Source organism: Psychromonas aquimarina ATCC BAA-1526 (assembly GCF_000428725.1).
In the GTDB taxonomy this organism is placed as follows: domain Bacteria; phylum Pseudomonadota; class Gammaproteobacteria; order Enterobacterales; family Psychromonadaceae; genus Psychromonas; species Psychromonas aquimarina.
The window spans coordinates 57,672-173,014 of the sequence record NZ_AUAM01000007.1; the positions used below are offsets into that span (position 1 = coordinate 57,672).

The 115,343-nt window shown below is 43.0% G+C and carries 101 protein-coding genes and 2 pseudogenes (2 of these 103 cut by a window edge); 33 read left to right on the forward strand and 70 right to left on the reverse strand.

The annotated features are described in order from the left end of the window. The 5 genes from G337_RS0100225 to G337_RS28845 form a co-directional block, all read right to left on the reverse strand. Positions 1–892, reverse strand: partial view of a dicarboxylate/amino acid:cation symporter gene (locus G337_RS0100225; protein ID WP_028862081.1) — the 5' portion only. Its footprint begins 452 nt before the window's first position; only the first 892 of its 1,344 coding nucleotides appear in the window; the start codon lies at positions 890–892; the stop codon falls past the left edge of the window. A gap of 586 nt (positions 893–1,478) precedes the next feature. Next, entirely contained in the window at positions 1,479–2,555 is a 1,077-nt protein-coding gene (locus G337_RS0100230; protein WP_028862082.1) for a DNA alkylation repair protein, read from the reverse strand. A 107-nt stretch (positions 2,556–2,662) separates the two neighbouring features. Then, positions 2,663–3,430 carry a class II glutamine amidotransferase gene (locus tag G337_RS0100235; protein WP_028862083.1) on the reverse strand — a complete coding sequence of 256 codons (768 nt, stop codon included), beginning with the start codon at positions 3,428–3,430 and terminating at the stop codon, positions 2,663–2,665. 21 nt (positions 3,431–3,451) lie between these two features. Beyond that, entirely contained in the window at positions 3,452–4,027 is a 576-nt protein-coding gene (gene lpcA / locus G337_RS0100240) for a D-sedoheptulose 7-phosphate isomerase (RefSeq protein WP_028862084.1), read from the reverse strand. A gap of 281 nt (positions 4,028–4,308) precedes the next feature. Continuing rightward, on the reverse strand, positions 4,309–4,485 hold the full coding sequence (locus G337_RS28845) for a hypothetical protein (protein WP_169719594.1): 177 nt from the start codon (positions 4,483–4,485) through the stop codon (positions 4,309–4,311). A gap of 427 nt (positions 4,486–4,912) precedes the next feature. Here G337_RS28845 and G337_RS0100250 point away from each other — a divergent pair, with 427 nt between their 5' ends. Continuing rightward, complete coding sequence (locus G337_RS0100250; RefSeq protein ID WP_028862085.1) at positions 4,913–5,812, forward strand: MalM family protein; 900 nt, start codon at positions 4,913–4,915, stop codon at positions 5,810–5,812. A gap of 84 nt (positions 5,813–5,896) precedes the next feature. Here the strand turns inward: G337_RS0100250 and G337_RS0100255 are convergent, their stop codons facing one another. From G337_RS0100255 to trmJ, 11 genes are all read right to left on the reverse strand, one after another. Then, positions 5,897–6,667: a hydratase gene (locus tag G337_RS0100255; protein ID WP_028862086.1), complete on the reverse strand. Its 771-nt coding sequence runs from the start codon at positions 6,665–6,667 to the stop codon at positions 5,897–5,899. 139 nt (positions 6,668–6,806) lie between these two features. Then, on the reverse strand, positions 6,807–8,099 hold the full coding sequence (pepB, locus tag G337_RS0100260) for an aminopeptidase PepB (RefSeq protein ID WP_028862087.1): 1,293 nt from the start codon (positions 8,097–8,099) through the stop codon (positions 6,807–6,809). Positions 8,100–8,167: 68 nt separating this feature from the next. Further along, the gene (iscX, locus tag G337_RS0100265; RefSeq protein WP_028862088.1) at positions 8,168–8,365 is read right to left on the reverse strand and encodes a Fe-S cluster assembly protein IscX; all 198 of its coding nucleotides are present in this window, start codon (positions 8,363–8,365) and stop codon (positions 8,168–8,170) included. A 68-nt stretch (positions 8,366–8,433) separates the two neighbouring features. Continuing rightward, positions 8,434–8,772, reverse strand: a complete 339-nt coding sequence (gene fdx, locus G337_RS0100270; RefSeq protein ID WP_028862089.1) for an ISC system 2Fe-2S type ferredoxin — start codon at positions 8,770–8,772, stop codon at positions 8,434–8,436. A gap of 42 nt (positions 8,773–8,814) precedes the next feature. Further along, a complete protein-coding gene (gene hscA, locus G337_RS0100275) occupies positions 8,815–10,686 on the reverse strand; it encodes a Fe-S protein assembly chaperone HscA (protein WP_028862090.1) in 1,872 nt (623 codons plus the stop codon). Between the two features lie 24 nt (positions 10,687–10,710). After that, positions 10,711–11,220, reverse strand: a complete 510-nt coding sequence (gene hscB / locus G337_RS0100280) for a co-chaperone HscB (RefSeq protein ID WP_028862091.1) — start codon at positions 11,218–11,220, stop codon at positions 10,711–10,713. Between the two features lie 88 nt (positions 11,221–11,308). Further along, a complete protein-coding gene (iscA, locus tag G337_RS0100285) occupies positions 11,309–11,632 on the reverse strand; it encodes an iron-sulfur cluster assembly protein IscA (RefSeq protein ID WP_028862092.1) in 324 nt (107 codons plus the stop codon). A 105-nt stretch (positions 11,633–11,737) separates the two neighbouring features. After that, the gene (gene iscU / locus G337_RS0100290) at positions 11,738–12,124 is read right to left on the reverse strand and encodes a Fe-S cluster assembly scaffold IscU (RefSeq protein ID WP_028862093.1); all 387 of its coding nucleotides are present in this window, start codon (positions 12,122–12,124) and stop codon (positions 11,738–11,740) included. Between the two features lie 256 nt (positions 12,125–12,380). Continuing rightward, positions 12,381–13,595 carry an IscS subfamily cysteine desulfurase gene (locus G337_RS0100295; RefSeq protein ID WP_028862094.1) on the reverse strand — a complete coding sequence of 405 codons (1,215 nt, stop codon included), beginning with the start codon at positions 13,593–13,595 and terminating at the stop codon, positions 12,381–12,383. 27 nt (positions 13,596–13,622) lie between these two features. Beyond that, complete coding sequence (gene iscR / locus G337_RS0100300) at positions 13,623–14,099, reverse strand: Fe-S cluster assembly transcriptional regulator IscR (RefSeq protein ID WP_028862095.1); 477 nt, start codon at positions 14,097–14,099, stop codon at positions 13,623–13,625. 140 nt (positions 14,100–14,239) lie between these two features. After that, complete coding sequence (trmJ, locus tag G337_RS0100305) at positions 14,240–14,998, reverse strand: tRNA (cytosine(32)/uridine(32)-2'-O)-methyltransferase TrmJ (protein WP_028862096.1); 759 nt, start codon at positions 14,996–14,998, stop codon at positions 14,240–14,242. A gap of 333 nt (positions 14,999–15,331) precedes the next feature. On the opposite strand from trmJ, the gene suhB reads away from it, so the two are divergent. From suhB to xthA, 3 genes are all read left to right on the forward strand, one after another. Further along, entirely contained in the window at positions 15,332–16,120 is a 789-nt protein-coding gene (gene suhB, locus G337_RS0100315; protein WP_028862097.1) for an inositol-1-monophosphatase, read from the forward strand. 250 nt (positions 16,121–16,370) lie between these two features. Then, positions 16,371–16,607 carry a TIGR02647 family protein gene (locus tag G337_RS0100320; RefSeq protein WP_028862098.1) on the forward strand — a complete coding sequence of 79 codons (237 nt, stop codon included), beginning with the start codon at positions 16,371–16,373 and terminating at the stop codon, positions 16,605–16,607. A gap of 75 nt (positions 16,608–16,682) precedes the next feature. Then, on the forward strand, positions 16,683–17,489 hold the full coding sequence (xthA, locus tag G337_RS0100325; RefSeq protein WP_028862099.1) for an exodeoxyribonuclease III: 807 nt from the start codon (positions 16,683–16,685) through the stop codon (positions 17,487–17,489). A 46-nt stretch (positions 17,490–17,535) separates the two neighbouring features. On the opposite strand, the gene G337_RS0100330 is transcribed toward xthA, so the two are convergent. The 5 genes from G337_RS0100330 to pfkA all read right to left on the reverse strand — a co-directional run bounded on the left by G337_RS0100330 (position 17,536) and on the right by pfkA (position 24,553). Further along, positions 17,536–19,758: a GGDEF/EAL domain-containing response regulator gene (locus tag G337_RS0100330; RefSeq protein WP_028862100.1), complete on the reverse strand. Its 2,223-nt coding sequence runs from the start codon at positions 19,756–19,758 to the stop codon at positions 17,536–17,538. Beyond that, positions 19,751–21,781, reverse strand: a complete 2,031-nt coding sequence (locus tag G337_RS27465; protein WP_051302863.1) for an ATP-binding protein — start codon at positions 21,779–21,781, stop codon at positions 19,751–19,753. Before G337_RS27465 ends, G337_RS0100330 begins: the two co-directional genes overlap by 8 nt. Positions 21,782–21,941: 160 nt before the next feature. Beyond that, positions 21,942–22,670, reverse strand: coding sequence for a TIGR01621 family pseudouridine synthase (locus tag G337_RS0100340; RefSeq protein ID WP_051302864.1), 729 nt, complete (start codon positions 22,668–22,670; stop codon positions 21,942–21,944). Next, positions 22,663–23,253 carry a UPF0149 family protein gene (locus G337_RS0100345; RefSeq protein WP_028862102.1) on the reverse strand — a complete coding sequence of 197 codons (591 nt, stop codon included), beginning with the start codon at positions 23,251–23,253 and terminating at the stop codon, positions 22,663–22,665. The genes G337_RS0100340 and G337_RS0100345 overlap by 8 nt, the downstream gene beginning before the upstream one ends. A gap of 337 nt (positions 23,254–23,590) precedes the next feature. Continuing rightward, the gene (pfkA, locus tag G337_RS0100350; protein WP_028862103.1) at positions 23,591–24,553 is read right to left on the reverse strand and encodes a 6-phosphofructokinase; all 963 of its coding nucleotides are present in this window, start codon (positions 24,551–24,553) and stop codon (positions 23,591–23,593) included. 421 nt (positions 24,554–24,974) lie between these two features. Here pfkA and G337_RS29395 point away from each other — a divergent pair, with 421 nt between their 5' ends. Then, positions 24,975–25,100 carry a hypothetical protein gene (locus tag G337_RS29395; RefSeq protein ID WP_281170194.1) on the forward strand — a complete coding sequence of 42 codons (126 nt, stop codon included), beginning with the start codon at positions 24,975–24,977 and terminating at the stop codon, positions 25,098–25,100. A gap of 111 nt (positions 25,101–25,211) precedes the next feature. On the opposite strand, the gene G337_RS0100360 is transcribed toward G337_RS29395, so the two are convergent. The 10 genes from G337_RS0100360 to G337_RS0100405 form a co-directional block, all read right to left on the reverse strand. Further along, on the reverse strand, positions 25,212–26,774 hold the full coding sequence (locus tag G337_RS0100360) for a SulP family inorganic anion transporter (RefSeq protein WP_028862104.1): 1,563 nt from the start codon (positions 26,772–26,774) through the stop codon (positions 25,212–25,214). A gap of 153 nt (positions 26,775–26,927) precedes the next feature. Beyond that, positions 26,928–27,392, reverse strand: coding sequence for a hypothetical protein (locus G337_RS27470; protein ID WP_051302865.1), 465 nt, complete (start codon positions 27,390–27,392; stop codon positions 26,928–26,930). A gap of 140 nt (positions 27,393–27,532) precedes the next feature. After that, positions 27,533–29,233 carry a polyamine aminopropyltransferase gene (locus G337_RS0100370; protein ID WP_028862105.1) on the reverse strand — a complete coding sequence of 567 codons (1,701 nt, stop codon included), beginning with the start codon at positions 29,231–29,233 and terminating at the stop codon, positions 27,533–27,535. A 125-nt stretch (positions 29,234–29,358) separates the two neighbouring features. Continuing rightward, positions 29,359–30,258, reverse strand: a complete 900-nt coding sequence (locus G337_RS0100375) for a DUF350 domain-containing protein (RefSeq protein WP_028862106.1) — start codon at positions 30,256–30,258, stop codon at positions 29,359–29,361. 9 nt (positions 30,259–30,267) lie between these two features. Beyond that, complete coding sequence (locus G337_RS0100380) at positions 30,268–31,206, reverse strand: hypothetical protein (RefSeq protein ID WP_028862107.1); 939 nt, start codon at positions 31,204–31,206, stop codon at positions 30,268–30,270. An 8-nt stretch (positions 31,207–31,214) separates the two neighbouring features. Next, the gene (kdsB, locus tag G337_RS0100385) at positions 31,215–31,982 is read right to left on the reverse strand and encodes a 3-deoxy-manno-octulosonate cytidylyltransferase (RefSeq protein ID WP_028862108.1); all 768 of its coding nucleotides are present in this window, start codon (positions 31,980–31,982) and stop codon (positions 31,215–31,217) included. 2 nt (positions 31,983–31,984) lie between these two features. Further along, the gene (locus tag G337_RS0100390) at positions 31,985–32,167 is read right to left on the reverse strand and encodes a Trm112 family protein (protein WP_028862109.1); all 183 of its coding nucleotides are present in this window, start codon (positions 32,165–32,167) and stop codon (positions 31,985–31,987) included. Then, the gene (gene lpxK, locus G337_RS0100395; RefSeq protein WP_028862110.1) at positions 32,161–33,126 is read right to left on the reverse strand and encodes a tetraacyldisaccharide 4'-kinase; all 966 of its coding nucleotides are present in this window, start codon (positions 33,124–33,126) and stop codon (positions 32,161–32,163) included. Before lpxK ends, G337_RS0100390 begins: the two co-directional genes overlap by 7 nt. Further along, positions 33,126–34,877: a lipid A ABC transporter ATP-binding protein/permease MsbA gene (gene msbA / locus G337_RS0100400; RefSeq protein ID WP_028862111.1), complete on the reverse strand. Its 1,752-nt coding sequence runs from the start codon at positions 34,875–34,877 to the stop codon at positions 33,126–33,128. The genes lpxK and msbA overlap by 1 nt, the downstream gene beginning before the upstream one ends. A 48-nt stretch (positions 34,878–34,925) precedes the next feature. Continuing rightward, positions 34,926–37,331, reverse strand: coding sequence for a DNA internalization-related competence protein ComEC/Rec2 (locus G337_RS0100405; protein ID WP_028862112.1), 2,406 nt, complete (start codon positions 37,329–37,331; stop codon positions 34,926–34,928). 30 nt (positions 37,332–37,361) lie between these two features. Between G337_RS0100405 and G337_RS0100410 the strand changes: the two genes are divergently transcribed. Both G337_RS0100410 and G337_RS0100415 read left to right on the forward strand, forming a co-directional pair. Next, the gene (locus G337_RS0100410) at positions 37,362–37,871 is read left to right on the forward strand and encodes a DUF2062 domain-containing protein (protein ID WP_028862113.1); all 510 of its coding nucleotides are present in this window, start codon (positions 37,362–37,364) and stop codon (positions 37,869–37,871) included. Positions 37,872–38,206: 335 nt separating this feature from the next. After that, positions 38,207–38,842, forward strand: a complete 636-nt coding sequence (locus G337_RS0100415) for a porin family protein (RefSeq protein ID WP_028862114.1) — start codon at positions 38,207–38,209, stop codon at positions 38,840–38,842. A 66-nt stretch (positions 38,843–38,908) separates the two neighbouring features. Here G337_RS0100415 and G337_RS0100420 read toward each other — a convergent pair whose 3' ends face one another. Then, positions 38,909–39,352, reverse strand: a complete 444-nt coding sequence (locus tag G337_RS0100420) for a DUF411 domain-containing protein (protein WP_028862115.1) — start codon at positions 39,350–39,352, stop codon at positions 38,909–38,911. 683 nt (positions 39,353–40,035) lie between these two features. Here G337_RS0100420 and G337_RS0100430 point away from each other — a divergent pair. The 8 genes and pseudogenes from G337_RS0100430 to G337_RS29120 form a co-directional block, all read left to right on the forward strand. Then, positions 40,036–40,899 (forward strand): DUF3014 domain-containing protein, encoded by an 864-nt coding sequence (locus tag G337_RS0100430; RefSeq protein ID WP_084605251.1) that lies wholly within the window; start codon positions 40,036–40,038, stop codon positions 40,897–40,899. Positions 40,900–41,150: 251 nt separating this feature from the next. Then, complete coding sequence (locus G337_RS27475) at positions 41,151–41,612, forward strand: TetR/AcrR family transcriptional regulator (RefSeq protein ID WP_051302866.1); 462 nt, start codon at positions 41,151–41,153, stop codon at positions 41,610–41,612. A gap of 102 nt (positions 41,613–41,714) precedes the next feature. After that, entirely contained in the window at positions 41,715–42,737 is a 1,023-nt protein-coding gene (locus G337_RS0100440; protein WP_028862118.1) for an NADP-dependent oxidoreductase, read from the forward strand. A 77-nt stretch (positions 42,738–42,814) separates the two neighbouring features. After that, positions 42,815–43,081: pseudogene (locus G337_RS28075) on the forward strand (transposase); the annotation flags it as partial. 96 nt (positions 43,082–43,177) lie between these two features. Beyond that, a complete protein-coding gene (locus G337_RS27480) occupies positions 43,178–43,636 on the forward strand; it encodes a TetR/AcrR family transcriptional regulator (RefSeq protein WP_028862119.1) in 459 nt (152 codons plus the stop codon). A gap of 102 nt (positions 43,637–43,738) precedes the next feature. Next, a complete protein-coding gene (locus G337_RS0100455) occupies positions 43,739–44,383 on the forward strand; it encodes an NAD(P)-dependent oxidoreductase (RefSeq protein WP_028862120.1) in 645 nt (214 codons plus the stop codon). Positions 44,384–44,491: 108 nt separating this feature from the next. Beyond that, on the forward strand, positions 44,492–45,394 hold the full coding sequence (locus G337_RS0100460; protein ID WP_028862121.1) for an oxidoreductase: 903 nt from the start codon (positions 44,492–44,494) through the stop codon (positions 45,392–45,394). 39 nt (positions 45,395–45,433) lie between these two features. Further along, positions 45,434–45,697: pseudogene (locus G337_RS29120) on the forward strand (MmcQ/YjbR family DNA-binding protein); the annotation flags it as partial. Here G337_RS29120 and G337_RS0100465 read toward each other — a convergent pair. The 4 genes from G337_RS0100465 to carA all read right to left on the reverse strand — a co-directional run bounded on the left by G337_RS0100465 (position 45,675) and on the right by carA (position 52,044). Next, positions 45,675–46,214 carry a GNAT family N-acetyltransferase gene (locus tag G337_RS0100465; RefSeq protein WP_028862122.1) on the reverse strand — a complete coding sequence of 180 codons (540 nt, stop codon included), beginning with the start codon at positions 46,212–46,214 and terminating at the stop codon, positions 45,675–45,677. The pseudogene G337_RS29120 and the gene G337_RS0100465 sit on opposite strands and share 23 nt — an antisense overlap. A 22-nt stretch (positions 46,215–46,236) precedes the next feature. Further along, on the reverse strand, positions 46,237–47,412 hold the full coding sequence (locus G337_RS0100470) for a MerR family transcriptional regulator (protein WP_028862123.1): 1,176 nt from the start codon (positions 47,410–47,412) through the stop codon (positions 46,237–46,239). A 221-nt stretch (positions 47,413–47,633) separates the two neighbouring features. Beyond that, complete coding sequence (gene carB, locus G337_RS0100480) at positions 47,634–50,864, reverse strand: carbamoyl-phosphate synthase large subunit (RefSeq protein WP_028862124.1); 3,231 nt, start codon at positions 50,862–50,864, stop codon at positions 47,634–47,636. Between the two features lie 43 nt (positions 50,865–50,907). Then, complete coding sequence (gene carA / locus G337_RS0100485) at positions 50,908–52,044, reverse strand: glutamine-hydrolyzing carbamoyl-phosphate synthase small subunit (protein WP_028862125.1); 1,137 nt, start codon at positions 52,042–52,044, stop codon at positions 50,908–50,910. A 466-nt stretch (positions 52,045–52,510) separates the two neighbouring features. Between carA and G337_RS0100490 the strand changes: the two genes are divergently transcribed. Then, positions 52,511–53,968 (forward strand): aminoacyl-histidine dipeptidase, encoded by a 1,458-nt coding sequence (locus tag G337_RS0100490; RefSeq protein WP_028862126.1) that lies wholly within the window; start codon positions 52,511–52,513, stop codon positions 53,966–53,968. 80 nt (positions 53,969–54,048) lie between these two features. Here the strand turns inward: G337_RS0100490 and G337_RS0100495 are convergent, their stop codons facing one another. Then, a complete protein-coding gene (locus G337_RS0100495; RefSeq protein WP_028862127.1) occupies positions 54,049–54,558 on the reverse strand; it encodes a DNA-3-methyladenine glycosylase in 510 nt (169 codons plus the stop codon). 320 nt (positions 54,559–54,878) lie between these two features. On the opposite strand from G337_RS0100495, the gene G337_RS27485 reads away from it, so the two are divergent. From G337_RS27485 to arsJ, 5 genes are all read left to right on the forward strand, one after another. Then, positions 54,879–57,296 carry a response regulator gene (locus tag G337_RS27485; protein WP_051302867.1) on the forward strand — a complete coding sequence of 806 codons (2,418 nt, stop codon included), beginning with the start codon at positions 54,879–54,881 and terminating at the stop codon, positions 57,294–57,296. Next, entirely contained in the window at positions 57,286–58,512 is a 1,227-nt protein-coding gene (locus G337_RS0100505; protein WP_028862128.1) for a hybrid sensor histidine kinase/response regulator, read from the forward strand. Before G337_RS27485 ends, G337_RS0100505 begins: the two co-directional genes overlap by 11 nt. Before the next feature lie 196 nt (positions 58,513–58,708). Then, positions 58,709–59,461: a metalloregulator ArsR/SmtB family transcription factor gene (locus G337_RS0100510; RefSeq protein WP_028862129.1), complete on the forward strand. Its 753-nt coding sequence runs from the start codon at positions 58,709–58,711 to the stop codon at positions 59,459–59,461. Between the two features lie 152 nt (positions 59,462–59,613). Next, positions 59,614–60,615 carry an ArsJ-associated glyceraldehyde-3-phosphate dehydrogenase gene (locus tag G337_RS0100515; protein WP_028862130.1) on the forward strand — a complete coding sequence of 334 codons (1,002 nt, stop codon included), beginning with the start codon at positions 59,614–59,616 and terminating at the stop codon, positions 60,613–60,615. A gap of 69 nt (positions 60,616–60,684) precedes the next feature. Continuing rightward, entirely contained in the window at positions 60,685–61,905 is a 1,221-nt protein-coding gene (gene arsJ, locus G337_RS0100520) for an organoarsenical effux MFS transporter ArsJ (protein ID WP_028862131.1), read from the forward strand. Between the two features lie 43 nt (positions 61,906–61,948). On the opposite strand, the gene G337_RS0100525 is transcribed toward arsJ, so the two are convergent. Continuing rightward, positions 61,949–63,115, reverse strand: a complete 1,167-nt coding sequence (locus G337_RS0100525; protein WP_028862132.1) for a phosphoglycerate dehydrogenase — start codon at positions 63,113–63,115, stop codon at positions 61,949–61,951. Between the two features lie 286 nt (positions 63,116–63,401). Here G337_RS0100525 and G337_RS0100535 point away from each other — a divergent pair, with 286 nt between their 5' ends. From G337_RS0100535 to G337_RS0100570, 8 genes are all read left to right on the forward strand, one after another. Continuing rightward, positions 63,402–63,758, forward strand: a complete 357-nt coding sequence (locus G337_RS0100535) for a hypothetical protein (RefSeq protein WP_028862134.1) — start codon at positions 63,402–63,404, stop codon at positions 63,756–63,758. 231 nt (positions 63,759–63,989) lie between these two features. Further along, entirely contained in the window at positions 63,990–65,120 is a 1,131-nt protein-coding gene (locus G337_RS0100540) for a hypothetical protein (protein ID WP_028862135.1), read from the forward strand. Positions 65,121–65,307: 187 nt separating this feature from the next. Continuing rightward, on the forward strand, positions 65,308–65,490 hold the full coding sequence (locus G337_RS0100545) for a hypothetical protein (RefSeq protein WP_028862136.1): 183 nt from the start codon (positions 65,308–65,310) through the stop codon (positions 65,488–65,490). Positions 65,491–65,789: 299 nt separating this feature from the next. Beyond that, positions 65,790–68,078, forward strand: coding sequence for a nitric-oxide reductase large subunit (locus tag G337_RS0100550; RefSeq protein ID WP_028862137.1), 2,289 nt, complete (start codon positions 65,790–65,792; stop codon positions 68,076–68,078). Between the two features lie 89 nt (positions 68,079–68,167). Beyond that, entirely contained in the window at positions 68,168–68,557 is a 390-nt protein-coding gene (locus G337_RS0100555) for a SirB2 family protein (RefSeq protein WP_028862138.1), read from the forward strand. Between the two features lie 9 nt (positions 68,558–68,566). Continuing rightward, positions 68,567–69,076: a class I SAM-dependent methyltransferase gene (locus G337_RS0100560; RefSeq protein ID WP_028862139.1), complete on the forward strand. Its 510-nt coding sequence runs from the start codon at positions 68,567–68,569 to the stop codon at positions 69,074–69,076. 234 nt (positions 69,077–69,310) lie between these two features. Then, complete coding sequence (locus tag G337_RS0100565; RefSeq protein WP_028862140.1) at positions 69,311–69,754, forward strand: RrF2 family transcriptional regulator; 444 nt, start codon at positions 69,311–69,313, stop codon at positions 69,752–69,754. Positions 69,755–69,816: 62 nt separating this feature from the next. Further along, positions 69,817–71,010 carry an NnrS family protein gene (locus G337_RS0100570; protein ID WP_028862141.1) on the forward strand — a complete coding sequence of 398 codons (1,194 nt, stop codon included), beginning with the start codon at positions 69,817–69,819 and terminating at the stop codon, positions 71,008–71,010. Positions 71,011–71,311: 301 nt separating this feature from the next. Here G337_RS0100570 and G337_RS0100580 read toward each other — a convergent pair whose 3' ends face one another. From G337_RS0100580 to G337_RS25315, 9 genes are all read right to left on the reverse strand, one after another. After that, entirely contained in the window at positions 71,312–71,785 is a 474-nt protein-coding gene (locus G337_RS0100580; RefSeq protein ID WP_028862142.1) for a hypothetical protein, read from the reverse strand. Positions 71,786–72,127: 342 nt separating this feature from the next. Further along, positions 72,128–72,904: a TatD family hydrolase gene (locus G337_RS0100585; RefSeq protein WP_028862143.1), complete on the reverse strand. Its 777-nt coding sequence runs from the start codon at positions 72,902–72,904 to the stop codon at positions 72,128–72,130. A gap of 45 nt (positions 72,905–72,949) precedes the next feature. Then, entirely contained in the window at positions 72,950–73,972 is a 1,023-nt protein-coding gene (gene holB / locus G337_RS0100590) for a DNA polymerase III subunit delta' (RefSeq protein ID WP_028862144.1), read from the reverse strand. 1 nt (position 73,973) lies between these two features. After that, on the reverse strand, positions 73,974–74,645 hold the full coding sequence (gene tmk, locus G337_RS0100595; protein ID WP_037026785.1) for a dTMP kinase: 672 nt from the start codon (positions 74,643–74,645) through the stop codon (positions 73,974–73,976). Between the two features lie 157 nt (positions 74,646–74,802). Continuing rightward, positions 74,803–75,780 (reverse strand): C45 family autoproteolytic acyltransferase/hydrolase, encoded by a 978-nt coding sequence (locus tag G337_RS0100600; RefSeq protein ID WP_051302868.1) that lies wholly within the window; start codon positions 75,778–75,780, stop codon positions 74,803–74,805. Then, positions 75,777–77,279, reverse strand: a complete 1,503-nt coding sequence (locus tag G337_RS0100605) for a hypothetical protein (protein ID WP_028862147.1) — start codon at positions 77,277–77,279, stop codon at positions 75,777–75,779. Before G337_RS0100605 ends, G337_RS0100600 begins: the two co-directional genes overlap by 4 nt. Beyond that, the gene (locus tag G337_RS25305; RefSeq protein WP_051302869.1) at positions 77,276–79,966 is read right to left on the reverse strand and encodes an aminotransferase class I/II-fold pyridoxal phosphate-dependent enzyme; all 2,691 of its coding nucleotides are present in this window, start codon (positions 79,964–79,966) and stop codon (positions 77,276–77,278) included. The genes G337_RS0100605 and G337_RS25305 overlap by 4 nt, the downstream gene beginning before the upstream one ends. A gap of 49 nt (positions 79,967–80,015) precedes the next feature. Beyond that, positions 80,016–80,663 (reverse strand): tetratricopeptide repeat protein, encoded by a 648-nt coding sequence (locus G337_RS25310; RefSeq protein ID WP_051302870.1) that lies wholly within the window; start codon positions 80,661–80,663, stop codon positions 80,016–80,018. 88 nt (positions 80,664–80,751) lie between these two features. After that, positions 80,752–82,842 (reverse strand): urea transporter, encoded by a 2,091-nt coding sequence (locus G337_RS25315; RefSeq protein WP_169719595.1) that lies wholly within the window; start codon positions 82,840–82,842, stop codon positions 80,752–80,754. Positions 82,843–83,366: 524 nt separating this feature from the next. On the opposite strand from G337_RS25315, the gene G337_RS25320 reads away from it, so the two are divergent. Further along, the gene (locus tag G337_RS25320) at positions 83,367–85,091 is read left to right on the forward strand and encodes an ATP-binding protein (protein ID WP_028862148.1); all 1,725 of its coding nucleotides are present in this window, start codon (positions 83,367–83,369) and stop codon (positions 85,089–85,091) included. A 117-nt stretch (positions 85,092–85,208) separates the two neighbouring features. Here the strand turns inward: G337_RS25320 and G337_RS0100635 are convergent, their stop codons facing one another. Then, a complete protein-coding gene (locus G337_RS0100635; RefSeq protein ID WP_028862149.1) occupies positions 85,209–86,108 on the reverse strand; it encodes a LysR substrate-binding domain-containing protein in 900 nt (299 codons plus the stop codon). Between the two features lie 175 nt (positions 86,109–86,283). On the opposite strand from G337_RS0100635, the gene G337_RS0100640 reads away from it, so the two are divergent. Beyond that, positions 86,284–87,606 (forward strand): 6-phospho-beta-glucosidase, encoded by a 1,323-nt coding sequence (locus tag G337_RS0100640; protein ID WP_028862150.1) that lies wholly within the window; start codon positions 86,284–86,286, stop codon positions 87,604–87,606. Positions 87,607–87,932: 326 nt separating this feature from the next. Here the strand turns inward: G337_RS0100640 and mltG are convergent, their stop codons facing one another. The 10 genes from mltG to yceD form a co-directional block, all read right to left on the reverse strand. Continuing rightward, positions 87,933–88,931 carry an endolytic transglycosylase MltG gene (gene mltG, locus G337_RS0100645; RefSeq protein WP_028862151.1) on the reverse strand — a complete coding sequence of 333 codons (999 nt, stop codon included), beginning with the start codon at positions 88,929–88,931 and terminating at the stop codon, positions 87,933–87,935. Continuing rightward, positions 88,921–89,757 carry an aminodeoxychorismate lyase gene (gene pabC / locus G337_RS0100650; RefSeq protein WP_028862152.1) on the reverse strand — a complete coding sequence of 279 codons (837 nt, stop codon included), beginning with the start codon at positions 89,755–89,757 and terminating at the stop codon, positions 88,921–88,923. The genes mltG and pabC overlap by 11 nt, the downstream gene beginning before the upstream one ends. 126 nt (positions 89,758–89,883) lie before the next feature. After that, positions 89,884–91,125 (reverse strand): beta-ketoacyl-ACP synthase II, encoded by a 1,242-nt coding sequence (gene fabF, locus G337_RS0100655; protein WP_028862153.1) that lies wholly within the window; start codon positions 91,123–91,125, stop codon positions 89,884–89,886. A 153-nt stretch (positions 91,126–91,278) separates the two neighbouring features. Beyond that, positions 91,279–91,512 (reverse strand): acyl carrier protein, encoded by a 234-nt coding sequence (acpP, locus tag G337_RS0100660; protein ID WP_019613356.1) that lies wholly within the window; start codon positions 91,510–91,512, stop codon positions 91,279–91,281. A gap of 170 nt (positions 91,513–91,682) precedes the next feature. Next, complete coding sequence (gene fabG / locus G337_RS0100665; protein ID WP_211235769.1) at positions 91,683–92,411, reverse strand: 3-oxoacyl-ACP reductase FabG; 729 nt, start codon at positions 92,409–92,411, stop codon at positions 91,683–91,685. A gap of 5 nt (positions 92,412–92,416) precedes the next feature. Further along, positions 92,417–93,358, reverse strand: coding sequence for an ACP S-malonyltransferase (gene fabD, locus G337_RS0100670; protein ID WP_028862155.1), 942 nt, complete (start codon positions 93,356–93,358; stop codon positions 92,417–92,419). Between the two features lie 45 nt (positions 93,359–93,403). Continuing rightward, a complete protein-coding gene (locus G337_RS0100675) occupies positions 93,404–94,363 on the reverse strand; it encodes a beta-ketoacyl-ACP synthase III (protein ID WP_028862156.1) in 960 nt (319 codons plus the stop codon). Then, positions 94,356–95,396: a phosphate acyltransferase PlsX gene (plsX, locus tag G337_RS0100680; protein WP_028862157.1), complete on the reverse strand. Its 1,041-nt coding sequence runs from the start codon at positions 95,394–95,396 to the stop codon at positions 94,356–94,358. Before plsX ends, G337_RS0100675 begins: the two co-directional genes overlap by 8 nt. A 7-nt stretch (positions 95,397–95,403) precedes the next feature. Then, complete coding sequence (rpmF, locus tag G337_RS0100685; RefSeq protein WP_019613351.1) at positions 95,404–95,577, reverse strand: 50S ribosomal protein L32; 174 nt, start codon at positions 95,575–95,577, stop codon at positions 95,404–95,406. 18 nt (positions 95,578–95,595) lie between these two features. Further along, positions 95,596–96,117 carry a 23S rRNA accumulation protein YceD gene (yceD, locus tag G337_RS0100690; protein ID WP_019613350.1) on the reverse strand — a complete coding sequence of 174 codons (522 nt, stop codon included), beginning with the start codon at positions 96,115–96,117 and terminating at the stop codon, positions 95,596–95,598. 217 nt (positions 96,118–96,334) lie between these two features. On the opposite strand from yceD, the gene G337_RS0100695 reads away from it, so the two are divergent. Beyond that, on the forward strand, positions 96,335–96,916 hold the full coding sequence (locus tag G337_RS0100695; protein WP_028862158.1) for a Maf family protein: 582 nt from the start codon (positions 96,335–96,337) through the stop codon (positions 96,914–96,916). A gap of 23 nt (positions 96,917–96,939) precedes the next feature. Continuing rightward, complete coding sequence (locus G337_RS27490; protein WP_051302872.1) at positions 96,940–97,587, forward strand: protein kinase family protein; 648 nt, start codon at positions 96,940–96,942, stop codon at positions 97,585–97,587. A gap of 46 nt (positions 97,588–97,633) precedes the next feature. On the opposite strand, the gene G337_RS0100705 is transcribed toward G337_RS27490, so the two are convergent. From G337_RS0100705 to tssH, 12 genes are all read right to left on the reverse strand, one after another. Then, on the reverse strand, positions 97,634–98,704 hold the full coding sequence (locus G337_RS0100705; RefSeq protein ID WP_028862159.1) for a PI-PLC domain-containing protein: 1,071 nt from the start codon (positions 98,702–98,704) through the stop codon (positions 97,634–97,636). Between the two features lie 140 nt (positions 98,705–98,844). Next, positions 98,845–102,303: a type VI secretion system membrane subunit TssM gene (tssM, locus tag G337_RS0100710; protein WP_084605253.1), complete on the reverse strand. Its 3,459-nt coding sequence runs from the start codon at positions 102,301–102,303 to the stop codon at positions 98,845–98,847. A gap of 8 nt (positions 102,304–102,311) precedes the next feature. Beyond that, positions 102,312–103,454: a type IVB secretion system protein IcmH/DotU gene (icmH, locus tag G337_RS0100715; RefSeq protein WP_028862161.1), complete on the reverse strand. Its 1,143-nt coding sequence runs from the start codon at positions 103,452–103,454 to the stop codon at positions 102,312–102,314. 11 nt (positions 103,455–103,465) lie between these two features. Continuing rightward, a complete protein-coding gene (tssK, locus tag G337_RS0100720; RefSeq protein ID WP_028862162.1) occupies positions 103,466–104,788 on the reverse strand; it encodes a type VI secretion system baseplate subunit TssK in 1,323 nt (440 codons plus the stop codon). Between the two features lie 6 nt (positions 104,789–104,794). Continuing rightward, entirely contained in the window at positions 104,795–105,268 is a 474-nt protein-coding gene (gene tssJ, locus G337_RS0100725; protein ID WP_028862163.1) for a type VI secretion system lipoprotein TssJ, read from the reverse strand. A 1-nt stretch (position 105,269) separates the two neighbouring features. Next, entirely contained in the window at positions 105,270–106,256 is a 987-nt protein-coding gene (locus G337_RS0100730; RefSeq protein WP_028862164.1) for a type VI secretion system-associated FHA domain protein, read from the reverse strand. Between the two features lies 1 nt (position 106,257). After that, the gene (locus G337_RS0100735) at positions 106,258–106,989 is read right to left on the reverse strand and encodes a substrate-binding periplasmic protein (protein ID WP_051302873.1); all 732 of its coding nucleotides are present in this window, start codon (positions 106,987–106,989) and stop codon (positions 106,258–106,260) included. Then, the gene (locus G337_RS0100740; RefSeq protein ID WP_028862166.1) at positions 106,986–108,140 is read right to left on the reverse strand and encodes an ABC transporter substrate-binding protein; all 1,155 of its coding nucleotides are present in this window, start codon (positions 108,138–108,140) and stop codon (positions 106,986–106,988) included. Before G337_RS0100740 ends, G337_RS0100735 begins: the two co-directional genes overlap by 4 nt. Continuing rightward, positions 108,137–110,350, reverse strand: coding sequence for an MFS transporter (locus G337_RS0100745; protein WP_028862167.1), 2,214 nt, complete (start codon positions 110,348–110,350; stop codon positions 108,137–108,139). The genes G337_RS0100740 and G337_RS0100745 overlap by 4 nt, the downstream gene beginning before the upstream one ends. Continuing rightward, positions 110,347–111,510 carry a D-alanine--D-alanine ligase family protein gene (locus G337_RS0100750; protein ID WP_028862168.1) on the reverse strand — a complete coding sequence of 388 codons (1,164 nt, stop codon included), beginning with the start codon at positions 111,508–111,510 and terminating at the stop codon, positions 110,347–110,349. The genes G337_RS0100745 and G337_RS0100750 overlap by 4 nt, the downstream gene beginning before the upstream one ends. 81 nt (positions 111,511–111,591) lie before the next feature. Then, positions 111,592–112,749, reverse strand: coding sequence for a hypothetical protein (locus tag G337_RS0100755; RefSeq protein ID WP_028862169.1), 1,158 nt, complete (start codon positions 112,747–112,749; stop codon positions 111,592–111,594). A 17-nt stretch (positions 112,750–112,766) separates the two neighbouring features. Continuing rightward, on the reverse strand, positions 112,767–115,343 hold the 3' portion of the coding sequence (gene tssH, locus G337_RS0100760) for a type VI secretion system ATPase TssH (protein ID WP_028862170.1). 36 nt of this gene lie beyond the right edge of the window; 2,577 of the gene's 2,613 nt are visible here — the last part of the coding sequence; its start codon lies off the right edge, out of view; it ends in the stop codon at positions 112,767–112,769.

Consider the following 115,343-nt stretch of genomic DNA (forward strand, 5'->3'; position numbering starts at 1 on the left):
ATGCAATCTTATTTTTTACCCCCATATGTTTAGTTGCCGTTTCCAGAGTCACAGGAATCGTTGCACTTGAAGAGGCAGTTGAAAATGCAAAAGTAATTGCTGTTTCCATTTTCTTAAGAAATATCAGCGGATTCAGACCGGTAAAGACTTTAAAAAAGACGCCGTAGGTAACAAAACCATGCAGCACCAGTGTACCGGAAAGCACCAGGAAGTACCCCAGCAGGTTGCCTATGGCCTCTAAACCAATTTCGGTAAACAGTTTAGCCATCAGGAAGAATACACCGTACGGGGCAATATTCATCAGCATAACAACCAGCTTCATAATAACTTCGTTAAGATCCGCAAAAAACGATGCAATACGTACCCCGGCTTTACCTGCAGAACTGACCGCAATACCGAACAATACTGCAAATACAATAATCTGCAGTGTATTGCCTTGAGCCATGGAGTTAATCGGGTTAGTCGGGAACATATTAATGATCACCGAACCTAAAGAAGGCGCATCCGAAGACTGGAAAGAGGATGCGGCCGAAAGGTCTGCGCCGACACCGGGCTGGAAAATATTCGCAGTAAAAATAGCCAGAGTAATCGCAATAGCAGTAGTTGCAAGATATATAGCAACCGTCTTACCGCCTAAGCGGCCTAATGTTGTAATATCTTTTAATGAACTTGTGCCGCAGACTAAGGATACAAAAATAAGCGGTACAACCAGCATTTTTAAGCTGGCAACAAAAATTGCACCGCCGACATCAAAAATGCCATGGACAATATAATCGTTTACAAAGCTGATATCCGAGAAAAAAGTCCGGATAATAAACCCCGTTGCAATACCAGCAAACATACCGAGAAGAACTCGTTTTGTGAGTGACATTTTTTGTTTATCTTCAGTCATAAATAACCCTTAAAAAGTAACGTTTACTGCAAGGTCAAATACAATGCAGTGCTTTAAATTATTGAACTGTACATTTTTCCTTTTAGATTAGTGGTTTATACCAATCGCACTAATTATCTAACCTATTATGCTGGTTAAAATCGGTGCTAACTTCGTTATTGATTTTGTAATTAGAACAACTAATTACGGCAATCAATGCCTTGTTATCAGCAATTTTTACTACGCCTAAATAGGCCGTCTATTTAGTGTGATTGGTATTAACCGTTAACGGCGGCATATACAGCGCGCGCAAAAACGCCAACATAAGCATATAAAATACTTAAATATACGGGATAAAATTAGGAGCAGATCCTATTTAGATTGATTGAGATATTTTCCATAACCGGCTTTACAAACAGGTTCTTTATCTCTTCCTTGAACAGCTTTGGCGGGCATCCTGACCACTGGGGTATAACTAATTAGTGATAAAACTTAAATTGTTTTTAAGAAATTGTCTACAATGCAGCAGTTTTAAAATAAAAAAACACAACCAAACTCACTAAAACAACAATCTTTATATTTATTTAAACTGGCAGTGATTTTTCACTCATTCACTCAGGTCAAAACGGCTTTTAAACATCTCAACACCATTTACCACAATAGCCAGATGATGCTCTCCCGGATAATATTTTCGGGTAGAAATGCTTTTAAAACTAAACTGCTTAGTCACCTTTTTAGTGTTGGTCTTCAGGGTTGATTCTGATATTTTAAAAATTTTGCTGGCCCCTTTACCATTCTTTTTCATAAAACCGATAACAAACTCGAGGCGAAGCTTTCCTAGCGGCCCGCGGCTGTTTAAAGAAAAGGAAAAATCTAAAAGCTCTCCCATTTTGACCGATTTCGCCGCTTTAAAATCTTTTATTTTAATATGCTCGGGTACAGCAAACCCGAATAAAGCCAAAACCTGCGGATCTCCCTGTTTTAATAATCCCCGGCAGGCATGCTTAACAATCCAGTCCAGGTGTTTATTTTTACCAATCCAGGAACGGGCAATCTTAACCACCAGCTGCGGGTTGTCTTTACTGATATCATTAAGGTTATTAGCCACACTTCTGCGCACATAAAGGCTGCTGTCGTCTTTTAGAAGCTCAAGAATTTTTATAATATCCCGAGGATCTTTTTTAAACTCAGGCAAGGCACTCGCCCAGGGCAGACGCGGCCGGCAGCCTTCAGATGCGAGTCTTCGCAGGTGCTCATTATCAGAGAGAGCCCAGACAGCCATCTGGGCCATCATCTGCTCCGGATATTTATTAATAAACGGACGAACTGCAAATTCTGAACTGGAATATTGAGTCAGGAGCGCAAGTGTTTCAATTGAGGTGTGGTAATCGTCCAGCCCGTATAACTCCACAAAAGCGGGGAAAAACATCGCTTCATAACCGCCAAAAAACGGCGCGCTCTGCTTTAATATTGCGGTGCTTTTTGTAAAATCAGCGGGTAGAAACTGATATAAGGTTTGTGCGATAAAAGTTAAACGCGCTTTGAGCTCTTTATCCGGCCAATGCTGGTCAAAAATTGTTTTATTAAATTCATCCTGAGCGAACTCAGGATAAACATCTGCAATTTTAGCGGAAAGTGAATCGATAAAATCAGTCGTGTAAACATGCTTTAACAGTTCAGCCATTATACATCCAGTAATATATACCCAAGCACCTGCTTACCATAGTGGAAAACACAGAAGATACCAGCCTGACTTCATCTACAATGCATGTTTGCACACAAAACAAACAATTAAAGCACCCGCTCACCATAATGGAAAACACAGAATTCGCCTTCCTGCATCTTATTCCAGGTTTCATCTTTAGTCAGCGGACGAGTAGCGATCACAGTTACCACATCACTGTCAGAAGTTTCCTTTTTAAAGTCGACCACCATATCTTCATCAATCAGCTGCGCTTTACCAAACGGTGCTCGACGGGTTATCCAGTGCAGGTTATTGGTGCAGTAACACATCACGTATTCACCGTTACTCAGAAGCATATTAAATACCCCCATTGCCCGCAGGCTGTCTGCGTAACCGGCAACTCTTTTGAACATCTCTAAAATATCTGCCGGCTCGTCTGCATAATTCTGATGCAGCTGATCAATAATCCAGCAGAAAGCACGCTCACTATCCGTCTGACCAACGGGATTCGCATAACCCATTGGTAAAACGTCATAACCCGTTAACTGACCGTTATGCGCATAGGTCCAGTTTTTACCCCATAATTCACGAATAAACGGGTGGGTATTTTCTAAGGAAACACCACCGCGATTTGCCTGGCGGATATGGCTGATCACCGATTTACTTTTAATCGGATAGTTTTTTACCAGCTGGGCAACACGAGAATCACAGCTTGGTTTGGGATCCTTAAAACTACGGCAGCCTTTACCTTCATAAAAAGTAATACCCCAGCCGTCTTTATGAGGTCCGGTTTCACCACCGCGTTTAACCAGCCCGCTGAAACTAAAACAGATATCAGTGGGCACATTCGCGCTCATACCTAGTAACTCACACATTTTAAGCCTTTCTTTTTTAAGTTAAGCCATTTTTTGTTCAATTAAATAAATCAGAATATGGATAATCTTGATATGAATTTCTTGAATACGATCAGCGTAACCAAAATGAGGTACGCGGATTTCAACATCTGCCAGCCCCGCCATTTTACCACCGTCTTTACCGGTTAAGGCAACCACAGAAATCCCCTTTGCTTTAGCAACTTCGATCGCTTTTAAGATATTTTCCGAGTTTCCGCTGGTTGATAAGCAAAACAGTACATCACCACTGCGGCCGACACCTTCCAGGTAACGCGCAAAAATATATTCATAGCCGTAATCATTACCAACACATGAGATATGACTTGGGTCTGAAATAGCAATCGCAGCATATGAAGGACGGTTTTCACGGTAACGCCCGGTTAATTCTTCGGCAAAGTGCATCGCATCACAATGGGAGCCGCCGTTACCGCAGGAAAGTACTTTACCTTCTAGTTTAAGAGAAGCTGCTATTAACGAGGCTGCTTTTTCAATATTCTGTAAATTTGTCTGATCAGCTATAAAGTCCTGTAATACTTTTTCAGCTTCTAATAATTCGTTTTTAATAATTGCCAGGTTCATATTATCCCTTTTAGATTCTTTAGTTCGGGTAGCCGTTGGAAATGAAAGTCATCTCTACATTATAGTAAAAACATTTTACACGGTTAATGCACTGATAAAAGAGGCATAGATAAGTTAGTAGAAATTAAACGCAATAGCGGGAGATATGAGGCTGTAAATAATATCGCTAAGCACTGTGCCCAGTACTGCTGAAAGCAAAAAGCAGAGAACATAGTCTCTGCTTTTTTATAACTTGATTCTGCATTAATAAACAAACCACCAAAGTCGGGCTTATTGATTAATTAGTCACGATTAATTGTGCAGGTTTTTTCTTCTTTAACGATACCGGCTTCGATTGCATCGATTGCTTTCTGATCGTGTGCATTTGCAGGACAGCCGCAGGCATGTTCACTTGATGCATGTAAACGAGCTTGTTCCAGGTGCCATTGTGCTACTTTAATATGTTGATCAACATTCATGGTAATAATCCTTAAGATAAAAACGGTGTTAGAAATTGATTTAAATCAATTTGCAGATTATAAACAAACAAATTAGACAATCCAGTGCTTATTGGCTGAAAACTACAATTATTTAACAAATATATTTATCTGCGCAGCAATTCAGCAGGGTAATGATAATCACTCGCAAATACCTGTTATTGCTCACTTCAAGCAGCTCATTGATTTCCTAATCAGTACAATAAATAAATCAGATAATCCGATATGTTCAACATTTATCTACACAGGTAGAAAGTATGACACAAGAGAGAAAACGTAACATTTTGTATCATTTAGCGGCGTGTAATATCAATGTGTTAAAGATGTGAGTTAATGCCCGCTGCGGCTACTGCATTTTTAATTTAATCAGGTTATAGTCGAGAATATTCTTTCAACTCAGGTTTTCAATATGATTATCAAACAATCCTCACTCATTTTACTTGCAGGCTTGACGCTTGCAGGCTGTTCGCAGTCAGTATTAAAATCACCAATTGACAATAATGCAGAGGCATTTATAGAGCCTGCTAAAGCAAGCCTTGTGCTGGCAAATAAGCAGCCGTGCTGTAAAGATTTCAGTCAGCTGAAGTATAAAGAAATTGCCAACGACGATACGCTTTATATCCCGCTAACCAGCGGCTCTCAGGTTTTTGCATTTCCTGAGGGCAACAGTTTTGTTCAGGCGTATAAATTAACGACCAAAGCTAAAAGGCTCAAGCTGACAGTAAGCGGTCTGATCAAAAATACGGCCTTTGCACCGCAGCTGACCCTGTTAGATGCCAATTTCAATGTTACCCGTACTATTTCAACAAAACATTTCTTATATAAAGAAGCAAGTATGCTGAGCGGTGACATGTTGTCAGCTGATTTAAGCATCTTCCGAGCACAGGAAGATAATTCTGCAAATGAAACTTATCTGCTTTTTTATACAACAGAGAAGGCGATGGCAGACAGTACAACGATAATCCACCCTTCGAAAGCTTTTGCAATCGCACACGGTACAGTGCCTCCTGATATTGCCGATCCGGTTATCCCTCATTCAGCAATGGGTATAATTAAGCTCGACGTTGAAGCTCAGGGAACTAAAGCTGATGTTGAAAACACTTATATTCCTGAAGCGATACCAGCAGCAATGCCGATGCCGAGCACCAAAAAAGTACTGACTACGGAAGTCGAATTCAATCAGGCAATTGTTCAGGCGGTGGCAGCAAAAGAGATTGATAAAGCGTTAACTATTGTGGATGACGCTGAAGAAGCCGGCTTTAATAACGCCAGAGAGACTTTTATCGAAGCACTTAAAAACAGCGACTAATATAACTAATAAACCAAGAGTGACGGTGAACAATTCTCCGTCACTTTTCTTTCCTGCAGATACCTTATTCCTTCTAAACAGACTTTAAGATAAAGCTTTAAACTCCACAGTGTATTTTCCTAACCCCGAATACTCAATTTCAGTACTGCAGTCAAAGTCCACTTCAACTATTCCTGCATAAGAACCACTGATAATAGCCTGCCCGGCTTTAAAGCTGGTACCGCGCTTAGTCATAAAATTGATTAACCAGTACAAAGGATTCTGCGGAAGCTGATTCGGATGCCGGCCGGCAAAAGTTTGTGTCTTATCCGCTTGCCTTACCTTGATAGAAATTTCACTGGCGGCGTAAGCTTTTGACTTATCAATCTGCGGACCGATAAACAGTCCCTGATTAACCAAACAGTCGGCAAGCTTCTCATAAAAAGTCACCCCGCTCTCTGGTGCAAACCTGTCCTGCATCAGCTCCAGTGCCATATGGCAGGAAGCAACCGCTTCATCTATCTGCGCCTCACTATAATCCTGCTGCTGCGCAGGTAGATCTTTACCTAATACAAAAGCGATTTCAGGCTCAATGCGTACTGTCTGATTATCAGCAAACAATGTGCAGATTTCCCCCTGCTGCACCGTCTGTGAAAAAATCGGTGCGACCACCAGCTGATTATCCGTTATCGGTAACAGACATTTCCAGCCGCCGACAGCATCATTTCGCTGCTTTATCATCTGTTCATGAACAGATAATGCATCATCTATACAATTAGGCTGCAGTTCGCTGTTTAGACGAGGAGCTTTTGTACCGGCAGCACGGCGTTTTAATAACTCGGCGGCGGCCTGGGAAAATTTATTACAAGTAGTCATAATGAAACCTTAATTGGATAAAAAATATCATACTAGCCTTTGCCGAACGGTGTAGACAGCAAAACTCTTAATAAATAATAAGTTACACGCATAAAAAGGCCGCGGATAAACGCAGCCTAATAAATAAACAGTAGCGCACTTAGACAAACAGCATCTTACTGATAGTGCGTACACCATGGCCTTTACCGCCCGCTGCCCATAAAGCATTTGCACTGACCTGATAACTTCCAGCCAGATCAAAATGAATCCAGCCTTTCTGCGGCTGCTGTACAAACTTAGCTAAAAATGCGGCCGCGGTTGAAGCGCCGGCCATGCCTTCACCACTATGAATATTGGCAATATCAGCAAACGGCGAACTAATCTGCTGCATATGAAACTCTTCAAAGGGTAAACGCCAAAGCTTTTCATTTTCTTGAGATGCACAGTTTGAAGCAAGTGTTACCAGCCGCTCATCCATGCTTAACACTGTATTATAATCACGTCCGACAGCCGTTTTAGCGGCACCGGTTAATGTAGCGGCATCAATAATAGACAAAGCTTTATCTTCCTGGGCGGCAATTAATCCGTCGGCTAATATCAGACGCCCTTCTGCATCACTGTTTAAGACTTCAACCGTTACACCGTTTTTATAGGTGATCACATCACCTAATTTAAGGGCACTGCCGCTGATCAGATTTTCAGCGCAGCACAGATACAGTTTAATACGTTTATTCAAACCGTTAACAATAGCTAATGCCAGTGCACCGGTAAGTGTTGCAGCGCCGCCCATATCACTTTTCATGGCGGCCATGCCGGCGCTTGGTTTCAGGCTGTAACCGCCGGAGTCAAAGGTAATGCCCTTACCGACTAATGCGAATGCAACGGGTGCATGGACATCGCCTGTGGGGTTATAATCCAGCTGCAGCATACAGGGCGGACGCGAACTGCCCTTTCCAACCTGATAAATACCCTGAAAACCATGCTCTAACAAGCTGTCACCTGAGATAATATTATGTTTTATATGTAAACCTTCAGGTAAAACATGTTTTATTAAAGTAACAGCTTTATCACATAAGATCTCTGGAGACAGTGCCTGTGGCCCAAGATTAATGGTTTTACGGACCCACTCCATAATCAGTTTACGTGATGTCAGAACTTCGGCTTCATTATCCTCAATGTCACCAAAATGCACCAGAGCTCCATTTTTGGCATTGTAAAACCCCTGGCTGAATGCCCAGCGCAGCTCTGTTGTCCAAAGTTCTCCCTGCAGCTTTACCTTTTCAATACCCATACCGTCTAGTTTTCTGGCGGCACTCTGCACCACAGAAAATGCACCAGTCGGATCGTCAATATGAATCTGAGCATGCCCTTCAGAGAAACTCAGCAGCGCATTTTTGCCCCAGCTGGAATGAGCCGTATCCGATGATAATGAAACAAAAAAATAGTCTGTCATATTATTACCTTTTATCAAAAACAAAAACGCAGGCTAGTGCCTGCGTTTATATTATTTTAAGTGTGCGATTACATCTCTTCAATCCAGCACTGCTGCACCGCTTCTAATATACGTTCACTGCAGTGTTTAGGATCATCATCAAACTCTTCAAGGTTCAAAATCCATTCACGCAGATCGGTAAAACGAATTTGAGTCGGCTCCTGATCCGGATAGATATCCATTAAAGCCAATGCTAATTCCCGGGAGTCCAGCCATTTTAAAACCATCTTATCCTCCAGTATTATCTTATTCTTAACTGAGTTTATGCTGCTTTAAATATTCTGCTGGATTCAGATTAATGATTCTCAGAAACGATATTCACTGTGTATTTTGGAATCTCTACCACTAAATCTTCATCTTTCACACAAGCCTGACAGCCTAAACGCGATTCCGGCTCAAGTCCCCATGCTTTATCCAGCATATCATCTTCTAACTCATCACTCTCTTCAAGAGAATCAAAACCTTCTCGCACAATCACATGACAGGTCGTACAGGCGCATGACTTTTCACAGGCATGCTCAATACCGATCTCATTTTTCAAGGCAAGGTCTAAAATAGTTTCACCTTCAACCGCTTCAACAACCAAACCTTCCGGGCATAACTCTTCATTGGGTAAAAATATTACTTTTGGCATCTTAATCGCACCTTATGCTTTTAATATATCTATTAATTTCTGTTAAATCTGATCTACTGACTGGCCGGTCAGGGCCTGCTTAATCGATGCATCCATACGCAGTGATGCATAATGATCCGTCAGCTTGTCAATGGCTTCAAGCGCATCTTTAATGGCATTAACATCGTCACCACGCCCTGTTTCGGCAAGTGTTTTAATATTATCAACAATGCTCTGATACTCGCTCTCAGACAGGAGCTGCTCACCGTCTTTTTGTAATGCAGCTTCCAGATTTTCAATGACACGTTTTACTTCTACCTGCTGCTCAATCAGCATACGCGCCTGAATATCCTGCTGTGCAAAGGTTGTCGAATCAGAAAGCATCTCCATTACCTGAGCATCACTTAAGCCGTAGGAAGGTTTCACTTCAATATGCGCCTGCACACCAGATGATTTCTCCATTGCGCTGACACTTAATAAACCGTCTGCATCAACCTGAAAAGTCACGCGAATATGCGCGGCACCGGCAGCCATCGGCGGAATATCCGTTAAAACAAAACGAGCCAGGGAGCGGCAGTGCTTAACCATTTCCCGCTCTCCCTGTAAAACATGAATCAGCATCGCTGTCTGACCGTCTTTAAAGGTAGTAAATTCCTGCGCCCGTGCAACTGGAATGGTGGTATTACGCGGAATCACTTTTTCAACCAGATCGCCCATGGTTTCAAGCCCTAATGACAGGGGCAGGACATCCAGCAGAAGCATTTCTGAATCGGGTTTATTACCCACTAAAATATCGGCCTGCACAGCTGCGCCGATAGCCACCACTTTATCCGGATCAATACTGGTTAACAGATCACGTTTAAAGAACTCACTGACCTTTTCACGCACTAAGGGCACACGGGTTGAACCGCCGACCATCACCACTTGTACAATTTCATCAAGACTGACAGCGGCATCTTTAACGGCACGCTTACAGGCGCGCAATGTCTTTTTCACTAATTTTTCAATCAGCTGTTCAAAGGTGTTTTTATCAAGCAGACCTGACCAGTTAAGGTGCTGCAGTTCGATTTTCACCTGCTTCTCTGCACTTAATATCTGTTTCGCATTACGGGCGGCCTGTAATAACTCCTGCTGTAATTCCGGGCTTATCGGAGTGCAGATACCCGCCTGCTCTTTAATCCAGTTAACAATGGTCAGATCAAAGTCATCCCCGCCAAGTGCTGAATCACCGCCGGTAGCAAGCACTTCAAAAACACCTTTATGCAGACGTAAAATAGAAATATCAAAGGTACCGCCGCCTAAATCATAAACAGCAATAAGCCCTTCCTGACCTGAATCTAATCCGTAAGCAATCGCGGCCGCCGTCGGTTCATTTAATAAACGTAATACGTGCAGTCCCGCTAAACGGGCTGCATCTTTTGTACCCTGACGCTGCGCATCATCAAAATAAGCCGGCACGGTGATAACCACACCGTCTAACTCCCCCTGCAGAGTCTCTGCGGCCCGGGCGCTTAATGCTTTTAAAATTTCACTGGAAGCCTGCACGGCATTAACTGCACCGCTGCGGGTTTCAATCTGCGCTAAACCGCTTTGATGCGCGCTTAGCTGGTAGGGAAGATGGGTCTTATCTAAATCCAGTAATGCCTTACCGATTAAACGTTTAACTGAAACCAGTGTATTCTGCGGATCAGTTAACAAATATTGCTGTGCACTGGCACCAACGCTGATCGAAGTCTCGCCCTGTTCATTCAATTCTCCGTAATGCACTACTGAAGGCAGCATGTCCTGCTGATTATGATCTACTAAAGTTAAAGCTTCACCGCTTCTCACGCTGGCAACAAGGGAGTTAGTGGTGCCTAAATCGATACCGGCAGCTAATTTGTGCTGGTGAGGAGCTGCAGATAAACCCGGCTCTGCAATTTGTAATAATGCCATCGTTGATTATCCTGTTTACTAGTTTTAGTCGAACAATTTTTCTTCGAGCAGATCGAGTTCGATTTTAAGTTTAAGCATGAATTTTAGTTTTCTTACGCTGTCAGCAGCCGCTTCTAATTGTTTTTCCTGCAGCTGCAGTGCAATTTCCGACTCTAAGTCCTGCACCTGCTCCTCAATATTTTCAGCAAAAGCTTCAATTTCATCTTCATCATCTTCTGTAAATGAAGCAATTGTTTCCCGCCATTCCATCTGCTGCATTAAGAAGCTGGTATCCTGCAGGGTTCTCTGTTCTAAAGCGATATCAAGACCGTTCAGCAGCAGTAAATACTGTGCACGTAAGCAGCTGTTTTTTAAAGTTTGATAGGCATCGTTAATTTCTGTGCTTTTCTGCATAGCAGCTAGACGTTCACTGTCTGAATGCATGGCAAATTTATCGGGATGATATTGTTTCTGCAGTTCACGATAGGTTACAGATAATCGTGTTTGATCAACAGAAAACAGAGCAGGCAGGGAGAATAGTTCAAAGTAGTTCAAAACAGTTTCCTAACGGAGTGAGTGTTAAAATAAAAACACCTTTATCTTAACTAAGGTTAAAGGCGTTAATATAGTGTGAAATCAATATTTAAACACTAAAACTTTCACCACAGCCGCATTCGCCGTCGGTATTCGGATTATTAAATTCAAAACCTTCATTAAGGCCTTCTTTAACAAAATCTAATTCTGTACCGTCAAGGTAAACTAAACTTTTTTCATCAACGACGATTTTCACACCTTTATCAGTGAATACCTGATCATCATCATTAAGTACATCTACAAATTCAAGAACATAAGCCATGCCCGAACAGCCTGATGTTTTAACCCCTAAGCGCAAACCAATGCCTTTACCGCGGTTAGCGAGGAAAGCCGCAACATGTTTTGCTGCTGGTTCTGTCATTGTGATAGCCAAAGTCGACTCCAATTTTTAATTTTATTTCACTAATAAAAACAACTTAATCCGCTTCAATACAGGCAGCTGATTACTCAAGCTGCAGGCATTAAAGCGCTGTTATCTTTATTCAGCCGTATTTTTACTTTTGTAATCATCAATCGCCGCTTTGATCGCATCTTCAGCAAGAATTGAACAGTGAATTTTTACCGGCGGCAGAGCCAGCTCGGCTGATATTTCAGTGTTGCTGATTTTACCAGCCTCTTCCAGTGTTTTGCCTTTTACCCATTCAGTCACTAGTGAGCTTGAAGCAATTGCACTGCCGCAGCCGTAAGTTTTGAATTTAGCATCTTCAATCACACCGTTATCATCGATTTTCAGCTGCAGTTTCATTACATCGCCGCATGCCGGCGCGCCGACCATACCTGTCGCAACAGATTTGTCATCTTTATCAAATGAACCTACGTTACGTGGGTTTTCGTAATGGTCGATTACTTTTTCGCTATAAGCCATGATATTTATCCTTTTCTCTTTTCTTTAATTTATTACGTAAAATTCAGCTTGTTATCATTGTCTTTAACTTCCAAGTAAAACCTGCATCTCACAAATATAAGAGTGCGGTTTTTCCGCTAAAGTTCAACAAAACAACTAAGGCCGGTTTTAGTGCATACAACTAGTGATGCGACCACTCGATGCTGCTGATATCGATGCCTTCTTTAATACATATCCCAATTAATGGAGAGACATATAAATGTCTCTCAGCTATTAACTAGTGATGTGACCACTCGATGCTGCTGATATCGATGCCTTCTTTATACATATCCCATAACGGTGACATTTCACGTAAACGACCAATATTTTCACGAATAATTTTAACTGCGTAATCAATTTCTTCGAAAGTTGTAAAACGTCCGATACTGAAACGAATCGAACTGTGTGCCAGCTCATCATCACGACCAATTGCGCGTAACACATATGAAGGTTCAAGGCTTGCCGAAGTACAGGCACTACCCGATGAAACCGCTAAGTCTTTAAGCGCCATTACCAGAGACTCACCTTCAACATAGTTAAAGCTGATATTGATATTACCTGCCACACGGTGCTCCATGGAGCCGTTAACATAAACTTCTTCCATATCGCTTAAACCGTCTAATAAACGAGTACGCAGCGCCAGAAGGCGTTCATTTTCAGTCGCCATCTCTTCTTTGGCAATTCGGAAAGCTTCACCCATAGCAACTATCTGATGTGTCGCCAGCGTGCCGCTGCGCATACCGCGCTCATGTCCGCCGCCGTGCATCTGTGCTTCTAAACGAATACGCGGTTTACGGCTGACGTATAATGCGCCGATACCTTTAGGGCCGTATACTTTATGTCCTGAAAATGAGATCAGATCAACTTTCATTAACTGCACATCAATATCTACTTTACCGGCACTTTGCGCCGCATCAACATGTAAAATGGTTTTATTAGCACGACATAACTCACCGTATGCAGCTATATCCTGAATTACACCAATTTCATTATTTACATGCATCAGACTAACCAGAATAGTATCTTCACGCAGTGCTTCCTGCAGCTGCGCAGGAGTAACGATTCCGTCCTCCTGAGGATCCAGGTAAGTCACTTCATAACCTTCACGCTCTAACTGACGACACGTATCTAACACCGCTTTATGCTCTGTTTTAGCAGTAATAATATGTTTGCCTTTTTTGCCGTAGAAGTGCGCAGCACCTTTAATAGCAAGATTATCTGATTCTGTTGCACCGGATGTGAAGACTATTTCACGCGGATCAGCATTGATTAGATCCGCAATTTGTTCACGGGCAATATCAACCGCTTCTTCCGCCTGCCAGCCGAAACGATGCGAACGAGACGCAGGGTTACCAAACTCTCCGTCCAGCGTTAAAAACTGCATCATTTTCTCTGCCACGCGGGGATCTACCGGGGTTGTTGCAGAATAATCAAGATAAATAGGTAATTTCATTTTTGTCTCCACTGCTGAGCGTTAAATTCACTGGCTTTTAACGTTAAGTTGAGCAGTCTGGTTAAATTTATTATTTTGAATTTCAGATATATGTTGTACATGTTCAGTCGACATTAACTCTTCAAGAGTAATATCATCCAGAAATGTGGTAATTCGTTCACTAAGCTGTGCCCACAATGAGTGGGTTAAACACTGCACGCCGTCTTCTTTACAGCCGCTGTTGCCTGTACATTTTCGAACATCGACAGACTCATTAACAGCATCAATAATCATAGCGACTGATATTTCACTACGCAGCTTGCCCAGTCTATAACCGCCGCCGGGACCGCGCACACTGCTAACTAACTCTTTTTTACGTAACTTAGAAAACAGCTGCTCTAAATATGAAAGAGAAATCCCCTGACGCTCAGAAATATCCGCTAACGGTACAGGACCATTGTGCTCTTTAATTGCTACATCTAACATTGCAGTGACCGCATAACGGCCCTTTGAAGTTAATTTCATAATACTTCACTCATATAATGGGAAAGAGGTGCGTCGCATACCTTCCATGGACTTTATATGAGCAAGTATAAATACCTGACAATCTTAGTCAAGTAAAAAACCACAAGGTTTAGTAGGTTTTATTTTTTATTTATAATCAGTTATTTCTTATCTGAATCAACCTCAGAAGCAGACTCCTGCCCGGCGCTTATAACTGACTTTTGAATGCTGCTGAAGATGCCGCGCCACATGCGCAGCTCTTTGATTTCTGGTCGAGCACGATTAAAGAAACGACGCAGCTTAGTCATCACCAGTCCAGGGTGAGCGGGTACGATAAAACGCGTATCTTTTAATGTTTCTTCAAGATGATTGAACATGCCTTCAATCTCTTCTGACAGCGGGTACTCTTCTTCCTGCGCTGGATATGCTTTTGAAGCTAAAAATGCCATACGGATTTCATAGCTTAAAGTCTGCACAGCCATTGCTAAATTAAGCGAGCTGTAGTCCGGATTTGCAGGAATAAACACATGAAAATGACACTTCTGCAGTTCATCATTACTCAAACCACTATTTTCACGTCCAAACACTAAAGCTACCGGGTATTTCTGACCTTCAATAACTGCTTTTTCACCCATCTCTCGCGGATCAAGCATAGGCCAGTCTAATGTACGCGGACGTGCACTTGCACCAATTACCAGGCCGCAGTCGGCAATCGCTTCATCAAGTGTTGCACACACTTTATGATTATTTAATACATCAGTAGCACCGGCTGAAAGCGCAACTGATTTACCGTCAATTTCACACTCCGGATCAACAAGCACTAAATTTGTTAATCCCATTGTTTTCATTGCTCTTGCCGCACTGCCGATGTTTCCCGGATGAGAAGTACCGACAAGTATAATGCGTACATTTTCCAGCATTTGTATTCCTTGATATCTATTCAAAATTAAAGAGCGCAAAGTTTAGCATTAATTGGCAGCCATGCCAGCAGAAAATAGAGGATCACCAGGCTGATTAATGATATAAGCGCCGGCACAAGAATAAATCAGCGGCACACTTAATTAATGAGCCCCTTAACAGCGCTTAAACAGACAAATAACACTAAGCGGATGTTTTCCATAAAAATTAATAATAAAGATAAAAAAAAAACCAGCAAAACTGTTTAATTATTTGCAGACTTTATGTGATCTCTGTATAATTTTGCGCCGAAGGAATCTCCCTTCAATGTTCTTTTAAAATCTAATGGTGATCCAATGCATCCAATGTTAAATATTGCGATTCGTGCTGCCCGTAATGCAGGCAAAGTAATTGTTAAAGGCTATGAAAATCTAGAAGCCGTCGAAGTCGAAGAAAAATCGTTACATGATTATGTCAGCAGCGTTGATAAAGAAGCGGAACTTGCAATCATTGGCACATTACGTAAATCATTCCCGGACCACAGCATTGTTGCTGAAGAGTCAGGTATCGATGAAGGTAAAGACAAGGATTACCAGTGGATTATTGATCCGCTTGACGGAACAACTAACTTCATTCATAACATCCCGCATTTTGCTGTTTCAATCGCATTAAAAATTAAAGGCCGTACAGAAATCGGCATCGTATTTGATCCGATTCGTAACGAGCTGTTCTCAGCGGTTAAAGGCCAGAGCGCACAGATTAACGGTTACCGTACACGTACCAGCAGCGTACCTAAATTACCCGGCACACTTCTAGCAACTGGTTTCCCGTTCAAACAGAAGCATATTACCGAAACATACCTGAATATCTTTAAAGATTTCTTTATGGATGTTGCCGATATGCGCCGCAGCGGCAGTGCAGCCCTAGACCTTGCTTATGTTGCAGCCGGCCGTATGGACGGATTCTGGGAATTTGGTCTAAAACCTTGGGATATCGCAGCCGGTGAACTGTTACTTAAAGAATCAGGCGCAATTATGACTGATTTCAACGGCGGCAACGACTACATGAAATCAGGTAATGTTGTAGCAGCTAACCCGAAATTATTAAAAGAGATGTTAACGGTTATTCGTAAACACGACGTTTAATATTTTCCCGTCAGAAAGATATTAACAGATACAGCTAAGCATAATGCTTAACTTATAACTGTTAGACTGACTTAAAAAGCGCAAATTCTATTTGCGCTTTTTTTATGCCTGTTATTTAAACGAAACCTGCCTGTAATGTGCTGAGCATAACAATAGCTTGATCTAACCCGCCTTCATACTCTCTACTATTTGCAATTTAACACTAAGTTATTATTATGAAGATTCCCGAATTTAATGGAAGTGAATAATAATGATTAAAAACTACTCTGATACTTTATTTGACGAAATGAAACTACTTGCTAAATTCCCTGAAAAATCACAACTGGAAGGTATTAAAATTCATCATGATGCCAGCCCTAGCATCATCACTGCGGCTAAATCTCTATTTGACAAAGGGTTAATCACACAAACAGACGGCGGCTATCTAACTGACAGCGGTTTTGAAACAGTTGACCATCTGCATCGAGTTTTAGCAACTTTAAGCTAACAACACTTTACCTTGTTGAGTTATCCGGCTCAGCAAGGTACATTCAGCCTTTATTTCTATTTAAGGCTCTCTTCCATGAAAGTTATCTCATTCAACATCAACGGGCTGCGCGCTCGCCTTCACCAGCTTCAAGCCGTTATTGATAAACATCAGCCGGATGTCATCGGCCTGCAGGAAATCAAAGTTCATAATGACGCTTTCCCGGTAGAAGCTGTAGAAGCCATGGGTTACCACGTTTTTTTTCATGGCCAGAAAGCCCATTACGGCGTAGCAATGCTGTGTAAAAACAAACCGTTAGATATACAGTATGGTTTTCCGACAGATGATGATGAAGCGCAGCGCCGCATGATAATGGTCACTGTAGAAGATAAAGACGGCTTCCCGGTGCGTATTTTAAACGGTTATTTTCCGCAGGGTGAAAACCAGACCCATGAAACAAAGTACCCTGCTAAACGCAAATTTTACCAGGATTTAAATACCTATTTAAACGAGTCACACAGTGCAGAAGATCAGATAATCGTAATGGGGGATATTAATATTTCACCACTGGATTTAGATATTGGTATTGGCGAGGTAAATGCCAAACGCTGGCTGAAAACACTAAAGTGCAGTTTTTTACCCGAAGAGCGTCAATGGTTAGCAAAATTAATGGATTTTGGCTTTAGCGATACTTTCCGTCTGCTTAATCCGGAAGTGAATGATCAGTTCAGCTGGTTTGACTACCGTTCCCGCGGCTTTGATGATAACCGCGGTCTGCGTATTGATGTTATTTTAGCAACAGAAAAATTAGCCGATAAAACCGTAGATGCCGGTATCGACTATGAGCTGCGGGGCATTGAAAAACCTTCAGATCATGCGCCGATCTGGACAGAATTTGCTTAATAGCAAATAGTATATTATCAGGTGCGTTTTAGATGCACCTGATAATTTACAAAGCCTTTTCTAATACTTGTTCAATGGTGATCGGTTTAAAGTAAAAAAATCCCTGCGCCACATCAGCATTTAACTCTAACAGCAGATCAACCTGCTCCTGGGTTTCTACCCCTTCAACAACGACCCGCATATCTAAGTCCTGACAGATTTTTAACATCGAAGACAGAACCGCAAGTGCTTTTGAATCTCTGGAGATATAACTGACAAAGGAACGGTCAATTTTGATCACATCTAAAGGCAGTTTAAGCAGATAAGAAAGAGAAGAATAACCAGCCCCGAAATCGTCCAGGCATAAGATAAAGCCTAGTTCTTTTAACTCTTTTAAATGCTGGATCGCCATATCACTGCGTACTAAGGCATTCTCAGTAATTTCTATCTCTACCCTGCTTAAATCAGTACCGGTTTCATTAATAATCACTTTCAGTTCGTCAATAAAATCACAATGGTGTAATGAATTAGCAGAAAAATTAACCGAGATAGGTTTTGTTATCTGCGGGTACTTTTCAATCATCTCAAGGGACTTGCGGAACACATACATATCGATATCAAAATATAAACCAGACTGTTCAGCAACGGGAATAAACGCATTAGGAGAAATAATACCTTTTATAGGATGGTCCCAGCGGATTAATGCTTCATAACCGACAACCTCTTTACTGGTCATCGACACCTTAGGCTGCAGCAGTAAAAACAGTTCATGTTTAGCCAGACCATTACGCAGATCCGCTAAAATATCTAAATGGGCACGTTTATCATCTTCCAGCTTAGGTTTAAAGAGCTGCCCTACTCCGCGCTGGTGCTCTTTGGCAACTTTTAAAGCAATCTCGGCATGACGCAGCAGCAGTTCCACATCAAATTTCTCCACAGCTAAATCACATTCAGCTTCCCCGACCGTTACACCGAGACGAAGTGAGTTTCCCTCCAGTAAAAAAGGTTTGGAACATTCTCTGGTTAAATCTCTAAAATCCCAGTCAGTATCGGGTAATAACAAAGCAAAAACATCCGAATGCAGGCGGCTGAGAATACCAGAGGATGCAAAGTCCCGGTTTAGCACAGAGGTCATCGCATTCAGTACTTTATTACCAAATTCAAAACCAAGGCTTTCAATAATTTCATGAAAATAATCAATATCGATAATAAACAGGGTAACTTTATTCTTACTGCGCCGGTAAATATCAGCTGCATTATCAATAAATCCAACGCGGTTATATAAGCCGGTTAACGCATCATAAAAAGCGGCATGGTTAAGATGAGTGAAAAACTTGGCATTTTCTAAACCAAGCGAAACATTTAAGCAGAATAGTTTTAATAATTCTTCATCAATATCATTTAAATTTAATGCTCCGTCCATTACCACCACGCCTTCCCAGCCGGAAGGGGTGGATAAATAGATACTGCATAACTTGTCACTATCAATATTTTTCTTTTCGTTTAATGCCTGTAAAGCCAGTCTGCTTGCCTCATTGTCAGTTATCTCCTGCAGATCTTTACCATAATACTGATTGTAAGAATTTGAGGCGGCAACCACATAATAGGAGTTAGTTTTAACTTTAGCATGATCAAAATCATGCGGCCCTTTTAAGGGACGCTGCGAAACACAGAACATCCCCTGTGCAGATAAATGAAACAGCGCATTAATCTGCTGCAGCACACCGCTGGCAAATTTATGAACAGAGCGCTCTTTCATCAGGCTGGCAGATGCCCCGATAACATTTTCTAAACCCGCTTTACTTTCATCTAATGCGACTAAATGACTGTATGAACGGATTGCAGTGGCAAGTGATGTGAACAGTTTATCCCGGGTTAATTCACTTTTTGTTTTATAATCATTAATTTCGTAACGATTAATAATTTCTTCTTCGGGTGAGTACCCAGGCTGTCCGGTTCTTAAAATAATCTGCAGGTTTTCATATTTTAATTCAGTGCGGATTCGATCCGCAAGCTGCAGACCTGCATCGGAACTTTCCATCACCACATCAAGCAGTACAGCTGCACAGTCAGGGTTATCCTGCAGAAGCTTAAAACCTTCCTCTCCAGAATATGCGCTGATGAAATTTAATTTCATGCCCTGCACTTTTGCACCGGACATCGCTAAACGGGTAACATCATGCACACCAACTTCATCATCAATAATGGCAATTTTCCACACCTTGCCTTCTTCATGCGAAGATGTCGGCGTATCCTCATCATCAATAATATTAATCAAAAAATCATTCATAAATGTCATCCTTTTTCGCTGGTGCTGTAAGAGGCAGCCTGATTTCAAATGTAGTCCCTATTTCACTTTCCACACGGATTTTTCCCCCCATAATATTATGGACAATATTATGGACAATATTTAATCCGAGTCCCGAGCCGCCTCTGCCTAATTTGGTCGTGTAAAACGGATCAAAAAGCTTACCGATAAACTCTTCTTTGACCCCTATACCGTTATCGGAAAACAGTATCTGCAGCTGCTCGGACACAACAGCAAAGCGGATATGAACCTCACCTGTATCACGTCCCTCAAAAGCATGGAGCATGGCGTTATTAAATAAATTAGTGATCACCTGCCCTAAAGGTCCGGGATAGCTGTTCATTTCAATATCATCAGGCCCCTCTACAAAAAACTGAATATGGGTGCGCTTAATACAGTGATGCAGTGTCGACATAATCTCATTCAGCGTTTCTAAGACATTAAAAACTCTTCGTTTAGAGCTGGTCTGATCCGTTGCAACCTGCTTGAAATTATTAATAAGATTAGAGGCCTGGCCAAGAGACAGCGCCAGGAGCTTAAATGACTCCTCGCTCTCTTTTTCAAAATGCTCTAATGAAGAACGCTTTAATTCACCCGATTTTACTTTATCAAGAAAACGCCGGTGATTTCTATTCAGTGTAGTGGACATAGTGACACTAATGCCTAACGGCGTATTTATCTCATGTGCAACACCGGCAACCAAAGCCCCTAAGGAAGCCATTTTTTCAGTTGCAATAAGCTGCGACTGCGTCTCTTTTAACTGCTCTAATGCATGCTCAGCGGTATTTTTTTCACTCAGCAGCGCATCTTTCATCTGCCTTTCACTATAACGCAGCGCATCAAGCTCACACAGTTCAGTCTGAAACTGTTTTAAACTGTCTAACACCTCGGTTAACTCATCATTGCGGCTGAACTCTTTCATCTTAAAGTCCCGCTCTCCTTTCCTTAACTTATCTATGGCAATGGTTATATGAGCGATTGGAAGAATAACGGTCCGCCCCAGATAGAAAAGAATCGATACGGTTAAGATGATAATAACTGCTGTTGACAGGCCTAAAACCCATGACAAATTCTTTGCTAACAGACCAAGATCATTCATAGAAGCGTTAACATTCTGCCTGGCATTGGAGGACAAGGCAGCCAGTATCTGCTCAGCTTGACTAAAACTCTGGTGTTCTAATTCATCAATAGCCTGCATCGCTTTAACTTTACTGCGGGCACTGTAAATATCAAAAACCAGCGCCCCGCGCGATTTAAGCTCATTAAATAAACGCTCTATTTCATTGAGACGAATTATTTCATCCGGATTTTGTTCAAGAGGTTTAATCAGCGACAGATAGGATTCAAACTGCAGGGCATCATTATAAAAGGCACGTTTTGCGTCTAACTGCCCAAGTATAAAACGATCCAGAGCCGCAAGCATATCTCCAGCCTGATCCACAAGCTCAAGATAATAACGTACAGCCGGCAGATCATCATTTACAATCTCAACAAAATTACTGCCGGAACCAGCATCAGAAATTTCTTCGTTTTTCATCTGCTCGAGAAGAGTTTCCAGTGGTTTACCGACATTCTCGATTAAATCATTAATCTGCTCAGCACTTTTTTTTTCCAGGCTGGGATCATAAACCAGAAAGACACCTTTCTCGGCAGCTTCTCTATGTGCCAGAATAATCCCAGTCACCTGCTCAATCGTCTTTTTCTGCGTACTGTCTTCGGGAATAAGCTCCTTAAAACGAAAAAGCTTATCAAAATTTCGATAGTACTCCTGGCGCTCTTCACGTTCACCGGTCACGTATTCAAGCAGGTTAGCATTCATTTTTCCCAGTTCACTAAGCATAGCAAGGGTATTTAATGCAGCCGGCATATCATAGTTAATAACTTTACTGCTCGACCTGTTAACCTGCTCTCCGACATAAATAACCACGACCGAAAATGACAGCATCACCAGTATGATAAGGCCGAGAATGACATTAATTCGAAATAAGATAGAGCGGCGCTTCATTAACCTTCCTTAGAGTTACAGCAGAAGGTAGAAAATTGAACCAGACTGCTGTTACAAAGATATCTCTAGGAAAGTGTAGTACGGATATGCCGTTTATGATGTTCAAAAAATTCATGAACTTATTGAGTTATAACCCAAAAATAAAAATTTTGAATAAAATCTAGATTTTCGGCCAGGGCAGGTTTTCTAACTTGCCGAAGTTATGAATTTTTGACAAAAACATCTCAGACAAAAACAATTTTCCCTGCTCCGGAGCGGCCTGAAACGAGTAGGTCTGCTTATTAAAACTGAAATCAAGCTGGTAGGCATGCAGGTAGCCGCGGTCATACAAAGGTTCCTGAGCAGCTTTCTCTGCATATAAAGGATCGCCGCACACGGGACTGCCGATACTTTTAAGCGCCACACGAATCTGATGAGTTTTACCGCTATGCGGTTTAACCACAAATAAACGTAAACCTTCTGAGCAGGCAAAACTAAAAAACTGCGTAACCGCAACATTGTTTTTTTTCTGGGTCAGCTTCCACATTGAACGCCGGGATTTCTCCATACCTCCTTTTATCAGACCCTGTTTCTTTTTCGGTTTTTTATCACTTAAAGCCAGATAATATTTGTGAATCCGGCGCTCAGCAAATAAAGCTGCCAGCTGCGCGGCTGTATGTGATGATTTAGCCAGCAGCAGTAACCCGGATGTCATTTTATCAAGCCGGTGTACACTATAAAGCTTACAGGAAAGTGCTTTTTCTGCAGCTACCACCACACCAAACTCGCCGTCTTCGCTGTGAAAGTTAATATCAGCCTGTTTATTGATAACAACAAAGTCGCTGTTTTCAAAAACCACAGAAAAATACTCGCTATAGGGGAGCGGATCTGCGCCTTCTACTTCAGGCATAAGCGATATCCTGAGTTGAAAAATGCCCTAATTTACTCAGCAGTGCCGGCAGTAAATCAACAATTTCCGGCATATCCGGGAGCTGTGAAAATAAAAACTGCATCTGTGTCTCATCACTGTCAGATGCCGCCAGTTTACTCAGCAGCAGCATACTGGTCTGCAGCAGCTGTTCAGCTTCACTGCCGGGCTGCAGATCCAGACTTTGCCATACAGCTTCAATGCTGTGAAAAGCCGATAGATAACCAGCAGCAAACAAACGGCCTTGAGCTGTGACCTGTAGTTCCTGATCCAGCCATTGTTCCGTCGGCAGAGGTAAAGGTAATAACTGCTGATAGCAGACTAAACACTGTTCATAAAACTGCAGTACAGCAGCGGCAAAATCAACCGCAGTTTGCTCATCACTAAATGACGGCGCACTATCCTCTGCCCATAAAAACGGCATCCACTGTTCAATTTCAACCTGCACAGGGGCGGCGGCAATCGAGGATATAAATCCAAGTATTTCATTACACCCGCGTGCATTTTTTTTGATTTCCGGAATTTCACAAACATTGATCAGCACTTGATATGCTTTATCGGTCATTTTAATAAGTTTCCTTTAGATAACAAAAAGCCTACCAGAAGGTAGGCTTTAAAGGTTTATACCCATTCGACTTCAAGATGCTAATTCAGAGACTAGCTCGAATACCAGGACAAGGCGCAACATGATGAGAATGGTATTTCCTTTTCAAGTGTTGCAACACAGTACTGGTTTTCGAGCTAGCCTCCCTCTGGGCAAGGCGAGAGCCAACCATCTTCAGCGTTATGAAGCATTGATTTAGAATGACTAAACCTTCTGCTTCATGCCTGGAATATGGCCACCTCTCGTCTTGCTGATTTTTGCATCTTGAGGTGGAATGGGTATATTACTCAGTCTGCTTTTAGAATAAAGCGTGAGATAAATCGTATAAGTCCTGACGGAACGGACGTTTCATCTCTTCTAAACATTCAATAATGTCGTGATGAACCATTGTGCCGTTCTGAATACCGATACAGCGGGCAATTTCTCCCTGCATAAGAAGTTCAACACCGTAAGCCCCCATACGGCTTGCTAAAATACGGTCAAACGCCATTGGCGCACCACCACGCTGAATATGGCCTAAAATAGTCGCACGCGTTTCACGGCCTGTTTTAGCTTCAATACGTTTAGCTAATTCATTTACATCTGTGATGTGCTCAGTAATAGCAATAATGGCATGCTTTTTACCTTTGTCTTCACCACGCTGAATCTGATCTACCAGTTCATCTTCATCAAACTCGGCTTCCGGTACAATAACGTACTCACTGCCGCCGGCAATTGCAGCCCAAAGGGTCAGGTCGCCACAGTAACGTCCCATAATCTCAACAATTGAAATACGGTTATGCGAAGAAGATGTATCACGTAAACGGTCAACAGCATCAACAATTGTATTTAAACAGGTCATGAAACCGATAGTGTAGTCTGTACCGGCAATATCATTATCAATTGTGCCGGGAATACCGATACAAGGGTAACCCATTTCACTAAGCTTTTTAGCCCCCATGTAGGAGCCGTCACCACCGATAACGATAAGCGCTTCAATACCGTGTTTTTCCAGGTTTTTAATTGCTTCTTTACGTACGCTTTCTTCCTTAAATTCAGGAAAACGCGCACTGCCTAAAAAAGTACCGCCACGGTTAATAATGTCAGACACAGAGTGACGCTCTAATTTTTCAATTTTATCAGCGTGAAGTCCTGCGTAACCGTCATAGATACCATAAACTTCAATATCATTCGCAATACAGCAGCGCACTACTGCGCGTACAGCAGAATTCATACCCGGCGCGTCGCCACCACTTGTTAAAACACCAATTTTTTTAATCACTTGCTACCTCGACCAATTATAGAAATTGACAATAGTTAATATACAAATTGTTATAAGCTGAAGACAGGCTCTATGGATGACCTGTCCAGCCTTTTAATTCTGCGGTAACTCTTTATTAAGTTATTTATTATTATTTAAGAAACTTAAGTTACCTAGTATAAAGCAGTTTACCCTGTTTTTAAGTGCATGTGGTTAAATGATCATAAAGATTCTATAAAATGCATAAATAATCATCTGTCACAGATATTTACAGCATAAATTGTGGTAAATCTACTAACAATAAAGGAATTATCTTACAGTAAATATTTTGTTTCTTTGTTCTTTCGCAAGTTCATCTGCAAAAAGTCTTTCGCCCTGTCATCTGATTGTCATAAACCAACTTTACAGTTACTGCATATACAAACAAAAGAGAGAGGTAAAAATGAAAAATAAAAAAAGAACACTGCGCAATAAACACATCTGGTATTCAGTATGGAACGCTAAAGCAGACGGCCCCAGTCCGAAATGTGATGCACTGTACCGCCCTACTAGAGTTTCCAGCAAATAAAAAACAGGTCCCGGACCTGTTTTTTATTAAGCGGCTGAATATATCCGATACATATCTGCGAACTGCAGTTAAATCAACATCCGGATAAACCTACAGTAATACTATCTTGATTTAACCTAAAGTATCCGATGCAACCTTGTAAGACGGATCTTCAATAATATTGACTTCAACCAGAACGCCGGCTTTGTGCAGCAGCTTGCGGCAGTCAGGGCTTAAATGACGGACATGCACTTTTTTACCTTCCTTAACATAACGGTCAGTTAATACACTGATCGCTTCGATTGCAGAATGATCCGCAACACGCGATGATGCAAAATCAACAACCACATGACGAGGGTCATTTTTCACATCAAACAGTTCCAGGAAGTTACTCACTGAACCGAAGAAAAGAGGACCGCTGATAGCATAAAATTTTTCTTTTTCATCTTCGCTTAATTCAGTCACAGCGTGAATATGACGGGCATGTTCCCAGGCAAACACTAATGCCGAGACAATCACACCGACAAATACAGCAACCGCCAAGTCAGTCAGTACTGTTACCACACTTACCAGCACAATAACAAAAGCGTCTTTTTTAGGCACTTTGCGCATCATTTTAAATGAAGCCCATTCAAATGTACCTAATACAACAATAAACATCACACCAACCAGTGCCGCCAGCGGTACGATTTCAATCAGGCCAGATGCAAACAGGATAAACGCCAGTAATGCTAAAGCGGCAGTAATACCTGATAAACGGCCTCGGCCGCCGGAGTTAATATTAATCATAGACTGACCGATCATGGCACAACCGCCCATACCACCGAATACGCCGTTAACCATATTTGAAGCGCCCTGAGCAATACATTCTTTATTTGCACGGCCGCGTGTACCGGTCATTTCATCTACGACCGTCAATGTTAATAAAGATTCAATCAGGCCAACCGCCGCAAGAATCAGTGAGTAAGGTAAAATAACCTGCAGCGTTTCTAATGAAAACGGTACGGCAGGAATAGCAAAAGTAGGCAGTGAACCTGCGATAGTCGCATTCTCATCACCGGACATAGTACGCAGGAAGTCAACAACGGTACGTGTGTCTAATGCAGGCACAAAATAAACCAGCAGAGTAACAACCACAATCGCGGCCAGTGTTGACGGTACTGCAGTAGTTAGTTTCGGCAGAAAATGAATAATTGCCATAGTCAGCAGGACTAATCCCAGCATGATATATAACGCAGAGCCCTGCAGCCATTCAAACTCACCAGCCGCATTTTTAACTTTGAACTGTCCAAGCTGCGCTAAGAAAATAACGATCGCCAGACCGTTAACAAAACCGATCATTACCGAATGCGGCACCATGCGGATAAATTTACCAAGGTGGAACACGCCGCATAAAACCTGAATCAGACCAGCCAGTAATACTGCGGCAAACAGATACTGCACGCCGTGCTCAGAAACTAAAGAGACCATGACCACAGCCATCGCACCAGTTGCGCCTGAAATCATACCTGGACGGCCGCCGAAAACAGCGGTAACTAACCCCACCATAAAGGCTGCGTATAAACCAATCATGGGCTCAACACCGGCAACAAATGCAAATGCAACCGCCTCTGGTACCAATGCCAGTGCCACGGTTAAACCCGATAACACATCATTTTTGACACTGCTCTTACTGAACTGGGGAAATTCAAACACGTCTTATAATTCCTTAATTAGCGCTAATAGCAGACGCATGCGAAAAATATTTTCCTAATGCGGCTGTTACAATAAAGTTGGGCGCAAATTATAGACAGTTTTGAGATCAAGTTCAAAAAAACATTTACTCTTTCCTGATACAGCTCAATAAAACTACTCTTCTTCAGCTGACTGCATTGTCTGTTGATAAACCTGCATATTCTGCGCCTGCTGGTGCATGGCCTGCTGCTGTAAAACAGTTTCTCGAGCATCTTCATTATTAGATAAATAATAAGCGGTCGGGGCAGACATACTGCCGCCGCTGCCGGTGACCATATTCGCCATATCGGAATGAACTTGATACTGCAGCAGCGCTTTTTTAAACTGCGCGTACTGCTGCAGTTTATCACCGGTCAGCGGGTTTTCCGGCAGCCCGGGCAGAGCTGCGGCTGGAATCTGATTATCTGTACTGCTGACTGAGAGATTATCAGTCTGAGCAAGCTGCAGCGCTTGTGCTGAAATACTGACCTGCACGCCGGGTTCAGCTGCGCTGCCGGAATTTGTTTTTTGTGTTTCAGCGGCGGGTGCTGAAGGTGCAGTCACCATTGACTGGATCTGTTGATAACCGTTGATCTGCATAAAATGGACAGCCTTAACTTAAGTAGAATCTGCATCCTGCACAGTTTGTTTTTCGCCCAGTAACTGAGCAAAAAACCATCTAAATCCATTTACAGGAGCGAATATACTTAAATCAGAGAAATAATCAACAACAGTTCATATTAAGGCGAAAGCTCCGTTTCTCTTTCCCAGGCTTTCTGATGGTATTGGTAAAGCTGGTTTGATCCCAGATAGTTAGCTTTCACTTTATCTGCATCGGCATAAAAACCTTTGTTAAAAACAAATGCACTTTGTAATAAAGGCGGAGTTAACCAGGATGTTTCCACGCTTAATTCTGGAATTTTTTGTAAACGCTTACTAGCACTTGAGCCCCCTTTAACTGCAATACTCCAGCCCCACTCACCAAAGGAGGGAACATTCTGATGATACTGTTCAACCTGGGTAAATTTAGCCTGCTGCATTGTTTTGGCTACAGATATAAAAGCATTCTGAGCATGGAACGGTGATGTTGACTGCACCACCATCACGCCGTCTCCGTTTAACAGATGATTCAGGCGGTAATAAAAATTAACACTGTATAATTTGTTTAAATCCGGATGACTCGGGTCCGGCAGATCAACAATAACAGCATCAAAAACCTGCTTGTTCTGCAGTAATTTATCGATAGCAATAAAGGCGTCATCATTAATCACATTAACACGCGGATCATTAAAGCTGTTATTGGTTAAGCGTTCAATTTTATCGGCTAAATAATCCGGCAGCTGTTTTTTCGGCTCCTTAAACAAAGCGACTAAATTCGGATCCAGATCCACTAAGGTCACAGACTTAGGCTGCCATTTCAGTACTTCGCGCAGCGCCAGTCCGTCGCCCCCGCCGATAATCAAAATATTGTCCTGTCGGCCTGACGCCTGCATTGCCGGATGTACTAAAAACTCATGGTAAATCTGTTCATCTAAACTGGAAAACTGCAGCCGCCCGTTAATATAAAAGTTATAAATAGGCTCCATTTCACCGCCTAAATGACGCTGCGTGAATACCAGATTCTGATAAGGGGTCTGTGTCTGATAAACCACCTTGTCCAGATAGAGCATGTTCTGCATCTGTTTCTGCCAGAAATCACCATACTGGAAAACTAACACAACCAGCACTGCTAACACTGCATGGCCTAATAATAAAATTTTAATATGTTTTAAATACTTTCTAAAACGAATCAAAAATATAAAACCGGCAATAAGATTAAGCGTTGCCGTCAGCGCGGCCGCCTGGCTTATCTCAATGCGCAGCATTATTAATACCCAGATGGCGGCACCGATTCCCGCACCGATATAATCAGCACCATAAATGGTACCGGCATTATTGGCTAAATGCTGTCCGTAAACGGCTTCTCTAATACGCGCAATCAACGGGATTTCCATACCGATAAAAAAACCTAATATAAAGGCAAACAAGTACGGCAGCTGTGTACTCAGCCAGTTAAGCTGCGCAAGAAATCCGCCCTGCGGCAAAGCATCCATAGGTATTTGATAAGTTTCTGCAATTAACTGCGGTAAAGTCTGATTAAAAGCGATAACCGAGGCAATAAACAGCGTCGAGCTGCAGCCGATAAAAGCCACTACCAACTCTAAAATAACAAAGCCCTGAAACTCATGTTTTATTTTTTTGGCTGCAAATGCACCTAAGCCCATGGAAACAATCATAATGCCGATAATTGCATAAATAACAGTTTCAACACTGCCTAGAATTCGTGCAGAGTAATGAGAGAGCAGGTACTCATAAATCATGCCGCAGCAGGCAAGTGTCGCCATAATCAATATCAGCAGACTGTCGTCAATCAGCAGTTTAAGTTTTTTCGGATCACGCATTACTTTTCTCTATCCACAGCATAAAAAAAGGCCATCAAATGATGACCTGTTAAATTTGTTCTTTAAAATATAATATCCAGCGGCTTTACTCCGATATAAAGATCGGAGCAAATCCCCTGTGCAGTTTATGTCATTAACGCCATCAGCAGTAACGCGATTGAAAATGATGTGGTTAACTCAATTGTTGCAATACCGATATTCTGCTGGTCTTCAACCTCTTCTCTACGGTTAATTCCCCATAACACAATAAATTTCGCCACCGTGGTTAACAGGGTTAATGCAGTCATTAAGATCAGACTCATTACCGCCCACTGAGTAATGCCTACCCATAAATTCTGCACATCATAACTGATAAAGTAACTAGCAGCCGTCACCGACATTGCAGTAGAAATCAGGTAACCGGAGTAACGAATAGCTAAGGCTGTCTGTCCGCCTTCTAGTGTAGTCTGAAAACTAACACCGTTATTACGACTGTACTGCCACTCAAATACACGGGTAATAATCACCAGCATAATCTGCGACACAATCCAGGCGGAAGCCAGTGCAATAAAGGTACTGATATCGAGTCCTTCAACCCAGATCAAAGCGGCACGGACCACAATTGCCGTTGCAATAACCGAAGCTGCATCAACAATACCCACAGAGATATTTCTCTGTAAAATCTGCTCATGTTTATTACATTCCGGCAGCGCAAATTTATCATGAATAAAACGTCCGGCTTTAATCATAATTAAACCGGCAAGGCCGTAGGTAAGCATTCCGACTAACTCTATCGTGTATGAGCCGGCTAACTCACCGGTAATTGCCCCGCTTAATGCAATGCCCATAGCAGCCACACCACCAGCAAGACTGATACCATAAGCAAAGTTATCTTTTTGAGACAGTTCGTCTTTAGTATCAACATTACCAATAAAACCCATGGTATAACGAATGCCGCCTAATAAAAGAATTGCCACCGCCATATCGATCAGCAGATACCCGACCAGACCACTGTTATGTCCTAACGTTGTTATTAATTCATTCATATTTAAACCTTATTTTCCTCGGCTTATACCGCGTGAAGTTGTCGATTTACTATTCCGGAAACTGCTTGATGATTTTGTTTTTGAAAAACTTGATTTACCAGAAAAAGGCGCGGCTTTTTGAGCCTGACGACTAGAAGTCGACATACGGCTTGCACCTGTTTTTGATTTTGCATAGGGACTTTTAAAGCCGCCTTTACCGGCAAACTGTTTCTTGGTTTTTGCCGCTAGATTATCCTGTGTTTTTGCCTGCTGCGGCGAGGTATAACGATTACGTCCGTAATCATTGTAATAACTGTAGTCTCGGCGTGACGACCAGCGGTCATAATAAACAGGCCGAGGCGACAATGCTGAGAACATCGCATACATGCCGTACCACTGCCAGAATGATGCGCCGTTACTGTGAGTCTGCCACTGCCCGTATCCCGGATTACCAACTAACTGACTGCCGGCACCATTGTCTTCGGCACCGTTAGCCGTAAGACTCTGCTGTTTACTGATTGCATTAACACGCGCCAGTTTGCCGTCGGACATATCAGCAATAACATTAATCGGATCTGAAAGAGCATCATTAAACAGAGCCGGATCAGTAGCTTCAATTAAATTTTCCGTTTCATACAGCTGCGCTTCAATATCACCTAATATCTGAGGCTGCTCTTTAACTGTTTTTAAACGCTGCTGCAGCCCCTGAAACATCGGGCCGTCTCTGCCGGCATCACGGCTTAACTGCCCGAGCAGGGATTTAAGCTCCGGTTTATCTTCACTAAGCAGTTTGGCATACTCACGTAATATCATGGCATTACGTATAGAGTTAGCATCCAGATTAGCGCCTAAATTCTGCAGCAGATAATCCGCCGTTTGAACATTAGCATCGATGCGGTCCTGCCGTTCATCACTACAGGCGGCCAGCATAAAACTCAGGCAAAAAATAAGTAATACTTTAATTTTCATTACTCTTCCTAATTCGATAAATGGTCAATCACGCGCAGCAGATCTTCCTGCGTATCTATACCTGCAGGCGGTACTTCACAGGCCTGCTGTACATGGATTTTATAACCGTGCCATAACACGCGTAATTGCTCAAGCTTTTCAATTGATTCTAATGGAGAAATGGACAGCTGCGCATATTGTGCAAGAAAATCAACCCGATATGCGTAAATACCTATGTGACGCTGCAGGCAGCATGGAACAACTGACTGCTGCACCTGATTTTCAGCGGTAAAACTGTCGCGATCCCATGGAATCGTTGCCCGGCTGAAGTATAACGCCATATCATTTTTGTCGGTAACAACTTTCACAGCATTGGCATTAAAAACATCTGCACAGTCAGTAACCGGCGCACTTAATGTTGCCACACTGGCACTGTCATTATTATGCAGATTAGCCGCCACCTGGCTGATTACCGCCGGCGGAATTAAAGGCTCATCTCCCTGTACATTGACAATTATTTCGTTCTTAGAAAACTGATATTTACGGCAGACTTCCGCTAAACGGTCAGTCCCGGATTCATGATCCGGCGAAGTCATACACACTTCAATATTCTGCACATTCGTTAAAACGTCACTAATGCGCTGATCATCCGTTGCTACAATCACCCGCGAGGCACCGCTTTTTAACGCCTGCTCAGCAACCCGCTCAATCATAGTTTTACCGAGAATATCCAGCAGAGGTTTTGCCGGTAAACGGGTCGAGTGATAACGCGCCGGAATAACAACAATAAAAGACATAGTTAGATTTCCTCGTCAGCCGTAATAGTACGTGCTCTAACCTGCAGTAGCGCCGGAATACCGTCAACAACCGGATAAGCAAGATGATCCGGTTTACAAATAAGCTCGTTGGTTTCTTTTTTATAACCGAGTTTTCCTTTGCATACTGGACAAGCGATAATATCTAACAATTTTACGTCTAACATTTTCTTTCCTTAATCTTACTTAATAACTGATCTTTAAAAGCTGACGGCAGCTCTGCGGTTATCGGCAGATACCACCAGTCAGGCTGAGCAAAAGCACTGCATTTAACCGCATCTTTTTCTGTCATCAGCAGCGGCAGCTCCGTGCCGAACTGTTTAAAATCATCACTGCTGAAAGCGTGATGATCAGCAAAAGAGACACTGTTATTAATCACAAACTGCTGCTGCCTTAATGTATTAAAAAAGCGCTCCGGATAACCGATAGCTGCACAGGCATTCACTCTGCTGCCGGAGTCTAACTGACCCGATTGACCATCAACACGCAGACAACTGTCCGGCTGCAGCTGCATAGTTATCTCACCAGCAGCCTGTTCACCATTATTAATCACAAAATCAACACTGTCTAAGCGGGATAATGTCTCTCTTAACGGTCCCATAGGGATTAAATGATTATTGCCGTAACGGCGGACACCATCAACAATAACAATTTCAATATCACGCTGCAGCGCATAATGCTGCAGGCCGTCGTCGGTAATAATAATATCAACAGCGCAGTGCTCAGCTAAGTAGGCGGCTGCATCGGCGCGAACCGGATCCACCACAACGGGAATACCGATACGTTTGTAAATTAACAGCGGCTCATCCCCGGCCTCTTTACCGCTGACATTATCATCCACCAGAAGCGGATATGAGCTGCTTTTACCGCCATACCCCCGGCTGATCACACCAGGTTTGTAACCCTGTTCAATTAAAAACTCACATAACCAGATAACAAAAGGCGTTTTACCATTGCCGCCGACAGAAATATTACCCACCACAATCACCGGCAGCTCACTGCGGAAGCTCTTAAACACGCCAGCTTTAAACAATAGACGGCGCACACTGCTTATGCATAAAAACAGCAGTGAAAACGGATATAAAAACCAGCACCACCAGGTTAAGGGACGATACCAAAAGAGCATTACAACTCTCCAGAAGCTTGTAGTTTATTTAAGCTGTGATAAATCGCTTTTTTAGCCAGCAGTTCGTTATGCGTGCCGCGCTCAACAACCCTGCCTTCATCAATAACCAGGATTTGATCGGCATGCTCAATCGTTGAAAGGCGGTGTGCAATCACCAGTGAAGTACGGTTTTTCTGCAGTTCATCAAGGGCGGCCTGAATATGACGCTCTGACTCTGTATCAAGCGCTGACGTCGCCTCATCTAGAATTAAAATCGGCGCATCACGCAGCAGAGCCCGGGCAATAGCAAGACGCTGGCGCTGTCCGCCGGACAGCATAGTACCGTTTTCACCGATAACCGTATCTAAACCATCGGGAAAACGCTTAATAAATTCCATGGCATGTGCCGTTTCTGCTGCCTTTATAATATCTTTGCGTGAATATTTATCTTCACTTGCATAAGCTATGTTATTGGCAATGGTATCGTTAAACAGGTGCACATTCTGCGAAACAACCGCAACCTGACTGCGCAGAGAAGCCAGTGTGTAGTCTTCAATATTCACACCGTCCATGGTTATTTCACCGCTGTCGATATCATAAAAACGCGTTAATAAATTAGCTATGGTTGATTTACCGCTGCCCGAGCGCCCTACTAATGCAAAGGTTTGTCCGGCCTCAACTTTAAAGCTGACTTTATTTAATGCCGCTTTTTCAGCTTCAGGGTAAGTAAAGACGATATCTTTTAACTCAATATCACCTTGTGCACGGCTGACGGTTTTTGTACCTTCATCTTTAGCCGCAGTCATATCTAAAATACTGAATAAACTGCTGCTGGCGGCAACACCGCGCTGGATCTCTGCATTAACCTGGGTCACCGCTTTTAAAGGTTTCATTAACATCATCATATAAGTAACGATAACCGTAAATTTACCCGGTGTCAGGGTGTCCATAATTTCCGGAAAAGTCGCCAGGTAAAGAACAAATGCCAGAGCAAATGAAGCAATGGTCTGAATAACCGGCACGCTGATTGCGTTAGCACTGGTCATCTTCATATTCTGCGAGCGGACCGTATTACTGACATGCTCGAATCTCTCTTTTTCAACCTGCTGGCCGCCGAACATTAACACTTCTTTATGGCCTTTGAGCATCTGCTCAGAAGAGGTTGTCACCAGTCCCATTGCATCCTGTATACCTTTACCTATTTTACGGAAACGTCTGCTGACAATACTGATAGCCACAGCAACAATAGGCCCGATAACAAAAAATACCAGTGACAGCTGCCAGCTGAGGTAAAACATCATAGCGATAAAACCGATCGCTGTTGCGCCCTCGCGGAAGATTTTCACCAGCGCGTTACTGGCTGCGTTTGATACCTGGCTGGCATCATAGGTGATTTTTGAAAGCAGATCGCCGGTATTGGTTTTATCAAAAAAGCTGATAGGCAGCACCATTAACTGATTAAACAGCTGACGCTGCAGCTTCATTACAATATGATTACCTACCCAGGCCATACAATAGGAACTTAAAAAGGCGGCAACCCCGCGGGCGGCAACAATTAAAACCACAAATATCGGCATAAAGGTTAAAATACTCGGATCTTCCCCGGTTAAACCTTTATCAATTAACGGCTGGATTGAAAATACAAAAGCAGTATCAACAGCCGCATAACCTACCATGCCGAGAATGGCGCCAAATAAACCTAATTTAAATTCTTTTACATAACCGACTAAACGTTTAAAAACCGGCCAGCTGCTTTCTTCAGTGTTTTCCATGGATATACCAAATAATTTAATAATTAAGCGCTTTAATATTACAGCGGCTTAGTATGTTGAGAGAGACAAAGATTGATGATACCAATAAGATGCAAGATCTTCTCTATATGTTTGCATGTTAATGTACTGTTTTTCTATATTAAAACGAATAAAACCACTTAAACCGCTGTTTACTGACATCACTCCCTGTTTTTTATAGCGCAGTTTTACCTCCTGCGCAGGAAATCCCCAGTGATTCATAAAACCAACACTATAAATAACCCGCTGAGGGTCGACTGCTTTGATAAAGGCTTCACTGGAGGAGTACTTACTGCCGTGGTGCGGCGCCAGTAACAGATCACTTTTCAAACGGTCGCCGTATTCCCGGACTAATAACAACTCTTGTTTCTTTTCAATATCACCGGTTAACAGAAGCGAATTAAACCCGTCCGTAATGCGTAATACACAGGAGTTATTATTATTCTTTTTCGTTATTAAAAACGGCGATAATACCTCTATCGACAGACTGCCTAACTGCCGTTTTTGTCCAGCCTGGCAGAGACGGCTGTTCCTCGGCAGCGGTTCATTTTCAGACAAGGGCTCACCCAGCAGGATATGCTTAGGCTTAAACTCACGATTAATAACAGAAAAACCGCCTGCATGATCAATATCACTGTGGCTTATTATCAGGTAATCTAAATTTTTTACACCTGATAACTTTAAATAGGGATAAATTTCACTCACAGCTGTTGTGAAACCGGAAGGATAACGAGGTCCGCTGTCGTACAACAAGCTCTGCCCTGCACTTCTGAGCAGCACGGCTAATCCCTGCCCGACATCAAAAACTTCAACAAACCATTTTGACTGGCTGTCCCGCTCTGAGCGCAGCTCATAGAGCAGAACAAAACTCAGCATTAACACCACACAAACAAAGCCGATGCGGCGCTGCACAGGGCCGTGAAAATAAACAACCGATAAAACAATACTCAGCAGAACAAACAGGATAATCACATTTGACTGCGCCAGGGAAAAAACCTGGTATGCTGATGCCCCCTGCCTGAGAAACAGAAAGAAAAGAGTAATCAGCTGATCTGCACAATAAAATAGGAGCAGTGCTGCAGGCTCCGAGAACAGAGAAAGCAGCGCCCCTAATAAAGTCAGCGGAATAATCAGCAGAGAAAAAAGCGGTACGGCAATAAGGTTAATCAGCGGCGCTAAGACGCTGAAAGCGGAAAAACTCAATAACTGTATCGGTATCATCAGCAGAGTTAAACCGAGCTGAATAATACACAGCAGCTTCAGGTAAGCGCCCATATTATAAAACAGCTTATGCGTATTGCTTTTAACCTGGCTCTTTTCAGCTTTCGGAAAGCGCCATAAAACCGCAACTATCAGGCAGACCGCAGAAAAAGAGAGCCACAGACTTAAGCTTAATACTGCTAACGGGTCCCATAATAAAATAATAAACAGAGTCATTGCTATTAAATCAAAAAATGCACACTTACGCTTCATAGACAGAACCAGCACAGCAAACAGCAGCATTAAAAATGCACGCTGCGTCGGCAGTGAAAATCCAGCCAGATAAGCGTAAAACAGTGCGGCGGCTAGTGCCCCTGCATTCACTAAGCGCCAGCTTGCCCACCCCAGACAGGACCTGGGTACAGCGGCATTAACTAAAAAGTGCAGGAGCAGATAAACAAATGAAAATAAAAGGCCGATATGCAGGCCGGAGATAGCAAATAGATGAGATATTCCAAGTTTTGTGATTAACTCTTTCTGCTCAATAGTGATTAATGACTTATCCGCAAAAGAGAGCGCTAACAATATCCCCTGTTGAGGAAGTGCTTCGCTAACCTGTTTTACTTTCTGATAAAAATAGCCGCGGGAGGATAGATCAGATGATATTTCCTGCAGGTGTTCTTTAATAGTAACCTGATAAGCAGTATGTTCAGAAAAAGACCATTTCTGACGGTCAAAACCGCCCGGATTAGCACGCCCGTAAACAGGTTTAAAAGAGGCTCTAAAGCTGTGTATCTGCCCGGCATGAACCTGCAGTGTCGGTTTATACCAGCGCATTTCTAACAGCGGCGAATAATTTAAGTGATTTCCATCAAGTTCAATTAAGTTAGCCCTGAAATAGCCCTGGTTTTGAGGGCTTATTAATGAACTGACTTGTACAACTATGTTATGGTCTTGCCCGTCGACTGTCTCTTGTAGTGAAAATGAGTTAGATAGCGGCAAATTAATATCATTTACAGGATAAGGCAGGCTTCCAGTTAAAGTTAAATTTGCATAGAATGTGAAATATACGGCAGATAATGGAATAACCGCTAAAATACGAATACTGCGGATGGTTAATAACAGTACAAAAACAACCAGACAAACAATAATGTCCTGATAATTCAGAAGCTGCGGCCAGAATAAGCTTGAAACAAAAACAGCAATCGATAACCACAAAACGGTACGCATTGTCATTCAAACTCACTAAAATAAAATTTTAATTATATGCCAAAAAAATTCATTCAGCGTTTTTCTCCAAAACCAGAAACACTAAAAGCACACCCTCATCTTAAGCATTTCGGCGAAGCTTTACATAACCCCAATTTATGGCATTTAAACCGCCGCAGCGCAGCAGGTGCCGTCGCAATCGGATTATTCTGCGCGTGGATGCCGATCCCGTTTCAGATGATCTTAGCAGCCGTTCTCGCGATGTTTTTTTCTGTCAATCTGCCTTTATCTGTCGCTTTAGTGTGGATTTCCAACCCGATTACTATGCCTCCGCTGTTCTATGCGGCTTATCGTTTAGGCGCATTTTTATTAGGGGAGCCGTTAGTTGAGTTTCATTTTCACCTGTCTTTCGAGTGGCTTGGTCAGATGCTTGAAACCATTGCACCGGCGTTATTATTAGGCTGCTCTATTCTCGGCTTATCATCGGCACTGCTGGGATACTTACTGTTTCGCGCTTTCTGGCGTTTCAGTGTTGCCAGAAAATGGCTCGGCCGTAATAAAAAATAAAATATTCGATGCGGCTGAGCCCTATGCTCAGCCGCATCAAATTTACTTAAAAGTATGATCCAGCTCTGCTATCTTCTCAGAAAAAACCTCCCGTAATTTCCTCCTGGTACTTTGGTGCTACAATTTTTTACTCGATGACTAATAGTTTTCATTACTTTTTTTATCGTTCAGCAGCTTCACAGTGCAAAACCTGGACTAGTATCTATAAACATATTTTCAAAATACCAACGGCAAGAAAAATAAAACAAACATCAAGTTGTTAACTAAGTCGCTAACTTTTTATATCTAAAGTGTCATAATAAATTTAAGTTTTAATTAACTGAGCGGACAAAAATATGGATGAAATGATTCGCATTGTTAGAAAATCTCTTACTTTAATTGTCTTACTGAGTTTTACTTTGTGCAGTTCAGCAGATCCCATTGATGACTATATTGCTGTCAGCCTCTACCTTGGCGGGCGGATCAGTTCTGATCTCACGGATAATCAAACAGGTGAACCTGCTAAAGTCAGTGACGATTTTGCACAGACATTAGCATTCACCTGGCGGCACAGCAGAAATAAAGAGGGTGAACTGCTGTTTTCTAATGCCAGCCAGAATATACAAGTGCCGGGTGAAAATAATAGTTCAGCCGAGCTCAATACCACTTATCTGCATTTTGGCGGCCGGGCTTTATTTACTCAACCTGACAGTCCCTTTTCAAGCAGTGTCGGTTTAGGAATCGGCGCAGCATTCCTTATTCCAGATGAAAGCAAATATGATAATGAAATTGCCCTTTCCGGTAATATCAGCGGCGGTATTCGTTATCAGTTAAATGATAAATGGGCGCTGCGCAGTGATCTGCGTATATACGGCACGGTGCTCAATTCAAACAACTCACTTTTTTGCGGCGAGGGGCAGTGCCTGGTCAAACTAGAAGGCGAAGTCTACGTACAGACAGATTTAATGGCAGGTGTTGAATATAAGTTTTAACTTTTCGACAAAGCGATAGAAATAAAAACAGCGCTCAAGGCGCTGTTTTATTATCTATCAATCTATTTATTTTTCAGGGTAATTATACTGATTATAAACCATTTTTTTACCCTCTTTAGTAAAAGCGACTACCTGATAAGGATCATTGTTTCCCGGTACATCCATACCCGGTGATGATGCCGGCATACCAGGCACGGCTAAACCTGCAATCGCCGGTTTCTCTTTTAACATACGCTTAATATCAGCTGGCGGCACATGCCCTTCTAACACATATCCACCAACTTCAGCGGTATGGCAGGACATCAGCTCCGGAGTAATACCGTGCTTCTGGCGAATTTCATTATTATTTGCCTGTTCAATCACGGTAATGTTAAAACCCGCCTCTTCAAGCTGCTCTGCCCATGCTGTACAGCATCCGCAGTATGGGGATTTATACATAGTCATATCAGCGGCAGCTGCACTGCCGGCAAATAGAGAAAGTGTAATCAAAAGTGTTTTTAGTTTATTCATTTTATTATCCATTTTTAAATTAAGTTATTTGTTTATTTATTCGCTTAGTATTAGACAAATAACTAATCGGAGGCCTAAATGGAGGTGAAAGATACTTTGTAAGCAGCATGTTTTCTGAATCAAAATATGCGCAGCGCCTGCCGGCAGGCATATAACTGAAGCTGTTTAACGCTTCAAATGCAAAAGATAAAACAGCGGCAGTTGAACAGCACTGACTGACACCATTATCTGCAGCCGCATTACACAAACAGCTTTCTGACTGCATGACACGGACAGCAGAAGTTATTTCAGCCTGCACTGGAAACGTACTGATAAAAAGTATTTTTAGTATTAATAAAACTGTAAAAATTCGTTTCATAGCTGCGTATTCATGATTTAGGAAACATTATAATAAGCTATACCCTTAGGGTAAGGTCAAAGATGAACGACATTTTTTTACTGAATTTCCAGCTTCCAGCGCTCAACACCGGAACCAAAATACAGTTCAGCAGTCACAACAGGATATACCTCTCAACAGTAAGAAAAACATAGGTTTTATATTATTTTGAGATTACCTTAGTCGCTTCTATCCACTATGATTTCACAATATAATAAATTTAAGGTTCAAATAAGTACACTGCTTTAAAGTTTGAAATCAGCATGTTGAGAAAAATATAGCGTTTTATAAATTCAGAGGAAATACGATGCCGCCACTAACGAACTATCCGGGAACATCCAGAACGAATCCAATGAAGATTTCTATTATTACTGCGGCTGTCTTTGTCGCAGTTACAGCCGGTGTTTATTTTTATATTCCCGCTCAAGAACTCATGGTCGAAGAACCGCCGCAGGTTGTTGAGCCGCCGGCTGTTGTTGTACAGGTGGAACCTCAGCCAGCACCTCCTGCTGTAGACGAGCAGCCGCAGATAACAGGTAAGGCCCCGCAGGAAACACAAGCGCCTGACAAGCTTCCCTCATTAAATAACTCGGACAGCATAGTTTTAACGTCAGCTCAGCAGCTGTCGCCCCTGCCTGAATACGCTCCGAAATTAGCCGAGCAGGACATTATTAGAAACTTTGTGGTTTTTATTGATAACTTCTCCAGTGGAGATCTTTTATCAAGGTTCAGTCCATTAACAAAACCAAGTGAGAATTTCAGCGTAGTGAAACGGGATAATGAAATATATCTTAACGAACAAAGCTACCGCCGCTACGATATCTATGTCGATATAATAAATTCAATGGACGTCGACTATGCGATGGCACAATACCGGCGCTTAAAACCTTTGTTTAATGAAGCTTATCAGGAAATCGGCTATCCAGAAAACAGTTTTGACAGCACTCTTTATAACGCAATAGACAACGTACTTAACGCCCCGGTTATCAGAGAGCCTATTAAGTTAATTGCACCGTCAGCTATGTATAAATTTGCAGATCCTGAATTAGAGGCTCTCTCGTCAGCTGATAAACTGATGATTAGAATGGGCCCTAGCAATATACTTAAATTAAGATCCAAACTGCAGCAGATCCAGATAGCTTTAGATACTCTGCACAGCGAGCAGCTGTAAAGTAAATGTTTTATGCTTACAAGGCTTCTGCAGACGGGTTTAACCCGCCGCTACAGGTATTGCGTTTTGTCCTTTAGACAAAATTTCTCTATTACAGGCTTCGTAGAAGGGTAAAAATTTAACAAGGTTAGGCATATAATCATCAATTTGGGTGATCTTATGCCTAATTTATCTTTTAATAGATGTAAAACCTAGATCATCTATTTATTGCTCTATATCTTACCCACCTTTTAAACTGGTAAAAAAATCTAATGCCGTCAGAAACATTTGAACGCTTAAATCAGCAAAAGAAGAATCGGATCCTTTCAGCAGCACAGAAAGAGTTTTCTAAAAGTGTTTATGAGAAAGCCAAAGTCGTCAATATCTGTAAAGAAGCTGGTATCCCAAGAGTGACATTTTACAGTTACTTCAGTTCTCTGGATGATATTTATAGATACCTCTACACAACGCTGTCACATTTCTACATTGAAGGCTCTGCTGCCGACTGTCGTGCCGGAGAATATGACTTGGTGTGGGAAGAGTATTATATGAAACTGATTGAATCGGATAAGGGCCAGCGCATACTGTACAGCAGTATGCAGTCAGCCGCACTTGAGGAACGTATGCTCCACAACATAAGCATGTCATTAGCCCATCAGGTTAAATTGAAGCTCTTATCAAGATCAGATTTTATTGCAGAGCTCTCCCGTATGCGCACCAAGCTTTTTGAATGAAAATATACACTCTTTAAAATCTGTATATTGAGATGCCTTCTTTTCTCACTTATTTTAATAGAAATTAAAATTGAATGATTTATAAATATCAAGAGGTTAAAGATGAGAAAGACAAATTTGATGAAAGCATCAGTAATTCCTGGATACGGAGATGCAGATAGCTTTGAATTGATACAACTACCCGTACCAGATGTTAAAGCCGGAGAAGTGCTGATCCGTGTTGCCTATGCAGGAATAAATCCTGCGGACTGGAAGTATAGAGAAGGCCTGTTAGCTCAGCATGTCAATATACAATTCCCCGGTGTTTTAGGAAACGATGTCTCTGGCGTTGTTGTTGAAGTTGGGGAAGGTGTTACCCGGTTTACACCTGGCGACAAAGTTTTCGCTTTCACCAACATCAGTAAAGGAGGATTGGGAGCTTATGCTGAGTATACTGCCGTTGATGAAGACCGAATAGCTCTAGTACCTGAAGAGGTAAGCCTGAAGTCTGCGGCTGTTATTCCTACAGCTGCTCTCACTAGCTGGCAGAATTTGTTACGCAAGGATAGAGGTAATCTGCAAGCCGGACAAAAGGTGTTGATCAATGGAGGCTCTGGCGGATTAGGTAGTTATGCGGTTCAATTTGCCAAGTGGGCAGGGGCTGAGGTGGCCGCTACTTGTGGTTCGAGTAATCAGGATTATGTTCAATCGCTTGGTGCCGACCTTGTTATTGATTATCGAAAGCAGAATATTAGCGGCGAATTAGCAAAATGGGCTCTGGAAGGTGTTGATATTATTTTAGATACAGTAGGTACTAAGTCACTCCCCGATGCCCTTAGCATGATCAAGAAAGGAGGCAGGCTGGTCAGCATTCCCACCATGGATGCCGATATGGATGATGATGTCGCCGGAGATATTGCAGAGGCGGCCAGTCTGGGTATTAGCAAGATCTTTGACTTCTGCACGCTTGAAACTTGCGGTAAGGATTTCAGCCTGATTATCAGCCTGTTGGCTGAGGGGAAAATCACTGATCCGATGATAGAAACATTCTCTATTGACGAGGTTTGTGATGCACATAAAAAGCAGGAAGAAGGTCATGTACAGGGAAAATTGGTATTAGAGATTGCCGGGGAAACCATCACCTGAATTACTCGACGTCTTAATAAGGTAGTGTTCAAAAATCTGTGTCATTTCAGTAAAATAGACTAAAACTGGAATGACACATGACTGATGAATTTAATTTTGAACAAGCTTTAAAAGATCTTCAATATGGTAAATCTTAAACTGGCAAAGACGCTATTTAAAGCCCATTAATAAAGCAGTTAACAGAAGCGGCCCTTAACGCCGAACTAGAGCTGCACCTCGATAATGACAACCTTCCTAATCGTAAGAATGGTAAAATGAGTAAAACTATTAAGCATGCTTCCGGCAGCTTTGACCTTGATACGCCGAGAGACCGTCATGGCAGTTTTGAGCCTCAATTAATTAAAACAGCCGTCGGGATCAGGCCTTTAGTTTTGAATTTATAGAAAAGTAGATAAAAGATCTGGCCCTCAAAATGCATCTTTAAAAAAAGGAAAGAATAAATGGCTTCTGAAACATTTGAACGATTACCAGAAGATAAAAAAGCTCGAATTCTTTCCGCTGCCCGGAAAGAGTTTTCAGAGAGAATCTATGAAGAGGCAAAAGTGGTAAACATCTGTAAGAATGCGGATATTCCACGAATGACGTTTTACAGTTACTTTACCTCACTTGCTGACATCTATGAATACCTCTATATGGCCTTATCTCAAAATTACCTCAGCGGTTCAATTACAAACTGTCAGGTGGAATCCTATGATATTGAGTGGGAAGAGTATTATATGAAACTGATTGATTCTGATCAGGGACAACGAATCCTCTACAAATCAATGCAGGCTGTACCGCTTAAAGAGCGAATGTTACATCATATTATGCTTTCATTAACCCGACAGTATAAGCTGAAACTGCTTTCGAGAAAAAAGTATATCGAAGAGTTTGCAGCTATGCGCAGCGCCCTTTTTTAGACTGATGATAAACAGTTTTGAAAAGCTGTTTATTGATACCAACATCCCTAACAAGCTATCTTAATAGAGAACAAAATTGAGTTATTTATTAAGAGGCAAATTATGAAATTTGTAATATTTGGTGCAAACGGTGCCATCGGAACATTGGTAATGAACGAAGCTCTCAAAGATGGTAATGAGGTAGTAGCATATGTGCGTCGTGAGAATACGATCACTATGGAACATACAAATCTAACCGTTGTTGTTGGAGACCTGCAGAATGAATCTCTTATTGAGGATATCGTTAAAGATTCAGATATTGTAATAAGTGCTTTAGGACCATATATGGAAACAACCAGAAAAGTGACAACAACCCCCATTTCTGACGGCTATGAAGTGATTTTCAGAGCAATGAAAAAGCATCAGAAGAAAAGGTTTATTGCTTTGGGAACACCCACGATTCAGGGAAAAGGCGATCGTAAAGACTTTAATAACACCTTTTTTCCAGCGATCTTAAAACTGTTCTTTCCGGTTACACACTTTAAAACTAAAAAAATGGGAAGAGTCATCAGCAATTCTGGTCTGGACTGGACTCTTGTTAGATTTCTTGATCCGAAAGGAAAGCACAAAAATCGCCCCCTCAATATAACCTTGGATGGAACAACAAAGAAGATTCAAATATCCAGAGAACATATCGCAAGTTTTATCTATTCAGCAGCTAAAGACAATCTATATATACAGCAAATGCCCACGATTTCTCATGCATAAGTCTAATAAAAAAGTATAAACAGGTCATACCCAGAGCTGTTTATACAACATAGCGTATGACAGTGGTGGTTAGGCGGCAGCGAAATCTAAACTTTTATTAGGAACAAAATGAAGAGTAATTGGACAACTTCTGATATAGCAAATCTGCACAGCAAGGCCGCAGTTGTTACAGGTGGAAATATAGGGTTAGGCTATAAAAGCAGTTTAGAACTAGCCAGGAAAGGAGCGGTTGTTGTCATTGCCTGCCGAAGTGAAGACAAAGGCAGGAAAGCCGTTGAATCCATAAAAAAGGAAGTTCCTAACGCAAGATGCGATGTGATCCCTCTAGACTTGCTTGACAAAGACTCTATCAGACAATTTTCTGAAACCTTTAATGATCGATACAAGCAGCTCAGTATATTATTATTAAATGCAGGAGTGGTGAATTTAGATAATCTGCAAAGATCCACCGATGGTAACGAAATGCATATGGCAACCAATCACTTAGGGCACTTTGCACTCACCGGCAGATTATTCAAAGTTTTAAAGGACACCGATAATTCACGAGTGGTCACAGTGAGTAGTTTGGCTTATAAATCCGGCGTCATTGATTTTGACGACTTCACTTGGGAAAAACGAAAATATGACAGATTTAAAGCTTATGGGGACAGCAAATTAGCAAACCTTTTGTTTATGACAGAGCTTCAAAAAAAATTTGATAGTGTTGGTTCAAGCGCTGTTTCAGTCGCAGCTCACCCAGGACTCACAGGGACGGAACGCCAGCAGTCCATTGGTATTGGGGGCGTAATTGCACGGTGGATTGCCTCTCCTGTGAGCAAGGGATGCCTGCCTCAATTATCAGCAGCGACTGAGACAAATGTTAAAGCGTGTGAATTTTATGGTCCCAAGTACGGGCTTGCGGGTCCTCCTAGTCTACAAAAAGTGAAATCGAAATTATTGAATAAAGAGCTGTCGAAAAGATTATGGTCATTTTCTGAAGAGTTAACAGGTGTCAAGTATGGAGAAGAGTGACGAAGATCTGCCAGTTATTAGCGAAGCCTCTGTGCAAATAAGCCAGCTTTCATTTTTAAAACATCGGAGCTTAATTTTCACTTTTTAAGTGAATTAGCTGGTTATAAACCTGCCCCTTACTTTGCCTCCCGTGGAATGAAGTGGATACAGCACTATGACAGCTCAAAAGAAACAGATGAAGATTTAGCGTATTACCTTAAAGAGTCTTATCGGATTGTTTCGTTGGGTCTTACTAAAAAAAGGAGCCGAATAAACAGCTCCTTGAAAAATTTAAGGCCTGTTACCAATATTCAGGTTTGCTAAGTGCTTGTACGCAATATGAATTACCGGCAATCGCCTCAATTTTATCACTAACCAAGGATTGACCCAGCCACCCTTCCGGATAGGTTAACTTTAAGGGGGCTTTTACTAACTCTTCGTTAATAGGAGCAAATCCTGCTTTAGAGTAAAAATTCGGATCACCATAAGTAATCGCCAGCTCTACTCCGCTCTGCTTCAAGGCATCAAGCCCAAAGTTAATCAGCTTCTGACCAACTCCTTTTCCCTGACAGCTTGTATGTACTGCTACTGGTGCTAAGAGAAAAGCATTAACCTCACTCTTTTCAAAACCCAGCTTAGAAAAAATAATACTGCCGATGATTTTTTCATTTTCAGTGGCGATAAAACAATAAAGATCATGCCCATCTGTATTAGTTAATAAATCATAGGCTAAGTTTCCTATTAATGTACCTTCTGCTTCTCCTTCTGAGTCTGAAAATGTCTTAGTGAACAGCAGTTTAATTTCTTCAATGCTACTTGGATTATATGTTGAAAATTTCATCTGTCTGCCTTTATATTGTTAGTTAGGATCGGATCTTCTTCAGCACAAAAACCTGATAGCCAAACTCATTTCGATTTTGGCAGCAAATAGCCAGCTCTGTTTCGATATCGAGTAATGCTGCAGAGTGCGCCATTTCAGATTTGAGGGCATCAATACGCTCCTGAAGCGGCAGATAGTAGGCCTGCCATGCCTCTTCGTTAAGAGCAAAGTTATCAAGCACTTGATAACCAGTCGCTTCCGCCAGTTCAATCCGCTGAGCCGCTGTGCTCATATCCGGGTACTCTTTTTGCCAGAATGCCTGTACATCCGCACTTGGCGCTGCTGTATGCCATACCAGATCACTGATTACCAAAACACCGTTATCTTTAAGTAGCCTGCGCCACTGCTCCAGCGCTTTAGCCACCCCCATAATATAAGCACAGCCTTCAGCCCAGATAACGTCAAAGCTTGCCGCCTCAAAGGGCAAGTCTGTCATACTCGCGCATACGGGGGTCACTCTGTCGGCCAGTCCTGCATCAACTAAGCGCTCAGATAAGCGGCTCAGTGCGGGCTTATCATTATCCACAGCGGTGATCATGGCAGAGCAGTGCTTTGCTAAAACCGTGGTGGCAATACCTTGGCCGCACCCTATTTCCAGCATGTTCTGCACAGAAAACGGTATTTTCACCAGCGCTTTTAGCGTTTCCGCTTCAGAGCCAGGGCCCCACCTGTCTAAATCTTTAAAAATCCGGCCAAAATCAGCCATATATTGTTCATGTTCGTTCATGTCTTTTGATAACCATTTCAGTCTTAGGGCCTCTTTTTCGTTAAAGCCCTGTTTTATTAACCAGTCTAAATGTGCATCTGGAGCTATTTTGTCGATAGATTCATGCCATTCCCTGAGTCCGCTTTCGCCCAATAGAGCAGCAAGCAGCTGGCGCGATTTTTGTTTTTGAGCAATCTCCTGATCAAGCAGCTGCAGCCGGTTGAGCAGAATTTTGCGTTCAACTTTGCTGTCCAGGCAAGCTTTACATTCCTTAAGTGTCAAACCGCCGGCCTGAAGCTGCTGTATCAGCTGTAAATGCTGCAGATCCCTGTCACTGTAGGTACGATATCCGTTTCCAAGGCGCCGCCCTTGGATCAGCCCCAGCTTTTCGTAATACAGCAGCGTGGTACGTGACAGCCCTACTTGTGCCGCCAGTTCTGATATTCGATACATCAATCTATTTCTCCTGGTGGGTGCTGACTGCCGTGATAAACTGCATCTTAAACTGTAAAGCTGTAGACAGGTCAATAACTAAAAAGCTATTACTTGGATTATCTTCACTATCAAGTAATAGCATCTTTAAATACTAGCGATAAAAAGCAAGCATAAAAAAAGACTGTCCAGTTACCTGGACAGCCTTTTTAAAGCTTAGCTTTTAAACGTCAGTTAATAAATTAACCGCTGATACGTTTATGCAGCTCCTGCACTGAGTTTACTGTCGCTTCGTCAGCTGTCGGATCTGCAAGATGCGCCTGACAGGTTGCAAATGCGCCGTTCAGCGTAGTTGTGTAGTTTACCTTGTAACGCAGCGCGGCACGACGTAACTGACGTGAATCTTCAATGGCAACACGCCCTTCAGTGGTATTTACCATATAGGTGTATTCACCGTTTTTAGTGCGGTCAAGAATATGCGGACGCCCTTCATGCACTTTATTTACCGTACGTACATAAATACCCGATTCTTTAAGTACTTCAGCTGTACCCGTCGTTGCATCTATCGCATAACCTAAATCGATTAATTTAGAAGCAAGCTTAGCAACACGTGCTTTATCGCTCTTACGCACAGAAAGTAATACGCGGCCGACATTCGGTACATCTTTAATCGAACCCAGTTCCGCTTTTGCATAGGCTTCAGCAAAAGTATTACCTGCGCCCATTACTTCACCGGTACTGCGCATTTCCGGACCTAAGATAGGATCAGAACCCGGGAATTTGTTAAACGGTAATACCACTTCTTTAACTGAGTAGTACGGCGGAATCACTTCCTTAGTTACACCCAGCTCTTTCAGTGTTTTACCGGCCATTACGCTAGCACCGATTTTAGCAATTGGAACACCGGTTGCTTTAGAAACAAACGGAACCGTACGTGCAGCACGAGGGTTAACCTCGATCATGTAGATTTCATTGTTTTTAACCGCAAGCTGAGTATTCATCAGACCGATAACACCAAGTTCTAATGCAAGTTTACGAATGTATTCACGCATCTCATCCTGAATTTCAGCACTTAATGTGTAGGCAGGGAGAGAACATGCCGAGTCGCCAGAGTGAACACCAGCCTGCTCGATATGCTCCATAATACCGCCGATAACCACATCAGTACCGTCGCAGACTGCATCTATATCAACTTCGATTGCATCATCTAAGAAACGGTCCAGCAGTACTGGAGATTCGTTAGAAACACTCACCGCTTCTTTAAAGTAACGGCGCAGATCAATTTCATCATAAACAATTTCCATTGCACGGCCGCCAAGTACATATGACGGACGAACAACTAACGGGTAACCGATACGTTTAGCAGACTCAACCGCCTGCTCAAGCGTCGTAACAGTATCATTTTCCGGCTGTTTCAGACCTAAACGCTCAATAGTCTGCTGGAAACGCTCACGGTCTTCTGCACGGTCAATTGCTTCAGGAGAAGTACCGATAATCGGCACACCAGCAGCTTCAAGAGCACGTGCCAGTTTAAGCGGCGTCTGACCGCCGTACTGTACAATCACACCTTTTGGTTTTTCAACTTTAACGATTTCCAGCACATCTTCGAATGTAATTGGTTCGAAGTATAAACGGTCTGATGTATCGTAATCGGTAGAAACAGTTTCCGGGTTACAGTTAACCATAATGGTTTCATAACCGTCAGCACGCATTGCCATAGCGGCATGTACACAACAGTAGTCAAATTCGATACCCTGACCGATACGGTTAGGACCGCCGCCGATAATCATGATTTTATCTTTATCAGACGGATTAGCTTCACACTCTTCATCGTAAGTAGAATACATGTAAGCTGTATCAGAAGAGAATTCTGCAGCACAGGTATCAACACGTTTATAAACAGGGTGCAGTTCAAAACGCTCACGCAGTTTGCGGATCTCTTTTTCAGACACACCGGCAACGGCTGCGATACGGCTGTCGGCAAAACCTTTACGCTTAAGGCGCTTAAGTTCAGCTTTGTCCAGTGCACGCAGGCCGCCTGCGGCTATTTTCTTCTCTTCAAGGATCAGATCTTCAATCTGTACCAGGAACCATTTGTCGATCATGGTAATTGCGTGGATTTCATCCATGCTCATGCCTAAACGGAATGCATCACCGATATACCAGATACGCTCAGCACCGGTTTCACGCAGTTCGTATAATACTTTGTCCAGCGCATCCGGGTCGTTGACATCAACCATAGGGTTGAAACCGTCAGCGCCGACTTCCAGACCGCGCAGTGCTTTTTGTAAAGACTCCTGCTGATTACGGCCGATCGCCATTACTTCACCAACAGATTTCATCTGTGTAGTCAGACGGTCATTTGAGTTAGCAAATTTTTCGAAGTTAAAACGAGGGATTTTCGTTACCACGTAATCGATAGTAGGCTCGAACGATGCCGGAGTTTTACCGCCGGTGATATCATTCTGCAGCTCATCCAGCGTGTAACCGATAGCCAGTTTAGCCGCGATTTTAGCAATCGGGAAACCTGTTGCTTTCGACGCCAGTGCAGAAGAACGAGATACACGCGGGTTCATTTCAATAAGCACCATACGGCCGTCTGCCGGGTTGATACCAAACTGAACGTTTGAACCGCCGGTTTCAACGCCGATTTCACGCAGTACTGCTAAAGATGCATTACGCATTAACTGATATTCTTTATCTGTTAATGTCTGCGCCGGTGCAACAGTAATTGAGTCACCGGTATGAATACCCATAGGGTCAAAGTTTTCAATCGCACAAACAATGATACAGTTATCATTTTTGTCGCGAACCACTTCCATCTCGTACTCTTTCCAGCCGATTAATGATTCATCAATTAACAGCTCAGTCGTAGGAGAAAGATCCAGACCGTTTGAACAGATCTCGTCAAACTCTTCTTTGTTATACGCAATACCGCCGCCGGTGCCGCCCATAGTAAAAGAGGGGCGGATAATACAAGGGAAACCAACCATGTCTAAAACACCGTAAGCTTCTTCCATTGAATGCGCGATACCGGCACGAGGACACTCAAGTCCGATTTTTTTCATTGCTGTATCGAAACGGCTGCGGTCTTCCGCTTTATCAATTGCGTCAGCCGTTGCACCGATCATTTCAACATTATATTTTGCTAATACGCCTTTTTCTTCAAGCTCAAGTGCACAGTTAAGTGCAGTCTGCCCGCCCATTGTCGGCAGCACCGCACATGGACGCTCTTTAGCGATAATTTTCTCAACCACTTCCCAGTGAATTGGTTCGATGTATGTGGCATCGGCCATATCCGGGTCGGTCATAATTGTTGCCGGGTTAGAGTTAACTAATACAACACGGTAACCTTCTTCTTTCAGTGCTTTACAAGCTTGCGCACCTGAGTAGTCAAACTCACAGGCTTGGCCGATAATAATCGGACCGGCACCAATAATCAGGATGGTTTTTAAGTCATTACGTTTTGGCATGTGAAATTTACCCTTTTTATTCGAATTCTATCTGCGTATGTCACTAGGCTTTTTTGTACTGTTCAATCAACTCAATAAAGTGATTGAATAAAGGCGCCGCATCATGCGGACCGGGACTTGCTTCCGGGTGTCCCTGGAAACTAAATGCAGGTTTATCAGTACGATGAATACCTTGTAGTGAACCGTCAAATAATGAAACGTGCGTAGCACGCAGATTATCAGGTAATGAAGTCTGGTCAGCAGCAAAACCGTGGTTTTGACTGGTGATCATCACAACGTCTCTGTCTAAATCTTTCACCGGGTGGTTGGCACCGTGATGACCGAATTTCATTTTTGCTGTTTTTGCGCCGCTTGCTAAAGCCAGCAGCTGATGACCTAAACAGATACCAAATACTGGAATTTCTGTTTTTAAAATTTCTTGAATTGCTTCGATTGCATAAGTACACGGCTCAGGATCACCCGGTCCGTTGGAAAGGAACACGCCGTCAGGTTTCATTGCTAATACGTCGCCTGCAGGTGTCTGCGCAGGAACCACAGTAACGCGGCAGTCACGATCCGCCAGCATACGTAAAATGTTGCGTTTAACACCGTAATCGTAAGCCACAACATGGTATTTAGCATCTGTAATGTCGTTTGGTAAACCGCCCGTCAGCGTCCAGCTGCCTTGTGCCCATTCAAATGATTCAGCTGTTGTTACTTCTTTTGCTAAGTCCATGCCTTTAAGGCCTGGAAAAGCTTTCGCCTGTGCAAGAGCCTCGGCCTGATCAAGATTTTCACCCGCGATAATACAACCCGCTTGTGCACCCTTTTCACGTAATATACGTGTCAGTTTACGTGTATCAATATCTGCGATACCAACAACGTTACGTGCTTTCAGATAATCACTAAGAGATGTCTGATTACGGAAATTGCTGGCAAGAAGAGGTAAATCGCGAATGACTAATCCGCATGCATGGATTGATGGAGATTCTTCATCTTCATCATTTGTTCCGGTGTTTCCGATATGGGGGTAAGTTAGGGTAACGATTTGGCGTGCGTAGGATGGGTCTGTTAAAATTTCTTGGTAACCTGTCATGGATGTATTAAAAACAACTTCACCGACAGAACTTCCATCAGCGCCTATTGATACACCTTCAAATACAGTTCCATCTTCCAATACCAGTATGGCAGAATGACTCAAGATAACCTCCATTAGGACAACAATAAAAATAAATTTTACGACCATCAACGGAAAGTAATGAGCTTTTTTTCCGCCAACAATCATAAATTTTGGCAAATTCGCGACAGTCTATAGATCTTCCGCACAATTAACCAATCAAATTTTTATTTTTAATGAAATAAAATGATTAATGGGGTATTTAAAGGGGAATAGGAGTTAAAGGAAATAAACGGCTGACAAAATTAGCCATTTATATATGCGCCTAGTAGAATATTTTAATTAGTGTCAGGCCGGCAGGTAAGGTCGGGATAAGAAAAACAGCAGACAGGCCAAAAAACAAGCTGCTGTATAGAGGGATCTTTAAGTTTTTCTTATGATACTATAAATTCTTTTATCTGTTCCTGGCATATTGATTTAGATCAATTTACCATACCTTTAACACCGACTAACAATATGGTTTTCCCTCTCCTTTATAATAAGGTCTTTTATGCAATCCTTACAATCAACTTCCGCTTCTTCTGTCTGGTCTTATTTTTCAAATATCTGTGCAATTCCACATCCGTCAAAACATGAACAGCAGCTGGCTGACTGGATCATCAACTGGGCAAAAGAAAATAACATATCCTGCATTCAGGATGAGATCGGCAATCTAATTTTAAAAAAAGACGCCGCACCGGGATATGAAAATAAAACCGCAGTTATTCTTCAGGCACATCTGGATATGGTGCCGCAGAAAAACAACGCTACACAGCATGACTTTTTAAGCGATCCGATCACCACTATTGTCGACGGCGAATGGCTGCATGCAGACAATACAACCTTAGGTGCGGATAACGGTATCGGCATGGCTGCCTGCTTAGCAGTTTTAGCTGATAAAAACTTAAAACACGGCCCCTTAGAAGTGCTTCTAACCACAGATGAAGAAACCGGCATGACCGGCGCATTCGGTCTGCAGGCTGGTTCGCTGCAGGGGGAAATTTTAATTAATACCGATTCGGAACAGGAAGGTGAGTTATATGTCGGCTGTGCCGGCGGTATTAATGTTAATGTCAGCTTACCCTACGAGAAAATGGAAAGCACACCTTCAGACAGCGCCTATGAAATATCACTGAGCGGCTTAAAAGGCGGTCATTCCGGCTGTGATATCAATTTAGGGCGGGCTAATGCGATAAAAACCTTAGCTTCTGTTTTAAATAACTTTGACGGCGTTCCTTTTCATTTAGCCCTGTTTGAAGGCGGCAGTTTACGCAATGCTATTCCGCGTGAAGCACGTGCCGTGATTGTCTGCGATGCGCAGTACCAGAACAGCTTAGAAATTGTTATCAATACCCTGCAGTTAAACCTGTGTAATGAATTCAAAGAAGCAGAGCCTAATCTGCAGCTTTCAGTACAGCCCTGTGACTTACCGGCCTCTATTTTAACTCATCAGAGTCAGACTAACTTATTAAACAGCCTGCTTGGATGCGCTAACGGCATTTTTGCCATGGATAATAACTTTTCCGATGTTGTCCAGACATCAAGCAATATGGGCGTGATCACCCAGAATAGCGGCGAGCAGAGCAGTTTTGATATTCAGGTATTAATTCGTTCACAGGTTGAGCAGGAAAAACAGACTGAAGCTGAAAAGATTGCGCAGCACTTTACAAAACACGGCGCAGCAGTGCGCAAGGACGGCAACTACCCGGGCTGGACCCCCAACAAAAGCTCTGCCGTTTATAAGGTGATGGAAGCGCAGTACCGCGAGCTGTTTAATGAAACACCAAAAACCATGGTGATTCATGCCGGCTTGGAGTGTGGTCTGTTCAGCGATAAATACCCGCACTGGGATATGATTTCATTCGGTCCGACCATCAAATTCCCGCACAGTCCTGATGAGAAAGTACATATCGCCAGTGTTGATAAGTTCTGGCAGCTGCTGCAGGCAACTCTTGCTGCAATTGATTAAATATCAATAAGTAAACAAGAACTCTTATAAACCGGAGGCTGTATAATACAGCCTCCTTTTTTATCGTCAGTTAACGGCTGTCAATCATCTAATACAAACCGCCATAACTTATTTATCCACACCTCTCCTGCATAATCAATTCCCACACGTTCAGCTGCTGTATAGCTGACAGGCTCAACACCGTTTTCAATCCATATCCGACTGGATTGAGTAATATCCTCTCCATAGAAGGATTTATCTAACTGCAGCTGTCTACCCACTCGCCCGGGGCCGTTTATCTCCTGCAGTCCTCGAATCAGTACTGCCTGCGGGTGTTCATTTGCTCCGGTTACAATATTAAGAAGCCAGTACATTCCATAAATAAGATATACATACACAACCCCGCCTTCCTGATACATCATCTCAGTTCTGGCGGTTCTGCCTTTACTGGCATGGCACGCTGAATCCTCTTCGCCGCGATATGCTTCCGTTTCTGTAATAACGTATTCTTTTCTGCATCCGTCCTCAAAAACACGAACCAGTCTTTTCCCAAGCAGATCTGGAGCGATTTCAAGAACATCATTAGTAAAATATGTTTTAGGTAGTCTCATTTATTATCTCTAAAGGTAACTGAACGGCAGCCGCAGGAAACTCAGCAGTAAAACAGGCTAATCAAAAGCTAGAGCCTAATCTGCTATATAAAGAGGAGCATAGACCAAACTGTCTGGTTGTTTTTTACAAGGCGCCAAAGTAATAAACTTTATGGAGCACCTGGCTCACTTTCGCCCTAAAAACACCTTAGAATAATTTACAGGCAGCGCTGAAAACAAGATCGAATTTACGCTCCGTTACACTTGAGCCGGCAAATTAAACCTAGAAAAAATAATATCTTCTCCTAAACTTGATGGTACGCTTTAGGGAAATAACAACTATGTTAGAAGATGACGATATTTTCGCCTTAAGCGATGAGCATGAGGCCGAAACAAACAGCAGGAATTCCGCATTACCGCCATGGAGAATAATGCTGGTTGATGATGAACCGTCTGTTCATCATGTAACATTACTCGCTTTGCGTTCTTTAACATTTGAAGAAAGAGGCATTGAGTTCCTCCATTGCTACACGGGTGGTGAAGCTAAATTGATGCTTGCGGAGGAAAAAGATATTGCCCTGGTTTTTCTCGATGTCGTTATGGAAACAGAAAACGCAGGGTTGGAAGTTGCCCAGTACATTCGCGAAGATCTAAAAAATAAACAAGTACGCATCATTTTACGCACCGGACAGCCGGGCAGCTTTGCTGAATCAGAAATGATGACCAGCTACGATATCAATGACTATAAAACCAAAACAGAGTTAACCAGTAATAAATTAAAAACCACGATAATTTCTGCTCTACGTTCATATCAGGAGTTAGATAACTCTGAATCTTTACGATTAGCATTAGATAAAATGCTTAAATGTGCTTCTGCATTAATGAGTAAAAAATCGATTACTGAATTAAGCGCAGAAATATCAGCAAGTACCGGGCAGATGCTGCCGTTAGTACAAAAGTTTGAAAGCACTCCACCAGTCGTAAATATAGTCTGCTTCGACAGCGAAGACTTAAGCTGCCGTCAATCTTTTATGGAAAAAAACAGCGGCGGCAGCATTTCTCCAGAGCTCCATCAAAAACTTAGCGATAGTTTTACTGTTGAAAATCCCCCCAGCTTTATTGACGGGCAATATGCACTCTTATATATAGGCAAAACTGCTCAAAAGCAGCATTATTATTTATTGTTAACATACTGCAGCCCCATTGAAGAGAAAGAAACGCTGCTGCTGTTCAATTTACGGACTAATATTGAAATTATTTTTAATAATATCAGCTTAAAAGAATCATTAGAAAATGTGAATACTGGTTTAGAAGAAAAGGTAAAACAGCGCACTATTGATTTTCAACAGGCTTGTGAGCGGGCAGAGCAGGCCAATCAGGCTAAAAGTAGTTTCCTCTCAAATATGAGCCATGAAATACGTACACCAATGAATGCGATATTAGGATTCACGCAGATATTGACACGCAGTGCAGACATTCCCAGTCAGCAGAAGAACACCCTGGAAAAAATAGCCAAAGCAGGCCAGCATCTGTTAGGAATTATTAATGATATTCTTGAGATATCAAAAATAGAAGCGGGCGCGGCGCAGCTGAAATTAATCGATTTTGAACTAGTGACACTGTTAACTGATATAGGACAAATGTTCCAGTTTCGCTGTGAACAAAAACAGCTGGACTGGCATTTTATCAACAACGCAGCTCAATCTATCTATGTCCGCGCAGACGAGGGAAAGATTCGCCAGATTTTAATTAATCTGCTGGGAAATTCAGTCAAATTCACCGACCAGGGCTCAATTACATTAGTTTTAAATCAACCGTCAGCTGATATTTATCAGTTTGAAATTATCGATACAGGCGCTGGTATATCCGCTGAAGAGCAGAAAAAATTATTTCACAATTTTTCTCAGGGAGCCGCCGGAGAAGAAAAAGGCGGGACAGGTTTAGGGCTGACTATTTCAACCAAACATATTGAAATGATGGGGGGAAAATTAACACTGCAGTCGGAACTAGGCAAAGGCTCAACATTTTCCTTCAGCATCGAGCTAGAACGCGGTAATGAAGAAAACGCATTACAAAGTGTGCCTGAAATAGAACAGATTACATTAGTTAAAAATAGAAAATTCAGGGCGTTATGTGTCGATGATATTGCTGAAAACAGGGAGTTATTAGGGAACGTACTTACTTCCTGCGGTATTGATGTTACCTACGCTGAAGACGGCCAGCAGGCTGTTGAATTAATCAAAGAACAAGCATTTGATATTGTTTATATGGATCTGCTTATGCCGGTCATGCGTGGTGATGATGCGGTTAAAATTATTCGAGGAGAGCTCAATCACGACAAGTTAATCTGTATTGCTGTTTCTGCTTTTAGTTTATCCCATGAAATTCAGCACTATTTAACCATTGGTTTTGACCTTTTTATTGCCAAACCATTTTCATTTTCAGAAGTATTCAATAGTTTATTAACTTTTTTTCCTGACGATTTTATTAAAGAAGAGCCGCAGGTCTCTGCTGAAAAAATTGAGCAGAAGCAGAAAGACATTAACTTATCTGAATTTACATTATCCAGCAAAGTGCTGGATGACTTAAAATTATCAGCCTCAATCAACCGTTCATCATATATTAAACAGCTCTTAGCGGACATTGCTGTACAAAGGCCGCAAGACAAAATTTATACTGATTATCTCATCCTGTTTCTAGATAATTTCGATATGGCAGGCCTTGTTAAAGCATTGGAGGAAGTTAAATATGAACAATAATCTCGTCACTATTAAAGGCAGTAAAATATTAATTGTTGACGACAAACAAGAAAACCTGGAGCTGTTAACGCAAATATTAGAAGCAGAAGGCTTTGAAATTGCCTTTGCAGTAGACGGTGAGCAGGCAATTAAAATCGCCAACCTGTTTTTACCGCATCTTATTCTGCTGGATGTCATGATGCCGGGCATTGACGGCTTCGAAACCTGCCGACGCTTAAAGTCGCTTAACGATGTCAAAGAGATTCCGGTTATTTTTGTCACAGGAAAAGCCGGCATTAATGATATCGTTGAAGCATTTAATGCCGGAGGGGTTGACTACGTAACAAAACCAATACGACACGAAGAAATTCTGGCCCGTGTCAATACTCATCTGCAGCTGCAGGCGCTTATATCTTTACGTGATGAGCTGATCAGCGCCTTAAGAGATCAGAATATTGAATTAGAAAAAATGAGCAGTCTAAAAGATGAGCAGCTGGAAACCGCTGTGCAGTTTAACCATATTGGAGAGTTAGTGGGCGAGCTCACTCATGAAGTAGCTACACCGCTCGGCATAATGAATACAGCGATGAGTACGTTAGATGAACAACGGTTAACCATGATGAAACAGCTGGACGAGAATCATCTTTCCAAAAAAAATCTTACCGATTTCATTGAAATATCAGGAGAAGTTTCTGATATTGTTAATTCCAATTTAAACCACGCTATTAATCTGGTTAATAGTTTTAAAAAAATCGTAGTCGGAGAATTCAGCCACACTAAAACTGAGTTTGTAATAAGTACATATTTGAATGATATCAAGCATACTTTACTCCCCAAATTTAAACGCTGCACACATACTTTGAAGATTGAATGCGCAAAACCAATCGTGTTTACTGCTGAAACAGGTGCCTTATCTCAGGTACTAATTAACTTAATCAGTAATGCTTTAATACATGCATTTTCAGAAGAACAAAACGGCAGTATTCAACTCGTTGCCAGTGAAACAGATGACGCTGTTATTCTGGATGTAATAGATGACGGCAAAGGACTCGATGAATCATCACTCAATAAAATTTTTGACAAGTATTATTCAACGCGAAGTGGTAAAGGAGGCAGCGGCTTAGGGCTCTACATAGTTAAAAAACTTGTAGAGAATAATTTGAACGGAAATATAAGTGTCAAAAGTTCACTAGGTAACGGCACACATTTTTCGATATCCATGGCCAAAACAACATAACGCTAGAGTAAACGAATACAGCAGGAGCAGATGCCTGCTCAATCAAACCGCTAAAGATAAGTTTAATTACCTTTAAAATAATTATTGCCGCTAACTTAACAAGCCAATATTTATTATCACCTTAATGCTAAGCCGGCTTTGCATGCATATATGAAATTTGTTATATATGCAGTTAAATTTAAATAATCAGGCATCTATGAAAAAACGCTTACTCTTTCTCTGTACAGGTAATTCAGCACGCTCGCAGCTTGCCGAAGCCCTGTTTCGACATTTATGTGCTGACAGTTTTATTGTTGCCAGTGCAGGCACAGCTCCAAGCGAGATAGATCCCCGTGTCTTTGAGGTATTAAAAGCCAATGCGGTCAGCAGCGAAGGGTTAAAAAGCCAGTCAGTTGAACAGCTGCAGTATGAACACTTTGATTATGTGATTACTTTATGTGATAAAGCGAACCATGAATGCGCTCTGTTTTCAGACTCACAAGCCTTAATCCACTGGGATTTTCCCGATCCTAAATACCTTAACGGCATACAGCCTTTTATTGATACCTTTAACGGTTTAAAAACACGCATCTCTTTATTTTTAATGCTTAACGGCCAGGAATCGGCAGATCCGTTCGGCCCCGTTGAGCTGTTCAAAATTATGAGTGATCCGCTGCGTTTAAAAGTACTGATGCTGATTGAAGATGAACAGTCTCTCAGCGTTGGAGAGCTCGTCAGCGTACTTGAAGTCAGTCAGCCTAAAGTTTCCCGCCATCTGGCTTTACTGCGTGAGAGCGGCATTTTACAGGTAAAAAAACAGGGACTCTGGGTTTTTTACAGCCTCTCTAAACAGCTTCCTGTGTGGATACGTCACACACTAGCCACGGTTCGTAACGGTAACCCCGGTATCATTAACCGCGAAAAAATTAAACTTCACCAGATTCCTGACAGAAAACAACTTCAGCAGTAATAATCTCTTCTAAATCTGCGGCTTAAACTCCGCACAGCTATGCTGACAGCTTGCCGTTCAAAACCAAATATACGGAAAACCATATATATGGATTTACATATGTAACTTGAGTATCTATACTGACTTCACGACAGGTTAACGGGAAACAGATAATGACAGTTAAAATAGGTATAAATGGTTTTGGACGTATCGGCAGATTAGCGCTTCGCGCTTCTTTTGACTGGGATGATATTGAGTTTGTGCAGATCAATGATGCTGCCGGAGATGCAGCTGCATTAGCACACCTGCTTGAATTTGATTCTATCCAGGGGCGCTGGCATCATCAGGTCAACAGTGACGGTAATGATATTGTTATCGGCACTACTCGAATCAAGTGCAGCAGCGAGCGGGATTTAGACGCCGTAGACTGGAGTGCCTGTGATGTGGTACTTGAATCTACAGGTGTACACCGTCAGGTAGATTTATTACAAAAATATTTAGATCAAGGCGTACAGCGTGTAGTGGTTTCAGCACCGGTAAAAGACGACAGCGTATTAAATGTCGTTGTGGGTGTAAATGCTCACCTGTTTGATAAAAGCATCCACCGCATTATCACGGCAGCTTCCTGCACCACCAACTGTATTGCTCCGGTTGTAAAAGTGATTCATGAAAAAATCGGTATTGAACATGCTTCTTTCACTACCATTCATAATTTAACTAATACACAGACCATTCTTGACGCACCGCATAAAGATCTGCGCCGGGCAAGATCCTGTGGTATAAGTTTAATTCCAACCACCACCGGCTCTGCGAAAGCGGTTATTGATATTTTCCCTGAGCTTGAAGGCAAAATTGACGGTCATGCAGTGCGGGTCCCCTTAGCGAATGCCTCGTTAACCGATATCATTTTTAATGTCTCCCGTGATACCGATATAGATGAAGTTAATGCTTTATTAAAAGAAGCTTCACAGGGTGAGCTGGCCGGAATTCTAGGCTTTGAAACACGCCCTCTGGTATCAATCGACTACAAAGGCGATCAACGTTCGACGGTTGTTGATGCATTATCCACTATGGTAGTTAATAAACGTATGCTGAAAATCTATGCCTGGTACGATAACGAAATGGGTTACGCGGCCAGAACGGCTGAGTTAATCCGCACCGTCGGTCAGCCGTAACAGCTGCAGTCTTAACAAAAAATATTACAGACTCCGCCCCGGCGGGTGTCTGTTAGCGAGTATAAATTGATGCTTCAGAAATTATCAGCCCTTAACAAAGATGTGCAGCAGTACATGCTGGTCACCTTTAATTACTGGAATTTTACCCTGACCGACGGCGCCCTGCGCATGTTAGTGGTTTTACATTTTCATCAGTTAGGTTACAGCCCGCTGCAGATTGCCTCTCTGTTTCTTTTTTATGAGTTTTTCGGCGTAGTGACCAACCTGATCGGCGGCTGGCTGGGAGCGCACTTAGGCTTAAATAAAACCATGAATATCGGTTTAGCCATGCAGATAGCGGCTTTAATAATGCTGGCTGTACCCTCTGAATTTTTAACTGTGATCTGGGTGATGCTTGCGCAGGCTCTTTCCGGCATTGCTAAAGATCTTAATAAAATGAGTGCTAAAAGCGCAATTAAAACCTTAGTTCCCCCGGATCAAGAGGGGGTTTTATATAAGTGGATTGCCGTACTGACCGGCTCTAAAAATGCATTGAAAGGCTGTGGTTTTTTTCTCGGCGGCGTTTTACTGGCGGTAATCGGCTTTCAGGGGGCTGTACTGGCAATGGCGGCGATCTTAACGGCAGTCTTAACCTTAAGCCTTTTGTTATTAGGCAAAGATATCGGCAAAGCCAAAAACAAAGTGAAATTTTCACAGATATTTTCCAAAAGTCGACCTATTAATATCCTTTCCGCAGCCCGTATGTTCCTGTTCGGCGCACGTGATATCTGGTTTGTAGTTGCTTTACCTCTCTACCTCGGCAGCGTGTTCGGCTGGGCTCATTCATGGGTAGGCGGTTTTCTGGCTGTCTGGGTAATTGCCTATGGGTTTGTGCAGAGCCTGGCTCCTAAAATAACCGGAAAATCGGCGGCAGTGCCCCCGGACGGCAAGTCAGCAATGAACTTAACGGCACTGTCAGCAGTTATCACAGTTTTTATCGCATTGGCTGTCCAGTATTCCTGGCTTCCTGAGTTATCAATCATAGCCGGCTTATTAATTTTCGGCGCCCTGTTTGCACTGACTTCATCACTGCACTCTTATCTGATTGTCAGTTATGCCAGAGGCGACGGTGTTTCACTTGATGTAGGTTTCTATTATATGGCTAATGCCATGGGCCGCTTAATCGGCACCATTTTATCAGGCTGGTTATATCAGTCTTACGGTATGGCGGCCTGTTTATGGTTTTCCTGTGCTTTTTTAGCAGCAGCGGCGCTGATATCTACCGCATTACCCCGTCATCAGCAAATTTAACAAAGCGCATAAAAACAGGGGACATAATGTTCCCTGTTCCTTTTTATAACGAACGCACAGCAATAACATGTTCAACTTTACGGATCGCTTCAATCAGCTCTTCCTGCGGTTCGCTTTCCAGATCGATAATGTTATAACCGATATTATCCCGGCTTTTATTCATCATATCGGTCACATTGACATTTTCATCCGCAAGAATAGAGAGCACATTACCTAATACCCCGGCGACATTTTCATTAACAAAGGTGATCCGGTACGGGGTATTTCTTTCCAGGCTGATCGGCGGGAAATTAACTGAGTTTTTAATATTACCGTTTTCAAGAAACTCAATTAACTGATTACAGGCCATTATCGCACAGTTATCTTCAGCCTCTTCGGTACTTGCACCAAGGTGAGGCATAGGGATCACCTCGGAGCGGTGAATCATGGCGGCCGTTGGAAAGTCTGTTGCAAAATGAAGCAGCCTGCCGCTGTCCAGCGCTGCAGTAACAGCCTGCGCATCACACACTTCACCGCGGGCAAAGTTAAGCAGACAGGCTCCCTCTTTGATATGTGCCAGTGCTTCACTGTTGATCAGGTTTTTAGTCGCTTCCATCGCCGGGATATGCAGAGTAACGTAATCACAGCGTGCCAGCAGTGAGTGCAGGTTTTCCATTTTCTCAATTTTGCTGGATAAACGCCAGGCGGCATCAATTGAGATAGCCGGATCATAACCGACCACATTCATACCTAAATCTATACCCATATTAGCAACATTAGCGCCGATCGCTCCCAGGCCGACAACCCCTAATGTTTTAGCTGCAATTTCACTGCCTTTAAACTGTTTTTTAGCCTGCTCAAGCACACCTCCTATTTCAGCATCAGAAATATCAGTTAAACCGCGGCAGTGGTTAATGCCTTCAACAGCCCCGCGGGAACAAAGCAGCATGGCTAACAGTACCAGTTCTTTAACCGCATTGGCATTAGCACCCGGCGTATTAAAAACCACAATGCCTTTCTCTGAGCATTTTTCAACGGGGATATTATTAACCCCCGCCCCGGCTCGGGCAACTGCTTTAACTGAATCCGCTAAAGGCTCATCATGCAGTTTAAAACTGCGCAGCACCAGCGCATCCGGCAAACTAAGCGTACTCGCAACTTCATAGTTATCACGGCTGAAATTATCCAGGCCGATACTGGCAATCTGATTATAAGTTCTAATTTGAAACATACTAATTCCTGTTTTGAAATTAAAAAATCACGTCAGAAACAGCTAGACGCAGATGATAAGCAGCATTTAATTAAACACAGTATTAGCTCAGGATCTCTTTTCCACAAGCGGAGCAGCAAAGCATTACCTGATACAGATCAAAGAGATGAAAAACAATGTATTAGCAGCATTAACTAAAGATTAGTTATACCCGTAATTCGCAGTAAAAGTAATTTGAGGCTATTTATTAAGTATTGCTGTTATTTAAAAGATGTCGCTTTAGCGAGCCCTATGAGACAATTCTGTTATGAAAATATATCCCCATATATATAAAGCACCCGTACGTGTTTTACGCATCAGCAGACGACGTTTCTGGTTACGTTTAAAACGTGACTTACTGGTTTTGAAAGGCGCATTAGCGCAGGAAAAGCAGGAAACTAAAGAGATGCTGATCACCTATAAACGTTATACGCAGAAGCAGGCTACTCAGGAAGAGATGCAGGCGGCCAATAAACAGTTTGCAGACATCTTAAAAGGTTTAGGTCTAGGCATGTTTGCCGTTTTACCTTTCGCTCCAGTTACCATACCTTTAATCGTTAAGCTCGGTAAAATTGTTGGTGTTGATGTGCTGCCGAGCTCATTTAACAAAGACTCAGAAAAATAGAATGCACGCCCTGAACCTGCTGTTTATTACTCAATAATTTGAAATAACAGCTGAATTTAACTATTTCAATAACAAAGTGTGCACCGGCCTATAGTTTCACAACAGTTATTTTGTCAGAATCAAATATATAAATACTAGATGCACAATATAAATCAAAAAAGCATCTATTTTCCCTGTACCCTTATAAAGTGCTGACATGAAATAATTAACGGAATAATTAGGAGTAGAGCTATGCCGTTACCTGAAAATCAATCATTTGAAGAAATAACCATAGAACAGCAGAGAGTTAAAAAGAATAAAGCAGCGGTAATGGAAAAGATTAACCTGCAGGGGCGAATGTCTCAAGGATTCAGATTAGTTAATAACAAAAACTACCAGATAAAGCTGCAGAAGTTAAAAGATAAAATTAATTCTTATCAGTACGCAGATCCGGCGAATAAGAAGCAGGATCAGTCAATGCTCGACATTATGACAAATAAGGACTCTTTAGCTAACTACCTGGAGCAGGACTGCAAAGAAAAAAGACAAAACCAGACGCTTGATTTTAAATCCCATACTCAAATTGCCAATACGCAGTTAAAAAGAAAACAGTTATTCATGATGTTTCAGGAGACCATTGAAGCGCAGGAAGAATTAAAAGAGTACGCCGTTCAGATAGCATCGGTATGTAACGGTATCGTTAAGCAGCCGCCGGGCGCTTATTTCGGCGTTAAAGATTTCCATGGTGCACTAGACAAAATAACCAACCGCAAAAGAAATTATGATATTGGTGATCTTAAAGATGCGGCCAGAATGACCATTATTTTTGAAAATATCGAAGATATGACAGCCGCTAAAGCCATGATCTCCTTAACCAAAGAATTTACCGAGCTGCAGCATTTTCAGTCAGCAATGAAAGACAGATACGGCACGGGCAAAGGGGCCAATGCCAAATATAACTGCGGCGCAACAGCGGCCGGTTATAAAGATATCAAGTTCTTTCTTAAAACCAGTAACGGCCACATCGGTGAACTGCAGCTTAATACACAGAACATGATGGCGGCCAAAAAAAACGGCCATATTATCTATGACATACTGCGTGACGGCGGCGCATTAGATAAATCCTTCACAATTACCAATAGGGAAGTTATTGCCAAGGTCAGCAGAAATATGAGTGATAAATGGTTTAACTTTATCAGAACAAGGGTACCCAAAGCCAAATTAGAACTGCTGGAAATTGAAAAAATGCTGGAGCGCTTAAAAACAAATGTCAGCCGCGGCAACCATAGCTTAGCGGTCAGTTTAAAGGAAATTAAATCACTCTCAACCGTCAGTCTTTTGATTTATGAACAGGGTGATAATGCAAGAGTGCTGTTAGATTAATAGGCGCAGACTGTAAAATTCATTACTAAAAAATGCCTTTCGCAGCAATGCAGAGGCATTATTTTTATCCGTTCACAAAAAATCACCAGTAAGCTCCGCGCAGTAGAAGCCAGCCTGCTTTAAAATAACGCCAGATCTGTGTTTATAAGCTAAAATTAATAGTGTGGAGCTATAAAAGGTTATCATTATGTATGATTTTATCGAAACCCTTATCTTAAGGGACCAGGCAGCTGAAGAGCTATTTTTTGAAGCCATGGATGATAAATTAAAACAGCAGGCAAAAGCTGATCGGAGGAGAGCAAAACCAAGAGGAGAGGTGCATGTTTATATCGATGATAAAGATCATAAATACTACTTCCACCCTCATTAATTTTACCAAGCCGGCATATTTACAAGTCGGCTTTTTCTTTGCCTGTTAAAACACCTGCAGATCCAATCAGCATTGCTTCTCCTTGATCCTCTCACTACTGCAGTAATGTAATATTTTACTCACCTTTAGCGCTGTCAATATGACACAAGGCTGTCATTTAGACATTAATGCGTTTGTCATTTTGACAGCAACCTCTAATACCACTTCAACATAAACCTTGTAATACAAGAACTTACGCATTGGCATGTATATTGCCATATGTGCAGCATCGATTATAAGAATAAACCTATGGAGAGGATATGAATAAAAATAAAATCACCGCAATAGCACTGCTTGCTGTACTTATTGCTTCCTTCACCGTACTGCTGAGTTTAGGCAGTGATATCTATCGGGAAAAACCCCCAATCCCAAACGCCTATGTTGGTATCAACGGGCAGATAATATTCACTAAAGATGATATTGAACAAGGGCAGCTGGTCTGGCGTTCAATGGGTGGTCATCAACTGGGTTCAGTCTGGGGGCACGGCTCTTACGTTGCACCGGACTGGACAGCAGACTGGCTGCACCGTGAAGCGCAGGCCTGGCTTAATATTACTGCTCAGCATCGCTACCAGAAGCCGTTTGCAGCACTCGACAGTGAAACTCAAGCCGGCTTAGAGCTGGCACTGCGCAATGATATACGTCATAACACAGTCATAGAGCAGGCAGACGGAACCACTGAAGTACGCCTGTCTGCAGTACGTACTGCGGCTGTAGAACAAGTTGCCGATCATTACCTGTCATTATTCGGCAGCGATCCTGAGCTGTCCTCCCTTAGAGAGCAGTACGCCATGAAAGAAGGTACGGTCCCTTCTCTTGAGCGTCGTACAAAACTTAACGCCTTTCTGTTCTGGGGGGCCTGGGCCGCGATTACTGAACGTCCGAATGAAAATTACACTTACACCAACAACTGGCCCTTTGATCCGCAGCTGGGTAATACACCAACATCGAGCAACATTGTCTGGTCAATTCTCAGTATCGTTACCCTGATTGCCGGTATCGGCGGGCTTGTCTGGCATCATGCCGGCGCTAAACACGATCCTCTGCCTAAGCCGGCGGAACAGGATCCGCTATTTTTCACTAAACCCACTAAATCCCAAAAAGCTGTGACTAAATATTTTGTTACCGCAATAGGTCTGTTTCTGCTGCAGATTCTGCTCGGCGGCATAACCGCTCACTATGCCGTTGAAGGGCAAAACTTCTACGGGATTCCATTAGCTGAAATTCTGCCTTACTCAGTCACACGCACCTGGCACACCCAGCTTGCCGTGTTCTGGATTGCGACTGCCTGGTTAGGCACAGGGCTTTACATTGCCCCGGCTCTCTCCGGTCATGAGCCTAAATTCCAGCGTATCGGGGTAAATATACTTTGGGCTGCGCTGGTTGTTATCGTTCTCGGCTCTATGGCCGGTGAATGGCTGGGTGTACAGCAGTACTTTGATCTGGACATGAACTTCCTGTTCGGTCATCAGGGTTATGAATATATCGATCTTGGCCGAGTCTGGCAGATCCTGCTGTTAGTCGGTCTGTTTATCTGGTTAGCGCTAGTAACAGCGGCCATCCGTCCGGCACTTAAAAAACAGGGCGAGATGACACCTGTTATCTGGGTGCTGTACGCTTCCTGTGTTGCTATCGGTTTATTCTACGGCGCAGGTCTGTTTATGGGTAAGCACACCAATTTAGCCGTTGCCGAATACTGGCGCTGGTGGGTTGTTCACCTGTGGGTGGAAGGCTTCTTCGAAACCTTTGCAACCTCTGTTATCGCGCTGATGCTGGTACGTTTAGGACTTATTCGCGCACGCAGTGCTAATGCGGCAGTATTATTCACAACGGTTATCTTCCTCACCGGGGGGCTGATAGGTACCCTGCATCACTTGTACTTTACTGGTGCACCGACATCTGTTATCGCCTGGGGTGCGATCTTCTCTGCTCTTGAAGTTGTACCGTTAGCCTTGATCGGCTTTGAAGCAGTTGAAAGCTACCGTATGCGCAGCGCAGCTCCCTGGATGATACGTTACAAATGGGCAATTATGTTTTTTGTCGCAACCGCATTCTGGAACTTAATAGGCGCCGGCGTACTTGGTTTTCTTATCAACCCGCCGATTGCACTGTACTTTATTCAGGGGTTAAATACCACAGCGACCCATGCCCATGCAGCCTTTATGGGTGTATACGGTATGCTGGGTATAGGTCTGATGCTCTTCTGTCTGCGTGGAATCAGCGGCAGCTTAGTCTGGAATGACAGTTATCTTAAAGGCGCATTCTGGACATTAAATATCGGCCTGGCGGCTATGGTATTTATGTCGCTGCTGCCTGTTGGTCTGACGCAGTTCTTCGCGGTACTGGAAAACGGTTACTGGTACGGACGTTCACCAGAAGTTATTCATAGCCCGCTGGTTGAAACCTTAGTCTGGCTGCGTGTTCCCGGAGATGTACTGTTCGGTATAGGCGGTATTCTGCTGGGTCTGTTCCTGTTCGACCTGCTGAGAAAGAGCCTGGTTAAAAAACCGCTTACTGATACGGCAGAAGATTTAACAGCTGAAGTCTAAAGGCTTCATAGAGTTTGTTAACTATCAGGGGGCTTTGCCCCCTTTTTACTAATATTTTGTACAGAATAAGATTTACAACAGGCACTTTAATGGATTATTTACTGGTTAAAAACATACATATGGGAGCTGCTTATCTCAGTATCAGCTTGTTTATTTTCCGCTCAGTCTTATCGGTAGCCGGATCGGCACTGCTGCAGCATAAACTGCTAAAAACAGTACCCCACGTGATTGATACTGTTCTACTGCTCTGCGCAATTTACCTGATGTTCACTATTGAGCAGTATCCATTTATTAACAGCTGGCTGACAGCTAAATTTATTGCCCTGACAGCTTATATCGCAGCAGGTACAATTGCACTTAAACGCGGGAAAAGCGCAGTGATCCGTTTTTGGGCGGCTCTTACTGCCGTGATAATTTTTATCTATATTATCGGTGCAGCAAAAAACCACCATGCATTGTCCTGGTTAACAATACTTTAAGGTTAGAAAATGTCAGCTTCAGCATTATTAAAACAACACCTGTCACTGCTCAAGCAGAGTGGTAAACCCGTACTGGATCTCGCCTGCGGCTCAGGCCGTAACGGCCTTTATCTGCTCGAGCACAATATTCCAACAATCTTTGCCGATAAAAACAGACAGGCACTAGAGACAATTGCAGCATTACCGCTGACACCCGCTCCACACTGCCGGGTAGTTGATTTCGAAACAGATCAGCAGCATCTGCAGGCCGACAGTTATCAGGCTGTTATAGTTTTTCGTTATTTACACCGTCCGTTAATGGAGCAGATTAAACAGGCTGTATGCTCCGGCGGTATCGTTATATATGAAACTTTTACCCTAGAAAACAGACAGTTTGGCCGGCCTAACCGTGAACAGTTTCTACTGCGGCCGGGAGAATTAAAGCAGCTGTTCAGCGGCTGGCAGTGTCTGCATTATTTTGAAGGTATTAAAACGAATCCGGATCGAGCCATTGCGCAGATAGTGTGCCGAAAACCATAAACATCACCACCAGCTTTCCTTTTACTTAATCGTTATCTTTGCCTTCCCTTTTAAACAAACTTATCAGTTCATTATAAAACACTCAAACAGGCGCGCTAACAGCGTCTCTATCGGTTTTCTTTCAATACTGTTAAACCGCTGCGGCATATTTTTTTTAAAAACTGTTTTACAGAAGCACCTAAAGATGTAAAATGAATACATCTTTAAGTTTTAAGCAAATTCAAGGTCGCTGAAATGCACATTACCCGTTATACCGATTACTCTCTGCGCGTACTTATTTATTTAGCAGTTAATAACAATCAGCTGGCAACAATTAGCGAAATTGCTAAAAGCTATGATATTTCCAAAAATCATCTTATGAAGATTGTGCAGCAGCTTAATGTTAAAGGCCACTTATTAGCGGTCCGCGGTAAAAACGGCGGCATTAAATTAAACCGTCTGCCTAGTGATATTAATATCGGCAGTCTGGTGCGGGAAATCGAAGACAAAAATAAATTAGTGGAATGCTTTGCTGAGAATAACCAGTGTGTGATCACCCCAGACTGTCAGTTAAAACGTATCTTCGCTGAAGCTCAAGAGGATTTTTTCAAAGCATTAGATAAATACACATTAGCGGATCTGCTCGGCGCAGATAAGCACAAAGCGCTGTCTGGATTACTGGCTATTGAGACTTTATAAGATGAAATCAGCAGCAGATAAAAGCAGCCGTTTAACTGAACAAATACTCTGAGACTCTAACTATGATCAATATTTCCAACCCGAAAAGCAGTAATGCACCTCAACCGAAAACGGCATTTCTGGAGTTCGCATTCCGCCCTTTCTTTTTGTTTGCCTCCCTGCAGAGCATTATTGCTCTGCTTCTGTGGAACGGTTTATTAACCGGCAGCTTTAGCCTTAACCTCTATGGCGGTTCCTTGTGGTGGCATATGCACGAGATGTTATTCGGCTTTGCCGCTGCTGTTATTGTTGGTTTTTTATTAACCGCAGTACAAAACTGGACAGGTGTACGCAGCTTAAACGGCAAAGGTTTACTGCTTCTGGTGTGTATCTGGCTGGCCGCCAGGGTATTATTTTTCTTCCCGGACACTGTTAACCACTGGGTTATTGCCCTTATTGATATCGCTTTTTTACCTTTATCTGCAGCGGCACTCGCTTACCCGATTGTAAAAGTAAAACTGTGGCGCAACTTAATGTTTATCCCGATTTTATTAATTATGTCTGTGTGTAATGCGCTTATGCATTACAGTATCGCCTCACATAACCCGATATTAATGAACTCAGCGTCTTCTTCTATGGTGTTATTGGTTACCTTAGTAATGACCATTATGGGCGGCAGAGTCTTTCCTATGTTCACTGCAAACGGCACTCGGACACCACGTGTCGATGCGATCATCTGGTTAGAAAAACTCACTGTCGGCAGTACTATTTTAGCCGTATTAACAGGATCTGGTTTTATCGAATTACCGGCACTGCTGACTGCAGTCATCTTTTTTACAGCAGCAGCCGCTCATACAGTGCGCATGCTGCGCTGGAAAATCTGGGTAACCTTAAAAACACCGTTAGTCTGGTCTCTGCATTTAAGTTACTGGTGCATTGCCATCGGCCTGTTTATGTACGGATTATCTGAGATAACAACCTCGGTTTCTCATTCACAGGCAACCCATGCATTAACGGTCGGCGCGATGGGCACCATGATCCTGTCGATGATTTCACGTGTTTCTCTGGGGCATACCGGCAGAATGATTGTGGTCGGTAAAATAATGTCAGGCGCATTTGCGGCTCTTATTTTAGCTTTTATTGTCAGGGTATTCGGCAGTTACTGGATCACTAACTACAGCCATGTTATTACCCTGGCGGTAGGGCTTTGGGTAATAGGTTACGGCAGTTTTATCGCGCTCTATTTTCCAATTTTAATTAAACCGCGTGTTAACTAAACAGGCACAAACAGATAAAAACCAACGCATTAAAATGCATTTTAACTCAAACAACATGAAAGGAGAATTATATGGGCTGTTGCGGTCAGTGTGGTGGTACTAACCACGAAGAGAAAAAAACTGAACAAACTGAGCAAACTGAACAACAAGAAAAATCTGCACAGGAGTAGTTTAATATATACCTGTTATCATTCAAGATGCAAAAATCAGCAAGTCGATGGTAACAGGTATAAGCAGTTAAAAATCCAGTCACAGATTCTGTGCCTGGATTTTTTATTTGTGCACTATATCAGCAGTGTCTTTACTCCTCATTAATCTCCTGCCAGCCGGAGTCAGGATCATTACCAAAACAGTCTAATGATGCTCTTGCGACGTACACATGGCGGCAGTAACGCCCCTTGTAAACAGGCAAAGCACTGCCGGGTAATTCAACAGCAGCCTGCCACTCATAGCTCTGGTTGGCATCAAGCACCTGTCCTTCTGAGACGGTTACTTCAATTTCAGTTGTCGAACATCCGGCTCTAACTATTTCAGTGCGCCTTTCCTGCTCTCCATCTGACTCATAGACTACATCGGTATCAGGAACTTCAACCTCTTCCCGCCCTTCCACCTGCAGGTATACCCGGTTCACTTTTAGACTGGCATCCTGAATCTGGGCCCTGACTGTGACTACAAATGGTTCATCAAACCTTACCGGTTCGCAATCAAGATAAACTTTAGCGGCCCCGCCGGTAATAGAGTTTTTTAAGGATTTTACTTTATCAAATAGTCCCATATTATCATTTCCTTAATGTTGACTGTTAGCTGACTTTATTCGCGATACAGATAGTCCTTTTATTTCCTGATAAAATTTAGACCATAATAAGGATTTAAAACAGACGGCCATCTTACACATTGGTTTTCGGCAGAAGTGCCGGCAAACAAAACAGTTAACTGTGGTTATTTAAAAAAACGGAATAACGTTAATAAACAAGAGGCTGTGAAGATGAAATCAACAGTTCAAGAAACCTGCTAAGGGAAAAACATGCACAATTAAAGAAAACCAGCCCGTAGCAGACAGGCAGGTTTTCGAGTATATCCGGTTATGTAAAGCAGGACCGCTTTATAAAAATTTTGATTATCTCTTGGCCTGAGTAAACAAATTAAAGAAGTTATCGGTAGTGACTTTGGCTAACTCTTCAAATGTCACCCCTTTTAACTGTGCAACAAACTTAGCCACATCTCTTGTGTAAGCGGGTTCATTCTCCTGACCTCGATGCGGTACGGGTGATAAATAAGGAGAATCAGTTTCAACTAACAAACGATCCAGAGGAATTTCTTTAATTGTCGCCTGTAATTCTCTGGCATTTTTAAAAGTGACAATGCCGGAAACGGAAATATAAAAGCCCATTTCCATCGCTTCCTGCGCCATTTCTAAGGATTCAGTAAAACAATGCAGTACACCGCCCACCTGCTCAGCACCTTCTTCACGAAGGATATTCAGCGTTTCTTCACGCGCGTCACGAGTATGTACTATCAAGGGTTTATTAACCTTTTTAGCAACGCGTATCTGTGCTCGGAAGGAAGCTTCCTGCTGCGCTTTATTATCCGGTGAATAGAAAAAATCTAATCCCGTTTCACCCAGTGCGACAACTTTGTCATGCTTAGCATATTCAAGTAATAACTCCTCATCAACGACCTCATCCTGATGTAAAGGATGCATGCCGGCCGAACAGAAGATCTGCGCAAATGGTGCGATCAATTCCGCCATCGCCGGGTATTTTTTTACTTCTACACAGACACTAAGCAGATAATTAATGCCTTTCTCTTGTGCTTTGTTTACCACATCGGCTAAATCTCTATGCCTGTTTTTATAATCTAAGCCGTCGAGATGACAATGAGAATCCACTAACATATTTTTAAACCTTTTATTCTATAAGTACTTATAACTGCCCGGCAGTTATTTAAATTCGTTTTTAATTTTAATCAGCAGCGCATTGATTAATAATTCTTTTTTCAATCCAGAATGGTCAACTAATAATTTTCGTGTTTGTAATAACTCTGAGCTTAAATAACGCAGACTTTTCAGAGTAATCTGTGGCTGCCAGATCTGCAGCTGCGGTAAAGCAAAACTGTAAACAGCATCCCTGTTCATTACACTTTCTGACAGCTTTAACTTATGCAGATCATGAAGCAGATGAAACAGCAGCTGTAAGCGCTTCTCTACCGATTCAGCTAAAAACTGACTAAAAGTAAACAACGATTCAGGCTGATTAAGCAGTGAAAACAGCCCTTCAACACAGTTTCTCCGTTCATCTTCTGAAGTTGAAACCTGCACGCTCTGCAGGTGGTTCAGTAAAGATAACGGGCTGTTTTGAAATAACCTCAGCAAACCAATATCCTGAATATTAAAACCCAGCTCAGATAACCAGGCTAACAGCTCAGTATCACCGGGCGTATGCAGATGTGTATGCTGCACACGGCTCAGCAGCGTCGGCATCAGCTGATGATGGGTACGGGTCAGTAAAATCAGGTAACTGTTACCCTGCGGTTCTTCTAAGGTTTTAAGCAGCGCATTAGCGGCCGGGACAGTTAAAGTGTGTGCATTTTTGATGATCACGACTTTATTGTCGCCTAAATGCGGGCGCTCATTCAGTGTATCGATTAAAGAGCGGACCTGTTCAATACCTATCGATTTATTCTGCTCATTCTGCAGCAGATGGAAATCTAAATGATTATTAGCGGCAAATAACTTACATGAGTGACACAAACCGCATGCCCCCTGCGGCATCTGTTTATTACTGCACAGCAGGTATTGAGCCAGATCTTGAGCTACTTTAAATTTACCAACACCAGCGCTGCCGGTAAGCAGAATTCCATGCGCAAATCGACCGCTCTGATAATTTTCCTGCAGCTGCTCAAAGACAGGTTTCAGCCAGGGGGTTGAAACCTGCTTTAACGGTTCGTTTTCGTCTAAAGACATATCAGGCAAGCTCTGTTAACCATTTATCTAACTGTGCAAAAACAGCTTTTTCAACTAATTCCGGCGTCTGCCCGGCATCAATAGTCACGGCATTAGCATCATTTTCTGCTAATGAGATAAACACATCTCGAGTACGCTGAAAAAAATCAATAGCCTGGCGTTCAATGCGGTCTAGTTCCCCGCGTCCTCTAGCTCGGCTTAAACCCAGCTGCGGATCAATATCTAAATACAGGGTAAAGTCGGCTTTAAAGTCACCTAATGCAACCTGTTTAATATCTTCAATCAGTTTAAGATCGATACCGCGCCCGCCGCCTTGATAAGCAAGCGAGGAGTAGTTATGACGGTCGCCGATAACAACCTTGCCGTCCGCTAAAGCCGGTTTAATGGTATGTTCGACTAACTGCACGCGTGCGGCATACATCAGCAGTAATTCTGCTTTATCCTGTAAAACTTCACCTTCGACTTCCACTTTGACGATATCACGCATTTTTTCAGCAAGCTCTGTGCCGCCGGGCTCACGTGTATAGGTTACTTTTTCAGCCGGCATATTCTGTAATGCCAGCCATTTACCGATATAAGAGATAGCGGTACTTTTACCAGCCCCTTCCAGGCCTTCAATAACAATAAATTTACTGGCTAACTTGTGCACAGCTGACTCTTTTAAAACCGACATGTAGTTACTTTCCTAAAATAGTTTTTTAAACGGCGCGATTATACTCTTTTAAAGGCCCGGGGAGAATAACAAATAAGGACAGGCGGGCACACTTAGAAAAGGCTCAAAATAGACTGTATTATTTACAATCGGAAAAACCGGTGCTGTTCATGCTTATTCAGTACCGGATCCAGACTTCCTGCTCAACAAACACTTCAAATGACTGATACATCCGCAGATGATAGGGCCAGCGGAACTCCATCGCTTTCAGCTGCGGGTTGTACACACAAGTGTATAAGGTACCGAAATTATTCTGGTAGTCACTGGCAAATAACGGCGCGTATTCAAAACCGTCTATAAAGGATTCAATAGTAGCAACGGGATCGTATAAGCGGTCTAATAGAGCCTGTTTACGCTCGTAGGAGCGGGAGAACATGGCATAATTAGTTAATTCAAAATCGCCCTGATGATTCACGGCAAAAGGGACGTGCGTTACTTTAGTCTTATTGACAGGAGACAGTTCCACGGTGGCGATATCAAAATAAGCATCAAGCAGGGTTATATTATAAGCCATATTAACCGGTACACGTTTAAGTACGGCTATCGCTTCCTGAGTATTTTTACAAAACTCCAGTATATAGCGCAGTACAAGGGGGATTCCAAAACCCTCACCGACACTGTGCGAACCGCCGAAGGCTAATGAGACACATAAGCCGTGTTCATTCATGCCGTCGAGCAGCCCCCATAAACAGTCAGTGGCACCAATGACCTGAGAATTATGCCATTTCGATTTCATAATACGGCCTTCACATAAATCCGGACTGTAGTCGTAATTGCGTACTAATACGGGACTGTAACGTGACCATACGGCTTGTGAACAGCCGGTAATATATGGTGTCGGGCAGTATAAACTTAACAGGCGTGCATCACTTTCGTCGGCATTGGTTAAGTTTAACAGATGCTCCCAGATCGCCAGCAGCTCGGGCATATATTCTGTCAGAGCTTGTCCGCATTCCGCTAAGCCCGGCCTTTTAACAGCACCTTCTTTTAAAAACCAGTGTTTGTAGGCGGCATCTGCATGCTGATAATAATCAAGCCACTTTTCTGCCGGATAATCTTCATTAACGGCAATAAAACGTTTATTTAACATATTCATTCACTGCCGCCTTTGCTTGATGTCGGACTGTTATAACGCTCAATCAGCTTCTGCTCTTCACTGCTAAGCGCCTGAATATCAAAGGCGTTATTAACCGCCTGCAGCCATCTGGCGGCGGTGCTGTTCAATTCAGTGCCCCGGGCCTGAGTTAAACGGGTATTGAGAAATACAATCGCTAAGTCAGCTCCCTGGTAGGCATATTCATCGGCACCCATTATACGCATTATAAAACCGTGGTCCGGGTTATCGCTTTTATCGGTGACTTCACTGCCGGCTTTCAGCAGCTGCAGCTGATTATTATTATCCAGCTGGTAAACTCCCGAAACAGGTGCATTATGAATTTTTTGTATCTGCTCCGGGGTGTGCTTGATAATCATCTGACTAGTTTCCCCCTGCGCACCTTCGGTTAATGACAGCTGATTATATTGTGCAGGAGAGATAAGATTTTCGGCTTCCACGCAGCCGTACTCTAATAAATGAAACAGAAATAGCGGTATGGTTTTCTGGCAGAACGGAGAGGTATTAGTCATTGCTGAAATTCCCGTTATACGCGGATTTAATTCGCCGAGATAGACACAGCTGTCATCCAGATCGATCAGATAGTCAGCTTCAAAGTAACCACGATAGCCCCTTTCATACAAAGCACTGCCCAGGCTTTCAGTTTTTTCATGGATGTTTTTTCTCAGCTCATCTGAAAATGCGTCCTGATATAATTCGTTACCGCACCAGCCCCCTTTATACGGAGTTAACTGTTCAAAGCCGATCATTTCACTCAGCAGTGGTCCTACGTAGGTGCCGGCCCTGGACGCGCATGCTTCGATTGCAGTGCCGACACAGTTGATGCGTTTCATTATTTTGACTCTGTCCTGCTCTTCGATTTTTTCTGCGGCTTTGTTGTAGTCATCTTCGCTGCTGATAAAAAATGTGGTTTTGCCTGAGTCTCCATACGGCGTCTGTACTACCCAGTTTTTCCCAAGCATATGGCTTTCTGCCAGTGTTAATAATGTCTGGTAACTATCTACATTTGCTAGTGTATTAGGCACACTGGCTACGCCGGCTTCGTTACCAATTTCAGTGGTAGTTATTTTATTATCGATACTTTTTACCAATTCATTATCGGGTAGCTGAATATCGATACCAAGCTCGGTGCAGCGCGCCTGCAGCTCTGGGTTAAAAAACAGGAACAAAGCGCGAGCACTATTTTTGTCACTGCCATTCTGTTTTTCTGTATGATCAGCGAACAGTGTTAATGACTGCGGATGGTTTAACAGATAGTAGTTAATAGACTCCAGCGATGAGAATACCCCGCAGCTGTTTAATGCTGGAATTAATGTACTTGCACTGAGCCCGTCGTAGCAGTTAATTGAATTAATATTTAACCAGTTATTTACCCAGCGGTGCATATCCATAAGGTTAAAATTAGTCGGGCTGATAAAATAGTAGGGCACGCTATTGCCGCTGAAATACTGTTTAACGGCTTCAAAGTTATCTAATTTCATTTTATTGCTTCCAGGTTGTTGGTTATAAGAGCATCGTTTAATGCCTGCTGTAAGTAATCCTCAGAAAAAGTTTTCAAGCCTAATTCGCAGTGGTAGCCGTGAATTTCGCTAATAGTTAAGTTAGAAAAATAAACTAAGATGTCGTAGTCAATTAACTGTCCCGGTACCAGCATTGGAAATCCGGGCGGATAGGGAGTTACATAGGATGCCGACACCCAGGTTTTACCGGCTTTTGCGGCCTGCATAATGCCGGAATCTAAGGTGATGTAACTAATGTTGTTATGATCGTAGGCGCTATAATAAGCACGGCGCATATCAACTAAGCAGCCGTGGTCATAGGTTGTGCTGTGAAATGGTGAAAACAGAGAGTGATAGCGGCGCAGCTGCGGCATTTTTACAGTTGTTTTATTATGTTTAATAATCGCGCCCTGCTCCCCGTCCCGGGCGGCTGAAATTCGTTCGCCCACTTCTTTTAATACATCAAGTAAATACAGAGAGGTGTCGGAATCCACTCCGATATTTACAATAAATAAGACTGTGTGCTGCGAGGTTTTGTTTACTTGAATATCGTAACGGTCAATCAGAAGCTGCCGAAAATGATTACCGTCCATTCCTGTGCCGCGGATATCCACAGTAATACGCGTAGGATCAACAACAAAACCCGACTGGTTAAACTGTGACAGCAGCGATAAGTAATTTCCGACGGCCTTGTTATTAGCGGATGCCGCAGAATTCTCATTATTTAAAGTTCTATCCTGCTCATTCGGATAAATGTCTTTTTCATCTAAGACCTTAAACAGCTGTGATAATCCGGGATCGGCTTTGATCTGCTGACGAATATAGTGCGCTAAACGAATGCTGTTCTGTGTGCGCTCGAATCCTTCTAAATTCATCTGCCGGCGGGCAATATCCAGTGAAGCTAAAATCTGATAATTAGGCGATGTTGAGGTGTGTGTATAAAACGCATCTAAAAAGTGTTCCTGATTAAACATTTCATCAAAGATATGGATCATCGAGCCCTGACGAAAGCAGCTTAATGTTTTATGGGTTGACTGTGTCGCATACACTCTTAATAAAACTTTGGCCGGATCCGGCCAGTCTGACTTGTCGCTTAACGAGTTATAAAACTCAAAATACTGTGCGCTGTTTAAACGTGCCCGTAATGAGTGACTCACCGCCATTGCGTGGCGTTTCTGATATAGAGGATTAAAGTGAGCGTGGGCAAACCATGCTTCATCCCAGTGAAAAATAATATCCGGTTTTATTGCTAAAATTTCCATCATGTATTTTTCGACATCGTAAATTAAGCCGTCGAATGTCGAATTGGTGAGTATTATCTGTTTAACTTTATGTAATAACCCCGCTTGTTTTAATTGTAATAAACGCGTTTTTATCAGGTTTAAGCTTACTGCGCCGTATAAATCTAAGTTGTCAACTGCATTGGTTTGTAAAAAAACAGCATGGGCGCCGCATAACATAACGCCGTAAGGCACAGACTTGTGACAGTCAGAAGAGAGTAGAACAATATCTCCGGGCTGAATATTGGCCTGCATTACTATTTTGTTAGACGTTGAAGTGCCGTTAGTGACAAAAAACGTCTGCTGCGATCCAAAACATTTGGCAGCTTTATCCTGAGAGTTTTTAATTGCACCTTTGGGATTTAATAAGGAGTCCATGCCGCCCTGCGTTGAAGATGTTTCAGCATAAAATACGTTGTCACCATAAAACTGATAAAAGTCGTCTAACCACAACGAATTTTTTATCGAACTGGCCTGCGAAATAGGCAGGGCATGAAATACTCCTTTAGGCTTTTTGCTGTATGCCTGTACCGCATTATAAAAAGGAGCATTACAGCGTTCGCGTACGCCGTTCATTATATGGTAGTGAAGATCTTTAAACGGATGCTGGTAATAAAATACACGGTTAAACAGAGAAAAATAAAGTGCAGGCAGTTCACTGAAAACAGCTTCTGAGAGATAATAATGTTCCAGTTCGGGACGAAGCCCCCCGGCATACTGGTGAAGTAATAATGCGCTGTCTTTTTCTAGTGTATGCAGGTGCTCCCGACAGCAGAGATCCTGCTGCGACTGCTCAACAAACTGCAGCAGCGAGTTTGCCGAATCTAGATCGCTGTTTTTTCGGCAGCCCGACAGCGACAGGCAGGCCTGGATATTAGGGTTATTCATTACTGCAGTAACGGCGTCGGCCAGATTACTGACAAAAACCAGATCGTAGTAGAATTCATCACGTTCAGTTTGTAACGTTTTTAAGGTGCTCTGGTAAAGATCAATATAAGTATCAGGATTCGGGTGTAATACTAATACGTCGAAGCAGGGTTTTAAATTTACGCATTTATTCGCGTTTAATTTCGGCTTATCTAACTCGTCAACCGCTGTGCTGAAAGGTGAAAACGATGACTGACGTTTAGCCTGCAGTGCCGCAAAACTGTTTTCTGCTAACTGCTTTGCTAACAACAGCGAGTTTGTGTGCAGATAAGAACTTAGTTTGTTTATTATCAGCCGGCCCGGGTATGCCCAGAACCGCTCGTTTTTACCTAATTCAATAAAAATCGAAGCGGCGGCGTCTGTTTTATTTTCAGTTAAGAGACGGATAAACTGCTTCCACAGTGAATAGCGTAAAATAATATGATCGAATGCGGGTTTACTGTCGCTAAAAGGTAACTTCATAATAAAACCTTAATAGAGTGCTTAATATCTGCTGCGTAAGTTTTAGGGTTTAGTTTTTCAGCGAAAAATAATAATTTGCCCTGATATTTTCAGGATCAAGAATTAACAGATTAGCATAATGTTCACTGGCAATGCTGTACATTTTCTGCACTGCAAAAATATGTGCATACAGCTCCATAAAGCTGACGTTTTCCGGATAGCGTTCGAGCATTTTCTGCAGCAGGGTTTCTGCATTGGCAAACTTCTTATTTTCAATTAAGGCGTAAGCCAGTTTTAAATTGCCGTAATAATTATATTCATCCTGTTTTAATATGCTGAAACCTAGCTCTTCGGCTAAGTTGTACTTGTGCTGGGCAATAGCCACTGACATTAACCCTAATGTCGGCGACAGCGAGTTCGGTAGAGCGGCTTGTGCCGTCTGATAATGACGGGCAGCATTAGCGTATGAACCCTGCTGTAAATACAGATAACCTAAGCGCAGGTTGACTGTATAACTATTTTTGTAATGGTTATGGACAACGGTTATTGCTTTAATTGCGTCGATATAATTTTCAGTACTCTCATACTGGTAGGATTTCTGGTAAGCCTGTTTAATCTGCTGGTAACTGATTTCTGCATAAGCCGAGAAAGATATTAAAGCGCCCGCAATAATAAGGCTGATTTTCGCCATGTTTTCTTGGAAAATACGTAATTTCATAAAAGTACCTTCTGAATTAAAGTTAAAAGAAAAGCCGATATAAGCGCCAATGCATTTAAAGTGGTGATATTTATTGCTATGCGGATGCTCATTTCTTTACCCCCGCAGAGATAAGCTGAATATCTCCGGCCTGAATAAGAGTAAACTTAACGTAGGGATCTAAGACTATTTTTGTTTTGATAGTATGCTGTGAAAACTTAGGTTTAATTTCACCTGCAATGGTGTGGTCATCAATAAATGCATAACGGGCATTATTAGTCACACTTTTGTTGGACATGATCTGCCGCCACTGCGAGAAAACCTGCTGCAGTTTATTACCGATAAAATGAACAGGAATAAAATCAAACCAGTGTGCCTGTTCAAGATAATTAAACGGCAGGCTGGGCAGTGCCTGGTATAGAACTTTTAAATATTTATCATTACCTTCAAGGTGGTAAAAATAAAAACACGAGTCCGATCTGCCTAAATAAAGGCGGCTGCCGTGACGTTCTAAATAAAAGGTGCCGTCAATTGCCATTTTTGTCACAAACTCTATCCTTCCCAGGTCTGTACCTGTTTCTTTAACATTAAAGTGCAGAATGTCGTCTAATATAAAATTGCTGACCTGCATATAATAACTATGGTTATAAGCTGGTTTTAGATGAGTATTTTCCGGCGGTACACAGTGATGGCGATAGGTATCTTGTTCAATTACACCGTTAAAACAAAACGGTATTGTTGCCGATGCGATGTAGCTGCTGCTTTGATACTGCATATGAATATGCGGCTGCGGCGAGTATCCGGAATTACCGCAAAGCCCGACAACCTGATAAGGCTCTACCCAGTCACCCTGCTTAACAAATACCTTGTATTGCGATAAATGACAGAGAGCAACATAAAAACCGCGAATATCCTGAATAACAATATAGTTACCCCAGTTATTTATGGTGTCGACAATGCCGATAGAGTTATCAGCAAAATGGTCTGTGGCATTAACCACATAGCCCTGTACCGGCGAGCAGACCTCTTTTTGAAAACAAAAATAATCATGCAGCAGTTTGCCGTCATTGTGAAAGGTACTGCCGGTATTATCTGTTTTTACAAAATCATAAGCGTAACGCCACAGTCCTTTATGTGTCCATTGCCCGTCAAAACCCTGTGAAACCATCCATTCGTCACTAAAGGGTAAGTGCATAGTAACCGCACTCGGGTAACGCAGCTGTGCAGTATGAAAATATTCAGCAGTCTGCTCCGGCGTTGGTTTATAAATAAAAGGCCGCAGCGGATAGTTCAGTAACCCTAATACATAGGTCATTCCTAAAGTAATCACGATAAAGGGCAGGGTAAAAACCGGGATACCGTACTGCGACCAGAAGACATCGGTAGAGCTGAGCAGTATAGTTGCTAATGCCACGCCGATAAACGCAAGAACATAACTGCGCGGCGACGGAATATTTAATACGCAGCCTAATGCCATGGCGATTAATATATAGTTAAAGGCGGCTATATCCATTACCGCCATATCATATGAACCTGTAAAAGCCCCCTGCAGAGCAGTACCGAATAAAAATCCAAAAACAGCAAGCAGTAATAAAATTCGCGATGCGAAACCAATCATTAACAGTATTAAAAGACCGGCAGCCGGACTGGGTAAAAATATAATAGCCCCTAGTGCCTGCAAAAATCCGCTCAGCCAAAGAGGCAGCAGATCGGATGGAAAAGTAAGTAAGTAGACCGGGGTATAAATATCGTTAACATATAAGTTGGAAAACCGTGAAGCCGCTAAATAAATTAACGAGCTGACAATAACAAAGGGGATACTTAGAATCTGCAGGCCGAATAAACGGTAAAATATATTAGCTAAACTTAAGGTTAAAATAAAAGTAAGCACCGCGGCGATAGCGATAAATGGAACGGATAACCAGGACAACTCAAATAGATAACCGATAGACAGCCCGACCAGCAGCGGGTTGTAGGTGTAATAACCCGTGGTCAAAAACTCCGCATGATAACCGATAAAACGCGCAAAACTATAGGCTGAACATATTGCTAATAACCCCGACAGGCCTAGATGCGGATTTATGCAGGTGATCAGTAAAATAATTAAACCTGAAAAAAAATTCTGCAGAAAAAATATCTCAGAATAACTGTTAAGCACAGGTTTAACTTTGCTAAAAACTGAATAGATAAATGCTTTCACAATAAGCCTTCTTTTTCTAATAAAAGCAGATAAGCATTTGTAATAACGCTCTATCTGAACAGAGCTGGGATTACGTAACACGCATAGGCTCTTTTATTTGATTTTGTGACCGTAAGATTAAGTGTGAAAAGTGCAAACAATGTGCAAACAATAAGTAACATTGAGGAAGATGATTATTAATAAAACTGCTTTGCCGATGCTGTTCTAATATGAAACTGGGTAAAGTAAAAAACAAAAATATTCACTGTTATTATGCTTTGCTGATCAATAAGCAGTTATCTCTTAAAGCCTTGATGCCGAGGACTTATTACTCTACCGGCGCAGCTCTTTAAGGCACCTGCTTAATTTCAATTTATGAGGCGCAGGACGCAGCTGTAATACTTTTTATTTGTGTAAATGATAAGGGTCTCTGTCCCTTGAGTGACTTAATAACACTTTCCATTAAAGCACTAAAACAGTTACAGTAAATGCATTCAGTAATGCGCTCAACTTGTCTAGTCGTATTTATAATGAGATTCATCGTAATGAAAATTCAGAACAAACTCTTTTTGATACTGTTCAGTTTCAGCCTGCTGCTGGTGGCGGCCTTAGTGCTGTTAATGCAGTGGAGTATCGGCAAGGGTATGGTCGAATATGTAAATGTCAAAGAGGTTGAAGCATTAAAGCCTCTAGTAGAAGAACTTGCCGCTGAGTATCAAAAAGAAAACAGCTGGTCGACATTACAGGGAAATAATAAAAAATTTGCAGATCTGGTTTATTTAAAACTTAAAGACAGCGGATTTCTACAGCCGTTACCAGTCCACCGGCAGGAGCGGCCTGAGTTCAGAAATCCACCACCAAAATTCAGGGATTCACCTCCGGACTTTAGAGAGCCGCCCCCCGATTTCAGAGAACCGCATCCGGGCTTTAGAGAACCGCACCCAGAATTCAGAGGATCGCCTCCGGACTATAGAGAACCGCCTCCCGGTTTTAGAGAACAGTCAGCAGAGAGCAGAAGGCCGCACCGAGAATTTCACAGGCCTCGATCAGACTCTGAAATCCCGCAGCCAGGAAACAGAAAACCGCGTCGGGAATTTATGGCCCCGCCAGACTCTGAAAGCTCATCAGCTGAAAACAGAAAACTGCCGCCGGAATTTAGAGATCCGCCCGCAGACGGCGCAAATTATGCCTTACTTGACAGCAGTGAAGGCCTGGTTGCCGGGCACTACAGTGAAGACCTTGAATATACTAAAACGGCTGTTACTGTTGATCAGGTAAACGTCGGCTGGTTAGCAGTTCAGAAGCGCAATAAAATAAGCGATGGTTATGAATTAGATTTTATCGAGCAGCAGCAGAGTTACTTGTGGATCATCGCTTTGACAGCCATGATTTTAGTTGCCTTAGTCACACTGCCCCTTGCACGCCATTTAGTTGGACCTATTAAACTGATAATAACGGGCATGCACAAATTAACCCAGGGCAAATATCAGCAGAATATTGAACTGCGCCGGCAGGATGAACTGGGCGAACTAGGCCGTGACTTTAATGAGCTGGCTTTAACATTAGATGAAAATGAAACTGCCCGAAAACGCTGGCTGGCTAATATATCTCACGAATTACGGACGCCGGTTGCGATATTACGCGGTGAACTGGAGGCAATGCTCGATGATGTCAGGCCGCTCAGTAAAAAAAATATAGATTCAGCCAATGATGAAGTAAAACATCTGCAGTATCTGATCGATGATCTGCATCAGCTGACCAGCGCAGATATCGGCGGTATGCATTACCGCAAAAAAAGCGAAGACCTGAGCTTGTGGCTTAACTCGGAGGTACATAAATACAGCAGCTACCTGGCTGATGCAGGCATACAGCTTGAAGCTGCAATAGGGGAAATACCGGCAGAAATTTTTGCGGATAAAACCAGGTTATGCCAGCTGTTTGAGAACCTGATTAATAACTGCATTAAATATGCACAGGCAAGTCTGGTAAAAATATCTCTTGAAGTAGATGAGACGTCAGGCAAATCAGCGGCGATAGTAAAAGTGCAGGATAATGGTGTTGGTGTTGCCGAGGAGCATCTGCCGAATTTATTTGAACATTTATATCGAGTTGAAAACTCTAGAAATCGTAAAACGGGCGGGTCAGGACTCGGGTTATCCATATGCGCACATATTGTCGCTGCGCATCAGGGTGAAATTTCAGCCGAACAGTCCAGTTTAGGCGGGTTAGCAATTGTTATCGAGCTGCCGTTAAGTAAAAGCGCTAAATAGAAAAGTTCACAACATGCAGAACTTAAACGTTATAGCAATGTTTTTCAATCGCCTGGCCGTGCTTCAATTCGATTACCTGCAGCTGACATTAGAGGCGCTAAGTCCCCTGATACATGCCTATTGGTTGTGCGCTAAAATCCAGTTTAAAAATGCCTGATATTTCGGCCGGTTCTCCTGTCCTTTAGAACAGATAAGATCATAACCAAGGCCGGCATCAACAGGAGCAAAAGGTGCTGTCAGCTCTCCTGATTCGATATGACTTTGAATCAGTTCAGCGCGCCCCATAGCAATGCCCATTCCCTGTCGGGCTGCCACTGCTGCCATTTCACAATGATTAAACTGATATTGTCTCTGCTCGCAGTCTAAATCAAGCGAATTAGCCTTCAGCCAGGTTGACCATTCATGAATCGGTGAGATACTTTCAAGCGACTCAATACAGTGGATAAATGTAACAGCTTTTAAGTTTTCAATATTATCAGCTAGTGCAAACTGCAGGGCATATGCAGGCGTACAGACAGGTATTAACTTTTCACTAAACAAACGCAGACAATGCAGATCCGGATGATCTTCATTACCATAATAAATCGCTAAATCGACGGGTTCATGCTTAAAATCGAGCTTGCTGGCTTTTATCCTGATTTTAACATTTAAATTCGGATACAGTTTTTGAAAACTCGGCAGCCTAGGCATCAACCAGGCTAATGCAAAAGTCGGCGAGGCGCCGATATACAATTCTCCACGCAGCTCATTAAAACGTATATCTTCCACTTCAGAAAAAATTTCTGCAAAAGAGTGATTTAATGTTGCTAATAAACGTTCTCCTTCCGTGGTTAGTTCTAAACGGCGGGTAAGACGCACAAATACAGAGAATCCGAGATGTTTCTCAAGATTTTTAATACGGTGACTTACCGCGCCCTGCGTTAAACATAACTCTTCACCCGCTTTAGTAAAGCTCAGTAAGCGGGCGGCCACACTGAATGTATGCATATTAGCAAGCAATGCCTGTTTGTTATCCATCCCCCCTCCGTTATAGCCATAATTATTGAAAATGCAGAAATCACTGCCTAATAAGAAGAATAAGCATATACATTAAAATTTTTAATAGATACTGTTTTTTATTTCGTTTGTCTGTCAACTTAATTGAGCATTTAATGGGCCTAGATATATATAAATTACCAATCAGGAGATGATAATGAAAAACGGCTTAAAAATTGCGGTTATCGGTGCAGGCTCCAGTTACACCCCGGAGCTGATTGAAGGACTGTTAAAAAGAAAAGATGAACTGCCTATAAAGCAGTTATGGTTAGTTGATATTGAAGAAGGCAAAGAGAAAGTTAATATTATCGCAGCATTAGCCCGACGCATGATTAAAAAAGAAAGCCTGGATATACAGGTAAAGGTAACCCTGGATCGCCGTCCTGCATTAAAAAATGCTGATTTTGTCTGCTCGCAGTTCCGTGCCGGCTGCCTTGATGCACGTATCAGTGATGAGCGTATCTCGCTTAAATACGGCATGATCGGACAGGAGACAAACGGCCTGGGCGGTTTTGCAAATGCCTGCCGCACCATTCCAGTCACCCTTGAAATCTGTAAAGAGATAGAAGAGCTATGTCCGGATGCATGGCTGCTTAACTTTACTAATCCATCGGGAATGGTCACCGAAGCCGTGTTAAAGCATACTCAGGTTAAAGCGGTAGGTTTATGTAATGTCCCGGTTATTATGAACAAAGGCATTGCAGAGATGCTTAACTGCAGGGAAGAAGATATTATTATGCAGGTTGCCGGAATCAATCACTTTATCTGGGCCCGTCAAATTCTGCATAATGGAGAAAATAAGCTTGAGCATGTTGTTGAACAGATTCTTGCCGGCAATGATACCCTGGTGCCGAAAAATATCCCTGCTTTTGCCTGGCCTGCTGAGTTATTAAAAAATATGGGGATGATCCCCTGTGCTTATTTACGCTACTACTATATGGGCCAGGATATTATGGAGCAGGAAGTCAGTGAGGCAAACGGTGAAGGCACCCGCGGTGAAGTAGTTAAAGCAATGGAGAAACGCCTGTTTGATATTTACAGTGATCCGCAGCTGAGCAGCAAACCGAAAGAGTTAGAAAAACGTGGCGGCCAGTATTACTCGGAAGCGGCCTGTGAATTAATGAGTTCAATTTATAATGACAAACGCACCATTATGCATGTCAATACACGCAATAACGGCACCATTAACGGGCTGCCAGATGACTGTGTTGTTGAAGTGAGCTCAATGATCACTAAGAGCGGCCCGCTGCCGCTGAATGTTGCCCCGTTCCCCTCTGATACCCTGCGTCTGCTGCAGCTGATGAAAGAGTTTGAAACACTGACCGTAGAAGCTGCTGTCAGCGGCGATCTTAATAAAGCACAGCGTGCCCTTATTTTAAATCCGCTGGTTAATACCGGCTCGGTTATTGATCAGGCCCTGCAGGAAACTGTACGTGAGAATATCGATTTAATGCCGCAGTTTGCTCACCTGCTGCAGTAAATAATTGTATTAAAGCCATATAGCCAGCTCACCTGCAGCAGGAAATAATTGTATTAAAGCCATATAGCCAGCCCACCTGCAGCAGGAAATAATTGTATTAAAGCCATATAACCAGCCCACCTGCAGCAGGAAATAATTGTATTAAAGCCATATAGCCAGCCCACCTGCAGCAGGAAATAATTGTATTAAAGCCATATAGCCAGCCCACCTGCGGCAGGAAATAATTGTATTAAAGCCATATAGCCAGCCCACCTGCTGAAGTAAAATAAGGCTGAAACAAAAGCCGCTGAAAAGCGGCTTTTTTGTACGTAATCATAGTAAAGCAGCTATCTGCCTAAAATATATTTCTGCACTGCACGGTTATGCTCTTTTAAATTCTTTGAAAAATAGGAAGTGCCGTCACCTTTACTGACAAAATACAAATAGTTACTTTTAGCCGGGTGCAGAGCCGCATATAAAGCAGCTTCACTGGGCATGGCAATCGGTGTCGGCGGCAGGCCGTTTATACGGTAAGTATTATAAGCCGTTTTTTCGCGCAGATCTTTACTGCGGATACGCCCGTTGTAACGCTCTCCCATTCCATAAATAACCGTAGGATCAGTCTGCAGACGCATACCGCGGCGTAAACGGTTTACAAATACAGAAGCAATTTTGTCACGATCTGCCGATAGACTGCTCTCTTTTTCTATAATTGAAGCAAGAATAAGTGCTTCATAAGGCGTTTTTAAAGGCAGGTTTGTATCCCGTTCCGCCCATAATTTATCTAATACCTGCTGCTGGTGCTCATAAGCTTTCTTAATTATTTTCAGTACACTCATATCAGCACGGTAATGATAAGTTTCTGGAAATAATAAACCCTCTAATTTTTTATGGGGGCTGGCCAGGTGCTGCAGAATTTCCTGTTCCGTTTTATCCGTAGGCTTAAGCGCCTGCGAGTCATTTAATATGCTTAACCACTCTTTAAAGGTACTGCCTTCAACAAAGGTTACTTTAAACTGATGTTCACGGCCGTCGTTAATCGTTGTTAAAATATCCTGCAGATTAAAACCTTCCTGAAGCTGATAAGTTCCGGATTTAATATTAGTTAATTCAGGATGTAATTTTCCGACAGCTTTCCACCAGGTGAGATCATTGACTATTGACTGCTCAGCAAGTCGATTACCTAAGCGGGAGAAGTTACTGCCGCCGTTAACCGTAAACAAAATCGTTTTATCAATTCTCGGCACAGTTAAATAATCTGTTAATTTATTGTATCCCCAGAAAATACCAGCAGACACCAGCGTAGATAAAACAACAAACGAAATCAGGATTTTTCTAATCGGCATTCAGCAGATCTCCGTCTTCTAATAATAATTGTAATTGTTTAATTAAAGAAAAACCGCCCTGATTATAAACATGGGACTGGTACTGTTTTACGGGAACAATTCCCATCAAAGCATTGGTCAAACACACAGCCTGAGCGTTAAACAGCGCATCCGCTTTAATTCTAACTTCCCTGACAGATACACCGGCTTTTTCTGCCGCCTCCATAATCTGGCGGCGCTTGACTCCAGCTACTCCGGAGCCGTCGAGCTTTGGAGTCTGCCATTGATCATCTAGATAGAAAAAAATATTAGCGCTGCACGCTTCAATCACATAACCGTCATTATCGCAGACAATGCCTTCAAGTGCGCCTCTGCTTTCTAATTCGTGTTTGATAAATACCTGCTCTAAACGATTTAAGGTTTTTAGTCCGGCTAAATGGTGATTAACCGCCAGCTTGTGCTCACACTGGATAACTTTAATTCCCTCTACCTGCCACTGCTGGTAAAAAGCCGGATAAGCGCCGGCAGATAAAATGCGCAAAGCACTGTCACAGCCTTGACTGCTGTATCCGCGTCCGCCGCAGCCGCGGGTCAAAATAACTTTAATAACCGCCTGCGGTTTATCGCTAATAGTCACTGCCAGCTGCTTAACTTCTGCAGATAACAGCGCCCAGTCAACCTTAGGGAAAAACAATTTTTGTGCACCAAGCTGCAGTCTGTGCAGATGATAATCCCACAGCTGTACCCTGCCGTATTCAACTTTAATGGTTGAAAACAAGCCGTCCCCGTAGGCTAAACCTCGGTCAGCAGCATCAATAGTTGTTGAATTTATTCCGTTAATCAGCATCTTATTCATCTTTTAATAAATGACAGGCATAAAAAAACCCGATCATCAGACCGGGTTTTTATTTTAACGTAATTCTTCTAAGAAATGCATCTAATAACTACCAGTCACTAAACACTTAACTTATCGTTAGATACGTTTAAAGATTAATGTACCGTTTGTACCGCCGAAACCAAATGAGTTAGACAGTGCATATTCGATATCAGCAGGACGTGCTTTGCCGTCTGTTACGTAATCTAAATCACAGCCTTCACTTGGGTTTACTAAGTTAATCGTAGGCGGAGCAACCTGATCACGCAGTGCTAATACACTAAATACAGCTTCAATTGCACCGGCGGCACCTAACAGGTGACCAGTCATCGATTTAGTAGAGCTCATCATCACATCTTTGGCTGCATCGCCCCAGATACCTTTTACTGCCTGTGTTTCTGCAATATCACCAGCTGGTGTTGAAGTACCGTGAGCATTAATATATTGAATCTGTGCAGCTTCAATTTGTGCATCTTTAATTGCATTTTTCATTGATAATGCCGCACCTGCACCGCTTTCTGGTGGTGACGTCATATGGAAAGCATCACCGCTCATACCAAAACCAACAAATTCAGCATAAATTTTTGCACCGCGGGCTTTTGCATGTTCATATTCTTCAAGCACTAATACACCAGAGCCGTCACCTAATACGAAACCGTCACGAGACTCATCCCATGGACGGCTTGCTGTTTCCGGAGAATCATTACGTGTAGACAGTGCACGAGCAGAAGCGAATCCGCCCATACTTAGTTCACTTGATGCTTTTTCTGCACCGCCGGCAAACATAACATCTGCATCACCGTACTGAATCATGCGGGCAGCCATACCGATACTGTGTGTACCTGTTGTACATGCAGTAGTAATAGCAATATTCGGACCTTTCAGGCCTTTATTAATTGAAACATGACCCGAGATCATATTGATAATTGTTGCCGGAACAAAGAAAGGACTGATTTTACGCGGACCGCTTTTTTCAAAGTTACGCACATTAGTTTCAATAGTTGTAATACCGCCGATACCTGAACCGATTGCAACACCGATGCGCTCAGCATTTTCATCTGTTACTACTAAACCTGAATCCTGAAATGCCTGCTCGGCAGCCGCAACACCGTACTGGATAAAGGTGTCCATTTTACGCGCCTCTTTTTTAGGCATGTAGTCTTCAACATTAAAATCTTTAACTAAACCGGCAAATTTACAGGCAAATTTTTCAGTATCAAAATGTTCGATATTTGAGATACCGCTTTGACCAGCCTGTACAGCTTCCCATGACTGTTCAACTGAATTACCTACCGGGGATAACATACCTAAACCAGTAATTACCACTCTACGCTTTGACACTATAACTTCTCCTACTACAGACGAATTAGATTAAATAAATACTCACCAGAAACAGTCAGTGCTAATTTAGTTAATAAACTCATCCTATTTATAAAACACAAAAGGCGGTCAGAAGACCGCCTTTAGAAATTCTTATCATTCAAGAGTGAATGATTAACCGTTGTTTACAACGTAATCGATAGCTGATTGAACAGTAGTGATTTTCTCTGCTTCTTCATCAGGGATTTCAGTATCGAACTCTTCTTCAAGAGCCATTACAAGTTCAACTGTATCTAAAGAATCAGCACCTAGATCGTCAACGAAAGAAGCTTTGTTTACAACTTCGTCTAGTTGAACACCAAGTTGCTCAACGATGATGTTTTTTACGCGTTCTTCGATATTGCTCATTTTTATTTCCTTTGTGAATACGCTATTGCGTTAGTTGCGGTAGTTTATTCTATCGCGTTTAATATTCAAGTACTGTATCACTGATTCGACCAGTTATTTTTGGATATTAATCAAAAAATCGTTAAATTCCAAATGTTTTTTTATTTTTTTAAATTTGTACAGGGCCTGTTTTAGACCATGTACATGCCGCCGTTAACGTGAATAGTTTCACCGTTAATGTAGGCTGCGCCCTCAGAGGCTAAGAATGCAACAGTCGCTGCAATTTCTTTAGGATCCCCTAAACGACCGGCTGGTACAGCAGATAATGTAGATGCACGCTGCTCATCCGTCAATGCTTTAGTCATATCAGTTTCAATAAAACCAGGTGCAACAGTATTCACTGTAATACCGCGGCTGGCAACTTCACGAGCCATTGATTTAGTAAAACCAATTACACCGGCTTTTGCCGCTGCATAGTTAGTTTGGCCTGCATTACCCATAGTACCAACAACTGAACCAACGTTGATAATACGGCCGGCACGTTTTTTCATCATAGGACGAAGTGCCGCTTTGCTCATTTTGAAGATAGGCGTTAAGTTAGTATCAATGATGTCATTCCACTCATCATCTTTCATACGCATTAATAAGTTGTCACGTGTAATACCCGCGTTATTTACTAATACATCTACCACGCCGTACTGAGCTTTAATATCAGCAAAAAGTGCTGTGATTGAATCACTATCTGTCACGTTTAATACAAAACCTTTACCTGCATCACCCAGGTACTCAGAGATAGCATTTGCACCGTTTTCACTGGTTGCTGTACCTAATACAGTTGCGCCTAATGCAACAAATTTTTCCGCAATTGCACGGCCGATACCGCGGCTTGCGCCTGTTATTAATACTACTTGATTCTGCATGGTGACTATTCCCCTTTAACTGCAGTGAATGCATTTTCTAAACTTGCACTGTCATTGATAAACTGAGCTGTAAAGCTCTTGTCGATACGGCGGACTAAACCGCTTAATACTTTGCCCGGACCGGCTTCAACCTGTAATGTAATGCCGTCAGCAGCCATTTTTTCAACAATCTCTGTCCAGCGTACCGGGCAGAAAAGCTGACGAACCAGCGCATCTTTAATTTTTTCAGCGTCTGTTTCAGCAGTAACATCAACGTTGTTGATCACGGTAATTTCAGGCGCTTTAAATTCAATATTCTGTAAAGCTGCGGCTAATTTTTCAGCGGCAGGTTTCATTAATGCGCAATGCGAAGGAACGCTTACCGGCAGCGGTAATACACGTTTAGCACCCGCTTCTTTTAGTAAAACACCAGCACGCTCTACGGCTTCTTTATTACCGGCAATAACCACCTGACCAGGCGAGTTAAAGTTAACCGGAGAAACAACCTGCCCTTGTTCTGCCTGTATGCAGCATTCGGCAATTTTATCGTTGTCTAAACCGATAATTGCAGACATAGCGCCGGTTCCCGCAGGAACGGCCTGCTGCATTAACTGACCGCGCAGTTCAACCAGTTTTACTGCATCTTTAAAAGCGATAACACCGGCACAAACTAATGCTGAGTATTCACCTAAACTGTGACCGGCAATCACAGATGGTTTTTCACCGCCCTGCTCAGCCCATACTCGCCAGATAGCAACTGATGCTGTTAATAAAGCCGGCTGGGTTTTATCTGTCTGATTTAATTGTTCTGCTGGTCCCTGCTGCACAAGTTCCCATAAATCATAACCTAATGCATCACTTGCTTCTTTATAAGTGTCTACAACAACAGGAAATGACTCAGCAAGCTCAGCTAACATAGCGACACTTTGCGAGCCCTGTCCAGGAAAGGCAAAAGTAAAGTTTGTCATATTTTAAAATTCCTAATAATTATAAGTCTTGTCGTGTATCAAAAACTACATACGAATCAGGGCGCTGCCCCATGTAAAGCCGCCGCCGAATGCTTCTAATAAAACCAGCTGCCCGGCTTTAATTTTACCGCTGCGTACGCCTTCATCAAAAGCCAGCGGTACAGAAGCTGCTGAAGTATTGCCGTGTTTATCAAGTGTTAAGATCACCTGCTCCATGGACATACCCAGCTTTTTAGCTGTTGCGCTGATAATGCGCTTATTAGCCTGATGAGGTACTAACCAGTCAAGCTGCTGCTTGTCGATATTATTAGCAGCCAGAGTATCAACAACAACCTGGCTCAGTTTTTTAACTGCTACTTTAAAAACATCGTTACCGGCCATTGACAGATATGAGTCATGAACAGACTGCTCATTACCACGCTGTGCATTCGGCAGTTTAAGCAGATCGCCGAAACGGCCGTCAGCATTAATATGCGTAGATAAAATACCCTGCTCTTCCGAGGCACTGACAACAACAGCACCGGCACCGTCACCAAACAGGATAATGGTAGATCGGTCCGTTGGATCACAGGTATTTGCCAGAGCATCGGCACCAATCACTAATACATTTTTAGCACTGCCGGCTTTAATAAAGTTATCCGCAACGCTTAATGCATAAGTAAAACCAGCACAAGCAGCTGATACATCAAATGCAGGGATATTATAAATCCCCAGTAAATTCTGCACTTCACAAGCGGCTGAAGGGAATGCATTATGGTTACTTGTTGTTGCCACAATAATAAGATCTAAATCTTCAGCTTTTAAGTCCGCGACCTGTAATGCTTTTAAACCTGCTTCTTTGCCCATAAAGGCAATAGTATCCTGTTCATTAGCAATACGACGTTCTTTAATACCCGTACGTGTGGTGATCCATTCATCGCTGGTATCAACCATCTTTTCTAAATCGTCGTTTGTACGTACTGTTTCTGGTAGATAACTACCCGTACCTGTAATTTTGCTATTCATGTGATAAACAATCTCGCTCTGATAAAACAGTTTCTAATTTTTTTGCTATGCTTGCTGGAATCTGCCACTGAACCTCTTTTACGGCTTGTTCAATGGCATAGGAAAATGCAACTTCATTGGCACTTCCGTGACTTTTAACAACAATGCCGCGTAAACCAATTAAACTGGCGCCATTATACATATCCGGATGCAAATGTTTTAGCTGCTTTTTTAAAATCGGCTTTAATAATCTGCCCAGCAGTTTACTATAAATATTTGTATTAATCGCTTTATCTAACTGCTCTAAAAATACCCTTCCCATGCCTTCATAGCTTTTTAGTGCCACATTACCGCTGAAACCGTCGGTCACTATCACGTCGGCCCGGCTTGAAAACAGTTCATTGGCTTCAATAAAACCGGCATAATTTATGTGCTTTGTCTGCTTTAACAGGCCGGCAGAGCGTTTAATAACATCATTGCCTTTATTATTTTCTTTACCGACATTCAGCAGTGCGATGCGCGGCGACTTTATCTGCTGCACTTTTTCACACAATACACTGCCCATAACGGCAAAATTAAACAGAGTATCACTGTCACACTGTAAATTTGCACCTAAATCCAGCAGATAAGTAAAACCCGAACAGTTATTCGGCAGCGCGGCCACCAGCGCCGGACGGGAGATTCCCGGTAATGTTTTCAAAGCCTGCTTGGCAAGCAGCATTAATGCCCCGGTATTTCCTGCGCTGACACAGGCGTCCGCTTTGCCCTGGGCAACAAGCTCTAAAGCCATATGCATTGATGAACCGGAAACACGGCGAAGCACATGTACGGGATTATCTTCCATGGAGATAAAATTATCTGCATGAATAAAACTCAGACGAGCATGATCTAAAAGATGATTCTTTTTTAATAAAGGGAGTATTTGCGAACGATTACCAACAATAATAATTGATAATTCAGGGTGCAGCTGGAGTGATTTTACTGTGGCTGAGAGAGAAATATGGGGGCCGAAATCGCCCCCCATGACATCAAGCGCAATGGTAAGTTTACGCAAAGTAATCCTACAATTCGATTACTTTTTTGCCTTTGTAGAAACCGTCAGCAGTCATGTGATGACGACGGTGAGTTTCACCAGACGTAGCGTCAACAGTAAGCTGAGCTGGCGCAGTTAGAGCGTCATGTGAACGACGCATGCCGCGTTTTGAACGAGTTTTACGACTTTTTTGTACAGCCATTTTAAAAATTCCTGCTTGTTATTTGTGCTTTAGCTTAGCTAGAGCTTCAAATGGGTTGGGACGCTGTTCTTCTTCATCAATTTCACCAAAGGTAAGTTCAAACTCACTTTGCTGACACTCTTCAATTGCGTGTTTTGCAATTTGCGGAAGTGCCAGTATCAGCTCGTCTTCAACAACCTGATGAAGATTCACCTCTCCATTCTCATCATAATAAATGGATTCATAGGCGTCTGGTAAATTATTTTCCTGTTCCTGGTTATGAACTGGACAATACGTAAATTCAGCTTCACACTGATAAATCATAGGCGCATTGCACCGTTGACAAATTAGCTCTACTGCAACACTTGCTTTACCATGAAATATTCTCAGCTTCTGCTTATCAATATCAAATGAGAAAACTGTGTCGATATCAGAGTGAACACTGATTGTTGACTCTGCTAATCTGCTCAAAAGTTCCTTTGGAATTCGAGCTTCGAGTTCCAAATGCTTTTGTGCAGCGCGAACAGGATCAACGCTAATCGGTAGTTTAACCTTTTGCATGGACGCGAATAATATAGATAGCGGTCAAGATAGTCAAAGAAAAAGGAACTTTTTTTGTGAAGTTTTCACTAGCATACAAGTTGGTTAATTATATAACTGCAATCAGCAGAGTCTCATAACAACAGGCAGATAAAAAGTGCTTTTTTTATTAAGTTATCGCTTTATTATTTTGCAGACCATAAAATGGCAGACATACTTAACTATGGCAGAGAAAATTATGTCTCAAACACTTGTATTAGCTTCAACCTCCCCTTTTAGAAAAATGCTTCTTGAAAAGCTTCATTTACAATTTGCAACGGCAAAACCCAATGTTGATGAAACGCCTCTTGCCCGGGAAACAGCCGTTGAACTTGTAGAACGCCTGGCTGTTGCCAAAGCAGCGGCAGTCTGTCCCGCTTATGAAAATGCGCTGGTTATCGGCTCGGATCAGGTATGTGTTAATAACGGAGTTATTCTGGGTAAACCAGGTAATTTTGATAATGCTTTTCAGCAGTTAAAAGCGGCCAGCGGTAAAAAAATCACCTTTTATACCGGTCTGGCTTTAATTAACAGCCAAACCGGTAAAACCCAGTCACTGGTAGAACCTTATGTAGTGCAGTTCAGAGAGTTAAGCGATGACATGATCACTAATTACCTCAACAAAGAGCAGCCGTTCAACTGTGCCGGCAGCTTTAAAAGTGAAGGATACGGTATCGCTTTATTTGAAGGATTTGAAGGCAAAGATCCGAACAGCCTGATCGGTTTACCCTTAATTTCTTTGATTAAAATGTTAGAGAAAGAAGATTTTGCAGTTATTTAACAAACCTCTTTAAGGCCGAGCTAATGACAGCCCTTCAAGATTTTAATACTGGTGATATTCTGGTGCAGCGATTCACACTAATCAGCGCATTTACCCCGCAGGTATGGCTGGCCTGCGAGCGAAGCTCCGGCAACAGAGTTATTGTTAAACATGCTGATGAAGAACAGCTGCAGAGAGAATGGTCCTGCATGTCGCAATGCAGCTCGCCTTATATCCTGCAGCCGCTTGAATACCTGCCTGTCTCCTCATTATTGATACTTCCCTATATAAACGGGCAGAGCATGTTGACCTTTTCACAGACGCAGAGCGGACTGTTTATCTATCTTATCCCGCAGATTGTACGCGCCGTTTATCATCTGCATCAGCAGGGCTGGGTACATGGTGATATTAAACCTTCAAATATCATTTATCAGCCGGCGCTCGGCTCAATTAAAATAATTGATTTTGGCGCAGCGCAGCCGCTGGGCAGCTCCCTTTCTGATTTACAGCAATGGCAGTTAACACCGGGTTTTAGCCGAACGGAAAAACAGCAGGGCATCGGCATAATTGAAGCGAAAGATGACTGGTACGCAGTTTCTAGGTGGCTGGAGCAGATTGATCAGAAATCATTACCATTAAACGATCAAAGCAAATTAAAAAACTGGAAAATGTGGGTGAAAAATAAATGTTAAAAAAGAGCCGCGCGGCTCTTTTTAACAGGCTAAATACATTACTTTTTTAAATAACGAATTTATAGCACCATTTCTGCGATTCCTGATGTTCTACCTTGCGATCGCTGGGTTTATCAACATTAACACAGGTTAATAACAACTCGCCAAGGTTAAGCTCTATAATACGGTGTATTAACTGATTTTTATTTTCATCAGAACCAATATTATCAAGACTGATCACTCCTCTTACCGCCTGGCTGACAAGACGAACGGCAATGGCATTGCCGCTTTTAAAAGCAGTGATCAGATCATTACGTGCTTCGCTGACAAATTTCTCAGTAATAGTACGGCTCTCGGGCTTTTTATCCTGCTCCAAAACGGAAGTAAAACGGTTTCCACCGGAACCGACAAGAGCTGGCTGATTCGTCTGCACAACTTTTATTTTATTCGCATCCGCAGTACCCACTCGATTACGGATATTATTCATTACAGAGGCCAGCTTTTCCGGTTTTCTGGTTTTAGCCCATTTGCCGAATGAATTTTCTTTATAATCAGAACTGATGTCCGAAGCAAACCCTTTAGTCAGCAGTATAATATTTTTGTTGTTTGCCTGCATCTGTCCGATGGTCTGCGTTTGTAAATCACCACCACTGAAAATATGCTCATTGATCGGACCGTTTAAATACAGCTCACTAAATTGCGAAAAATCTCCAAAACTGCCGAAATCTAACTTTAAAATAACCACTTCACTGCTTGCAGTAACTGCAGCTAGAAAGCGCCTCATCCCCTCTAAACCGTCGTCTTTCTGACTTTTTACTAGCCCATGAAAATACTGCAGTCTGTCAGTCGGTGCAAATCCGTATTTTAACTTATTATGCGTTGTAGTACGATAAAAGCTCGCTTTAGTCTCACGCTGACGCTTTATGCGGATGTCAAAGTACCTTACCCCTAGATGAAACTGATCCTTTAATGTTTTAGTCTGCGTTACCGCAAAGGCACTGCTGCAGGAATGCGTCAATGTATAAGTTGCCGCATCATGACTGCCCGGTATCGTTAAGTCGAGAACACGCTTATTTCTGAAGTTCTGTAGATAGTATGAAAGATCTTCCATCCAGGATGAAGTCGCAATTATAGGCATATTACCCTTCCTTATATAATTATTTTATTCGCAGTTAAACTGAAATTATCAGGCTTAAGTTTTGCAGAAGAGTCCGTTCAGGCGCACAGCTCCGTCTAAACATATCGGCAGAACAGTGCCGATATGTTTAGGCGGCCTTCCTATTCCGATAATGAGGCAGGCAGGTAAAAACTGGTTAATAACCCTTTTTCCAAAGATGCATTACTGTCTTTAAGCGCATACTGTAAAATCACATCCTGATCTTCAAGTTTATAAACAAGATTACGTATTCTGCGGTCGCCTGTTGCACTTGATTTGCCGTCAAACATAATTCTGAACAATGCCCATTGACCAGAATATGATTTACTGGCGATGCGGTTTTCACCTTTGTAGAAGCTGGCTGAAAGATAACCGTCTTCCCCTGTCGACGGCCAGGTGATGTCCTGCCACAGCCTCGGTCCATGACGATAGGAAAACAGGCGTTCAGCTTCACGAATATCAAACTGGGTACTGGTAGTACTCATTGAACTTGCTTTAACACGCAGCTGCAGGGCTAATTCCTGTCCGGCCGGCCCGAAAAACAGTTCCCGGATCCCTTTTGCCTGCTTTATTTTCGCCAGTGTTTCACTACTGACCGGCAGTTTCTGACCTTCAATCTCATTAAGTTTAAGTACGCCGTTATCCCAGTAAACAAAAGGCTGCAGTTCCTGTTTGATAAACTTATCAATTAATCCCTGCGGTTTAAACATACCGGCAAAATCATCCAGGGCCACCTCTCCCCTGCCCTGTAGTGCAAAGGGAAAGCGCCCTTCAATCGCCTGACGGTAAAATGTATAAACCTGCTGCTCCCATTGTCGATTAAGGTAACCAACACCGCTGTCAATAACCCTTTTCCAGGCCTGCTGATCAAGTGCTTTTACCCATGCAGTTACCTGACCCGGCGTGCGGCTGGATAAGCGTCGGAAAGTCACCAGGGCATCCTGACTTCCAGCAGCATGTGCTTTCGCGTAAGCATACCAGGCCTTACCCGGATCACTGCTGGTCAGCGCACTATCGAAATAGCTGTTGAGATTATCCAGTTCGGCAATTAACTCATCAACCGGCGCACTTTTATCTTGAATAGCCAGAAAGGAAGCGTAACTGCTGAATGCTTCATTCACCACATATGAGGGCTGCAGGCGAATTAATTTATCACCGGCAATAACATTCAGACGATCTGCTTTTTTCAGTGCTTCTGCTGTTTTACTTAAACCAAGCTGTTCAGTCACTTTTGCACTTGTGCTGTTATCTGCGCTGTTTTCAGCAGCCAGAGTTGTATTCATCACTACGGCATCAAGCACATCGATAATCGGACTAGCCGCCGGATCACGAGCGGCTTTTACAGCGTAAGCAAGGTCCGCCAGGCTGGCAAAATCCTTTATTTCAATATTTTTCAGGAGCTCTTTCCACTGGTAGACATAATCTGCATAATAAAGACGCTGAATTTTTTTACTCAATTCAGCTAATTCTGCAGTTGATGCGCCGGACATATCTCCCTGAATCGATTTGAATTCATTAAGCTGCTTTTTCAGCAGAGGCGATTTAAGCGATAAATCTATATCTGCATGCCCCTGCCGGGTATACAGCTCCGGTAATAAATAACCATGAAAACCTGACTTAAAGGAGAACATGGATGAGAATTTTTCACCTAACTGACGACGAACATCAACCCGGTTACGGTATTCCGGCATCACTTTAATACGCGCGTAAATTAACCGCTCCGGTGAAAGACCTTCGAGATGCTGCACTGCAACGGCAATTAAATCATCATTTTCTTTTAAGACATTAGCGTAATCACTGTTAAACAGATCCGCCATTAGAAAACTTAACTGATTAATACTGTCAGCCGATAATTCCCCCTGATCGTTTAAAGTATCCACCAGATAGCTGACCATTTCATCCTGATCCAGGCGCTGCGGTTCAAAGAGCATCTGATAATAACGCAGCAGTTCGAAAACCTTACTCGGGTTACCTAAATTAACATAAACATACAGCTCACTGCTTAGCAGATCCTCAATCTGCGGTAATAAAAACAGCTGCAGCTGCTGCTGATAAACAGTACGGATCTGCCGCGCTGTATCAGACTGTTTAATACTGACTTTATGATACCAGGGTAAAGGTTTATAACCCTGCTGATCAACCGCGCGCAGTTCATTCAATACCGGAATAAGTGCGCCTAAATCAGCCCGTCCTTCACGCAGACGGCTGATATCATTGCGGTACAAGCTCAGCTCAGTTGTCGCTTTAGTTCGGAACGCTTCATCAAGATTCCAGTTATCTCTAAGCTGCAGACCAAATAATGTAATTAAAGCGCCAAGTGCTAACACATAACCCGTACGCGCCATAAGATAACGGTAGTGACGTCCGCGGTTTACCCCTATGATGTCTGCTTCCGGCAGAATAACATGGCTGAAAAGACGGCTGGAAAACAGACTCTGACGCCCGTCGGCCTGAGGCTGCTGCGCACCGGTATTAAAGGATGCATTTTCTGCAATCACATGGCTGAGCAGATCATAATTTTCACCTTTTTTACCGGTAGTAAGCAGATACATACCACGCAGCCATACAGCCTGACGGACCCTGTTTTCACGTCCTAGATTGGTTAAAAACTCATTGGCCCGTTCAAAGAAAAAACGCAGCTGATAAGGTAAAGCGATAACCGAGCCCGCCTCCTTTTGACCCGTTTCATGCAGTAACTGAAACTGCTGCTGAGATAAGTTTTTCAATAACTCCATGCCGGACTGCTGCATCTGCGCAGAGTTGAAATGATGATTTTCATCAAGCGGAAATGTTAAACCGAAAGGATTTTCTACATCCCTGCCGGAATAACTTTCGAAGAAATTAACAAAATCGGCAATGGCATCAGATTTAGTGAAAACACTATAAACAGGAATCGACAAGCCCGTATGTTCTCCTAAAACAAGTATCGCTTCCTGAAGATTAGAGCTGATAATCTGACGTTGTTTTTTATCGCTCTGTAAAAACTGATCACAGCCGATAACAGAGATAACAGCGTTAACCGCCTGACGAGGACGATATTTTAATAACTGTCTGCTAAGAGCCCGCCATAAACCATCATCGATACCTTCATTATCAAATAATCTATGCCCTATCTCGATAACCACAGCATTATCATTGCTCCAGAAACGGATATAATGATTAGTGTCATTTTCATCACTGCTGCGGTGTAATACCGGCTCAAAATTATTCTGCTGCAGCAGGCTGCTTTTAGCGCCCTTTTCACCGCCGAGCAGTATATACCAGGGCAGTTCATAGAGGTTTTTTAACTTGTGAGCCCTCACGCCGCGAAGCTGTTTTACCGCGGTTTTAAAAAGTTCGGTAATTATTCTAACATCCTGCTTAAACAGGAGGGCCTGTTCATGCTGTTGTGCTTTATCCTCGGAGCCGCGATGCCATAAAGCAAAAATCATCGTTGTCAAAGCAGCTGCAAAGCAGCCGGCCGCCACGGCCAGCTTTAAGCGTATCCCTGTATCCGGATCAACAGGAATCCAGAACCAGGCGGCCGCGGAACAGCCAAGAAAAAGAACGGCAAGCAAAAGTAACTTTTTATTTATTTTCATTTTATTCACTATTGTTGTCTGTTTTTACGTACTGAAGCATTAAGACCAAAACGAATATTCAGCTCATTTTTAAGTGATTTGGCTTTAGCAAAGTCGGGTTGATCCGGCAGCAGCAGTTCCGTACCAGCTGCCGTCTCATTTATTTTCACCTGATAACCGGCTTCTTTTAGTTCCTTAGCTAAGCGCTGTGCATCTGAACTGTTTGAAAAAACAGCCAGTAAAATATCCCATTTAACAACCGCAGCGCTTATTTTATCTTCCTCCTGCACAGCCGCATCATCCTTACTCAGGCCGATATCTTCTGCAGTGCTGACATAAACAATGTCATCCTTCTGGGTACTATGGATAAATCCGTCCATATCCAGAGAGGTAAAAGCAAGCAGTGTTGATGCACTGCGGTTGTTATACCAGTACTCTGAAAACAGATACGAACCTAAAATGATAATCAGGCTGATCAGCAGCAGTTTCGGTACTCCGATAAAGCACCATGGTTTTTTTACAGCCGGCAGTTCCGGAGGTTTAGGTACTGATAATGCGGACTCGTCTCGAAAATGACGAATAACAGTGTGCAGCTCAGACTGCAGTTCGTATATTTTGTTATGCTCGCAGTGGCGGTATTTACCAAGGAACCCCAGCTTCATCAATACATACTGCAGCTCTAAAAAATCAACCAGTTTGGCCGGCTGGCGGCGCGCCTGCTCCAGCAGAGTAAAAAACACTTCCCCGCCGTTACGCTGATTAAATATCTTACTCAGCAGCGAATGATTCTCCCAGCGCGATTTTTCTCCCCAGGCAGTATATAAAATTGTTTCATCAAAAGCGGCACAAATCACAAAGCAGCTTTTCTCTATCACGCTGGGGTGATAATCGAGAAACAAACCGCGCCGTTTAAAGTCAGCAATAGCATCAAATAATTTCTGTCGAAAAACATCAATATCAAGCGGAGACAGCTGCCTGGGCAGACTCACCAGCAGGGCTAATAACTCACTGCCGGCATTGAGCAGCGGATTACCGTAAATATGCAGATTATCAATCAGGTTTTGAATACCGCTTAAATCCAGTGATGCGGCGGCCTTCTCCGGAGCTGCCTGAGCAGAAGGCTGTGCCCGGTTGATCACAATTGTCTTTTGTTCATTAAATAGTGATGTCATGCGCTTAACCCCTAACGAATTACAAAAAATTCAATATCAAGCTCACCAATACGACTGTCAACATGCAGTGCGATCGGCTCATCTTTCTGAATTAACTCCTGCCATAAAGACGACTGAGTATCTATTTCAAAATAAGCTGCGTCACTGCGCGCTTTTAACTCAGAAGGCGGTACAGGCAGGGCACGTAAAGGCACACCTGAAAGCGCATTACGCACCAGTTCAGCAATCACGCCGTTGCCGGCAAGCTTGCTTACCAGCGGGAACTGTTCGCTTAATTTCACCGCACCAAGAGAAGAGGTTACCACCAGCACAAATCGTCCCGCATTAAATAACCCTCTGTCCTGCACCATGGTTCTTAATAAACGACGTTTTTCAAACAGGCTGGTATCCCAGACTAAGGTTGTCAGGCTGTCTAACTGCACTTCACGCAGTAAAATATGTATATCCGAAAAGAGTACTGAAAACAGTGTATACAAGCGCCCTTCATCCCAGGCATCGTATTCTTGAGGCATTTTACCTTCCAGCCCCTGCATCTCCCCGACAATTTTTAAACATTCATAATAAACATTCTGCGGTGCCTGCGTACCGAGATCCAGCCAGTGCTTAATCGCCGGTAACCAGCGCCCCAATGCCTGCAGCCATAGATAATCGCGAATTAATGCCTGATGACTTTTACTTGCAGACTCTACCTGCAGGCGCTGTGAAATACTTCTTGCCCGGTACTGCATCTGCGCATAAAGATCATTAACATTATCCTGCAGATAATCACAAACCGTAAAATAAAGGCAGACCGGTACAAAGGCTTTATTGAGTACCACTTCACCATCGGATTTATGTTCAGCAACATGAGCAATCGGAATAAGCGTGTAGTCCTGCAGATCATCACCTTCTAATTTCAGCTCAATATTTAAGTCAGCCAGCTCCAGCTGCAGCGATTCACTATGATCGCGGCTGTTGTCAAAAATATTATGCTCCAGACGGTGAAAACGCCGGTGTTTATCCTGCTCATTACCGATATCAACCACACCAGTGCGGTAAATCGGCAGTGCAAGATAAACTAATTTATCATTAGTACTGGAAGGAATATCAAGCGCTAATCCGCTTTGAATAGTAAACGGCGTGCCGTCGGGAAATAAACCAGACGCGCTTTTGATGCCCACTTTGCCGATCTTAGTCAAGGGCTTATCAAACTGCAGTTCCGCCAGGCCGTAACGGCCGGGGGTCATAAGATCACGATAATCTTTAACAAATCCTTCCAGATAACGCTCCTGCTGCTGGAAATGCTGCGGGCTCAAAAACATACCTTCAGACCAAACTACTTTTTTCTTATCCATTATGGGTTAGTCCTCTTGACCGGTAATACTTACATTAATGCCGTCGATTCTGACATCAACAGAAGCCGGTTTACCCGGCTTTATCTGCACAATCGCTTTACTTTTTGCCTGCCGGTAATCGGAGAAGGCGGCGATAATCGCAACGAATTTTGTTTCTGTAATAAGAGGCAGTGTGACCTGACGTTTTTCCGCGGGAAGTAGACTGTCTAAGTTACGCTTCGATAATAAATCTGCTTTTAATACCCCCTGATCATCGTTATACAGATCAATAAAAACGGCCTGATTAAATGCTTCGCTGTCTTTCAGCTGATAAATACGTATTTCTAACGGCGAAGCCAGGCTGTCGATATTCGGATTGATATTATTAGCTGCTTCAATATTCACCTGCATCTGCAGCGGCGCATCATCTTTCCAGAATGCCAAAGAGCTGCAGGCGGCCAGAGAAAGCGCGGCGGCTGCGATTAACAACTGTTTAGTCATATCACTTCTCCCCGCGTAACTGCTTAATGCGCAGGCTTTCACTAAAATAAGCTTTAAACTTCAGCTGCCAGTCCTGAGTTCCCTGCTGGCGCTGGAAGTAACGTTTATACATATTCCAGTAATCAGGCTTACGGCTGAAAAAACCCGGGCGGGTCAGATCATTAAACATCTCTTCAATATTACTCGGCGCCATCTCTTCTATTACCCGTGCAAAAGCCATTTCAGCGGCCTGGAGCATAATATCCTGCTGATTAGGCGGCATAACGACTGCCTGTTCTGATCCGAGCAGATCCGGGGGTGAAAGCTCCCGCTGCAGGCGCGGCTGCTGAATACTGCTGAGCGGTTCCACGACAGGAGGCTCTACTGCAGACGGCTCGCTATCCTCAGATGCAAAGGGATCATCATCAAAATAATCATCGTTGAAATTATTAACCTGAACAGTGTTCATCTGCAGCGGGGTTTCGCCTTCAAAATCGGTAAAGGGGTCAGCTTCGACACTGTCATCTACAGCTGAAAATGATAAATCAGCAGATGCTTCGCGGGCTTCCTGTACCGGCTCAGGCTGTTTATAAGAGGTCGACAAATCAGAAGCAAAGGGATCATGCTCCCACTCCCCCAAAGAAGATGCTCTTTCTGCAGGTGATGCTTTTACTGACGCCTGATCCGGCACAAAACAGGACACCATCAGACGGTAGGGGCCTAAATCAAGCACATCACCATCATTTAAAGCCGCGCTGTTATTTTTGCCTAAAGGCTGATGACTGCCGTTAATAAACAGGCCGTTAGTACTGACGTCCATTATCTGATAACCACGGCTGCTTCTGTTGATAACCGCGTGCGTACCAGACAGCGATACTGAAGCATCAGATAACTGCATGGTTGTACCGTAAGAGCGGCCGATACTGCCTCCGGTTTCAGGAAAATTTTTATTCCACTCGGCAATCGGTTCTCCATCGGGAGAGCTTATAATCTTTAGTGATAACGGCATATTACCTCTCCTCACATTGTGTAATGGCTTGATTAAATTCACTTAAAAAAAGCGGATACTGTTTAGTGAATTTCTTTGAAAAATAAGCCCCTAAGGGTTTCTCTTTTAATATCTGCCGGGTAATCGCCCGGTGACGGACCCCTAATGTTTTTATTGCATCTTCCATAACAAAGTCATTCGCCAGCACAGCCCTTACCTCACCGGTTAATAACAACTCAATTAATGTCGTTGAACGACGCGGCTTTTTCTCAACCCGATAACCCGCTTTATGCAGCCACAGCCATTTATTTGATCCGAAGATAGCTGTTACAGCCACTTTCTCTTTAAATATATCGCTTTGTGTATCAATGGAATCAGACAGAGTGTACCAGCTCCAGACTTGTTTCATCACCGGCGAAGAATAATCCGCATACTTATCACGCACCGCGTTTTGCGAAGCAAGAAAGAAAGCATGCTGCTCACCGATTTCAACGGAAATTTGTGCTTTATCCCAGTCGCTCATAGTAATCTGATAGGGCTGCTTTAATACTTTCATTATGCATTTCAGCTTTTCAATACCGGGTCCCTGCATTTTCCCGTCAGCAATATACTGATACGGGCGCCACTCCTGTGTGGCCAGTAATAAGCGCTCCGGACGAATTTCACTGTAAACGTTAAAACTGGTGGCGGCACTTAACAGAGCGGCCAGCATCAAGCGAAAGTAACTGTTTGTTAACAGCTGATTTGAACTCATTGTTGCTCCTGCATAGATTCTCCCTGAGAACGAATAACTGCACCGTGACTGCCGTAAACATCACTGGCCATTTCCATTAAAACAAAGGGTATTTTCTGATTTATACGCTGCGCCTGTGCAAAGCTGATCGCAATATCCGGCGGGGATATCTGCCCGACTGGTAAATCTCCGGGAGCAGTCCTGCCTGATAATATCTGTAATCCGTACAAACCGGCCTGATGGGCATTATTAACAAAGCTGACACCAAACGACATCAGAGCGCTGTCGGGACTGCTGTTAACAACATCCGGTACCGCTGAAAGCACCGCAAGATCCTTAGCATAGAAGTTAATTTCCTGCATTCGCGCTAATAAGCTTGAGCTTCCGGTCAGCCATAAAATGCTGCTGCTCAATGACGGATCATCTTCTTTTAACTCCTTTATGGCCCGGTTCATGGACACCTCTAAGGTAAGAGAGGGATCATCCTGATCAACAACAACAGCGGCGACTTTTATGCCCTGTTGTTCGGCAGTTTTTTTCAAAGGCAGGTACTGCGTCGCATAAGCACTCTGATTGCTTTTAGCATATAACACGCCTATTTGTTTAAGCGACGGTTTAAAGCGCTTCATGTACCTTAATGTGATCGGAGCCGGTAAATTCAATGAGGTAAACGCAAAGTTGTCGCCCGAGCCGTGATCATTTTCAATCAGCCCCAACAAAACCGGATCTTTGGCATTAACCGATACGACGGGAATTTTTCCTCCGCTATAAACTCCGCGCAGTGCAACCGTTGCTTTTGAACCTACGCTGTAAATCAAATCCACATTCAGCTCCGCCTTTTTAAGCATAGCGGTTAAGCGCTCAGAATTAACAGAGCCGGCCTCAACCGGCAGCAGCCGCACCACTATATGCGCCTGCGGCAGTTCCCGAGCATAGATTGCCAGCAGTGTTTTTAAAGCCGTATCATAGGACTTAGCCTTGCGGGAAACGACCATTAATATGGTCGGTGCTGACTTTACGGGCATAAATTCAACCCCTTCAGTGCTGGTTTTTATCTGCCAGTGACTGCCCTTCTGCGGCTTTAATTCATTACCAAGCCAGGCAGGCCACTGAGCGGCGCTAAGAATACTTGAACTGCACAGTAAAGAAAAGATAAGCAGTGCCCGGATCATGAGTAAACTTCCTTAAGCGGCTGTTTATCAAAAACAGTAAATAAAACAGAGGCACTAATAAAGAAAGCGGCCAGCACCAGCATCGCTTCCTGAGCATCGAACCACAACAGCAGATGAGCAACAATAATCGCGCCCGAGACATGACCAATCCTTTCCAGAAAACGATAGGTAGCGGCAACCACCGAATCGGAGTCGACATGATCAGCTGTATTAACAACAACATGTGTAACAACCGGTGCATTTATCAAACCGTGCGCGAATCCCAGCACCATCATAGAAAGGCCCATAAGCGTGATCGTCTGCCAGCTCTGCACCGCCAGCACAGAATACGCCAGCACTATTAACGCCAGCCCCGCCAGTAAATTACCGAGACTTAGCGCTTTTTTGCTGCTGCCGAGTTTATCAACCCAGGGACCGGCTTTATGGCTTACTAATAATACAACAGCAGCATAGGACATCAGTACCTGGCCGATAATCTCTTTACTTATACCCCGCTCAGCCAGCAGCAGCGGCACTGCAAAAGCAACGATACCTGTCAGCGCCATTTTAGTGGGAATCCCCACCAGCAGCATGGTACGTATAAAAGCCGGAATTTTTATTAAACGCCATGAGTCAGCAGCCATCTCAGTGACATGCCTGCTCAGTGCATCAATGCGTTTTTTTGCGCCCTGCATTGACGGTAATGCAAAACTAAGCAGGCTCATCAGTAGACCGATAACAGCTGCTAAGGCAAAGGTTCCCTGATCCCCAAGATAGTCTGCCAATAGTGCACCGATAGCCACTCCGGCAATAAAACCGGCATTAAAACAGAAAACGATAATCCCGGCGGCCTGGGTTTTATTCGACTGATCGCTGAAACGCAGTATATAGCCCTGCACAGTGATAAATATCAGCGCCTGTCCCATACCGGATATCAGCCGGGCAAATAATATACTGGTTAATCCCCAGTCAAAAATCAGCACAGCACAGCCGAGACTCGACAATAAAATACCGCAGATCAGTACGCGCCGGATATCATAAACTTCAATCAGGCGTGATGCCGGTAGCAGAGATAATGCAAAACTAAGAAAATAAATACTGAAAAAAATTGATGAAGCACCCGCGCCTAACCCGACCGACTGCGCGGCTGAACTCATAAATTGCGGCATAATAGGCGCCATTAATGACTCCATCAGAACCGCCCCGAGAAATAACGGTTTAATGCGCTCTAAGACCAGATCATTATGATGACGTTTTGTCTCTCCACTAAGTAAACGGATAAATGCAAAACACACCAGTCCGCAGGCAAAAAACAGTACCGCAAAGTTTTTTAAAGTACGCAGTAACTGTGCTAAAACAATTTCAGCTTTGTATGACAGCAGTACTTCACCCGATAAAGAGGTCGCAATAGAATAGTCCAGCATACCAGTCTCTGAAAGTCCCTCAGCCAGAGCACTTTCCTGGCGGCTGGCGGCCACAAGACGGCTGTCTTTAAAAACGGCAATTTCAGCTAAGTCAGGGTTAGTCTGGCGAAAATTATCCAGCATCACCTCAATACCGAAAACACAATCGGGATCAACATGATGGAGCAGAATCGGTGCCAGACGCTGACTGACCACATCTGCCAGCGACAGCGCCTTACTCTGCAGGCCGTCTCGATAGAGGCTTCCAACCAGAATCATAACACTGACCGACATAGCTAAAAAAACAGCGGTAAAACAGCTCAGGTATACACTTCGCCGCGTACTTTTAAGTACGCAGGCAATAAATACCGCTAATAATATAACAATTAGCCATAGCGCCGGCTGAAAACGCTCGCTGACCATGGTTTCTACCAGCTGATCGCTTAATACCAGCTGCAGTGTGCCGACTTGAGTAAATTTATTATTTAAAGGAATGGAAATACTGCTGTCGAATTCAGATGCCTGCCCGAAAAGATATATCTGCTTATCGGCAGAAAGTAAACGCAGCCCGGTAACCGAAGGATCAGAATCAACTATCGGCTGCAGTACCTGATTTAATCCGGCAATATCATCGAGGTGTACACCAGAGTTCAATATCTGCTCTATACCCAGGCGCGCGGCTTCTGTCTGCGCCATCACTGTATCGGTGCTCAGCTGACTATAGCTTTTAAGTGCCTGACCATACCCCACCACAAATACCAGCAGCAGCGAAAAGGTCACCACTGAAATCCCCAGGATAAGTCTGATTCTGTCCTTCACGCCTCTCATTTAATCTCTTCTGCGGCTAAACTATAAAATTCATCGTTAAAACAATGTGCAACCGTTTCACTGCGGTACTTATGCAGATAACTGAGGCGGTTAAACAGCAGTGACTGAATCAGATCATTGTAACTCATGCCTTCAGTCTCAAGATCATAACAGACAATACTTAATTCACTGCCCTGCGGACGTTTAAGATCCGGTTTCGGATTAGCCTCAAGTACAAAAAGATTACCGCAGGCGTCCATTCTTAAATCAACCCGTACCAGAGTCTGCAGCCCCAGCTGAGTGAAAATTTTACAACCGATATCAACTAATTCCCTGCGTAAAGCGGGATCCTGTACTTTAAGTAAACGTTCACCGGTAATCGGTTTTACATCCATTGAAGTGAATATATCCTCCCCCTGTGAAAAGGCTCTTTCAAGAATAGAAAATGAAAACGGCTGTTCCAGCTCAGTTAATGCACCATTTTTAAAAACAGTTGCTCCCGCCATAGCAACAACAAATTCACGCCCGGATAAATAAGGTTCAACCATAACAGTGTTATTAGTGGCGGCTTTTACTTTTTCCACCACCCCGGCTAACTGCGAGCGCTGAAATACCGGATATACATGAATGGATGCACGTCCCGAAACAGGTTTAACAATAAATCCGCTGCCGAACTGCGACTCGATTTCATCAAGTATTGAGCACTTAGGCGCATCGTGAACACTTTCCTCATTTCCGATGGTAATAAAAGGCGCCGTAGGGATCCCGGCGGCATGAATTTTATGTTTAAACAGATGCTTGTTATCTAAAATACCAGCTGTCATTGGAGAATGTCCGACATAAGGCACCCCGAGCATTTCCAGCATAGAAGGCAGATGACACATAGGATCAAATCCCTGCAGGCCGCCGCTGTTAATAATAACCAGATCAATGCCAAGCTCTTTTAAAGTTAAAGGCAGATAAATATCTTCAGGCAGAACCTCGACATGTTCAAAACCAGACTCCTGCAGCGACAGTGCAATATCACAGGCTACAGACTGATAGGTTTTGGTTGAACGGGGACTCAGGTTTTTATATATATAACTTTGCGGCTGCGTTTTTTCACCGCCGTGCACCACCGCAATTTTAAGTGTCTTTCTGATCCACTGCAGCTGTTTCCCTGTAAATTCCTGACTCTTCACTCTTTTATCCTAATAATAATACTAATAATCTGTCTGCTCAGACTCGGCAGGTGTTTATATGCCGAGCTGCAGAACTTTGTGTCAGATAAGATTGAGCTTATCGACAATAACTAACCATCCGGCGGGTTCGCGCATCAGTTTATCCGCGCGGAAGTGTTCGCCGCCTACTTTCAGCTTGTGCCCTCTTATATTAATCAGAACTCTCTCTTTTTCTATTTTTGCAATCTGAGTAAAAAGCTCCCTAACCATATCCAGAGCAGGAGTCTCAGCAGCATATTCATTTGCCGCCTGCTCACCGAATAGACCGGCAATACCGTAATCATCATCCATCTCATAAAAAGCCCGGTAATGAAGTATTTTAGCGGCCTTCTCGATATCAGCTTCCATATTCGACAACCGGAAAGCCAGGGTTTGCCCGTGAATAAAACCGGCGGCGGCAGTAGCACTGCTGGTAATCACATTTCCCGGAATACAGTCAGCCGCTAATGCGGCAGACTGGGATTCTATTTTCAGCTTTTTACAGTCAATAATTAACTTGCACAGCTTATATTCAACTGCCAGCCCTTTGCTTTTATACTGCTTAAGCATCTCCTTCAGCCTGACTAGGTGCGCAATTGTTTTAGCATCAGAGCGCCCGTGACGGGCAGCCCCCAAAGTATTTACATGGGTAGCGCTGCTCAGCACGCCGCCGCTGAAAGAGACGGCATCACCGGCAATCTTCTTAACCATCCTCTTCTTAAAGTATGCGGCTGTTTTGGTATTCTCATATAACGCGGCATCGATCGGTGTCAGCAGAGGATTAACCGGCAGCTCTTTAGGTTTTCTTTTACCGGCCCATTCAACAATATTAACAACAGCATCATGCCCTAACTTCAGCGCACCGATAATATTACCGCTGGTAAATTCAAGACCGCCGCCGGCAGTATACATTCCGCCGCCGGAAGCTAAACTGCTCAGATCCTTGGTGGCATCAACTACATCTCCAACATAACCGGCTATATCACTGCGCATATCCATGCTTACCTGGCCAAGCAGCTTAGCATCATCTAAAGCCTGCTGTTTTGTATAACCCCGCTGTTTAGGAAGCTTCTTCTGACGAGCTTTTAACTTTGCTCTACCGGCACTGCTTTTAGGTGTGTATATGCCCTGAGTGCCCACACCTGCAATACCGGCATTTGCTAATATGCTGCTTCTATCTCTTGCTTTTTCCAAGTCGTAACTTTTTTTTCGACCAAACATTTTTTTAAACCTTTATACTAATTGATGCTTATTTCAAGCTCACCTGCTGTCAATCCTATTGACACAGCTGCTATTTTTTCTCCGCTGCTTAAACGGACAATACACTGTGTCGCAAGCTTCGGCATTAAGGTACGGTTAATAATCTGCTCAATCGCTCGAGCACCGGTTTCAGGAGAGTGATTCTGCTGAATCAGGTATTCAATTAAATCATCACTGTAGGTAAAGGCAGCCTGATAATGCTTAGATACGCGTTTCTCTATTCGAGTTAAAGATAAGCGTGCAATTTCAGCCATCTCTTCATTATTAAGCGGGAAATAAGGCACAACTGTGGTACGGCCGATAAACGCTGGTTTAAAATACTGCTGCAGCGCCGGGAAAATTGTTTTAGTAAGCTCTGGTATAGCTGGACGCTCTTCACTGCAGGCATCAACAACAGCACTGTCAGCCGCATTAGAGGTCATAATAATAATAGTGTTTCTAAAGTCAATATCCCGCCCTTCACTGTCTGAAATCGAACCTTTATCAAAAATCTGATAGAAAAGATCATGTACACCGGGATGAGCTTTCTCCATTTCATCAAGTAATAAAACCGAATATGGATTTTTACGCACCGCTTCGGTTAATACTCCGCCTTTGCCGTAACCGACATAACCGGCAGGTGAGCCCAGCAGCATAGATATTTTATGCTCTTCCTTAAACTCAGTCATATTGATAGTGGTAATATTTTTCTCACCACCGTAAAGAAGATCAGTCAGTGCCAGCGCAGTTTCAGTTTTACCTACCCCGCTTGGCCCGCACATCAGAAAAACACCAATAGGTTTGCGCGGATCCGTTAAACCGGCTCGAGACATACGAATCGCCTGGGATATTTCATTAATCGGGGATGCCTGCCCGATCACCCGCTTACCGATCAGCTCTTCTAAGGTTAATAAACGCTCAACTTCGTCCTTGACCATATTACCGACTGGTATTCCGGTCCACAGAGAAATAACTTCCGCAATAGTCTGCCTGTCAACCTGCGGTATTACTAAAGGAGACTCCCCCTGCAGATCATGCAGCAGAGTCAGCTTTTCAGCCAGTGATTTCTGCTCATCACAGCCGCTCACATCCTCTCCGGCAAAGAACTTCTCATCGAGATCATCCTGTAATACGGTAATGTCCGCGACCAGTGTTTTTTCAGCCTCCCAGCGCTCTTCCAGAAGCTTATACTCACCTTCTAGAAGATGCAGTTTCTGACGCACTACAACCAGTTTCTCTGCGCCGTTAGCCAGCCTTGCATCTTCCCGCTCAACTGCTGTTATCTCGCTTTTTGCATAACGGATCTGTTCAGCTAAACCGTCAAGTTTCTGCGGCAGTGCGCTTTGACTTAACCCGATTCTTGAACAAGCCGTATCTAATAAACTAATCGCTTTATCGGGTAACTGACGCTCAGGTAAAAAGCGTACCGACAGCTGTACGGCAGATTCAATCGCTTCTTCCAGCACTTTTACGCGGTGATGCTTTTCCAGCCCGCGGCTGACACCGCGGAGCATCTGCACTGCATCTTCTTCATTCGGCTCAGCGACAGAAACCAGCTGGAAACGTCGAGTAAGCGCTGCATCTGTTTCAAAATACTGTTTATATTCAGCCCATGTGGTAGCGGCTATGGTACGGAATTCACCGCGTGCTAATGCCGGTTTTAAGATATTGGCGGCATCATTCTGTCCGGCGGCCCCGCCGGCACCAATCAATGTATGTGCTTCATCAATAAACACAATAATCGGCACTGCGGACTGTTTCACTTCTGTTAACACGTCTTTTAAACGGTTTTCAAACTCGCCTTTAATACTTGCACCAGCCTGCAGTAATGAAAGATCTAAGGTGCGCAGTTCAACATTAGCTAGTGAAGGCGGCACATTGCCGTCAACAATCTGCTGCGCTAAACCTTCTACAATCGCAGTTTTACCTACTCCAGGCTCACCGACTAAAATCGGGCTGTTCTGGCGGCGGCGGCATAAAATATCAATGGATTTGCGGATTTCAGGATTACGCCCGGAAATAGGGTCAAGCTCGCCGTCACGGGCTGCCTGGGTTAAATTGTTGGTGTATTTATCTAATGCAGCAGTACCCGCATCACCAGCCGGCGCACTGTGACCGCTGACAGCAGCCGCTGTCTGAGTTAATGTCGGCGACTGACTGTTTGCTTGTGCTTTTAACGACTCGATGGACAGTTCATTTAACCAGGGGATCAAGTCTCCACTATATCCGCCCTGCGTTAAACGCTGCTTTAATACCAGCAGAATATGATAACCGTTAATTTCAGCAGTACTGTGATTCACCGATGCCAGCAGCCAGGCGTCTTTAATCAGTTCGACCAGAGCCGGAGATAATGACGGAGAACTGTCATTTCCACGCGATAAACCGCTTAGGTGGCGGGATAACTGATCCACAATCTTATCTCGTCCGATATTACCCTGCTGTAATAACTCATTCCAGCCGCAGCCGCTTTCGTTTAATAACTGATTAAACCAGTGTTCCTGCTCGATAGTAAAATGTGTACGCGCCATACAGTCACCGGCGGCCGCCTCAAGAGCAGTTTTTAATGGTGATGCAAG

What these genes read in the sequence shown, in the direction of transcription:
- iscU (WP_028862093.1), bottom strand. Translation starts at nt 12,124, where the DNA reads ATGGCTTATAGCGAAAAAGTAATCGACCATTACGAAAACCCACGTAAC.
- msbA (WP_028862111.1), bottom strand. Translation starts at nt 34,877, where the DNA reads ATGGAAAACACTGAAGAAAGCAGCTGGCCGGTTTTTAAACGTTTAGTC.
- G337_RS0100735 (WP_051302873.1), bottom strand. Translation starts at nt 106,989, where the DNA reads ATGAGTTCAAATCAGCTGTTAACAAACAGTTACTTTCGCTTGATGCTG.
- G337_RS0100455 (WP_028862120.1), top strand. Translation starts at nt 43,739, where the DNA reads ATGAAATTTGTAATATTTGGTGCAAACGGTGCCATCGGAACATTGGTA.
- G337_RS0100330 (WP_028862100.1), bottom strand. Translation starts at nt 19,758, where the DNA reads ATGAATGATTTTTTGATTAATATTATTGATGATGAGGATACGCCGACA.
- G337_RS27480 (WP_028862119.1), top strand. Translation starts at nt 43,178, where the DNA reads ATGGCTTCTGAAACATTTGAACGATTACCAGAAGATAAAAAAGCTCGA.
- G337_RS0100405 (WP_028862112.1), bottom strand. Translation starts at nt 37,331, where the DNA reads ATGACAATGCGTACCGTTTTGTGGTTATCGATTGCTGTTTTTGTTTCA.
- mltG (WP_028862151.1), bottom strand. Translation starts at nt 88,931, where the DNA reads ATGCCGATTAGAAAAATCCTGATTTCGTTTGTTGTTTTATCTACGCTG.
- G337_RS0100640 (WP_028862150.1), top strand. Translation starts at nt 86,284, where the DNA reads ATGAAAAACGGCTTAAAAATTGCGGTTATCGGTGCAGGCTCCAGTTAC.
- icmH (WP_028862161.1), bottom strand. Translation starts at nt 103,454, where the DNA reads ATGACATCACTATTTAATGAACAAAAGACAATTGTGATCAACCGGGCA.
- suhB (WP_028862097.1), top strand. Translation starts at nt 15,332, where the DNA reads ATGCATCCAATGTTAAATATTGCGATTCGTGCTGCCCGTAATGCAGGC.
- G337_RS0100730 (WP_028862164.1), bottom strand. Translation starts at nt 106,256, where the DNA reads ATGCCGTTATCACTAAAGATTATAAGCTCTCCCGATGGAGAACCGATT.
- G337_RS27475 (WP_051302866.1), top strand. Translation starts at nt 41,151, where the DNA reads ATGCCGTCAGAAACATTTGAACGCTTAAATCAGCAAAAGAAGAATCGG.
- G337_RS0100675 (WP_028862156.1), bottom strand. Translation starts at nt 94,363, where the DNA reads ATGAATAGCAAAATTACAGGTACGGGTAGTTATCTACCAGAAACAGTA.
- acpP (WP_019613356.1), bottom strand. Translation starts at nt 91,512, where the DNA reads ATGAGCAATATCGAAGAACGCGTAAAAAACATCATCGTTGAGCAACTT.
- G337_RS0100600 (WP_051302868.1), bottom strand. Translation starts at nt 75,780, where the DNA reads ATGAATATGTTAAATAAACGTTTTATTGCCGTTAATGAAGATTATCCG.
- G337_RS0100605 (WP_028862147.1), bottom strand. Translation starts at nt 77,279, where the DNA reads ATGAAATTAGATAACTTTGAAGCCGTTAAACAGTATTTCAGCGGCAAT.
- G337_RS28845 (WP_169719594.1), bottom strand. Translation starts at nt 4,485, where the DNA reads ATGAATGTTGATCAACATATTAAAGTAGCACAATGGCACCTGGAACAA.
- hscA (WP_028862090.1), bottom strand. Translation starts at nt 10,686, where the DNA reads ATGGCATTATTACAAATTGCAGAGCCGGGTTTATCTGCAGCTCCTCAC.
- pepB (WP_028862087.1), bottom strand. Translation starts at nt 8,099, where the DNA reads ATGACAGACTATTTTTTTGTTTCATTATCATCGGATACGGCTCATTCC.
- G337_RS0100420 (WP_028862115.1), bottom strand. Translation starts at nt 39,352, where the DNA reads ATGAATAAACTAAAAACACTTTTGATTACACTTTCTCTATTTGCCGGC.
- G337_RS0100340 (WP_051302864.1), bottom strand. Translation starts at nt 22,670, where the DNA reads ATGCCTGAAGTAGAAGGCGCAGATCCGCTCCCCTATAGCGAGTATTTT.
- G337_RS0100295 (WP_028862094.1), bottom strand. Translation starts at nt 13,595, where the DNA reads ATGAAATTACCTATTTATCTTGATTATTCTGCAACAACCCCGGTAGAT.
- G337_RS0100560 (WP_028862139.1), top strand. Translation starts at nt 68,567, where the DNA reads ATGTCAGCTTCAGCATTATTAAAACAACACCTGTCACTGCTCAAGCAG.
- fabD (WP_028862155.1), bottom strand. Translation starts at nt 93,358, where the DNA reads ATGACAAACTTTACTTTTGCCTTTCCTGGACAGGGCTCGCAAAGTGTC.
- G337_RS0100705 (WP_028862159.1), bottom strand. Translation starts at nt 98,704, where the DNA reads ATGCCTATAATTGCGACTTCATCCTGGATGGAAGATCTTTCATACTAT.
- G337_RS0100235 (WP_028862083.1), bottom strand. Translation starts at nt 3,430, where the DNA reads ATGTGTGAGTTACTAGGTATGAGCGCGAATGTGCCCACTGATATCTGT.
- G337_RS0100390 (WP_028862109.1), bottom strand. Translation starts at nt 32,167, where the DNA reads ATGTTAGACGTAAAATTGTTAGATATTATCGCTTGTCCAGTATGCAAA.
- tssK (WP_028862162.1), bottom strand. Translation starts at nt 104,788, where the DNA reads ATGGATAAGAAAAAAGTAGTTTGGTCTGAAGGTATGTTTTTGAGCCCG.
- tssJ (WP_028862163.1), bottom strand. Translation starts at nt 105,268, where the DNA reads ATGACTAAACAGTTGTTAATCGCAGCCGCCGCGCTTTCTCTGGCCGCC.
- G337_RS0100515 (WP_028862130.1), top strand. Translation starts at nt 59,614, where the DNA reads ATGACAGTTAAAATAGGTATAAATGGTTTTGGACGTATCGGCAGATTA.
- G337_RS0100635 (WP_028862149.1), bottom strand. Translation starts at nt 86,108, where the DNA reads ATGGATAACAAACAGGCATTGCTTGCTAATATGCATACATTCAGTGTG.
- lpcA (WP_028862084.1), bottom strand. Translation starts at nt 4,027, where the DNA reads ATGAACCTGGCAATTATTAAAAACGAATTATTAGAAGCTGAAAAAGTA.
- lpxK (WP_028862110.1), bottom strand. Translation starts at nt 33,126, where the DNA reads ATGCTCTTTTGGTATCGTCCCTTAACCTGGTGGTGCTGGTTTTTATAT.
- G337_RS0100370 (WP_028862105.1), bottom strand. Translation starts at nt 29,233, where the DNA reads ATGCGTGATCCGAAAAAACTTAAACTGCTGATTGACGACAGTCTGCTG.
- G337_RS0100525 (WP_028862132.1), bottom strand. Translation starts at nt 63,115, where the DNA reads ATGTTTCAAATTAGAACTTATAATCAGATTGCCAGTATCGGCCTGGAT.
- G337_RS27490 (WP_051302872.1), top strand. Translation starts at nt 96,940, where the DNA reads ATGACAGCCCTTCAAGATTTTAATACTGGTGATATTCTGGTGCAGCGA.
- G337_RS0100585 (WP_028862143.1), bottom strand. Translation starts at nt 72,904, where the DNA reads ATGTTAGTGGATTCTCATTGTCATCTCGACGGCTTAGATTATAAAAAC.
- tssM (WP_084605253.1), bottom strand. Translation starts at nt 102,303, where the DNA reads ATGAAAATAAATAAAAAGTTACTTTTGCTTGCCGTTCTTTTTCTTGGC.
- pabC (WP_028862152.1), bottom strand. Translation starts at nt 89,757, where the DNA reads ATGCTGATTAACGGAATAAATTCAACAACTATTGATGCTGCTGACCGA.
- G337_RS0100465 (WP_028862122.1), bottom strand. Translation starts at nt 46,214, where the DNA reads ATGAAATTTTCAACATATAATCCAAGTAGCATTGAAGAAATTAAACTG.
- G337_RS0100495 (WP_028862127.1), bottom strand. Translation starts at nt 54,558, where the DNA reads ATGAGACTACCTAAAACATATTTTACTAATGATGTTCTTGAAATCGCT.
- G337_RS0100460 (WP_028862121.1), top strand. Translation starts at nt 44,492, where the DNA reads ATGAAGAGTAATTGGACAACTTCTGATATAGCAAATCTGCACAGCAAG.
- G337_RS0100415 (WP_028862114.1), top strand. Translation starts at nt 38,207, where the DNA reads ATGGATGAAATGATTCGCATTGTTAGAAAATCTCTTACTTTAATTGTC.
- G337_RS0100505 (WP_028862128.1), top strand. Translation starts at nt 57,286, where the DNA reads ATGAACAATAATCTCGTCACTATTAAAGGCAGTAAAATATTAATTGTT.
- G337_RS0100490 (WP_028862126.1), top strand. Translation starts at nt 52,511, where the DNA reads ATGCAATCCTTACAATCAACTTCCGCTTCTTCTGTCTGGTCTTATTTT.
- G337_RS0100535 (WP_028862134.1), top strand. Translation starts at nt 63,402, where the DNA reads ATGAAAATATATCCCCATATATATAAAGCACCCGTACGTGTTTTACGC.
- G337_RS0100380 (WP_028862107.1), bottom strand. Translation starts at nt 31,206, where the DNA reads ATGAAAATTAAAGTATTACTTATTTTTTGCCTGAGTTTTATGCTGGCC.
- G337_RS0100570 (WP_028862141.1), top strand. Translation starts at nt 69,817, where the DNA reads ATGATCAATATTTCCAACCCGAAAAGCAGTAATGCACCTCAACCGAAA.
- G337_RS0100255 (WP_028862086.1), bottom strand. Translation starts at nt 6,667, where the DNA reads ATGACTACTTGTAATAAATTTTCCCAGGCCGCCGCCGAGTTATTAAAA.
- G337_RS29395 (WP_281170194.1), top strand. Translation starts at nt 24,975, where the DNA reads ATGAAAAATAAAAAAAGAACACTGCGCAATAAACACATCTGGTATTCA.
- G337_RS27485 (WP_051302867.1), top strand. Translation starts at nt 54,879, where the DNA reads ATGTTAGAAGATGACGATATTTTCGCCTTAAGCGATGAGCATGAGGCC.
- kdsB (WP_028862108.1), bottom strand. Translation starts at nt 31,982, where the DNA reads ATGTCTTTTATTGTTGTTATTCCGGCGCGTTATCACTCGACCCGTTTA.
- G337_RS0100555 (WP_028862138.1), top strand. Translation starts at nt 68,168, where the DNA reads ATGGATTATTTACTGGTTAAAAACATACATATGGGAGCTGCTTATCTC.
- trmJ (WP_028862096.1), bottom strand. Translation starts at nt 14,998, where the DNA reads ATGCTGGAAAATGTACGCATTATACTTGTCGGTACTTCTCATCCGGGA.
- G337_RS0100230 (WP_028862082.1), bottom strand. Translation starts at nt 2,555, where the DNA reads ATGGCTGAACTGTTAAAGCATGTTTACACGACTGATTTTATCGATTCA.
- G337_RS0100320 (WP_028862098.1), top strand. Translation starts at nt 16,371, where the DNA reads ATGATTAAAAACTACTCTGATACTTTATTTGACGAAATGAAACTACTT.
- yceD (WP_019613350.1), bottom strand. Translation starts at nt 96,117, where the DNA reads ATGCAAAAGGTTAAACTACCGATTAGCGTTGATCCTGTTCGCGCTGCA.
- iscR (WP_028862095.1), bottom strand. Translation starts at nt 14,099, where the DNA reads ATGAAATTAACTTCAAAGGGCCGTTATGCGGTCACTGCAATGTTAGAT.
- G337_RS0100545 (WP_028862136.1), top strand. Translation starts at nt 65,308, where the DNA reads ATGTATGATTTTATCGAAACCCTTATCTTAAGGGACCAGGCAGCTGAA.
- carB (WP_028862124.1), bottom strand. Translation starts at nt 50,864, where the DNA reads ATGCCAAAACGTAATGACTTAAAAACCATCCTGATTATTGGTGCCGGT.
- G337_RS0100410 (WP_028862113.1), top strand. Translation starts at nt 37,362, where the DNA reads ATGCCAAAAAAATTCATTCAGCGTTTTTCTCCAAAACCAGAAACACTA.
- G337_RS0100740 (WP_028862166.1), bottom strand. Translation starts at nt 108,140, where the DNA reads ATGATCCGGGCACTGCTTATCTTTTCTTTACTGTGCAGTTCAAGTATT.
- iscX (WP_028862088.1), bottom strand. Translation starts at nt 8,365, where the DNA reads ATGGTTTTAAAATGGCTGGACTCCCGGGAATTAGCATTGGCTTTAATG.
- G337_RS0100565 (WP_028862140.1), top strand. Translation starts at nt 69,311, where the DNA reads ATGCACATTACCCGTTATACCGATTACTCTCTGCGCGTACTTATTTAT.
- G337_RS25305 (WP_051302869.1), bottom strand. Translation starts at nt 79,966, where the DNA reads ATGAAGTTACCTTTTAGCGACAGTAAACCCGCATTCGATCATATTATT.
- G337_RS27470 (WP_051302865.1), bottom strand. Translation starts at nt 27,392, where the DNA reads ATGCAGATCAACGGTTATCAACAGATCCAGTCAATGGTGACTGCACCT.
- xthA (WP_028862099.1), top strand. Translation starts at nt 16,683, where the DNA reads ATGAAAGTTATCTCATTCAACATCAACGGGCTGCGCGCTCGCCTTCAC.
- G337_RS0100540 (WP_028862135.1), top strand. Translation starts at nt 63,990, where the DNA reads ATGCCGTTACCTGAAAATCAATCATTTGAAGAAATAACCATAGAACAG.
- G337_RS0100430 (WP_084605251.1), top strand. Translation starts at nt 40,036, where the DNA reads ATGCCGCCACTAACGAACTATCCGGGAACATCCAGAACGAATCCAATG.
- G337_RS25310 (WP_051302870.1), bottom strand. Translation starts at nt 80,663, where the DNA reads ATGAAATTACGTATTTTCCAAGAAAACATGGCGAAAATCAGCCTTATT.
- G337_RS0100375 (WP_028862106.1), bottom strand. Translation starts at nt 30,258, where the DNA reads ATGAATGAATTAATAACAACGTTAGGACATAACAGTGGTCTGGTCGGG.
- G337_RS0100745 (WP_028862167.1), bottom strand. Translation starts at nt 110,350, where the DNA reads ATGAGAGGCGTGAAGGACAGAATCAGACTTATCCTGGGGATTTCAGTG.
- G337_RS0100580 (WP_028862142.1), bottom strand. Translation starts at nt 71,785, where the DNA reads ATGGGACTATTTGATAAAGTAAAATCCTTAAAAAACTCTATTACCGGC.
- G337_RS27465 (WP_051302863.1), bottom strand. Translation starts at nt 21,781, where the DNA reads ATGAAGCGCCGCTCTATCTTATTTCGAATTAATGTCATTCTCGGCCTT.
- fabG (WP_211235769.1), bottom strand. Translation starts at nt 92,411, where the DNA reads ATGCAGAATCAAGTAGTATTAATAACAGGCGCAAGCCGCGGTATCGGC.
- G337_RS0100695 (WP_028862158.1), top strand. Translation starts at nt 96,335, where the DNA reads ATGTCTCAAACACTTGTATTAGCTTCAACCTCCCCTTTTAGAAAAATG.
- rpmF (WP_019613351.1), bottom strand. Translation starts at nt 95,577, where the DNA reads ATGGCTGTACAAAAAAGTCGTAAAACTCGTTCAAAACGCGGCATGCGT.
- fdx (WP_028862089.1), bottom strand. Translation starts at nt 8,772, where the DNA reads ATGCCAAAAGTAATATTTTTACCCAATGAAGAGTTATGCCCGGAAGGT.
- G337_RS0100440 (WP_028862118.1), top strand. Translation starts at nt 41,715, where the DNA reads ATGAGAAAGACAAATTTGATGAAAGCATCAGTAATTCCTGGATACGGA.
- G337_RS0100550 (WP_028862137.1), top strand. Translation starts at nt 65,790, where the DNA reads ATGAATAAAAATAAAATCACCGCAATAGCACTGCTTGCTGTACTTATT.
- arsJ (WP_028862131.1), top strand. Translation starts at nt 60,685, where the DNA reads ATGCTTCAGAAATTATCAGCCCTTAACAAAGATGTGCAGCAGTACATG.
- G337_RS0100250 (WP_028862085.1), top strand. Translation starts at nt 4,913, where the DNA reads ATGATTATCAAACAATCCTCACTCATTTTACTTGCAGGCTTGACGCTT.
- G337_RS0100470 (WP_028862123.1), bottom strand. Translation starts at nt 47,412, where the DNA reads ATGTATCGAATATCAGAACTGGCGGCACAAGTAGGGCTGTCACGTACC.
- G337_RS0100345 (WP_028862102.1), bottom strand. Translation starts at nt 23,253, where the DNA reads ATGACCGATAAAGCATATCAAGTGCTGATCAATGTTTGTGAAATTCCG.
- holB (WP_028862144.1), bottom strand. Translation starts at nt 73,972, where the DNA reads ATGTCTTTAGACGAAAACGAACCGTTAAAGCAGGTTTCAACCCCCTGG.
- G337_RS0100755 (WP_028862169.1), bottom strand. Translation starts at nt 112,749, where the DNA reads ATGTTTGGTCGAAAAAAAAGTTACGACTTGGAAAAAGCAAGAGATAGA.
- G337_RS0100510 (WP_028862129.1), top strand. Translation starts at nt 58,709, where the DNA reads ATGAAAAAACGCTTACTCTTTCTCTGTACAGGTAATTCAGCACGCTCG.
- G337_RS25320 (WP_028862148.1), top strand. Translation starts at nt 83,367, where the DNA reads ATGAAAATTCAGAACAAACTCTTTTTGATACTGTTCAGTTTCAGCCTG.
- tmk (WP_037026785.1), bottom strand. Translation starts at nt 74,645, where the DNA reads ATGTCGGTTTTAAAAGAGTCAGCTGTGCACAAGTTAGCCAGTAAATTT.